Annotated in this window: 106 protein-coding genes; 44 read left to right on the top strand and 62 right to left on the bottom strand. The window is 55.5% G+C overall.

Annotated features, from left to right (window positions below):
* Window positions 1-316 precede the first annotated feature (316 nt).
* Window positions 317-1,414 (bottom strand): redox-regulated ATPase YchF, encoded by a 1,098-nt coding sequence (gene ychF, locus IEY52_RS20810; RefSeq protein WP_189006342.1) that lies wholly within the window; start codon window positions 1,412-1,414, stop codon window positions 317-319.
* Window positions 1,415-1,750: 336 nt separating this feature from the next.
* On the opposite strand from ychF, the gene IEY52_RS20805 reads away from it, so the two are divergent.
* The 3 genes from IEY52_RS20805 to IEY52_RS20795 all read left to right on the top strand — a co-directional run bounded on the left by IEY52_RS20805 (window position 1,751) and on the right by IEY52_RS20795 (window position 3,088).
* Window positions 1,751-1,909, top strand: a complete 159-nt coding sequence (locus IEY52_RS20805; RefSeq protein ID WP_189006338.1) for a hypothetical protein — start codon at window positions 1,751-1,753, stop codon at window positions 1,907-1,909.
* Between the two features lie 167 nt (window positions 1,910-2,076).
* A complete protein-coding gene (locus tag IEY52_RS20800; RefSeq protein WP_189006334.1) occupies window positions 2,077-2,337 on the top strand; it encodes a hypothetical protein in 261 nt (86 codons plus the stop codon).
* 40 nt (window positions 2,338-2,377) lie between these two features.
* Window positions 2,378-3,088, top strand: a complete 711-nt coding sequence (locus IEY52_RS20795) for a metal-dependent hydrolase (protein ID WP_189006331.1) — start codon at window positions 2,378-2,380, stop codon at window positions 3,086-3,088.
* Between the two features lie 78 nt (window positions 3,089-3,166).
* Here IEY52_RS20795 and IEY52_RS20790 read toward each other — a convergent pair whose 3' ends face one another.
* From IEY52_RS20790 to IEY52_RS20755, 8 genes are all read right to left on the bottom strand, one after another.
* Entirely contained in the window at window positions 3,167-3,592 is a 426-nt protein-coding gene (locus tag IEY52_RS20790; RefSeq protein ID WP_189006328.1) for a hypothetical protein, read from the bottom strand.
* 382 nt (window positions 3,593-3,974) lie between these two features.
* Window positions 3,975-4,919 (bottom strand): alpha/beta fold hydrolase, encoded by a 945-nt coding sequence (locus IEY52_RS20785; RefSeq protein WP_189006325.1) that lies wholly within the window; start codon window positions 4,917-4,919, stop codon window positions 3,975-3,977.
* Window positions 4,920-4,988: 69 nt separating this feature from the next.
* Window positions 4,989-5,963 carry an alpha/beta fold hydrolase gene (locus IEY52_RS20780; protein WP_189006322.1) on the bottom strand — a complete coding sequence of 325 codons (975 nt, stop codon included), beginning with the start codon at window positions 5,961-5,963 and terminating at the stop codon, window positions 4,989-4,991.
* Window positions 5,964-6,083: 120 nt separating this feature from the next.
* The gene (locus tag IEY52_RS20775) at window positions 6,084-6,887 is read right to left on the bottom strand and encodes a polyphosphate kinase 2 family protein (protein ID WP_189006319.1); all 804 of its coding nucleotides are present in this window, start codon (window positions 6,885-6,887) and stop codon (window positions 6,084-6,086) included.
* A 151-nt stretch (window positions 6,888-7,038) separates the two neighbouring features.
* Window positions 7,039-8,247, bottom strand: coding sequence for an aminotransferase class I/II-fold pyridoxal phosphate-dependent enzyme (locus IEY52_RS20770; RefSeq protein ID WP_189006316.1), 1,209 nt, complete (start codon window positions 8,245-8,247; stop codon window positions 7,039-7,041).
* On the bottom strand, window positions 8,244-9,416 hold the full coding sequence (locus IEY52_RS20765) for an alanyl-tRNA editing protein (RefSeq protein ID WP_189006313.1): 1,173 nt from the start codon (window positions 9,414-9,416) through the stop codon (window positions 8,244-8,246). The genes IEY52_RS20770 and IEY52_RS20765 overlap by 4 nt, the downstream gene beginning before the upstream one ends.
* A gap of 95 nt (window positions 9,417-9,511) precedes the next feature.
* Window positions 9,512-10,117 carry an LURP-one-related/scramblase family protein gene (locus IEY52_RS20760; RefSeq protein ID WP_189006310.1) on the bottom strand — a complete coding sequence of 202 codons (606 nt, stop codon included), beginning with the start codon at window positions 10,115-10,117 and terminating at the stop codon, window positions 9,512-9,514.
* A 107-nt stretch (window positions 10,118-10,224) separates the two neighbouring features.
* Entirely contained in the window at window positions 10,225-12,342 is a 2,118-nt protein-coding gene (locus IEY52_RS20755; protein WP_189006307.1) for an alpha-amylase family glycosyl hydrolase, read from the bottom strand.
* 124 nt (window positions 12,343-12,466) lie between these two features.
* On the opposite strand from IEY52_RS20755, the gene IEY52_RS20750 reads away from it, so the two are divergent.
* The 18 genes from IEY52_RS20750 to IEY52_RS20665 all read left to right on the top strand — a co-directional run bounded on the left by IEY52_RS20750 (window position 12,467) and on the right by IEY52_RS20665 (window position 25,865).
* On the top strand, window positions 12,467-13,264 hold the full coding sequence (locus IEY52_RS20750) for a PIG-L deacetylase family protein (RefSeq protein ID WP_229684896.1): 798 nt from the start codon (window positions 12,467-12,469) through the stop codon (window positions 13,262-13,264).
* 129 nt (window positions 13,265-13,393) lie between these two features.
* Window positions 13,394-14,140, top strand: a complete 747-nt coding sequence (locus tag IEY52_RS20745; RefSeq protein ID WP_189006301.1) for an META and DUF4377 domain-containing protein — start codon at window positions 13,394-13,396, stop codon at window positions 14,138-14,140.
* Between the two features lie 131 nt (window positions 14,141-14,271).
* The gene (locus IEY52_RS20740) at window positions 14,272-15,189 is read left to right on the top strand and encodes an aldose epimerase family protein (protein ID WP_189006298.1); all 918 of its coding nucleotides are present in this window, start codon (window positions 14,272-14,274) and stop codon (window positions 15,187-15,189) included.
* Window positions 15,190-15,429: 240 nt separating this feature from the next.
* Window positions 15,430-16,176, top strand: coding sequence for a hypothetical protein (locus IEY52_RS20735; RefSeq protein WP_189006295.1), 747 nt, complete (start codon window positions 15,430-15,432; stop codon window positions 16,174-16,176).
* A complete protein-coding gene (locus IEY52_RS20730) occupies window positions 16,173-16,916 on the top strand; it encodes a hypothetical protein (protein WP_189006292.1) in 744 nt (247 codons plus the stop codon). The genes IEY52_RS20735 and IEY52_RS20730 overlap by 4 nt, the downstream gene beginning before the upstream one ends.
* 123 nt (window positions 16,917-17,039) lie before the next feature.
* Window positions 17,040-18,209, top strand: coding sequence for a homocitrate synthase (lysS, locus tag IEY52_RS20725; RefSeq protein WP_189006288.1), 1,170 nt, complete (start codon window positions 17,040-17,042; stop codon window positions 18,207-18,209).
* Between the two features lie 92 nt (window positions 18,210-18,301).
* Window positions 18,302-19,168 carry a PhzF family phenazine biosynthesis protein gene (locus IEY52_RS20720; RefSeq protein WP_189006285.1) on the top strand — a complete coding sequence of 289 codons (867 nt, stop codon included), beginning with the start codon at window positions 18,302-18,304 and terminating at the stop codon, window positions 19,166-19,168.
* A gap of 12 nt (window positions 19,169-19,180) precedes the next feature.
* Window positions 19,181-20,431, top strand: a complete 1,251-nt coding sequence (locus IEY52_RS20715) for a 3-isopropylmalate dehydratase large subunit (RefSeq protein ID WP_229684895.1) — start codon at window positions 19,181-19,183, stop codon at window positions 20,429-20,431.
* Window positions 20,432-20,447: 16 nt separating this feature from the next.
* On the top strand, window positions 20,448-20,879 hold the full coding sequence (locus tag IEY52_RS20710; protein ID WP_189006282.1) for a hypothetical protein: 432 nt from the start codon (window positions 20,448-20,450) through the stop codon (window positions 20,877-20,879).
* Window positions 20,872-21,036, top strand: coding sequence for a hypothetical protein (locus tag IEY52_RS20705; protein WP_189006279.1), 165 nt, complete (start codon window positions 20,872-20,874; stop codon window positions 21,034-21,036). Before IEY52_RS20710 ends, IEY52_RS20705 begins: the two co-directional genes overlap by 8 nt.
* Window positions 21,037-21,039: 3 nt before the next feature.
* Complete coding sequence (locus IEY52_RS20700; RefSeq protein WP_189006355.1) at window positions 21,040-21,534, top strand: LeuD/DmdB family oxidoreductase small subunit; 495 nt, start codon at window positions 21,040-21,042, stop codon at window positions 21,532-21,534.
* Between the two features lie 17 nt (window positions 21,535-21,551).
* Window positions 21,552-21,830: a hypothetical protein gene (locus tag IEY52_RS20695; protein WP_189006276.1), complete on the top strand. Its 279-nt coding sequence runs from the start codon at window positions 21,552-21,554 to the stop codon at window positions 21,828-21,830.
* 43 nt (window positions 21,831-21,873) lie between these two features.
* Window positions 21,874-22,047, top strand: a complete 174-nt coding sequence (gene lysW / locus IEY52_RS20690) for a lysine biosynthesis protein LysW (protein ID WP_189006273.1) — start codon at window positions 21,874-21,876, stop codon at window positions 22,045-22,047.
* A 145-nt stretch (window positions 22,048-22,192) separates the two neighbouring features.
* A complete protein-coding gene (lysW, locus tag IEY52_RS20685; RefSeq protein WP_189006270.1) occupies window positions 22,193-22,357 on the top strand; it encodes a lysine biosynthesis protein LysW in 165 nt (54 codons plus the stop codon).
* Between the two features lie 136 nt (window positions 22,358-22,493).
* Window positions 22,494-23,336, top strand: coding sequence for a lysine biosynthesis protein LysX (gene lysX / locus IEY52_RS20680; RefSeq protein ID WP_189006267.1), 843 nt, complete (start codon window positions 22,494-22,496; stop codon window positions 23,334-23,336).
* A 50-nt stretch (window positions 23,337-23,386) separates the two neighbouring features.
* On the top strand, window positions 23,387-23,974 hold the full coding sequence (locus IEY52_RS20675; protein WP_189006264.1) for a hypothetical protein: 588 nt from the start codon (window positions 23,387-23,389) through the stop codon (window positions 23,972-23,974).
* A 25-nt stretch (window positions 23,975-23,999) separates the two neighbouring features.
* Complete coding sequence (gene argC, locus IEY52_RS20670) at window positions 24,000-25,037, top strand: N-acetyl-gamma-glutamyl-phosphate reductase (RefSeq protein ID WP_189006260.1); 1,038 nt, start codon at window positions 24,000-24,002, stop codon at window positions 25,035-25,037.
* Window positions 25,038-25,472: 435 nt separating this feature from the next.
* Entirely contained in the window at window positions 25,473-25,865 is a 393-nt protein-coding gene (locus IEY52_RS20665; RefSeq protein ID WP_189006257.1) for a hypothetical protein, read from the top strand.
* 119 nt (window positions 25,866-25,984) lie between these two features.
* Here IEY52_RS20665 and IEY52_RS20660 read toward each other — a convergent pair whose 3' ends face one another.
* Window positions 25,985-26,974, bottom strand: a complete 990-nt coding sequence (locus IEY52_RS20660) for a LacI family DNA-binding transcriptional regulator (RefSeq protein WP_189006254.1) — start codon at window positions 26,972-26,974, stop codon at window positions 25,985-25,987.
* Window positions 26,975-27,354: 380 nt separating this feature from the next.
* On the opposite strand from IEY52_RS20660, the gene IEY52_RS20655 reads away from it, so the two are divergent.
* A complete protein-coding gene (locus IEY52_RS20655; RefSeq protein WP_189006251.1) occupies window positions 27,355-28,074 on the top strand; it encodes an SIR2 family NAD-dependent protein deacylase in 720 nt (239 codons plus the stop codon).
* Between the two features lie 10 nt (window positions 28,075-28,084).
* Entirely contained in the window at window positions 28,085-28,474 is a 390-nt protein-coding gene (locus IEY52_RS20650) for a hypothetical protein (protein WP_189006248.1), read from the top strand.
* Here the strand turns inward: IEY52_RS20650 and pdxR are convergent.
* Entirely contained in the window at window positions 28,458-29,921 is a 1,464-nt protein-coding gene (gene pdxR / locus IEY52_RS20645) for a MocR-like pyridoxine biosynthesis transcription factor PdxR (protein ID WP_189006245.1), read from the bottom strand. The two genes, IEY52_RS20650 and pdxR, sit on opposite strands and share 17 nt — an antisense overlap.
* Before the next feature lie 5 nt (window positions 29,922-29,926).
* A complete protein-coding gene (locus IEY52_RS20640; protein ID WP_189006242.1) occupies window positions 29,927-30,997 on the bottom strand; it encodes a DUF4419 domain-containing protein in 1,071 nt (356 codons plus the stop codon).
* Between the two features lie 214 nt (window positions 30,998-31,211).
* Between IEY52_RS20640 and IEY52_RS20635 the strand changes: the two genes are divergently transcribed.
* The 6 genes from IEY52_RS20635 to IEY52_RS20610 all read left to right on the top strand — a co-directional run bounded on the left by IEY52_RS20635 (window position 31,212) and on the right by IEY52_RS20610 (window position 35,600).
* Window positions 31,212-31,484 (top strand): hypothetical protein, encoded by a 273-nt coding sequence (locus tag IEY52_RS20635; RefSeq protein WP_189006239.1) that lies wholly within the window; start codon window positions 31,212-31,214, stop codon window positions 31,482-31,484.
* Window positions 31,485-31,688: 204 nt separating this feature from the next.
* Window positions 31,689-32,513: a [LysW]-aminoadipate kinase gene (locus IEY52_RS20630; protein ID WP_189006236.1), complete on the top strand. Its 825-nt coding sequence runs from the start codon at window positions 31,689-31,691 to the stop codon at window positions 32,511-32,513.
* A gap of 104 nt (window positions 32,514-32,617) precedes the next feature.
* A complete protein-coding gene (locus IEY52_RS20625) occupies window positions 32,618-33,055 on the top strand; it encodes a hypothetical protein (RefSeq protein ID WP_189006233.1) in 438 nt (145 codons plus the stop codon).
* Window positions 33,056-33,117: 62 nt separating this feature from the next.
* Window positions 33,118-33,696 (top strand): GNAT family N-acetyltransferase, encoded by a 579-nt coding sequence (locus IEY52_RS20620; protein WP_189006231.1) that lies wholly within the window; start codon window positions 33,118-33,120, stop codon window positions 33,694-33,696.
* Window positions 33,693-34,277 carry a GNAT family N-acetyltransferase gene (locus tag IEY52_RS20615; protein WP_189006229.1) on the top strand — a complete coding sequence of 195 codons (585 nt, stop codon included), beginning with the start codon at window positions 33,693-33,695 and terminating at the stop codon, window positions 34,275-34,277. The genes IEY52_RS20620 and IEY52_RS20615 overlap by 4 nt, the downstream gene beginning before the upstream one ends.
* A 129-nt stretch (window positions 34,278-34,406) precedes the next feature.
* A complete protein-coding gene (locus IEY52_RS20610) occupies window positions 34,407-35,600 on the top strand; it encodes an aspartate aminotransferase family protein (protein ID WP_189006227.1) in 1,194 nt (397 codons plus the stop codon).
* A gap of 83 nt (window positions 35,601-35,683) precedes the next feature.
* Here the strand turns inward: IEY52_RS20610 and IEY52_RS20605 are convergent, their stop codons facing one another.
* Together IEY52_RS20605 and IEY52_RS20600 are read right to left on the bottom strand one after the other, a co-directional pair.
* Window positions 35,684-36,604, bottom strand: a complete 921-nt coding sequence (locus IEY52_RS20605) for a hypothetical protein (protein WP_189006225.1) — start codon at window positions 36,602-36,604, stop codon at window positions 35,684-35,686.
* 118 nt (window positions 36,605-36,722) lie between these two features.
* Window positions 36,723-37,217, bottom strand: a complete 495-nt coding sequence (locus tag IEY52_RS20600) for a DUF1572 family protein (protein ID WP_189006223.1) — start codon at window positions 37,215-37,217, stop codon at window positions 36,723-36,725.
* A 66-nt stretch (window positions 37,218-37,283) separates the two neighbouring features.
* On the opposite strand from IEY52_RS20600, the gene IEY52_RS20595 reads away from it, so the two are divergent.
* From IEY52_RS20595 to IEY52_RS20565, 7 genes are read left to right on the top strand one after another with little or no spacing between them, the layout of a single operon-like run.
* On the top strand, window positions 37,284-37,532 hold the full coding sequence (locus tag IEY52_RS20595; RefSeq protein ID WP_229684894.1) for a DUF3006 domain-containing protein: 249 nt from the start codon (window positions 37,284-37,286) through the stop codon (window positions 37,530-37,532).
* Window positions 37,529-38,449, top strand: coding sequence for a ComEC/Rec2 family competence protein (locus tag IEY52_RS20590; protein ID WP_229684893.1), 921 nt, complete (start codon window positions 37,529-37,531; stop codon window positions 38,447-38,449). Before IEY52_RS20595 ends, IEY52_RS20590 begins: the two co-directional genes overlap by 4 nt.
* Entirely contained in the window at window positions 38,446-38,745 is a 300-nt protein-coding gene (locus IEY52_RS20585; RefSeq protein WP_189006218.1) for a nucleoside triphosphate pyrophosphohydrolase, read from the top strand. The genes IEY52_RS20590 and IEY52_RS20585 overlap by 4 nt, the downstream gene beginning before the upstream one ends.
* A complete protein-coding gene (locus tag IEY52_RS20580) occupies window positions 38,738-38,950 on the top strand; it encodes a nucleoside triphosphate pyrophosphohydrolase family protein (protein WP_189006215.1) in 213 nt (70 codons plus the stop codon). The genes IEY52_RS20585 and IEY52_RS20580 overlap by 8 nt, the downstream gene beginning before the upstream one ends.
* 44 nt (window positions 38,951-38,994) lie before the next feature.
* Window positions 38,995-39,699, top strand: a complete 705-nt coding sequence (locus tag IEY52_RS20575) for an alpha/beta hydrolase (RefSeq protein WP_189006212.1) — start codon at window positions 38,995-38,997, stop codon at window positions 39,697-39,699.
* 53 nt (window positions 39,700-39,752) lie between these two features.
* A complete protein-coding gene (locus tag IEY52_RS20570; RefSeq protein ID WP_189006209.1) occupies window positions 39,753-40,538 on the top strand; it encodes a MerR family transcriptional regulator in 786 nt (261 codons plus the stop codon).
* Window positions 40,535-41,275, top strand: a complete 741-nt coding sequence (locus IEY52_RS20565; protein ID WP_189006205.1) for an alpha/beta hydrolase — start codon at window positions 40,535-40,537, stop codon at window positions 41,273-41,275. Before IEY52_RS20570 ends, IEY52_RS20565 begins: the two co-directional genes overlap by 4 nt.
* A 230-nt stretch (window positions 41,276-41,505) precedes the next feature.
* Here IEY52_RS20565 and lepA read toward each other — a convergent pair whose 3' ends face one another.
* The 3 genes from lepA to IEY52_RS20550 form a co-directional block, all read right to left on the bottom strand.
* On the bottom strand, window positions 41,506-43,299 hold the full coding sequence (gene lepA, locus IEY52_RS20560) for a translation elongation factor 4 (protein WP_189006201.1): 1,794 nt from the start codon (window positions 43,297-43,299) through the stop codon (window positions 41,506-41,508).
* A 130-nt stretch (window positions 43,300-43,429) separates the two neighbouring features.
* Complete coding sequence (locus IEY52_RS20555; protein ID WP_189006198.1) at window positions 43,430-43,903, bottom strand: hypothetical protein; 474 nt, start codon at window positions 43,901-43,903, stop codon at window positions 43,430-43,432.
* 77 nt (window positions 43,904-43,980) lie between these two features.
* Complete coding sequence (locus IEY52_RS20550; RefSeq protein WP_189006195.1) at window positions 43,981-45,096, bottom strand: winged helix DNA-binding domain-containing protein; 1,116 nt, start codon at window positions 45,094-45,096, stop codon at window positions 43,981-43,983.
* Between the two features lie 33 nt (window positions 45,097-45,129).
* Between IEY52_RS20550 and IEY52_RS20545 the strand changes: the two genes are divergently transcribed.
* Window positions 45,130-45,588, top strand: a complete 459-nt coding sequence (locus IEY52_RS20545) for a bacteriocin immunity protein (protein ID WP_189006192.1) — start codon at window positions 45,130-45,132, stop codon at window positions 45,586-45,588.
* A gap of 47 nt (window positions 45,589-45,635) precedes the next feature.
* On the opposite strand, the gene IEY52_RS20540 is transcribed toward IEY52_RS20545, so the two are convergent.
* Window positions 45,636-46,523: a phosphotransferase family protein gene (locus tag IEY52_RS20540; RefSeq protein ID WP_189006189.1), complete on the bottom strand. Its 888-nt coding sequence runs from the start codon at window positions 46,521-46,523 to the stop codon at window positions 45,636-45,638.
* Between the two features lie 159 nt (window positions 46,524-46,682).
* On the opposite strand from IEY52_RS20540, the gene IEY52_RS20535 reads away from it, so the two are divergent.
* Entirely contained in the window at window positions 46,683-47,936 is a 1,254-nt protein-coding gene (locus IEY52_RS20535) for a DUF4127 family protein (RefSeq protein WP_189006186.1), read from the top strand.
* A gap of 94 nt (window positions 47,937-48,030) precedes the next feature.
* Here IEY52_RS20535 and IEY52_RS20530 read toward each other — a convergent pair whose 3' ends face one another.
* From IEY52_RS20530 to rapZ, 4 genes are all read right to left on the bottom strand, one after another.
* Window positions 48,031-48,873 carry a DMT family transporter gene (locus IEY52_RS20530; protein ID WP_189006183.1) on the bottom strand — a complete coding sequence of 281 codons (843 nt, stop codon included), beginning with the start codon at window positions 48,871-48,873 and terminating at the stop codon, window positions 48,031-48,033.
* A 1-nt stretch (window position 48,874) separates the two neighbouring features.
* Complete coding sequence (locus IEY52_RS20525; protein WP_189006180.1) at window positions 48,875-49,669, bottom strand: glucodextranase DOMON-like domain-containing protein; 795 nt, start codon at window positions 49,667-49,669, stop codon at window positions 48,875-48,877.
* A 147-nt stretch (window positions 49,670-49,816) separates the two neighbouring features.
* Complete coding sequence (locus tag IEY52_RS20520) at window positions 49,817-51,157, bottom strand: gluconeogenesis factor YvcK family protein (RefSeq protein WP_189006176.1); 1,341 nt, start codon at window positions 51,155-51,157, stop codon at window positions 49,817-49,819.
* Window positions 51,158-51,464: 307 nt separating this feature from the next.
* Window positions 51,465-52,301, bottom strand: coding sequence for an RNase adapter RapZ (gene rapZ, locus IEY52_RS20515; RefSeq protein WP_189006172.1), 837 nt, complete (start codon window positions 52,299-52,301; stop codon window positions 51,465-51,467).
* Between the two features lie 230 nt (window positions 52,302-52,531).
* Between rapZ and IEY52_RS20510 the strand changes: the two genes are divergently transcribed.
* The 4 genes from IEY52_RS20510 (at window position 52,532) to IEY52_RS20495 (ending at window position 59,150) form a co-directional block, all read left to right on the top strand.
* Window positions 52,532-53,197 carry a hypothetical protein gene (locus IEY52_RS20510; RefSeq protein ID WP_189006169.1) on the top strand — a complete coding sequence of 222 codons (666 nt, stop codon included), beginning with the start codon at window positions 52,532-52,534 and terminating at the stop codon, window positions 53,195-53,197.
* A complete protein-coding gene (gene dxs, locus IEY52_RS20505; protein WP_189006351.1) occupies window positions 53,184-55,079 on the top strand; it encodes a 1-deoxy-D-xylulose-5-phosphate synthase in 1,896 nt (631 codons plus the stop codon). Before IEY52_RS20510 ends, dxs begins: the two co-directional genes overlap by 14 nt.
* Window positions 55,080-55,598: 519 nt before the next feature.
* Entirely contained in the window at window positions 55,599-58,136 is a 2,538-nt protein-coding gene (gene glgP, locus IEY52_RS20500; protein WP_189006166.1) for an alpha-glucan family phosphorylase, read from the top strand.
* Between the two features lie 282 nt (window positions 58,137-58,418).
* Window positions 58,419-59,150 carry a tetratricopeptide repeat protein gene (locus IEY52_RS20495; protein ID WP_189006164.1) on the top strand — a complete coding sequence of 244 codons (732 nt, stop codon included), beginning with the start codon at window positions 58,419-58,421 and terminating at the stop codon, window positions 59,148-59,150.
* 84 nt (window positions 59,151-59,234) lie between these two features.
* Here IEY52_RS20495 and ppk1 read toward each other — a convergent pair whose 3' ends face one another.
* The 7 genes from ppk1 to IEY52_RS20460 all read right to left on the bottom strand — a co-directional run bounded on the left by ppk1 (window position 59,235) and on the right by IEY52_RS20460 (window position 66,769).
* Entirely contained in the window at window positions 59,235-61,298 is a 2,064-nt protein-coding gene (gene ppk1 / locus IEY52_RS20490; protein ID WP_189006161.1) for a polyphosphate kinase 1, read from the bottom strand.
* Window positions 61,299-61,385: 87 nt separating this feature from the next.
* The gene (locus IEY52_RS20485; RefSeq protein ID WP_189006158.1) at window positions 61,386-61,796 is read right to left on the bottom strand and encodes a cupin domain-containing protein; all 411 of its coding nucleotides are present in this window, start codon (window positions 61,794-61,796) and stop codon (window positions 61,386-61,388) included.
* Between the two features lie 116 nt (window positions 61,797-61,912).
* Window positions 61,913-63,130 (bottom strand): beta-ketoacyl-ACP synthase II, encoded by a 1,218-nt coding sequence (fabF, locus tag IEY52_RS20480; RefSeq protein WP_189006349.1) that lies wholly within the window; start codon window positions 63,128-63,130, stop codon window positions 61,913-61,915.
* Between the two features lie 251 nt (window positions 63,131-63,381).
* A complete protein-coding gene (locus tag IEY52_RS20475) occupies window positions 63,382-64,551 on the bottom strand; it encodes a mechanosensitive ion channel family protein (protein ID WP_229684891.1) in 1,170 nt (389 codons plus the stop codon).
* Between the two features lie 96 nt (window positions 64,552-64,647).
* Window positions 64,648-65,637, bottom strand: a complete 990-nt coding sequence (gene plsX, locus IEY52_RS20470; protein WP_229684890.1) for a phosphate acyltransferase PlsX — start codon at window positions 65,635-65,637, stop codon at window positions 64,648-64,650.
* A 125-nt stretch (window positions 65,638-65,762) separates the two neighbouring features.
* Window positions 65,763-66,347: a LabA-like NYN domain-containing protein gene (locus tag IEY52_RS20465; RefSeq protein WP_189006150.1), complete on the bottom strand. Its 585-nt coding sequence runs from the start codon at window positions 66,345-66,347 to the stop codon at window positions 65,763-65,765.
* A 104-nt stretch (window positions 66,348-66,451) separates the two neighbouring features.
* Window positions 66,452-66,769 carry a DUF309 domain-containing protein gene (locus tag IEY52_RS20460; protein ID WP_189006147.1) on the bottom strand — a complete coding sequence of 106 codons (318 nt, stop codon included), beginning with the start codon at window positions 66,767-66,769 and terminating at the stop codon, window positions 66,452-66,454.
* 93 nt (window positions 66,770-66,862) lie between these two features.
* Between IEY52_RS20460 and trxA the strand changes: the two genes are divergently transcribed.
* A complete protein-coding gene (gene trxA / locus IEY52_RS20455) occupies window positions 66,863-67,195 on the top strand; it encodes a thioredoxin (RefSeq protein WP_189006144.1) in 333 nt (110 codons plus the stop codon).
* Between the two features lie 322 nt (window positions 67,196-67,517).
* Here the strand turns inward: trxA and IEY52_RS20450 are convergent, their stop codons facing one another.
* On the bottom strand, window positions 67,518-68,414 hold the full coding sequence (locus IEY52_RS20450) for a WD40 repeat domain-containing protein (protein ID WP_189006141.1): 897 nt from the start codon (window positions 68,412-68,414) through the stop codon (window positions 67,518-67,520).
* 328 nt (window positions 68,415-68,742) lie between these two features.
* Window positions 68,743-69,288 (bottom strand): RBBP9/YdeN family alpha/beta hydrolase, encoded by a 546-nt coding sequence (locus tag IEY52_RS20445; RefSeq protein ID WP_189006139.1) that lies wholly within the window; start codon window positions 69,286-69,288, stop codon window positions 68,743-68,745.
* Between the two features lie 177 nt (window positions 69,289-69,465).
* Between IEY52_RS20445 and ilvA the strand changes: the two genes are divergently transcribed.
* A complete protein-coding gene (gene ilvA / locus IEY52_RS20440; RefSeq protein ID WP_189006136.1) occupies window positions 69,466-70,536 on the top strand; it encodes a threonine ammonia-lyase, biosynthetic in 1,071 nt (356 codons plus the stop codon).
* Window positions 70,537-70,806: 270 nt separating this feature from the next.
* On the opposite strand, the gene rplQ is transcribed toward ilvA, so the two are convergent.
* The 31 genes from rplQ to IEY52_RS20285 all read right to left on the bottom strand — a co-directional run.
* Window positions 70,807-71,157: a 50S ribosomal protein L17 gene (rplQ, locus tag IEY52_RS20435; protein WP_189006133.1), complete on the bottom strand. Its 351-nt coding sequence runs from the start codon at window positions 71,155-71,157 to the stop codon at window positions 70,807-70,809.
* A gap of 10 nt (window positions 71,158-71,167) precedes the next feature.
* Window positions 71,168-72,157, bottom strand: a complete 990-nt coding sequence (locus IEY52_RS20430) for a DNA-directed RNA polymerase subunit alpha (RefSeq protein WP_146887821.1) — start codon at window positions 72,155-72,157, stop codon at window positions 71,168-71,170.
* A gap of 11 nt (window positions 72,158-72,168) precedes the next feature.
* A complete protein-coding gene (gene rpsD / locus IEY52_RS20425) occupies window positions 72,169-72,783 on the bottom strand; it encodes a 30S ribosomal protein S4 (protein ID WP_189006130.1) in 615 nt (204 codons plus the stop codon).
* A 5-nt stretch (window positions 72,784-72,788) separates the two neighbouring features.
* Window positions 72,789-73,181: a 30S ribosomal protein S11 gene (rpsK, locus tag IEY52_RS20420; protein WP_189006113.1), complete on the bottom strand. Its 393-nt coding sequence runs from the start codon at window positions 73,179-73,181 to the stop codon at window positions 72,789-72,791.
* A 12-nt stretch (window positions 73,182-73,193) separates the two neighbouring features.
* The gene (rpsM, locus tag IEY52_RS20415) at window positions 73,194-73,574 is read right to left on the bottom strand and encodes a 30S ribosomal protein S13 (protein ID WP_189006094.1); all 381 of its coding nucleotides are present in this window, start codon (window positions 73,572-73,574) and stop codon (window positions 73,194-73,196) included.
* A gap of 8 nt (window positions 73,575-73,582) precedes the next feature.
* Window positions 73,583-73,696: a 50S ribosomal protein L36 gene (gene rpmJ, locus IEY52_RS20410; RefSeq protein WP_034341378.1), complete on the bottom strand. Its 114-nt coding sequence runs from the start codon at window positions 73,694-73,696 to the stop codon at window positions 73,583-73,585.
* A 191-nt stretch (window positions 73,697-73,887) separates the two neighbouring features.
* Window positions 73,888-74,130, bottom strand: coding sequence for a translation initiation factor IF-1 (gene infA / locus IEY52_RS20405; RefSeq protein ID WP_146887880.1), 243 nt, complete (start codon window positions 74,128-74,130; stop codon window positions 73,888-73,890).
* Window positions 74,131-74,562: 432 nt separating this feature from the next.
* On the bottom strand, window positions 74,563-75,135 hold the full coding sequence (locus tag IEY52_RS20400) for an adenylate kinase (RefSeq protein WP_189006091.1): 573 nt from the start codon (window positions 75,133-75,135) through the stop codon (window positions 74,563-74,565).
* Window positions 75,136-75,361: 226 nt separating this feature from the next.
* Window positions 75,362-76,687, bottom strand: a complete 1,326-nt coding sequence (gene secY, locus IEY52_RS20395; RefSeq protein ID WP_189006088.1) for a preprotein translocase subunit SecY — start codon at window positions 76,685-76,687, stop codon at window positions 75,362-75,364.
* The gene (gene rplO / locus IEY52_RS20390) at window positions 76,687-77,130 is read right to left on the bottom strand and encodes a 50S ribosomal protein L15 (protein ID WP_034341383.1); all 444 of its coding nucleotides are present in this window, start codon (window positions 77,128-77,130) and stop codon (window positions 76,687-76,689) included. The genes secY and rplO overlap by 1 nt, the downstream gene beginning before the upstream one ends.
* Window positions 77,127-77,294: a 50S ribosomal protein L30 gene (gene rpmD / locus IEY52_RS20385; protein ID WP_146887830.1), complete on the bottom strand. Its 168-nt coding sequence runs from the start codon at window positions 77,292-77,294 to the stop codon at window positions 77,127-77,129. The genes rplO and rpmD overlap by 4 nt, the downstream gene beginning before the upstream one ends.
* The gene (rpsE, locus tag IEY52_RS20380; protein WP_229684889.1) at window positions 77,291-77,797 is read right to left on the bottom strand and encodes a 30S ribosomal protein S5; all 507 of its coding nucleotides are present in this window, start codon (window positions 77,795-77,797) and stop codon (window positions 77,291-77,293) included. The genes rpmD and rpsE overlap by 4 nt, the downstream gene beginning before the upstream one ends.
* Window positions 77,787-78,128, bottom strand: coding sequence for a 50S ribosomal protein L18 (gene rplR / locus IEY52_RS20375; RefSeq protein WP_189006086.1), 342 nt, complete (start codon window positions 78,126-78,128; stop codon window positions 77,787-77,789). Before rplR ends, rpsE begins: the two co-directional genes overlap by 11 nt.
* Window positions 78,128-78,685: a 50S ribosomal protein L6 gene (gene rplF, locus IEY52_RS20370; RefSeq protein ID WP_189006083.1), complete on the bottom strand. Its 558-nt coding sequence runs from the start codon at window positions 78,683-78,685 to the stop codon at window positions 78,128-78,130. The genes rplR and rplF overlap by 1 nt, the downstream gene beginning before the upstream one ends.
* A gap of 14 nt (window positions 78,686-78,699) precedes the next feature.
* Window positions 78,700-79,095, bottom strand: coding sequence for a 30S ribosomal protein S8 (rpsH, locus tag IEY52_RS20365; RefSeq protein ID WP_189006080.1), 396 nt, complete (start codon window positions 79,093-79,095; stop codon window positions 78,700-78,702).
* Window positions 79,096-79,225: 130 nt separating this feature from the next.
* Entirely contained in the window at window positions 79,226-79,408 is a 183-nt protein-coding gene (locus IEY52_RS20360; protein ID WP_189006077.1) for a type Z 30S ribosomal protein S14, read from the bottom strand.
* A 12-nt stretch (window positions 79,409-79,420) separates the two neighbouring features.
* Window positions 79,421-79,960 (bottom strand): 50S ribosomal protein L5, encoded by a 540-nt coding sequence (gene rplE, locus IEY52_RS20355; RefSeq protein WP_189006065.1) that lies wholly within the window; start codon window positions 79,958-79,960, stop codon window positions 79,421-79,423.
* 10 nt (window positions 79,961-79,970) lie between these two features.
* A complete protein-coding gene (gene rplX / locus IEY52_RS20350; RefSeq protein WP_189006062.1) occupies window positions 79,971-80,285 on the bottom strand; it encodes a 50S ribosomal protein L24 in 315 nt (104 codons plus the stop codon).
* Window positions 80,285-80,689, bottom strand: a complete 405-nt coding sequence (gene rplN, locus IEY52_RS20345; protein ID WP_189006059.1) for a 50S ribosomal protein L14 — start codon at window positions 80,687-80,689, stop codon at window positions 80,285-80,287. Before rplN ends, rplX begins: the two co-directional genes overlap by 1 nt.
* Entirely contained in the window at window positions 80,686-80,940 is a 255-nt protein-coding gene (gene rpsQ / locus IEY52_RS20340; RefSeq protein ID WP_189006056.1) for a 30S ribosomal protein S17, read from the bottom strand. Before rpsQ ends, rplN begins: the two co-directional genes overlap by 4 nt.
* A 12-nt stretch (window positions 80,941-80,952) precedes the next feature.
* Window positions 80,953-81,144, bottom strand: coding sequence for a 50S ribosomal protein L29 (gene rpmC / locus IEY52_RS20335; RefSeq protein WP_189006052.1), 192 nt, complete (start codon window positions 81,142-81,144; stop codon window positions 80,953-80,955).
* Window positions 81,131-81,556 (bottom strand): 50S ribosomal protein L16, encoded by a 426-nt coding sequence (gene rplP, locus IEY52_RS20330; RefSeq protein WP_189006049.1) that lies wholly within the window; start codon window positions 81,554-81,556, stop codon window positions 81,131-81,133. Before rplP ends, rpmC begins: the two co-directional genes overlap by 14 nt.
* Window positions 81,556-82,299, bottom strand: coding sequence for a 30S ribosomal protein S3 (gene rpsC, locus IEY52_RS20325; RefSeq protein ID WP_189006046.1), 744 nt, complete (start codon window positions 82,297-82,299; stop codon window positions 81,556-81,558). Before rpsC ends, rplP begins: the two co-directional genes overlap by 1 nt.
* Window positions 82,292-82,630, bottom strand: coding sequence for a 50S ribosomal protein L22 (rplV, locus tag IEY52_RS20320; protein WP_189006041.1), 339 nt, complete (start codon window positions 82,628-82,630; stop codon window positions 82,292-82,294). The genes rpsC and rplV overlap by 8 nt, the downstream gene beginning before the upstream one ends.
* Before the next feature lie 9 nt (window positions 82,631-82,639).
* Window positions 82,640-82,927 (bottom strand): 30S ribosomal protein S19, encoded by a 288-nt coding sequence (gene rpsS, locus IEY52_RS20315; protein ID WP_189006025.1) that lies wholly within the window; start codon window positions 82,925-82,927, stop codon window positions 82,640-82,642.
* 12 nt (window positions 82,928-82,939) lie between these two features.
* A complete protein-coding gene (gene rplB / locus IEY52_RS20310; RefSeq protein WP_189006021.1) occupies window positions 82,940-83,767 on the bottom strand; it encodes a 50S ribosomal protein L2 in 828 nt (275 codons plus the stop codon).
* 11 nt (window positions 83,768-83,778) lie between these two features.
* Complete coding sequence (locus tag IEY52_RS20305) at window positions 83,779-84,066, bottom strand: 50S ribosomal protein L23 (RefSeq protein WP_189006015.1); 288 nt, start codon at window positions 84,064-84,066, stop codon at window positions 83,779-83,781.
* Window positions 84,063-84,659 (bottom strand): 50S ribosomal protein L4, encoded by a 597-nt coding sequence (gene rplD, locus IEY52_RS20300; protein WP_189006009.1) that lies wholly within the window; start codon window positions 84,657-84,659, stop codon window positions 84,063-84,065. Before rplD ends, IEY52_RS20305 begins: the two co-directional genes overlap by 4 nt.
* Window positions 84,656-85,282, bottom strand: a complete 627-nt coding sequence (gene rplC, locus IEY52_RS20295; protein WP_189006006.1) for a 50S ribosomal protein L3 — start codon at window positions 85,280-85,282, stop codon at window positions 84,656-84,658. Before rplC ends, rplD begins: the two co-directional genes overlap by 4 nt.
* Window positions 85,279-85,602 (bottom strand): 30S ribosomal protein S10, encoded by a 324-nt coding sequence (gene rpsJ / locus IEY52_RS20290; RefSeq protein ID WP_146887865.1) that lies wholly within the window; start codon window positions 85,600-85,602, stop codon window positions 85,279-85,281. Before rpsJ ends, rplC begins: the two co-directional genes overlap by 4 nt.
* Window positions 85,602-85,696: EF-Tu C-terminal domain-related protein (locus IEY52_RS20285; protein WP_188999607.1), on the bottom strand; the 95-nt coding region annotated here is incomplete at its 5' end. The genes rpsJ and IEY52_RS20285, both read right to left, overlap by 1 nt.

Here is an 85,696-nt window from a genome sequence, read left to right as displayed (position 1 = left end):
CGTTCGGTTGTCAAACAACTCCGCCTTCGTTTCTGCGTTTCCGCTTCCTCTCGGGCGAAGAAAAGAATACTACCAATAGGCATTTATGTCAACACTTCCAGAACGGCATCTACTGCATTGCTTACCTGGAAGCGTTCCAGACAGCAATAACGTCCATCAAAACCAGCCATCAGAACCCCAGTTGTCTATACAGATTTTTGGGAGAAGGGGCACAGAACAAGGGAAACAAAAGCCACAAAACCAGCCGGGCCTGCCAGGAAACAAAGCAAAATCCCCCTTTGCAGGGGGACAGGACAAGAACATCACGAAGATGGAATCAGATGCCCGACAGGATGTAGAGCACGTCGCCGTCTTTGACCACGTAATCTTTGCCTTCGGTGCGGACCCAGCCTTTGGATTTGGCATTGGCCCAGCTTCCAGCTTCCACCATCTTGTCCCACTCGATGACTTCGGAACGGATGAAACCTTTTTCCAGGTCGCTGTGGATCTGGCCTGCAGCACCAGGGGCCTTGGTGCCCTCACGGATGGTCCAGGCCCGCACTTCTTTTTCACCCGAGGTGATGAAGGTGATCAGGCCGAGGGTTTTGTAGCCCACCTTGACCAGCTGGTCCAGACCAGACTCCTCTACCCCGAGGTCTGCCAGGAACTCCTGGGACTCTTCAGGGGTCATCTCAGAGAGTTCTGCTTCAATCTGGGCACTGATCTTGACGACCTCGGCTCCTTCTTTTGCAGCGAATTCCCGGACGGCTTTCACCATGTCGTTGTCTTCAGTGAGGAATTCCTCGGAGACATTGGCCACATAGATCACAGGCTTGATGGTCATCAGGCCAAAGTCTTTGGGCACAGGCATCTCATATTCACCGGCACGGGCAGGTTTGCCTTCTTCCAGCACTTTGAGGATGCTCTGGGCCAGGGCCATCAACTCTGCAGAGTCGCGGTCATTGCTCTTGGCTTTCTTCTTGAGGTTCTCGATGCGCTTTTCCAGGCCGTACATGTCTGCCAGGATCAGCTCGGTGTTGATGGTGTCGATGTCCTCGATGGGGTTGACCTGACCTGCAACGTGCACCACGTTGGGGTCTTCAAAGCAGCGCACCACGTGGGCAATGGCATCCACTTCACGGATGTTGGCCAGGAACTGGTTGCCCAGACCTTCTCCCTTGTGGGCCCCTTTGACCAGACCTGCAATGTCCACGAATTCCACAGCAGTGGGAATGATGGGCGGAACCCGATCTCCTTTGGTGAAAATGTCCGAGAGGGCTTTGAGGCGTGGATCGGGAACCGTCACGATTCCGACGTTCTTGTCGATGGTGGCAAACGGGTAGTTTGCGGCCAGTGCACCTGCTCTGGTGATGGCATTAAACAGCGTAGACTTGCCCACGTTGGGCAGTCCGACAATTCCAATTCCTAAACCCATGCTTTTCCTCCTGCTTTATAGATCAGTCAAAGCTGCTCTGGTGTGCACCTGTTTGCCTGTCTCTTGCTTCTGTGGGATGGAGTGTCCCTCCTGTCACCCGAAGCAGTGTCTGAATAAGCGTACAGCAAGAGGGTAAGGAGGGCAAACGCCAGACCCTGGAGGGCAAAATGACAATGTTGCTTCAGGCATCTCACCTGGAAACTGCAGTTGCTCGCAATCCTGCATTTGTCACAACCCTGTGATTCGGCTGCAAAAAACATCCCTGGAAAGGACTATCATGAATACACCTTCTCTACAACCTGATCCGGCCCAGATGCATTTTTCAAGGAGACGAACATGCAAAAATGGCTTGCTTTAAGCTTCATCACTGGTCTGTTGCTCGCTGGCTGTGCACCCAAAACCCCTCCCCAGGAGGGAACTTCTGGTCCCAGCTTCAGCAAATCCACCATGGTTGCTGGAGTGCTCCCAGCAAAAACCACCCATCACCTGCTGTAACACAGCAAAAGGTCTGAGCCCTGCTGCCAGGAGGGTCTGAAACATTCAGATCCTCCTCAAATGTTGCTGATGGCCATGCTGCCAGACCATCAACCTCACCCATCCTTCTGGTCCCTCTCAGTTCAGCAGGCTACCCTGAAGAAAACCCTCTTGAGAGGAGCCCCATCATGCAAAACCAGCAGATGCGCAACATCATTCGTCAGCTTTTGACCGAAATTGTTCGATTGAGGTTCAAAAACCATCAGGCCAAACACCCACAGATGGACCCGGAATTTGCAGATGACCGCATTCTGGGCAAGGTGGGTGACATGGAACAACTGGTGGTTCCGTTGTTTGGGGAAGAAGAAGCCAGGGTGATTGTGCGAGAAGCCCTGGAAGCCGCCCGTGAGGATTACGCGGCAGATCCTTCCACCCCGGTGCAGCCCTGATGCTGCTCCGAAGCTGTACAGCAAAGTGTTATAACAGTGCATGCCTGCCAAACTGACTTTTATGGGCCATGCCAGTTTCAAGCTGGTGACAGATCAGGGAAAAACCATCCTGATTGATCCCTGGCTGAAAGACAATCCTGCCTGTCCCGAGCCCTTCAAAACTTTTGCTGGAGCAGACCTGATCCTGATCACCCATGGACATGGCGACCACATGGACCTGGAGGTGATTTATCAGGCTGCCCGGATGGGCACCCGTTTTGTGGTTCCCAACCCCATCCGCTGGTTTCTGATCGAGCAGGGCATTCAACCGGGCCTGTTTGAGGGAATGAACAAGGGGGGAACCATTGAATTGATGGACGTGAAAATCACCATGACCCAGGCTTTTCACCATGCCCAGATCAACACCGAGAACGGGGCAGAGTGGCTGCATGAGGGCGTGGGGTACGTACTGAACCTGGGAGACAGTCGCATTTATGTGGCTGGTGACACCTGCATTTTTGGAGACATGCGTCTGATTGCAGAGATTTACCAGCCCACCCTGGCCCTGCTGCCCATTGGAGACCGCTTCACCATGGGACCCCTGGAGGCTTCGCATGCCATCCGTCTGTTGCAGGTCTCTCAGGTGGTGCCTTTTCATTACGGGACCATGCCCACCCTGACCGGAACCCCTGAGCAGCTTTCTGAGCTGACCAGAGGGATTGAGGGTTTGCAGATTCTGGCCCTGCAGCCCGGTGAAAGTTTAACCCTCTGATTTGATCCCATCATGCGAAAAGGACTCCAAACAGGAGTCCTTTTTCTTGTTTTTTGAAAACCAGCAGCAAACCAGACCTCAGCGGATCAGGGTGCAAACGTGGGTGTTTTTGCCTGCAGCTTTGATGTAGACCACCAGTGAGGGATCAAAGGTTTTGCTGCCAAAAGCCGAGAACATCATGGAGTAAGAACCATCTCCTTCATCCACCCATTCGTTGTGGCGTTTGAGCAAAGGGTTCTTTTTGGCTTTTCCTCCAGCGCTGGCATCTGCTTTTTCCAGGCTGAATTTGAGCAGGGCACCCTGGAATTCCTTGAACGCCTGAGGTGCCACATAAGCGGTGACTTTTTCAGAATTGGTTTTGCTGAGGGCCTGACAGAAAGGGTTGCTCTGGGTTTTGAGTTTTCCTGCTTTGACCAGTTCTTTGGAGATGGTGGCATTGGTGATGCCTGCAGCCTGAGCAAGGGTTCCAACCAGAAGTGCAACAACCAGGGTGGGTTTCAACATGCTCCATCATGAAAGGAATTGCATCCAAAATACAAGACACCCGAAAAAAGACACCCGAAAAAAGAGAGAAGCCCCCAGCCGGGGACTTCTCTCTGAAATGGCTCTGTTTTGGGAAAGACAACGGCGGTAGAAGCTACCCTACCCACTGCCAAGGTGGGGCACAGAGTCGATGGGTTGCGAACACGAGCAGAACATTCTGAACCCTGCCCACCAATGGAGCCGTGGGTGTTCTCGTGCGCCGTTATTAGTATAACACAAATATGATATTTTGCCATAGACATAATTATACCGAGTCAAGACATTGACCCTAATGCTGGGTTTCCAGGCCACCCGTCTACAGTTTCAGTTCAGCACTCCAACACCAAGCCTCCAAAACCAGCTTTCAGGGTCCTTGCAAAAAACCCTGAAGCAACCCATTGAATTCTGCGGACCGCTCATCGTTGGGAATGGCACGGGCAGTGAGCACCTGCAACTTCACCTCTGGCCTCAGGTCCAGAAATTTCTGTGCTCCAGACACGGGTGTGTTCACATCATCTGAACCCCACACCATCATTGCAGGTTGCTTCAGGGCCGCCCACTCTTTTGCAATGTTCAGGCTGGAATAATCCGAGATGAAAGAAAACACTGGATAAGCAGCGTTGGGATCTTTCAGGTTGTTCTGGTAGATCTTCTTCAGTTCCGTGGTGACCAGAGACTGGTCCAGATACACCTGCTGCTTCAAAAAGAAACTGACACTGAACCGGCCCCGCAGAAAACCTGCAATGACATCACCCAGTGGGGAGCCCACCAGTGAATTGTAGAAATCTGCGTTGGGTGGATTCACCAGTTTCTCAATGCCTGTGGGAGACACCAGTGTCAGGGATTGCACCAGTTCAGGATCATTGTGGGCGATTTTGATGCTGTAGGCAGCACCCAGACTGGAAGCGACCACATCAGCCTCCTGCTGCACCACCTCTTTCAGAAAAGCCGTTAGTGTTTTGACGTAAAGGTCTGCCGTGTAATTCTGAGGTCTGGGGATGCTGCGCCCAAAGCCAGGCAAATCCAGCACATACACCCGGTGGTTTCTGGTGAACGCAGCAGCATTTTTGACCCACTGGTAACCCGAATTCCCTCCTCCAATGCCATGGATGAACACCAGGGGTGCACCTTCACCGCCCACCTCGTAATACACAGGCTGGTCGTTCAGAAGCACTGTGTGGCTTTCTTGCAGACCCGCAATTCTCGGTGAGGGCAAAAGTCCAGTGGCTCTGGGTGCGCAGGAAGAAACCGCCAGTGAAATCAACAGCACTGGTCCCACCAAAGAAGGCCCCATGAAAGATCGTCTCATGGAGCCATTGTCGGAGAATGCAAAAACAACTTCAGAAGCCTGAACTACAGTAAGGTCAGTCCTCCAGGCTCAATTGTGATTTGGGGTCAAAACATCCTCTCCCGTGGGATCCCCCAGAAATTGCTTGAGGAACCCATTGAACTCTACAGATTTCTCGTCGTTGGGAATGGCCCGGGCATAAAGAACCTGGGATTCCAGTTCAGGTTTGAGGTCTTTGAAGTTCTGCAGGCCTTTCACAGGCGTGTTGATGTCTCTGGCCCCCCACACCACCACGGTGGGCTGGGTCAGGTTCTCCCATTCCTTCTTGATGTTCAGGTTCAGGTGCCCGGTGATGAAGGCAAAAATGGGGTACTGGGCATGGGGAAGCTGCAGGTGCATGTGGTAGACATCCTTGATGCCCTCATTGATCAGGTCACGGTCCAGGTAAACCTGCTGGTTCAGAAAATAACTGACACTCAGACGGCTGCGAATCAGCAAAGAGAACAGGCTCCCGATGGGAGACCCAATCAGCTGGTGGTAAAACGCCATGTTGGGCGGATCAATGAGCTGATCAATTCCGGTGGGCGACACCAGGGCCAGCTTTTTGATCAGGTCCGGGGAATCATGGGCGATCTTGATGGCATATGCACCCGCCAGGCTGGAAGCCACCACCGTGCAGGGCTCATGCACCACTTCTTTCAAAAAAGCTTCGATGGCTGCCACATAAAGTCCAGCACTGTAATGCTGGGGTCGGGCCATGCTGCGCCCAAAGCCAGGCAAATCCAGCACATACACCCGATGTCCGGCCAGGAACTCAGGGACATTCTTGATCCACTGGTACCCGGAGTTGCCCCCTCCAATGCCGTGAATGAACACCACGGGTGGACCTGCACCCCCCACCTCATAATAGATGTCCTGTCCGTTGAGGGTGATTTTCTTGCCCTCTTCCATGCCAGGAATTCTGGGGGTGGGGAGCACGGTCAAAATGCGTCTGGGAGCAAAGAGATACACCCCCACTGTCAGCAGGGCAAAAAAGCCAATGGTTTTTCGGATGCTCAGTTTCATAAGAACAGTGTGCCCACTGGCCCCTGCCTTTTCAGCAGGAATTGTTACGCCAGAAGGCAGAAACCCTGTTTTGCACTGTCCTTTTGAGATCTTTTGAGATCTTTTGAGATCCTTTTGGGGTCATTCAATGGTGATGTGATCCAGTCCCTCAGCAATTTTGGGGTACTTGAGGTCCATGCTTTCCAGGGCCTGCACCAGAATGGAGCCAACCAGAAAATTGCGGTACCATTTGCGGTCTGCTGGAATCACATACCAGGGTGCAAAACCAGAGCTGGTCTCGGAGAGGATGCGTTCATAAACCCCGGTGTACTCATCCCAAAGGGCACGTTCTTTGAGGTCACCGGGGTTGAATTTCCAGTGTTTTTCCGGGTCGTCCAGGCGTTCCTGCAAACGCAATTTCTGTTCCTCTTTGGAGATGTGCAGGTAGAACTTGAGGATGCGGGTGCCTGAATCTGACAGCAACTCCTCAAAATGCCGGATGTGCTTGTAACGGCGGTCGATGGTGTCTTTGTCTGCCAGACCGTGCACGGTGGGCACCAGAATGTCCTCGTAATGGCTGCGGTTGAAGATGGTGACCTGTCCTTTTTTGGGGGCCACCTGATGGATGCGCCACAGAAAATCGTGGGAAGCTTCCAGTTCACTGGGCACCTTGAAGGGCACCACCCCGACCCCCAGAGGGTTGAGGCCACTCATCACATGCTTGATGGTGCCGTCTTTGCCACCAGCATCCCTGGCCTGCAAGATCACCAGCAAACTGCGTTCGTTCTCGGCATACAGGCGCTCCTGCAAATCCATCAGGCGGGTGCGCAGCTCTTCCATCTGGGATTCGGCTTTTTCTTTGGTCAGTTTGCCTTTGTCATCGGTTTTCCAGTCTGCCAGCCGAACATGCCTGGGACGATCAATGCAGTACTTGTCAAAATCCATGTTTTCATTTTAGGTGAAAAGCTGTGATACACCTGATTTGTCATGAAAAAGTCAGGTCTGGAAAAGCAATGGGGAGAACACTGATGCTGCTTGACACCAAAAAAAGGCAAGCCCTGAGGCCTGCCTTTCAAATCTGGGTCTGGGTTGAATTTTAGAGGGCACCTTCAAGGTCAGCAATGATGTCCTCAAGGCTTTCCACACCCACCGTCATGCGAATCAGGTAAGGGGTCACACCAGCGGCCTGCTTGCCTTCTTCGGTGAGCCTGCCGTGGGTGGTGGTCCAGGGATGGATGCACAGGGTGCGGGTGTCTCCCAGGTTGGCCACCATGCGGATCATCTTCAGGCTGGCAAAGAAACGCTGGGGATCTTCCACCTCGAAGGACATCACTGCCCCGAAGCCGTTCTTCAGGTATTGCTGGCCCAGCGCATGGAAAGAGCTGGATTCCAGACCGCTGTAGTTCACGGATTTCACTCTGGAGTGGGCTTTCAGGAAGCGGGCCACTTTCATGGCGTTGTCACATTCCTTGAGCATGCGGAGTTCCAGGGTTTCCAGACCCTGCGCGATCATGAAGGCATTGAAGGGACTGAGGGTCATTCCCAGCTGGTGCACCCCAATGGAACGCACTTTGCGGGCCAGCGCCTGATCGCCATACTGGGCTTTGAGGTCCTGCAGGATGGGGATGTTGTCGATGTTGGAACCGTGCTTGACCATCACGCAACCGGCCAGGGCGCTGCCGTGCCCTCCGGCCCATTTGGTCAGGCTGTGCATGATCATGTCTGCACCGTGGTCAAAGGGACGGCACAGGTAACCCACACCCGCCAGGGTGTTGTCCACACAGAACAGGGCACCATGGGCGTGGGCCACATCGGCCCAGCCTTGCAAATCTGCCACATCTCCGTTGGGGTTGGAGACGGTTTCCACCCACAGCAGGCGGGTGTTTTCCTGCATTGCACCTTTTGCGGCTTCGGGGTTGTTGTCCACGATGGTGGAGGTGATACCCAGGTTGGGAAGCACGTTGTTCAGGAGGCCTGCTGTTCCACCAAAAACCGCACTGGACGCCACAATGTGGTCTCCAGCTTTGCAGGTGGAGAGGAAGCAGGCCAGGGTGGCCGCCTGACCGCTGGCCATCACCACAGTGGCATCGGCCCGTTCCAGGCTGTTCAGGCGCTCTTCGAGGGCCTGGTTGGTCATGTTTTGCATTCGGATGTAGCTGTATCCGGTGTTTTGCTGAAATTCGTCTGCGGCAACGTCCAGTTCATCGAACTGGTAGGCAGCCGCCGGGTAGATCGGGATGCCGAGAGGCTCTGCGTGGCCCCTGGGAATTCCGACGTGCACGGCTTTGCTGGAGTAGTCTTTCATGTGGTTGCTCCTTCACGCCAGAGGTGGATCGCTCGCTCAAGGAATTCAAAAGGGGCGCTGCCCTGTGCAAGATCGGGCTTGCCACCGCCTTTGCCCTGCGCGTTCTTCAGTATTTCTGCTAAAACCTCTTTTGCGGAAGCCTTTGTGCTAGACGTGACCACCACTCGGCCATCTGGCGTATAGGCCACGCACAGCAGATCAGGCTGCGCTGTTGCCACCTTGCTGAAGGGTTTCAGCATCTCGCTGTCTGCCAGAGGCACCACCTGCACCCCGGATTTTCCAGACAACAGGCTTTCTGAGAGGGCTTCATAAGCCGCATTCAACTTGCGCCCTTTCTCCAGGGCCTCGGTTCTGAGGCCTTCCACCCGTTCTGCAAGCTTTTCAACGCTGGTGGAAAAAGAACTGGCCAGGGTTCTGGCGTCCCGGTAGATCTGGGTGAGGAGCTGGTAAGCTTCATGACCCGTCACAAAAAAGACACGTGTGAGCCCTCCAGCCACTTTCTCCAGTTTGGTGATGAACACCGCGCCCACCTCACCGGTGCGGTTCACATGGGTTCCTCCGCATGCACTGACCTCCCAGTAACCGGTGCGGTCCATGCGGTCCATCACGCAGACCAGACGGATGCGCCCTTCCACCTGGGGCGGTCTTCTGAGGGGGTACTGCTTCAATTCGGCACCTGTCACCCAGGTGGTTTGAAAAGGCAAATTGCGGTAAATGGAGCGCATGATCACCTGTTCAGCTGTTCTGGCATCTTCTTCTGTGGGATTGCCTGAGAGGTCCAGGGTGCATTCGTGGCTGCGCATGCTGACCGCCTGCACCTTGAATTCAGGATTCACCCGCAAGAAGGCCTGGGCCAGCAGGTGCTCCCCAGAGTGCCGCTGCATGTGCTGGTACCGCAGGCTCCAGTCCACCTCTCCATGCACATAAGCCCCCACCTCGGGAACAATGTCTCCCGTCAGGGTGTGCCAGACCTGCCCATCTGCTTTCTGCACATCTGTGACCGGAATGCGCTGGTCTTCCCAGACAAAAAACCCCTGGTCGGCATTCTGCCCTCCGGCTTCCGCATAGAAAGCTGTCTGGTCCAGCACCACCTGGTTGCCTTTGCGGGCCGTCACGGTGGCAATGAAACTGGTGCGGTAAGAGTCTTCATGAAACAGCAAAACCGTCATGGAAACCAGTGTATCTCAGGGCAGAAGGCAAAAGGCAGAAAGCAAAGAGCGCGTTCGCCTTTGCCTTCTGCTGAAGTTGAAGTGGAGGTTTTGGCTCAGCCCCTGGCACGTTCCAGCAAGACCGACTGGGCCAGGGCCAGCAAAGCCAGTTCCTGATGCTCTTCGGAGACCTTCTGGTCTGCTTCCATGGTGAAAGACCTTTCAAAGAAGGAGCGTTTCTTCTTGATGCGGAACAGGACCCTGCCTGAAGTGTCCTCCACCAGATAAACGGGATTGATGAACATCCCAAAAATCCAGCCAATGCCATCAATTTCACAGAGCAGGGCGTCCAGCAGTTTGATCCAGGGGTTTTCCTCCCGGATGCGGAACACCTCTTTCTGGTTGTGGTCGGTGACACTGTAACTGATCCGCCAGATGGACCTCAGGCCGTTGGCGCGGATGCTTCCCAGGAATTGTTCGCCCTTGTAGCTCCAGAAGTTGTGCACCGCCCAGAAACCGCTGATGCGGTCTGCTTTCATGCGGTACACCGGAATGGTTTTGTTCACATCCTGATAGGCCGTGGTGTCTTCACGCAGGGTGAGCAACTTCTGTTTGATCTGCAACACCAGATCACCAGAGGCATTTTTGACCTGCAATTCGGGGGACAGGGTGACAATTCGGAAAGTGGCAGTGAGGGGATAATTCAGTTTGGCAGTGACCATGAGACCCATTGTTCCATCCTGTAATCCCGATTGCAATTTGATGGTCACAAAAACCAGCTGGCGTCAAAAAGGGCAGGCTTCTGGCCTGTCCTTTTTGACCCAAAACATCACTTCAATTCAAAATTAAAATTCTGCTGGGATCCTTCCACCTCTGTCCATTCGGTGCTGCCAGCATCGGGGTGTCTGGCCCGGAGCTTCTGTTTTCCAGCAGGCAGGGGCAGGTAATAGCTGCCATCCTCCAGGGTGAGCGCATGGAAAAGGGTGTTTTCTCCTTCGAGAGCCACCAGCGCATTGGCGACGGGCTGACCATTTCTGGTGACTTTGCCGGTCAGGACAAACGGTGGAACCGGAGACACAATGAAATTGTAAACCCCCTGCACATCAGCGTTTTCTGCTCTGGCCACCACAGAGCGGTCTGGCTCTCCAAACCCTTCGTATCCCGAGTTCTGCGCCCTGGGGTTCAGGTTGCCGTACTTGAATTTCAGCAGGGTGTTTTTGGGCACGCTGATGCTGGTTTTCCAGAAGCCGGGGTGCTCGGGGTCTGGTTGCATGGGATAGGTGACCTGTGATCCGGTGTCAAAACGCCTGAGTTCAATGGGACCATTGCCCTGTGAACGGGCATCCACAGTGAAGTTCATTTTGACCAGTGCGCTGGCCCCTCCCGCTTTGGCAAGGGCAATGCAGGGGTTTTCCGGGGCAGCGTATGGGTTGCTTCCTCTTTCTGCGGTCAGGATGTAGAAAGAGCGGGCAGGCAGGGAGCCCACCAGGTTGCCATCTGCATTCAGGCTGACAGACAGGGCTTTCCCGGTCAGTTCGCTGAGGGGTGCGCTGGCTGCAAAAGTCTTGGAGAGTTCCAGAGGCAATGCACTCAGGTCAATGGGGCTGTCCCCGTTGTTCATCACCACCACCAGCGGAGGCTGTCCCAGTTGCGAGCGTTTGAAAGCAAAGATGTTGGTGTCACCGTAGGGCCTGCACACCTCTGCATACTTGCCGTTTCTGAGGGCCGGGGTGCTGGCCCTGATCTGGTTGAGGGTCATCAGGCGTTTGCTGATGGGGGCATCCTGGGCTCCGGTGAAGTTCATGTCTTCCCGGTTGCTGCGGCCCAGCGGATAATTGTAGGGATCACCCTCTCCGGGAGAGGCCAGTTCGGTGCCGTAGTAGACCACAGGGGTGCCCCGTAGGGTGTAAATCAGGCTGAGGGCCAGATCCAGCCGTTCTACAGCTGCAGTTCCAGTCACGCCACGCTCTGCTGCCTCTGAGATGAAGCGTTTGACATCGTGGTTGTCGATGAAGGTGCTGAGCCTTCTGGCATCTGGGTAAACGCTGTCCTGGGCCAGCACCTCTGCCACTTTTGTGGCATCTCCCCCACCAGAAATGCTGTCTTTGATGGCCCCATACAGTCCAAAGTCAAAGACAGAAGGAGAACCCATGTTCAGAAATTTGGAGAGGAACACCGGGTTGCCATCGAAGACCTCACCCACCGTCCAGACTTTTGCTGGGTCTGCAGGTCCACCCTCAGCAAAGAACTGCGGCCAGTACGCATCGCTGGAGTGCTTCATGGTGTCCATACGGATGCCATCAATGCCCACCTCCTTGACCCAGTAAGACACCGCATCATTGAGCAGTTTCTGCACTTCTGGAAGCTCTTGCTTGAGGTCCGGGAGTCCAGCCAGGGCGCAATCCTGATCTTTGTTGCTGCTGGCATTGCAATCTGCCTGGGTGTGGAAGTATTCCGGATGCGTTTCTGAAAGGGTGGCCCCGTAGCCCAGGTGGTTGACCACCATGTCCTGCACCACCTTCAGGCCATTCTCGTGCGCCACTTTCACCAGTTCTTTCAGGTCTTCCAGGGTGCCCAGATGGGGGTCCACTTTGAAGTAATCCTCGGCCCAGTAACCGTGGTACCCTGCGAATTCTGTTCCAGCATTGGGTCCACCTGTCACGGGTACAGGTGGGGTCTGCAGGTACACCGGAGTGATCCAGATGGCCGAGAAGCCCAGCTTCTGGAAATAGCCTTCTTTGATCTTCTGGGTGACGCCTTTGAAGTCTCCCCCATGCCAGTTGAGGGGCTGCTGGGAATTGGCTCCCAGATCGTTGCTGGTGTCTCCGTTGGCAAAGCGGTCTGTGAGCAGGAAGTAAATCCGGTCGTTGCTGAAATCTGGGGTCTGGGCAAGAGCAAAGCTGGATAAGAGTCCAAGGCTGAGCAGCCAGGTTTTCAATTGTCGCATGGAAAAAGTATAAGGGAAATTTGGAAGCGATACCAACAGAGAAGCAGAAGGGTTCCTGCTGTCCTTTCCAGAATTCCCTCTGCCGTCACACATCCCCGCAAACCCAGCCTTTATGCTCAGGTACATGCCGACATTACTTGCACTGTATGCCCACCCGGACGACGAAGCTTTCTCAGGGGGTGTTCTGGCCCACTATGCAAAACTTGGGGTGGATGTGCACCTGATCTGCGCCACCCGTGGCGAATCGGGCAAGATCACCGACCCTGAACTGGAACACATCACCGATCTGGGCGCACAACGGGAACAGGAGTTGCGCGATTCCTGCGCTGCCCTGGGCATCCATGAACCCATCTTTCTGGGCTACCACGATTCAGGGCGTTTTGAGCGCACCCAGACCGAGAACGGCTCTGCTTTCATGCACCAGGACATTTTTGAGGTGGAAGCAAAACTCAGGCCTTACATTGAGTCCCTCAACCCTGACGTGCTGCTGACCTTTGACCCCCACGGTGGCTACGGGCACATTGACCATCTGGTGATTCACCGGGCAGTGACTGCACTGTTTTATTCTTCTGGCACCCCCAAACGCCTGTTCTACAACGTTCTGCCGGTGTCCTTTGCCGAGCGCATGGCCCAGACCGGCATCAACCAGAACCTGGACCCAAAAGTGTATGGCGTGAGTGATGCGACCATTGCCGTGAAACTCGATGTCAGTGCTGTCATAGAGCAGAAACAGGCTTCCATGAAAGCCCACCGCAGCCAGATGGGGGCCAACTCCCGCTTTGCCAAGATGCCCCCGGAGTACCTGGAGCAAATGCAGGAAAGCATGAAAACCGAGTATTTCGCTGTGGGTGGCACCCGCACCCCCATTCCCAGCTTTCCCCTCAAAGGTTTCTTTGATGGCCTGGGGTTTGATTTCGACTGAACATCTGGCTTTGCCGAATCTGACCCTCTCTGACCACCTTCTTGCTTTGCAGGAAGGTTTTTTGTGGCCTTCATCTGGCATGAAGCGCTCCTGCTGCATTCTCATGTTTTGAACTGACACAATGGTGGCATGAGACACATGTTGATGGTGGGTGCACTGCTTTTGAGCCCCTTGGCTTTTGCACAGGACCCCACCGAAGGGGAATGGACCCTTTTGATTTCGGGCAATTTTGGCAAGTTTCAGGAACTGGTGCCTGCACCCACCCTGAAAATCCAGGGCAAACAGCTTTCAGGATTTTCCGGTTGCAACCGCTATTCGGGCAGCCTCAGCCTGAAGAGCAACAGCATCAAACTGGGGCAACTGGTCAGCACCAAAATGGCCTGTGAAACCCGGCCCCAGAAAACCGAGCAGGTCTTCATGAAATCCCTGCAAGGGGCTGTGCGCTATCAGATCAACAACAACACCCTGATCCTCTACACCAAGGGTTCGGGGATGATGGTGTTCACCCGCAATCCTGAACAGAAAATGGAAGCCAAAGCTGCTCCTGCAGGAGGGCTCCCCAAAACCGAAAACAAAATTGAAGCCAAGAACCTGAAACCTGAAGCCCTGGTGCAACCCGCCGACACCCAGGTGCTGTTCGTTGCCCCCAAAAAGGTGGATTGCACTGGAGCTGCACCCATGAAATGCCTGCAGGTGCGTTCTCCTGACAAGAAAGACTGGGAGTTCTTTTACAGTGGCATCGAGGGTTTCAATTACGAGGAAGGCTTCAACTACAAGATCCGCATCCGAACCGAAGATGTGAAAAACCCTCCAGCAGATGCCAGCAGCAAACGCTACATTCTGGTCGAGGTGCTGGAAAAAACCCCTGCAAAATGAGGCCCGCCCGACACACCATCAACCCAGCCATCTGCCATTGCTGGTGGTTTTTGCCTGTGACGCTGTATGAAAAGCCCTGAATAGTGTACAGATGACACCCATTCACAGCTTTTCATGTCCATAATGGGGCCATGGAATTACACACCATCTCCAACGGCCAGTTGCGCCTGCAAGTCCATGAACGCCTCGGAGCCAGCATTGCCGCTTTCCAGTTCCGCATTGGGGGAACCTGGCACCCCATCATGCGTGAAGCTGCAGATGAAGCCCTGAGTGGCAACATTTCCAGCCCACTGAGCAGCTACACCCTGGTGCCTTTCTCCAACCGCATTCCAGATGGAAAGTTCACCTTCAAGGGCAAAGCTTACCAGCTGATGACCAACACCAAACAGCACACCACCATTCACGGTGATGTGCGCAACCGCCCGCACCGTCTGCAGGAAGCCACCTCCAGCAAACTGGTGTTCTCTTTTGATTCCAGAGACCATGAAGACCTTGAGGCCTTCAATTACCCTTTTCCCCTGATCCTGAAAACCACTTTTGAGATCGAAGGCAACACCCTGACCCAGACCCTGAACATCCACAATGTGGGTGAAGAGGAAATGCCCATCGGCTTTGGCATTCACCCTTATTTTGTGCGCTCTTTTGCAGGTTCTGGAGATGCTGTACTGCAATTCAAGGTGGATGGAGTTTACCAGACCGACAGCAGCAACATCCCCACCGAAGGCAAACACCCCCTGCCTGCAGATCTGGATTTCAGTGAAGGAAAAGCCATTGGAGACCGCCAGTTTGACACGGTATTTGGTGGTTTTGATGGCAACCTGCAAATCCAGTATCCGGAAACCCCCTACAGCCTTTCCATCCAGGCAGATCCGGTGTTCCAGCATTTGATTGTCTTCACTGCACCAGACGGCACCCTGGCCCTGGAGCCTGTCACCAACTGCACCAATGCTTTCAACCTGCATGAACAGGGGGTACAGGGCACGGGATTCCTGAGTGTGAAAGCCGGAGCGAGCATCTCGGGCAGCATCCGTTTCACGCTCAAGAGCTGAAAATCCTTTTCACCTCTGCACTTTCCATCCTGTTCCACACCTGCCCTGAAGCAGGTGTTTTTGTGATCCAGGAAAACACCTACACATTCATGACCAACTGGTCACAAAACTTCAGGGCAACTTCATCTATCCTGAAACAAATTCCTTTGCAGGAGGTTTTAAAGTTCCTTCTGGTTTTGTTGTGGTTTCATATCGATAATTCGCCCAAATCCATCTTTCAGTTCATTGTGAGGACATTCAATGAAAAAACACCTGCCCATCTTGCTGGTGCCTTTGCTGGCATCTTGTGGTTTTGACTTGCCCAGAACCGATCCCAATGCCTGGCTGGCCTTCAATCAGGACTTCAAGAACCTCTCTTACAACCAGGACCGCACTCCTGCCCAGCGTTTCTTTGATGTGCACTTCCAGGAAACCGCAGAGGTGCACCTGAGCACCGATGCTGCCACCCTGAACAATCAGAACATCACTCTGGTGGACCTCGCAGACCAGTCGGTCATTCCTCTGAACATCACCCTGGAGGAGCACCAGGATCCGCTCTGGGGGGTCATGGGCAGGTATGCGCTCATCAAATCCAGCACCGTGCTGAAATACAACCACAGCTACCGTTTAAAAGCAGGCATGGGCATCAAAACCGAAGATGGACACGGCATGCTCAAGGAAGAAAGTTATGACTTTCAGACGGAGAAAGAGCCCCTGATGCTGGCCATGACTGGCGAGGCTTTTGAAGCTGAAGACCGGACCTATCATGTGCAGGTCAAAAACACCAGTGCCTTTGCAAGCGCTGGATTGATCTTCAAGAAAGAATGTTTTGAACCTTCTTTCAGGGAATACCATGCTTACCTGTCCGCTTTGCCTGCAGGCGCATCCGTCACAATTCCCCTGAAATTGATTGGTGGAGATGCTGGTGAAAAAACACCTCCCAGCGCATGCAAACCTCTTCAGGCCTACGATTACCTTGCCGAACGTGAAATTCAGGTGCAACCATGAAAAAAATCTTTCTGTTTCTGCCCTTGCTGCTCGTGGCCTGCAACCGCACCCCACGGCCCTACGATGCCAACATCATTCCTTCAACAGTGATTTTTGCTTCTCAACAGGACCTGTACAACAACGATGCTCTGAGAAGGGTGGTGGTGAATGACCGCCAGACCATCACCCTGAAAATCGACATTCCCTCCAGAATCAATTCCAGCAACCTGTCTCAAAAGTTCAGCCTGGATTATGGCGACAAAAAGCACATCCCTTTGAAAGTCACCCACCAGGAATACCTTTCTGCCACGGACAACCAGATTCACACCCTGATCACCCTGCAGAACACCCAGCCTCTGAATTTTGCAGAAGGCGAATCCAGCAGCGAATTTCATCTGGGTTCTGTGGCCACCTCTGACGGCAAGAAGCAGACCCTGGAGTCCACATTTGACCTGGACCTGAGAATGGCCGAAGTGGTTCTACAGGGGAAAAACCTGCAGTTGTCTGATGCAGGCGATGCCCAGGAGCTCTGGGCCACCGTGGTAAATCCCACCAGTGAAACGGTGCCTGCTTTCATCGTGCGGGGCAGTTGCCAGGAAGAGGCCAGCATGGCCACTTTCTATCAGGCCATTGAAGCCCTGCCTGCCAAGGGTTCTGTGCAGGTGAAGCTGAAATTCCGCAATGGGGTCAAAAACCTGAGCAGCACAGCAGACTGCAACATCTGGGGCAGCCGTTCTGGTGATGCCATCGCCATTGAGTGAAGCTTTTGCTGAACCCTTGCACTTTTGAAAATCCCATAAACTGACCCTAGACTTTTCAAATGTAAACTTTATTCACAATTTATTTGACATTTGATAATTTTTAGGGTACATTGTTTTTCACTTATGAGTCAGGAGTTCCGCAACCAGGAGTACAAAGCCTACATTCCCGCAGACCGGTGGTTCATCATCGATTCCACCCTGCGGGAAGGTGAACAATTTGCCCGCGCCAGCTTTTCCAGCGACGACAAAATCGAAGTGGCCCAGGCCCTGGACGCTTTCGGTGTGGAATTCATCGAAGTGACCACCCCCATGGTCAATGAACAGGCCGCAAAAGACGCAGTGCGTCTGGTCAATCTGGGCCTGAACGCCAAGATCATCACCCACGTGCGCTGCGCCATGGAAGACGCCAGACGGGCCATTGACACCGGGGTGCACGGGCTGGATTTGCTGTTCGGGACCTCCAGCTACCTGCGTGAATTCTCCCACGGCAAGAGCATCGAGCAGATCATCGATCAGGCCAGAGAGGTCATTCAATACGTCAAATCCCAGGGTGTGCAGGTGCGTTTCTCTGCCGAGGACACCTTCAGAAGCGAAGAAGAAGACCTGCTGAAAGTCTATCAGGCCGTGGACGAGATCGGTGTGAACCGGGTCGGACTGGCAGACACCGTGGGCGTGGCCACCCCCAGACAGGTGTACTCCCTGGTGCGTGAAGTGCGCAAAGCCGTGAAGTGCGACATCGAATTCCACGGTCACAACGACACCGGATGCGCCATCTCCAACGCCTACGAAGCTGTGGAGGCCGGAGCCACCCACATCGACACCACCATTCTGGGCATCGGGGAAAGAAACGGCATCACCCCCATGGGCGGATTTCTGGCCCGCATGTTCACCTTTGACCCCCAGGGCCTGATGGACAAGTACAACCTGGAAATGCTGCCCCAGCTGGACAACATGATTGCCCGCATGGTCGGTCTGCCCATTCCCTGGAACAACTACCTGACCGGGGAATTCGCCTACAACCACAAGGCAGGCATGCACCTGAAAGCCATCTACCTGAACCCCGGTGCCTACGAAGCCATTCCTCCCGAAGTCTTCGGGGTGGGCCGCCGCATTCAGGCCGGCAGCAAACTGACCGGCAAGCACGCCATTGCCTTCAAAGCCCGCGAACTGGGACTGCACTTCGGGGAGCACCAGCTGCGTGACATCACCGACCACATCAAGGCCCTCGCAGACAGTGGCGACCTCGATGACGAGCACATCGCAGACATCCTGAAAAGCTGGGTTCTGGCTTAAAGGTTTGCTTTTCCCGACGGCCATCAGTGCGCAAAACACCCGCAGCTGATGGCCGCTTGCTGAAAACCCTGGCCCCCTTTTGAGAGGAAACCATGCCCCAGACTTACATTTACACCGTTTACAGCGATTACCCCAGTGCCACAGGCGGGAAAGTCATTGCTGTGTGCGAGGAGGCCCAGGAAACAGATTTCCAGGCCATTGCAAAGCAAAATGCCGTCCAGTACGGAGCTCCCATCACGGCTTTCATCACTGAATATGGGCAAGACCATGTGGACCTGCGTTTTTTCAATGCCCAGAAGGAAAAAGGTGACTCTGACTCTGGAGCCATTGTGGCCCTGGCCCACCTGCGGGAACGGGGTGAGGTGGCAGAAAACGTGCAGTTGAACATGCAGGAAGTGATGCAGGCCAGACTTCAAAAAGGCATGTACCACATCCTGCAGGGAAATGCAAAAGCCTGGGAAGTGCATGCCGATCTGGACCACGTGTGCGAGGCTTTGCAGATTGACCGCTCGGATCTGGACCAGAGGTACCCCATTCTGGCCGCAAGCACCAGCAGGCCCAATCTGGTGGTTCCTCTGACCGCTGAGGGCCTGAGGAGCGCCAAACCCAACCTGGAACTGGTCACAGACCTCAACCATGCCACGGGCACCAGAGGCCTGATTTTTGTGTGCCTGGAGGGAGAAATCAGCTTCAGGTACACCGCTCCACTGAAGAACATTGTGGAAGACAACGCCGCGAGCAACACTTATGCAACCCTCTGCGGATACTTATCTAAAGTGGGTATGCTGGAAGATGGAGCGCAGCGCCTGAGCGTCACACAAGCCGTTCACATCAAAAAACCCTCCAGACTCAGTGCAAGCTTCACCGTTCAGAACGGCGAGGCAAAAGACATCTGGGTGGGCGGACTGGTCACCCGGCAGGAAGTGCTGGACCTGACCACCGATGAAGAAGAGGAGTGAGGAAAGAAAACCATGAAACCCCAGACCATGGCTGAAAAAATCCTCTCGCAACGCAGCGGCAAGACCGTGTATGCGGGAGACCTCGCAGTTGTCGAGGTGGATGAAGTGATGATCGTGGATTCCATTGCCGAATCCGTGATCAAAGTGCTGGACCGCGACCTGGAAACCACCCCCAAATTTCCTGAACGGGTGTCCATCGTGATTGACCATGTGGCTCCTGCCAGCAGTGTGAATGTGGCCAAAAGCCATCAGGTGGCCCGTGAATACGCAGCCCGCACCGGAGTGAAGCTCTTTGATGTGGGGCGTGGCATCTGCCACCAGGTCCTGATGGAAGAAGGTCTGGCCTTCCCCGGAGCCATTGTGCTGGGAAGCGACAGCCACAGCACCACTTACGGCGCAGTTGCAGCTTTTGGAACCGGGATGGGTGCAACGGACATCGCTCTGGCTGCGGCCAGTGGCAAAACCTGGCTGAAAGTCCCCGAGTCTGTGAAAGTCACCCTGACCGGAGAATTAAACTCTGGAGTCACAGCCAAAGATGTGGCCCTGGAAATGATCCGCGTGCTGACCGCAGACGGCGGCACCTACATGAGCATCGAAATCCACGCTGGAGACCGCTTCACCAGAGGTGAACGCATGACCCTGGCCAACCTCTGCGTGGAAGCAGGGGCAAAAGCTGGTCTGGTGGTTCCTGGCGGCGAAATCCTCACCGATTATGGTTACACCATTCCTGAGTGGGTCTACCCAGACGAGGGCGCACGCTACGTCACGGACATCACCATCGACCTGAGTGCCCTGACCCCCCGCATGAGCGTCCCGAGCTACGTGGACAACGTGGAAGAAGTGACCACCCTGCGTGGCACAAAGGTGGACCAGGTGTTCATCGGAACCTGCACCAACGGGCGTCTGGAAGACCTGCATGCAGCAGCCAACATCCTGAAGGGGCGCAAAGTGGCCCCTGGTATTCGCCTTCTGGTGATCCCTGCCAGCAGTGAAGTGCTGGAACAGGCCACCGCAGATGGAACCCTGCTGACCCTGATCCGCTCTGGCGCAACTTTGAGCACTCCAGGCTGTGGTCCCTGCATGGGCCGCCACCAGGGCGTGCTGGCTCCCGGGGAAGTCTGCGTGAGCACTTCAAACCGCAACTTCATCGGACGCATGGGAGACAAGGACGCCAAGATTTATCTGGCCTCCCCTGCAGTTGCTGCGGCCACTGCGGTGATGGGCGTGATTTCTTTGCCTGAGGATCTGCCGGTGATGGCTTAAACAGGACTGGAAAAACATGACCACCATTGCAACTGTCTTCTTTCAAAAAGATTCTGAGATTGATCTTCAGGTTCTTGAGGAGCGGTTGCAATCCTCCGCGTTCTTCAAGTCCTGTCTCATCACCAGACAGGAACAAAACTTCCAGATTCTGCTGCCCGAAACTGTTCTGTATATTGGTCATGTTACCGATCCATATGTTGCAGAGGAAGCAGAAGAAATTGCCGAATGGTTTAAGAGCAAATTGAGCCCAGAACAATACAATCTGGTTTTTCACAGCAATCATCGTGTTGAAATTGCCATTGAAGATGAGATGGTGATGGACTGTTTCAATGAATGGCTGGTTTGTGCAGAGATCGTGAGTGAACTGGCACCCTCTGTGGCCCTTCAAGTGCACATCAATGAAGTGTTGTGGACTCCAGCCATGTTACAAGGAGGTCAGCATGTCTGAGGATCTGAACTTGAATCAGGGCTTTGCCTTCAAATGCCCTGCCTGCGGCGAAGAGGTCGAAGTCCCTGACCCCACCAAGAAACGCGTCGAATGCCCTGGATGTGGGGTCACCTGGAACCTGGATGACCTGATGGGCTGGTTCACAGAAGAGGAGTAAATGATGTCCAGAATCTGGAAATTTGGAGATTCCATCAACACCGACGACATCCTGCCCGGAAAGTATGCCCCTTTCATGGTCGGAGAGGATGTCTTTCACAAGTACGCCTTCTCACACTTCCGTCCCGAGTTTGCCGGACAGGTGAAGCCCGGTGACCTGCTGGTCGGAGGCCGCAACTGGGGTCTGGGGTCCAGCCGTGAGTATGCTCCCATGGCCCTCAAGAAACTGCAGATTGGTGGGATCATTGCGCACAGCTTTGCTCGCATTCACTACCGCAACCTGCTGAATCTGGGGATTCCTGCCTTCGAGGCCCCTGAGATTGCGGATGCCCTGCAAGACGGCGACGAAGTGACCCTGGATCTGGCCACCGGAGTGCTCACCCGCAACGGTGAAGTGTTCCAGTTGCCCCCACCGCCCGCTTTCCTGACCGAAGCCCTGAAAGAGGGCAGCATTCTGGCGTACTACCGCAAGTACCAGAAGTTCCCCGGCGAAGAATAAGGGTTAAGATGAACGGGATGCATCAAGCTTACTGCGAAGCCTGTGGCGAAGAACTCCTGTTCACCGATCAAGACCTGAAGGAATTTCAGGACGGGGACATCATCACCTGCGACTGCTGTCACACCGACCTGGAAATCGTGAAGACCGATGATGGTCTGGAACTGCACCGTCACGTCTGGATGACCACCTGCCCCAAATGCAGCGGGGAATTCGAATTGACCGACGAGATGCTGAACAAAAGCCTAGCCCAATGTCCCCACTGTCAGTACAGGTTTGCACTAGAGTGGGATGAGTAAAAGAGCGTTCTCAGGCCCTGTGTGGGCATAAAGGAGTGAAAACATGGCAGCAACCAACTTTGAGTGCCCCGAATGCGGCGCAAGCATCGAACTGAACAGCCCCGAACTTGGCGAACTGGTCGTCTGTGACGAGTGCGGAGCCGAACTGGAAGTGACCAGCCTCGATCCCGCCACCCTCAGCCTTGCTCCCCAGGAAGCCGAAGACTGGGGCGAGTAAGACCCACCTGCTGCATTCATGGTCTGGTGTGAACCTTTTTGTGAACCCTTGCAAATTGGCCCTATCCATCAAATGAAAATGGATCTTTCACATCAGACCACCCTGGGGCAAAATAAAAGCACCTGAGGGTAAGGAGCTGATCCTGATGAATGCAGAGTGCCCCGATTGTGGAAGTGTTCTCGATCTGAATGGTTTTGAAACCGGAGAACTCATCACGTGTAGCGACTGCGCTTTAGAGCTGGAAGTGACCCACATCAATCCGCCTAAACTTGCAGTTGCGCCCCAGATTGAAGAAGACTTCGGAGAATAAATCAGGCTGCAGATCACCAGCAGATCACAAGACGCTTCACACAGAAGAACATCCTGTCCACTTCCCCCGAGGCGCAACAAGACTTCGGGGTTTTGTTCTGAATGCTGAACCCAAAGCCCAGTTTTGAGAGGAAAAAATGGCCGATTTCGCAATCATCTACGACCGTGTGCGCCCCGACGAGAAAATGCTTTTTGATGCCCTGGATGAACTGGGCATAGAGTACGACAAGGTGTACGCACCCCAGTTGAAACTCACTTTCGGTGAAGGACAGGTGCCCTGGAAAGCCGCCATTGAACGCTGTGTGAGCCAGTCCAGAGGCCACGCCATCACCCGTGCCCTGGAAGGCTTCGGGGTGAAGGTGGTCAATCCCAGCCACGTGATCGAAATGTGCGGCGACAAACTCGCCACCAACGCACGTCTGGCCGCTGCAGGCATCCCCACCCCCAGAACTGGAGTGGCTTTCACTGCAGAGAGCGCCCTGGAACTCATCGAGGAATTCGGCTACCCCGTGGTGATGAAACCCACCGTGGGAAGCTGGGGCCGCATGGTCTCCAAGATCAACGACCGGGACGCTGCAGAGGCCATCATTGAGCACAAGGAAGTGCTTGGAGGCTACCAGCACCAGATTTTCTACATCCAGGAACTGGTCAAGAAGCCCGAACGTGACATCCGCGCCTTCGTGATTGGCGACCAGTGCATCGGGGCCATCTACCGCTCCAGCGAACACTGGATCACCAACACCGCCCGTGGTGGCAAGGCCTCCAAATGCGAAGTCACCCCCGAGCTGAACGATCTGGCCGTGCGTGCTGCCAAAGCCGTTGAGGGCGAAATCGTCGCCATTGACCTCGTGGAAGATCCCGAACGTGGCCTGCTGGTCATCGAGATCAACCACACCATGGAATTCAAGAACAGCGTGTCCACCACTGGCGTGAACATCCCCAGACTGATGGCCGAATACACGCTGCAGTACACCAAGTAAGGACAATGTAGGGGCGCAGCGTGCTGCGCCCTCTCCAAAGGACGGCCCCCATGCTGGACCCGAGACTGATCAAAAACATGCGCCTGTTTTCCTCCAGAGAGGATCTGGAGCTGTACCTGGATTTTGTCGGGGAACTGCTGAACAGACTGGAGCTTGAAAACAGCGATCCCAGGTTTCATGTCAATCCAGTGTCAGGAAACTCTTTTTCTTTGCCTTTCACCATCAACAACCGCTACATCTGCAGGATGGTCAAAAAGTCTGGTCTTTATGGGGTCCAGACCCTGCATGCAGGGCTGGATTTCATTCAGGACTGGGAGGTGCTGGCCCGGCCCAGCAAATGGGCTTTTGCACAGAGGAACCATGACCTGCCTGACTGCCCTCCCAGAATGATGTTTTACCCCATGCCCCTGTTCAGGGACCATCAAAACCAGATTGTGGAGCAACTCATTACCATCAGCAAACGTGAACTGGCGGTGGCCAGAGCAACCCCCATGCGAAAAGTGCACAGTTCAGACGTTTATCTGCTGATGACCGATCCAGATTTCAGAGAAGACATCCTCTCTGGAATGGAGTGGACTTCAAGCACAGCACCACCACAAACACGAAAACAAAAACGTCTTTCTGACGTTTCACAATGAAGAACTGCACTCCAAGGAGCAAAAAATGAGCAAACTGAAAGTTGGAATTGTCGGCGGGTCCGGTTACGCAGGGGGCGAGTTCCTGCGTCTGGCCCTGAACCACCCGAACCTTGAAATCACCCAGGTCACCAGTGAGCGCAACGCTGGGGATCCCATCACCTTCGTGCACCCCAATCTGCGTGGACGCACCAATTTGAAATTCCGCCGCATGGCCGATCTGGAACCTGTGGATGTTCTGGTGCTGGCCTTGCCCCACGGTAATGCCGCCAAGCGTTTCAGCCAGTTTGCCGGTCTGGCAGACACCATCATTGACCTGTCTGCAGATTTTCGCATCAAGGACCTGGACCTCTACAAGAAGTACTACAACGAGGACCACCCCGCCCCTGAACTGGTGGACCAGTGGGTTTACGGCAACCCTGAACTCCACCGCGAAGAACTGAAGGGTGCAAAACGCATTGCTTGCGCGGGTTGCTTTGCCACCAGTGCCATTCTGGCCCTTTATCCCCTGCTGAAACTGGGCGTGCCCCAGCCCAAAGACATCATCGTGACGGGTCTGGTGGGTTCCAGCGCTGCAGGGGCCAGCGCCAGCGCTGCCAGCCATCACCCCGAGCGGGACAACAGCTACCGCGTGTACGCCGCCACCGGGCACCGCCACTACGCCGAGCTGCACCAGGAGCTTCCCGGCAACTTCCCCATCCACCTGACCGCCATTGCTGGTCCTCACGTGCGTGGCATCCTGACCACCGCCCAGTTGTGGATTCCCGATGGTTACAGCGAACGTGACGTGTGGGGCGCTTTCCGTGAAGTGTACGGCAGCGAGCCCTTCATCCGCATTGTGAAGGTGCGCAAGGGCATCCACCGTTACCCCGATCCCAAGCTGGTGTCTGGCACCAACTACTGCGACATCGGCTTCGAGGTGGACCAGGAGTCGGGCCGCGTGGTGGTCATGAGCGCCATCGACAACCTGGTGAAAGGCACCGCAGGTCATGCCATCCAGTCCCTGAACATTGCCCAGGGCTGGGAGGAAACGCTGGGGCTGGAGTTTGCGGGGCTGCATCCTTAAATTTGCTTCGGCCAGATCCCCCTGCCTTTCGCATTCGCTCAAGGCTGTCCCCCTTAACGAAGGGGGATTTTTCTCGTCCTACACCAATCCCCCTTCGTTAAGGGGGACAGTGCCAAGCGCAGCGGGGCACAGGAGGATCTTGGTTTCCAGCTCCAAAACCAAAATCAGCCACATCAGTTAAGCACGTTTGCAATCGCAAGGATGCTTTTTCTCTGGTAGATTTGCGGGATGGATGAATCTGCTGGAGAAGATTTGGTGGGGAAATGGGTGACGTGTTTACAAGTTGGCAATTATTCTCAGGCTTTAACCAAAGGGAAAAAATATCAGGTTGTAAAAAGCAAGCCAGAAAAAAATCAGATTCGCATTCAGGGCGACAACACCCGTCATCGCTGGTATTCAACATGGTACTTTGACCTCTCTGGTGGAGAGGTTGTTTTGCTGGAAAGCATTCTTCTGGACGATCCCATTCATGATCCAGAATGCGATTCCATCGAAGTGACCCTGAATTTCTCTGATGGCACCCAGCGCTGGTGCATCTGTGCCACCCCCTCGTATTTTCAGCGTTACATCACTCAGGGGGTTCAGCCCAAAGACAAAGAGCATGAGGGTTTTCAATGGACAGTTCTGCAGTTTTTTGGTTCCTCCCTGACCACAAAGAGCGGCAAGGGATTCATGGCCTTCAACATTCCCCATCTGGTGATGTTCTCAGAGCTTTCCGAAGACACCATCTGGACAGCCATGAAACACATGGACGACCAGGGTGAGCTTGAGGCCTCTTCGGTTGCTTATGGTCCTGCACGTCCAGAAAATGATTTTGAGGATGAATAAAAAGTCCTTGCCACTTTGACAAGGATTTTTCTGGTGCTGGACAAAATTCTGCTGTGAACTTTTCCCTTGTCAGCCCTCAGCCCTGGGCTCTCGGCCCTCGGCAGGCCGCAGGCCCATCTTTACCTCTTGACCATGCGCTTCACAGGTCCCGAGGAACTGCGCACCACCAGTTCGGTGGGCAGCATGATGGGGTCTGCAGGGCGGTTTTCCAGCAAATCCAGCAGGATTTTGGCTGCGGAGTGGCCCACTTCGCGGATGGGTTGTTTGACGGTGGTGAGGGCAGGCCTGAACACCTGGGCGATTTCCAGGTCGTCAAAGCCGGTAACGCTCACGTCGTAAGGGACCCGGAGGCCTGCGTCTTCCAGAGCATAAATGGCTCCCACGGCCATTTCATCGCTGGCAGAGGCAATGGCTGTGAATTCGATGCCTTTTTCCAGGGCCTGCCTGACAGCGCGGTATCCACCCAGTTCACTGAAGCCACCGTCCAGAATCAGGTCGGGGTTTTCTTCGATGTTGTGGGCAGAGAGGGTCTGGTGGTAGGCCTCCAGTCGGTCAAAGGTGGTCTGTCCGATGGGGCTTCCAGTCAGGTGGGCAATGCGGGTGTGGCCCAGTTTCACAAGGTGCATCACGGCGCTTTGCATGCCCTTGAAGTTGTCGATGTCCACCCAGGGGATGTCCTGCTCGGTCAGGCGTCCGATCACCACGTGGGGGATGCCTTTTTCTTTCAGCTGTTCCAGACGGGTGTCGTGCAGCCGCAAACCTGGAAAGATGAACGCCTGCACTTTGCTGGGATCTGCCTGGGAAGGTTCGATGACCCGTGCGGTGTATCCGTGCTGCATCAGGACTTCCTGAATGGCGTCCATGATGATGGCGTAGTACGGGCTGTTGGATGCATGGCTGGAAAAAGGGGCCACGGCAATCAGGCCACGTGTGCCTCTGGCCAGTTTGCGGGCTCCAGCATCTGGAACATATCCGAGTTGCCGGACCACTTCCAGCACCTGTTTGCGGGTCTGGTCGTTGACGTCCGCGCGGTTGTTGAGCACGCGGGAAACCGTTCCAATGGAGACGCCAGCAATGCGGGCCACTTCGTTGATGGTGATTTTGCTCATGACGGTGCACCTTTCTGGTACAGGGAACCTGTGGCCATCTGCAGGCATGCGAAAAACGTTTACGTTTACGCTGGGATTGTGCCGTTTTTGCGCCCTTGTTGTGACTGCTTTCATTATAGGGCCTGAAGGTATTTTCGTGCAGTGTTGGCGTTTTTTTGCCGTTGATCCATTTTGATGGCTTCAGGCAGGGCTGTCATCGGTGAACACACCTGCCGTAAGTTGTGCACGATTTACGAAATTTTACGGTGCTTTTTCAGCAACAGGCAGAAATGGTTGCTTCAGAAATGAGTGACTGTCAGCGTCCAGACCAAAACCAGAATTTCTGTACACGATCTGTACATGATCTGACATTCACAAACCGTTACAATTGAAAGACCTTCATGGAAAGACGAACCAAACATCTTGTGGTACTCTCTGGCGCTGGCATCTCGGCTGAAAGTGGACTGTCCACCTTTCGGGATTTCAATGGGTTGTGGCATCAATACCGCATCGAGGAAGTGGCCTCCATTGAAGCCTGGAACCAGCACCCCCGTCTGGTGCTGGATTTCTACAACGAACGTCGCAAACAGGCCATCACGGCCAGCCCCAATGCAGGCCATCAGGCCCTGGCCCTTCTGGAGCAGCATTATCAGGTCACCATCATCACCCAGAACGTGGACAACCTGCACGAGCAGGCGGGTTCCAGTTCAGTGGTGCATTTGCATGGGGAGCTGTTCAAGGCAAGGTCCACCCAGGATCCTGAGCTGGTGTACCAGCTGGAGGGACCGGAACTCAACTGGGGCGACACCTGCGAACTGGGATCTCAACTCAGACCGCACATCGTGTGGTTTGGAGAGGAGGTGCCTCACTTCAAACGGGCGGCCCATCTGGTGCGTTCTGCAGACATCTTCATTGTGGTGGGCACTTCGCTGGCGGTTTATCCTGCCTCTTCCCTGCTGAATTACCTGCCCGAAGACACCCCCAAGTACATCATCGATCCCAGAAGGCCCACGTTGCCCCGCATTTCCAATGTGTCTTTCATTCAGGCGGTGGCCAGTCGGGGGTTGCCCCAACTTGCCCAGGAGCTGATTGCCCTGCAAAACCTGACCCATCAAGGATGATGCTGATCCGATGATGCAGGCACTGCGTTTTGCATTGCTGTGTGCTGTTCTGGGTGCATTTGCTGCCTGGCTGGGCATGATGTGGTTTCCCACGCAGGCTGGTTTCATTGCTTCCCGTTCAGCAAGGCAACTTGTCCTCTGGACTGCAGCAGCGGTGCCTGGCCTGCTGGGTGGTCTGTGGCACCTCTCAGGAGAACGCAAGAGCAGCCCCCTGGAAGGCATGTTGCTGGCCCTGCTGGGGGTCTTTCTGGTGGGGATGGTTTCCCTGCTGTTCTGGTGGGGTCCACAACCTTACACCCTGCAAACAGGCTGGATGCTGTCCTGGGACATGCTGCAAAAAACCTGGTGGGTTCTTTTGCCTGTGGGTCTGGGCCTGCATTTTCTCAAACGGGTGCTTTAAAGCCTGTGGAGTTTTGTTCAGCAATGCATTGCAGAATCACTTCGCTGAGCACCTGACCGCCCTGGCGAATTTCTGGCAGGGAAAGCCCCCCATACCCGAGCACCAGTCCATTGAGGGGCTGATTCTGGCTGTAATACCGGTCCGGGGCTTCCACCCGCACATTTCTGGCCGCACACCTCTGCTGCACCAGGGCATACGAGACCTGTGCCGGAAGCTGCAAAAAGCCGTGCAAGCCTGCATCAATCCCGATCAATTTGCAATAAGGGATGGTGTCCTTCAGGGCTTCCTTGAGGGCTTGCCTTTTCTGGGCGTACACCTTGCGCATCCCTTTGATGTGGCGGTCCAGCATGCCCCTGCGCAGCATTTCCAGCATGGCCATCTGCAACACATGGGAATGCTGGTAGTCGGTGAGTTGCCTGAGCACCTTCACCCGTTCAATCAGGGCAGGGGCTGCCACCAGATACCCCAGACGCAACGCTGGAGAAAACACCTTGGAGAGCGTGCCAATGTAAGCCACCAGTCCATGCTGGTCCATGGCCGCCAGTGCAGGGAGGGGGGCATCAAAACGGAATTCGCTTTCGTAGTCGTCTTCAATGATCAGGGCATCATGCTGGGCTGCGTATTGCAGCAGGGCTTCCCTTCTGGGGAGGGACATGCGGTACCCCAGAGGAAACTGATGGCTGGGGGTGGTGTAAATCAGCACCGGAGGGTCATGGTCTGGGAGGTCCTGCACCCTGAGGCCGTCCTCATCCACAGAGGCAGGAAGCACCTCGGCCTGATGGTGCCTGAACACCTCTCTGGCCAGGGGAAAACCGGGTTCTTCAAAAGCCACCCGGTCCCCTGCTTCCAGGGTCGCTCTGGAAATCAGGTTGAGGGAATGGATGGTTCCCGAGGTGATCAACACATCCTGGGCGGTGCAGGCAATGCCTCTGGAGCGCCGCACAAACAGGGCCACCTGTTCCCGCAATTCCAGTTCTCCCTGGGCATCCTGGTAATCGGCAGGAAAGCCTGTTTGACCCACCATTTTCCACAGGGCTTTCCAGTCTTCCCGGTTCAGGGCTTCCAGGCTGGGCAAACCGGCCCGGAATTCAAGGGTTCCAGGCTGGATCGGGCGGGTGACAGGCAATTGCAGAGGGGGTTTCTGCATCCAGCGTGGAGCACGCTTGAGGGCAGGCATGCCCGCTGTGCTGGCCTGCACTTCCGGGTTCACAAAGGTGCCTGATCCCTGGCGGGAGACCAGAAGCCCCTCAGCCAGCAGTTCCTCAAAAGCAGCAATCACCGTGTTGCGGGTCACGCCACAGGCTTTTGCCACATCGCGTGTGGAAGGCAACCGGGATCCTGCAGGAAGTCGCCCTTGCAAGATCTGGCGGCGCAGTTGTTCCCGGAGTTGCTGGCCCAGAGGGGTTTTCAGGTGGCGTTGCAGGGAAAGCTGGAGGTCAGAAGACACAGGCTTCATTTTACTGAATCGGGCTGCACCACTCCCCAGCCCACCAGGGGCTGCATGATGCATTCATCAGGGCACTGTTCCATGCCCAGAAATCCACCCACCAGTTGCAAGGGGAGCGTTTCAGCTGCAATTTGCAGCTTGAAATCCACCCTGGAAAGTCCATCTGGAACCTCAGCAGGAGGCAGAGAGCCTCCTGAGTGAAACCCAGGAAAGTCACCTTCCATGCGGTGATTTTTACGGGTGCAGACTTCCTTTCCATCTTTCAGGTAGGGAAAACACCATTTCAGCCAGCCGGTCATTTCCTGACCGCTGTACTGTTCTATGGGCAAATAAATGTCCTGCCAGAACGCCAGAGAGGGTTCTCCCATGGCCGTCAGGATCAATTCATCACAGATGGGAAGCAGGTGCCGGGTCCACCAGTCCAGGTCGTAAAAAGCCATTTGCTGCACCCTGGCCCGGATGTTCTCCCAGTCTTCGACAGTGCCTTCCAGGGTGATGGCTGGGATGCCGCACACAAACATGGCCCGGTAATCGAAATATTCACGCAAACCATCCATCATCACAATCTGACTGGCGGTGCGGGTGATGGGTGTGGTGGTGGAAAAATTGCAGGTGAACAGGCCTGTGGTCTCTGGTCCCACATGCTGCTCTATCTGACTGCACCAGTCCTGCACAGCGTTTTGCCAGTTTGTGGCATCCAGTGCATCATGGATGCCCACCTTCAGGGTTTCTTTGTCCTGGTGCCCCACAAAGAAATCCCGCAGCAGCTCAGCGTTGTTGGCAATGTGCAGGGCAAATCCCTGGGAAAGCATGATCCAGAAAGCATCGGGAGTGATGCGCAAAGGGTAATGCAGACTGTAAGCCGCATGGGTGGCATGAAGCAGAGGATGCCAATGGCTTTGCACAACTTGATGATTGAAATCATGGCTGCAGGACAGCACCTTGTTGAGGTTGCGGGACAGCAGCTGTTTGCGCAAAGACGTGGTGGAGAGTTGCTTGCGGTTCTTCTTTACCTTGTCCACTGAAAAATGCACGGTTCCTGCTGTTGATTTGACCAGTCCTGGCCGTTGTGACATGAAAGATCCCTCGGTTTTCAGGGTAGCAGAATTGGCTTTCTAAGACTTCAGCAAAAAAATTGCAGTCCCGCAGCACCATATCATCCCTGGTGTGCAAATGCCCCTGTCTCGATCACAGCCCTGTTCTTGAGCTTCTTTTAAGGTAAAGGCAATGTGAGCAAGTCTTACGCTCTCGTTTTTTTCAAGGTTCTAAGCTGAACTGGAGGAGGATTTTATGCGTTATGGATGGCTTTTGGGTGCGACTTTGCTGGTGCTGGGGATGGGGTCTTCACTGGCCCTGGAGGGGCTTTTCACCCTGAAGGTAAAGAACTTCTGTGAGAACAGCATGGATGTTTTCATTGATGGGGAGCATGTGGGCAAGGTGGAGCAGGAAGCAGAGTTCCTGATGGTTCCAGGAAGCCATTTGCTCTATGCCAAGAACGATTACCAGTACACCAGTGCTGACCTGATGGCCGATCAGGATTACGACTGGACCCTCTGTGAATGATTGAGGGCATGCCGGAAAACATTTTTTCAAGATAAACTTCATCCTGCACTGTTTTTTCTTTGATTTCAGTTTTGACTTTTCAGGTCACTGCTCTGGCGTTACCCAGGCAGTGACTTTTTGATTGCCAGATCTGAATACAAATTACTTATCATTCGAAAAGTTTATACTTGAAAATCTTTACAGTTGTATGCCATACTGAACCTCATGATCATCGTGAAGGTTGGCGGCTCTTTGGGCATTGATTACGATGCGCTGTGCAGGGACATTGCAGCGCTGTACAAAGCAGGGGAAAAACTCATTCTGGTGCACGGCGGCAGCGCCGAAACCAACCGGGTGGCAGAAGCCCTCGGACATCCTCCCCGTTTCATCACCTCTCCCAGTGGCTACACCAGCCGCTTCACGGACCGGGAAACCATCGAAATCTTCGAGATGGTGTACTGCGGCAAAATGAACAAGGGCATCGTGGAACGCCTGCAACGCCTGGGCGTCAACGCCGTGGGCCTGAGCGGTCTGGATGGCCGGGTTTTTGAAGGCAAACACAAAGACAGCGTGCGCAGCGTGGAAAATGGCAAAGTCAAACTGCTGCGTGGAGACCACACCGGCACCGTCGAGAAGGTCAACACCCACCTGATCGGGTTGCTGCTGGACAACGGATATCTGCCTGTCCTGACCCCTCCTGCCAGCAGTTACGAAGGGGTGGCCATCAACGTGGACGGGGACCGTGCTGCTGCTGCCCTCGCCACCGCCCTGAAAGCCCACACCCTGATGATGCTCTCCAACGTGCCAGGACTGCTGCGCGATTACCCCAACGAGGACAGCCTGATTCCCTTCATTCCCGCCACCGATGTGGAATCCTACATGGGGTTTGCCCAGGACCGCATGAAGAAAAAAGTGCTGGGTGCTGCGGAGGCCGTGGCCGGTGGAGTGGGCCGCGTGATTTTCGGAGATGCCCGCATTGAAAACCCGGTGTCCGCTGCCCTCTCTGGACGCGGCACTGTGGTGGCAGACAAACCCAACGCTGCAGACTGAGTTTTGCTTCTCAAGCAGCATTTCTGCGCAGGATTCCTGAACGGACCTGCGCTTTTTGCGTGCCTTTCATGTTCCTGTGAGCAGAACCGTTTTATCATCAGAACATGCAAACCCTGCCCAAACTTCTGCTGACCTTTGCTCTGCTTGCTGCTCCGGTTGCTGCAGCCCAGACCGCTGCTGAAATGCTGGTGGTCACGGCCATCTCTGCACAGCTGGATTCCAGCATCTCCCTGCCAAAAGGCACTTATGGCTACACCAACCCCAAATATGCGCTCAGTTTTGCCCAGAGCCTGGGGAAAGATGCCAGCAACTACCAGGATTACCAGCTTTATGTGGCCACAGGGCTCACTGCCAAACTGGCCCCGGTGTTTGTGCAACAATTGCAGGGAAATTTTGCTGCTGCAGGGTATTTCATGAGCTCCACCAGCACCGCAGGCAACACCACCCGCAGTGAATTCACCAACGACACGGGCAAAGTGCTGCTGCTGTTCACCACTTACCAGAAAGATGCCGTGTATTTCCTGGTGGGCCGCAAAAAGTAAGCCACCCCCTCCTAAGCCACCCTGCCCATAGGCTTCTGAAATTCAGCCTTTTATCCTGAGTCATGACCCTACCCCAGATCATGCCAGGAACCGAGGTCTTTCTGAGCAGGCTGCGAACCGAAGACCAGCCCACCGTCTACCAGCACATCAATCAGGCTGAGTACGCCACCTACGGTGATGCGCATGCTCAGCCTTTTGCACTGGAAACCGTGGAACAACGGTATGCCCAGCGCATGAAAGATCCCAACCGGATGGATTTCGGAATTTTTTTGCAGGGCTCTGAAACCCTGATTGGCAGGGTTTTCCTGCACAACATTTCCTGCCAGCAACAAACGGCCACCCTGGGGGTGGGGATCTTCCGGGCGGATCAACTCGGCAAAGGTTATGGAACAGAGGCGGTCCGTCTGATGGTGGAATATGGCATGTTCCACCTGAACCTCTACAACATCGATTTGCTGGTGCTCTCAGACAATGTGCGGGCCATCCGGTCCTACCAGAAAGTGGGGTTCCGCATTCTGGGGGAACGTCAGGGCAGTGCTGTGCTGGGAGGTCGCCGCCTCAACGACACCTGGATGGACATCATCCGCGACGAAGTGGATCTGAGTCACCTCAGGGAGCGTTACTTTGGAGGTGCCCGATGAACCCTGTGCTGTTTCGTGGGCAAAAAGTCATGCTGGGGGTTCTGGAGCGCAAAGACGTTCCTGAAATTGCACCCTACTTCCAGAATCCAGGCATGACCATGTACATGTACGGGTATGGCAAAACCACCTCTCTGGAAGAGGAATACCAGTGGTACGACAGCACCATCAAGGATCCCGACAACGTGACCTTTGGCATCTTCACCCCGGAGGGCACCCTGATTGGGAGCTGTTCGCTGTTTGGCATCAACCACCGCATGGGAACGGCCACTTTTGGCATCTGCATCTGGAATCCAGACTTCTGGAGCCAGGGGTACGGCACCGAGGCCACCCGTCTGATGGTGGAGTACGGCATGTTCCACCTGAACCTTTACAACATCGATCTGTTTGTATATTCATTCAACCCGCGTGGCATTCAGGCCTATCTGAAAGCAGGATTCCGTGAGGTGGGTCGCCGCAGAGGGGCTGCTTTGCTGGGCCATGAGCGTTTTGACAAGGTCTGGATGGAGATCACCCGCGATCAGGTGGACCTGACCCGCATGCAAAACATGCTTCCCTTTCTGCAAAGTGGTCCTGACGCGTAAAGCGAAATGGTACTGTTCAAATGGGCCAGTGCTGGGCAAAATGGAGCATACTTACTCACCTGAAACGCTAGAAGTTTCAGGATGCTCTGGGGGTTGACCCCTTAAAATAGAGGCAAGAAGGAGAAGCACATGACTGCAACCACCCCCAACTGGCTGGAACTGGAACAAAAATACGACAGCGGTGTTTACAACAAGCACCAGATCGTGATGGTGAAAGGCAAAGACGCCACCGTCTGGGACAGCGAGGGCAACGAGTACATCGACTGCGTGGGCGGTTACGGTGTGGCCAACATCGGACACTGCAATGAAGACGTGGTGGAGGCGATCAAACAGCAGGCCGAAACCCTGCTGGTGATGCCCCAGACCCTGCCCAACGACAAACGTGCCGAATTTCTGGATGAACTGGTGGGTGTGCTTCCCGAAGGTCTGAACCGCATTTTCCTGTGTTCCACCGGCACCGAAGCCATGGAGGCCGCCAAGAAATTTGCCGTGACCGCCACCGGAGGCCGCAGCAAATTTGTGGCCATGAAACGGGGCTTTTCGGGCCGCACCCTGGGCGCACTGGCCCTCACCTGGGAGCCCAAGTACCGTGAGCCCTTCAAAGGCGTGATGGACCAGAACGTGGAATTCGTGGCTTACGGGGACATTGAAGCCCTGGCTGCCGCCATTGACGAAAACACTGCTGCAGTGATCATGGAACCCGTGCAGGGCGAGGGGGGTGTGCGTCCCGGTGCTGTGGAATTCATTCAGGCTGCCCGCAAACTGACCAGAGAAAAAGGTGCCCTCCTGATCCTGGATGAGATCCAGACCGGCTTTTGCCGCACCGGCAAGATGTTTGCCTGTGAGCACTCTGGTGTGGTGCCAGACGGCATGACCCTGGCCAAAGCCATGGCAGGCGGGGTGCCCATCGGGGCTTTCGCCATGACTGCAGAAGTGGCAGACAAAATGCCCAAAGGCGGTCACGGCACCACTTTCGGAGGAAACCCCCTGGCCATGGCCGCAGGTGTGGCTGCCATCCGTTTCATGAAACGCACCCAGCTCTGGAAACAGGCCGAAGAAAAAGGCAATTACTTCATGCAGAAGCTGCGTGAAATTGGCAGCCCCAAAATCCGTGAAGTGCGCGGTCTGGGCCTGATGATCGGGGTGGAGCTCAAAGAGAAGAGCGCCCCCTACATCACCGCTCTGGAGCACGAGCACCACGTGTTGACCCTGCAGGCCACCCCTCTGGTGGTGCGCTTCCTGCCCCCCCTGACCATCTCCTATGAGCAGATTGATCAGGCCGTGGAGGCTTTCAAAACCGTGCTGAACAAAGCCGAAAGCTGAGAACTTGAACTGAAAAAGCCCTGCGATTCTGTCTCGCAGGGCTTTTTTCATTCCATCCAGCAGGACTCAGGTCCTCTGAAGGCTCATTTCAGGCTTGATTGGTTGCAACCGGTGTACACCAATGTGACGGAATAGGGACCGCTGCTGAAAGTGAGGGAACCGCTGTCAATGCCCTTGCAACCTGCAGAGTTGCTGCCATGCAATTTGCCGCTGTAAACAATCTTGCCTCCAGTGGATTGGCCATCCAACACATCAAGGCCTGAAATCGAGCCCTCCACATTCAGGTCAAAGCCCTCTTCCAGCTTCAGCACATTGATTTTCTGCCTGTAGTTCAAAACGGACTTGCCATTGTGCAGCGTGCCCTGGCTGTCTTTTGCATGAAACAGGATGTCAGAGCGGTATTTGGATTCCAAAGTGTGATCGGTTGCCGAATTGCGGGTGTCTTCCAATCCGGCAGCAATGCGAAGTCCAGCCATGTTGCTGCCCTGATACACATCCACCTGACCGATGCTTTCAAAAGCATAACCCCCCAGAGGATCGGTGTCGTCCTTGTCTTTGATGAGACCGTCCACTCTGGACACCACCTTTACGCCGTTCTGAATTGCTTCACAATGACCAGCAAGCACCAGTGACACTGCAAAACCATCTTTGTCCACATCCGCTGCATTTCCAGAAAGGGTGGGCTCACATTCGTCTTGCTGACTGATGACCAATTTCAGCACCGAAGGTTTCTGGGTCAAGGGTGCAATAGAAGCTGGACGGACTTTTTTCAGACTGGGGTTTACAGTGCCAGGCACAGCAGCAACCCCCAGATCAACCTGAATGCCAGGCAATTGCCTGGAAAGCATCAGCTGAAACTCGGCCTCGCTTTTCAGGGACTGATTGGACACTGGATCATAAGACACAGCATCATAAGTCAGGACAGGTTGTGGGGTTTGACCACAAGCAGCCAGCAACAAAGAAAATACACTGAACAACAACCATTTGCTTTGATTTTTCATCATGTCCTCCAGAAGGCAACCCCCAACGGCTCAGAGGTGGCATTCTTATGTATTGTTGCATACCATTTAAACCGAGTCCATTATTGTTTGGACAGCCTGTTTCAGAAAAACAAACAACCCTTCACTTTCTGTTTCTGGGCATGCTCAGGTTCTGCCATTTGTCGCTTTTCAGATGCTTGGCCAGAAACACCATCTGCCCGATGTGGTAGGAGGTGTGGGCCACCTGACGTTCAATGGCCTCCAGAATGGTGTGGTCCTGGCCGCGAATTTTCACCACGTATTGCAAATCTGGCACATCGTCAAGGGCTTTGAAGGCCAGCCTCCAGCCTTCCTCCCAGCCCGCCATCAGGGAAGCACGGCTGTCTTCCTCGATCAGGAATTCCCCATCGCGGTTGCGGTCAGGTTTCTCGCCATCTTCAGTCAGGTAGTTGGTCCATCTGGAACGCATGTTGCCACCCAGGTGCTTGACAATCAGGGCCAGGCTGTTGCTTTCACTGTCGATGGTCTGAAAGAATTCCTGATCTGAAACCTGATTCAGGGCTTTCTCTGCCAGGGCCTTGTAGGTGCTGAAAACCTTGCGGGTGGTGTTCAAATGATGCAGGGTCAAATCGTCCATGCTTCACTATAAAACCTGCCCGATCCAGGGCAGGGCCTCTTCATGCAGGCGGTGTACACTACCCCTATGGCACAGTGGATTGTGGAAGGCTTCGAGCAGGACCTGGTGCGGCTGGAATTCGAGGATCTGGTGCTGGATTTCCCGGCCATGCTGCTGCCAGAAGTGCGGGTGGGAGATGTGCTGCGGCTGCATGAAGACGGAGGCTGGTTCCGCTTTGTGGTGGACCAAGAGACCACCACAAAACTGAAAAATGAAGCACAGCAGGCCCTGGCAGACCTCAACAAAGGTGCTCCTGAAGGGGACATTCAAATATGAAAAACCAGAACAACAAACTGCCCCCCATGGTGGTGCTGATTCTGGCCGTGCTGCTGGCCGGGTATTATGCCCTGCAACCCAAACAGGAACAGGGAACAGGCGGAACCACCACTCCAACAGGTCCCTCGGGCACCTTCGATGCAGACAAATCCCTCCTCAAAATCCAGTTTCTGGATGTGGGCCAGGGGGACGCCGTGCTGGTCACCAGTCCAGAAGGCAAAACCATGCTCTACGATGGGGGCCGCAGCACCGTCAAAATCAAAGACTACATTGCAGAACTGGGCCTGACCAAACTGGACATCATGGCCGCCAGCCACGGGGATTTTGACCACATCAACGGCCTCAATGAAGCGGTCAAACTGAAACCCAGTTACTTCATCAACAACGGCATTGCCGCAGACACCAACGCCTACCGCAAACTGATCAAATCGGTCAAAGCCGTGAAAGCGCAGGGGATTGTGGCCACCGACCGCAACATCGACCTGGGCAGCATCAAACTGCACATTCTGGACATCCCCAAAGGTCTGGGCAAAGACGACCAGAACGCCAACAGTGTGGGCATCCTGATTCAGCGGGGCAACTTCAAGGCCTTTCTGGGCGGCGACAGCGAAAAAGACACCATGGAAGGGTGGCTGAACGAATACCGCACCCAGCTCAAAGAGCTGAGCGTCTACAAAAGCGCCCACCATGGCAGCCCCCACAACGACAATGCAGAGTTCCTTTCTGCCGTCAGCCCTGAAGTGGTGGTGATCGGGGTGGGACCCAACAATTATGGGCACCCAGCCAGAGAAGCCCTCGATCTGTACAAAAAATACGCCCAGCACATCTACCGCACCGACAAGAACGGTCTGGTCACCATCGAGGTGGATCCCGAAGGGGATTACCGGGTCGTTCCTGAGAAAGGACGTGAGCAGTGAAGCTGGTCCGCGACCTCACCCCACAGCACATGCAGCATGAAGCCCACTTTGAGCAGCTTTCCGAAGCAGATTTTCCCCGTTACCTGCGCCTGAAGCTGCAGGAAGAGGTGCAGGAATACCTCACCGAGTACAGCGCAGACAAACTGGCAGACATTCTGGAAGTGGTGTACGCCCTCTCTGAACTGCAAGGCATCCAGAGAGATGCCCTGGAAAGCCTCCGGGAAGTCAAAGCCCGTGAGGAAGGACAGTTCAAAACCAGGCTGGCCCTGACCCGCAAGGAGCACCACCATGGATGAAGCCCTCAAGGCAGCTTTGAAGGAACACACCGACCGGTACCTGCAGCAGGAATCGCTGGAAGACCTCACCACTTTGCTGGAAGTGGTGTTTCATCTGGCTGCCACCCACGGCATTTCCAGTGTGGAGTTGCAGGCCCTGGTGATGGAAAAACTGGCCCGGCAGGAAAAGCTTGAAGAACGCTTTGGGGAATTGCTGGAAGACTGACAAAAGACCAGGAGGACAGCATGAGGGTGGCTCTGGTGGTCCTTATGTTCAACCTAGTCCCTGCCCAGGCCCAGCAGGTGATTTCCTTCAAAGCAACCGATGGTTTTCCGGTGTACGCCACCCATTACCCCAACAAAACGGCAAAAGCCGTGCTGCTGATGTTTCACCAGTCTGGCTCCAACAAAGCCGAATATGCCCCCATTGCTCCAGAGTTCGTGAAGCTGGGTTTTGCAGCACTTGCCACCGACCAGCGTTTCGGAGGGCCCATGTTTGGAGAGAGCAACCAGACCATCCGGGCCAATCCAGGCCTGTACAGCTTTCAGCAGGTGATGCCTGATCTGGAAGGGGCTGTTTTGTGGGCCAGGCAGAAATACCCTGAGAAACCCATCTGGCTGATGGGCAGCAGTTACACCTCGGCCCTGGTTTTTCTGGTGGCCGCCAGACATCCCGAAGTCAAAGCCGTGCTCAGCTTCTCCCCTGCTGAATACCTGGACACGGATCACAGTGTCAGGGACGCAGCAAAAACCCTGAAGAACACCGCAGTGTTCCTGACAGGAATGCACACCTCCAGTGAAATTCTGGCCTGTCAGCACATTTATGACGTTCTGCCCAACTCCAACAAGACCATGTTCATTCCCTACAAACTGGGCATCCATGCGGCCAGCATCCTGCGGCCCGAAATGAAACAACTTGGAGGCACCGAGGTCTGGAGCGCAGTCCGGGCATTTGTGAAGCAGCACCTGAAGTGACCCCTTGACCCTCCTGCAAGGGACGGGTTGTACCCTCATTTCAGAGGAGGTGCATGAAAAAACTGATTTCCATTGGGCGTTTTGCCCAGCTGACCGGTCTGAGCGTCAAAGCCCTGCGCTTTTACGAGTCGGTGGGCCTGCTGATGCCCGCGGTGGTGGATCCTGAAACCGGATACCGCTACTACCGTTTCTACCAGCGCGGACTGGCCGAAAGGATCCGCAGCCTGAGGGAACTGGATTTGTCCCTGGACGATGTGCAGCAGGTGGCCCAGGCCGACCTGACCGTCCAGCAGGCACTGCAGATCCACGCTTCACGGCTGGAAATGTGGATCCGTGAAAAACAGGAACTGCTGCAAAAAGTCTATCTGGCCCAGCAGAACATGCAGGATTACCCTGTGGGGGTGCAAGAAAATCCTCCATTTGCGGTGTTGACCTGCCCGCATGCCACCTCGCTGACCACCGCCGAACTGGACCGGGAGCGGGTTTACCAGAACCTGCTGGAACAGGCCAGGGCAGCAAACCTCAAACCCACAGAAGCCCCCTACACCTACCATCCTCCGCAGGGTGGTTTTGACCCTGACCATTATCAGGCCATCCTGTGTCTGCCCGTCCATGCTGCCGGACCAGAAACCTCAGCCGGATGCTCTGGCAAAACCATCCGCACCCTGCATGCAGGAGATTACAGCCACCTGTACCTGGCCTATCAGGCCCTGGAAGCCTGGGTGGAAAAACACCAGGTCAAACGCATTGGTCCCTGGTGTGAAAGTTATCTGGCAGGCCTCGCAGATGGAAGCAGACCCATCACCGAGGTCTGGTGCGTGATCGAAGGAGAAGCATGAACCGGAAAACCCTGAACAAAGTGCTGTTCTCAAGTGGAATGTTGCTGGGCAGTGTCGCACTGGCCCAGAGCCCCCTCACCCTGAAAGCCAGCGATGGCCTGACCTTGCACGCCACCCATTACCCCAGCAAAACCGCAAAAGCCGTGCTGCTGATGTTCCATCAGGCAGGGTCCAACAAAGCCGAATATGCCCCCATTGCCCCAGAATTTGTGAAACTGGGCTTTGCAGGACTGGCCCTGGACCAGCGCTCGGGAGGCTCTCTGTTTGATGCAGACAACCAGACCGTCTTGCAGGCAGGCAAATCCTCGACCTTCATGGAAACCCTGCCCGACCTTGAAGCAGCCTTGACCTGGGCAAAGGCCACTTACCCCGAGAAACCCATCTGGTTGCTGGGCAGCAGTTACACCTCGGCCCTGGTTTTTCTGGTGGCCGCCAGACACCCCGAAGTCCAAGCCATCCTCAGTTTCTCCCCAGATGAATACCTTGAGGGCAACAACACCGTCAAGGATGCAGCCAAAAAACTGGGCAGCACCGCGGTCTTCATCACCAGCGCAAAAAGCGAAGCCGCTGCAGCAAAAGCCATCTTTAATGCCGTGAAAAGCCCCCAGAAAACCCTGTTCACCCCCCAGAAATTTGGCAAGCATGGAGCCAGCATCCTGCGCCCCGAAATGGGCATTTTTGGAGGTCAGGAAACCTGGGAAGCTGTGAAAGCGTTTGTGAAGGGGCATTTGAAGTAGAGGGTGCTGGGTGGGCGTTTTGGAGTTCTGCGGGTGAGATCCCTCCTGTGCTCGCTAAAGCTCGCACTGTCCCCCCTTAACGAAGGGGGGTTGGTGGATGTTCTTAGCTGGAAACCATCCTGGACAACCAAAAATCCCCCAACGCTGACGGGGGACAGCCTTGAGCACCGCGAAAGGCAGGGGAATTTAAGCCTCAGTGCTCCCAGAAGAGGAAGCAGCAGCAGGGGGATCTAATCGTCGTCGTTGGACAGCACCGCCAGGAAGGCTTCCTGGGGCACCTCCACGGTTCCGATCTGTTTCATGCGGGCTTTGCCCTTTTTCTGTTTGTCCAGCAGTTTCTTCTTGCGGGAGATGTCTCCGCCGTAACACTTGGCCAGCACGTCTTTGCGGTAGGCTTTCACGGTGGCACGGGCGATGATCTTGCCCCCGATGGTGGCCTGCACGGGCACGGCCCACATCTGTCTGGGGATCACATCGGCCATTTTGTCCACGATTTTGCGGCCCAGAGAGTAGGCCTTGTCTTCGTGGATGATCACAGCGAGGGCGTCCACAAGTTCGTTGTTGACCATGATGTCCACTTTGACCAGTTCGCCTTCACGGTAGCCGATCTGTTCGTAGTCCATGCTGGCGTAACCGCGAGAAATGGATTTGAGTCTGTCGTGGAAATCGTAGAGGATCTCTGCGAAGGGCACCTCGTAAAGGAGTTCCACACGGCGACCAGGGTAATTCATGGTGATGAGGACACCCCGGCGGTCCTGCAGCAGTTGCATCACAGGTCCGACGTACTCTTCTGGGAGCATGATGGAGAGCTTGATGTAAGGCTCCTCGATCAGTTCAATGCGGTCGCGGGTGGGGAACTCAGCAGGGTTCTGGGTTTCCAGAACGGTTCCATCTGAAAGGGTCAGGCGGTAGACCACTGCGGGGGCCGTGGCGATCAAATCCAGATCGAATTCGCGTTCCAGACGTTCCTGCACGATCTCGGCGTGCAGCAGGCCCAGGAAGCCGCAACGGAACCCGAAGCCCAGGGCTTCTGAGGTTTCAGGCTCGAAGCTGAAAGCAGCATCATTGAGTTGCAGTTTTTCCAGTGCTTCACGCAATTTGCGGTAATCTTCTGTGCTGGTGGGGTACAGACCCGAGAACACCACAGGCTGAGCAGCCTTGAAGCCAGGGAACGGGGTTTCGGTGGGACGGTCCTTCTGGGTGATGGTGTCTCCGACCAGGGCATCGTGAATGTCCTTGATGCTGGCGGCCACCCAGCCCACCGCTCCGGCTGCCAGTTCATCTCCGACCACCAGACCTGGAGAGAAAAAACCCACCTTGTCCACATCGAAGGTTTTGCCTGTGGACCACATCATGATGGTGTCTTTGGGGCGCAAAGTTCCTTCCAGCACCCGGATGAAGCTGATCACACCCTGATAGGCATCATAGAAACTGTCAAAAATCAGGGCTTTCAGGGGCGCTTCCGGATCACCTGGAGGCTCAGGGATGCGTTCCACAATGGCTTCCAGGATGTCTTCAATGCCAATGCCCGATTTGCCCGAAGCCAGGATGGCATCTTCTGCAGAGATGCCAATCACTTCTTCAAGTTCTCTGGCCGCTGCTTCAGGATCTGCAGCAGGCAAATCGATCTTGTTGATCACCGGAATGATTTCCAGGTTGTTGTCGATGGCGAGGTAGGCGTTCACAATGGTCTGCGCCTCCACCCCCTGCGAGGCGTCCACCAGCAGCAGAACCCCTTCACAGGCAGAGAGGCTGCGGGAGACCTCGTAATTGAAATCCACGTGTCCGGGCGTGTCAATCAGGTTGAAGGTGTAAGAGATCCCATCGCTGGGCCTCTGGTAGGTCAGGCGCACAGGTGTGCTCTTGATGGTGATGCCACGTTCGCGTTCCAGTTCCAGGGTGTCCAGGGTCTGGTCGCGTTTGTCGCGTTCTCCCATCGCCCCGAGTTTTTCGAGGATGCGGTCTGCCAGGGTGCTTTTCCCATGGTCAACGTGCGCGATGATGCTGAAGTTCCTTACGTTCACTCCAGCAGTTTACAACGTCCTGCTGAATTTCAGGAGCAGGCCTGCTGGTCATGCAGCTCACTGCTTCTCAAAACACAGAAAGGGCTGCTGATGTGTATCAGCAGCCCTCAAAAATTCTCATCTCAAACCCTCAGAGGGCCGCTTTGATCTTCTGGCGAAACCTTCCCTGCACCTGTTCGAGCACCAGATCATAGATGCGTTCAGCAAATTCATGCATGTCCAGATCGTGGCGCTTGTAGATTGGGAATTCCAGTTCTGGATTGGTTTTGACATGCCACTGGTAAGCACTGTCGATTTTCAGGCCGATGGCCACTTTGATGGTGTCATGCAGGGTTCCTTCCTCCAGCACGACCTGCAGCTCAAACCACACAAACCCATCTGGTTGCAAATCATAGAGCAGGTGGTTTTTCAGGTGAGGGGTCTGGGGGTCCACCCCATTTTTGCCTGCTTTGGGAAAAAAGACGTGTTTTTCATCGGCCTCAAAATAACGGTGCAAATGCACTTCCAGATGGGAAGCCAGGGGAGCAATTTGTTCGTTGAGGTAGTGGTTTTCATCCTGAACAGCCTGTTTCAGAGCTTGGCGCAATTGGCCCATTCGGTTCATACGCCCATCATTGCGCCTGCTTGTTAAAAAACAAATGAAAGAAAAGACACTTTTGATGTCAGATGGCGCACTTTCTTTCAAAAAGCTGGAACCTGCCAGATCAGCTCATGTTTTTCAGCATCAGGTGTCATCCAGTGCAGCAATTTCTGGCCTTCTTCCTGCAAAAGATCTTGATCTGCAGCGGCAATGGTCTGGAACATCTCGATCTGCAGTGAAGCTCTTTTTTTGTTCTGCTGCACCTTCCAGATGCCCTGCACAAATCCATCGATGAGCACCGTGGCCCGGATGATGCCATTGCTGGTGAACACCCTGGCCTTGAAATCTGGAGCCATGATCCGGCTGCGGTCTGCATGGGACAGCAAGATGTTGTCAAAGTCAGGCAAGAATTTTGGTGGAATGGGGGTTTCGGGATCTGGAAGGATCACTTCTGCCAGATCAAACAGTTCCTTTCCCTGCTCATCCCGGTACACCTGCAAAGCTGGCTGAATTTCTGTGAGGGCAGGCTTCAGATGGGTCAGGCCACTCCAGACCGTCATGTCTTTTAAAGTGGCGGGACCAAAAGCCTGCAAGTACCGCAGCAGCAGGTTCCCGAGGCTGGGTTTTGGGTCCAGTTCTGCATCCAGGTACACCTCTCCTGGGACCAGCAATGGGGAACGGTGGTCGCCCCAGGTGCCCGCAGGAGGCACATGAATCAGACCTTCAAAGTTGCGCACCGCATAACCCAGGGCCTGCGCATCCCGATCTGGCCACTTTTGCTGCAACGCCCGACCCAGTTCCTGATTGTTGAGCGGGGTCTGCGACAACAATTCCCTCCCTGCCCTCGTCACTTCAAGAGGATCCAGACCCACCATCTGCTTTCCATGACTGCCCAGGTATTGCCTTTCCAGCACTGTCTTGATCAGAGGCCTGAGCTGCAGGTAATCCTGCCCGGAAACCAGATGCAGCGTGGAGCGCATCAGGGCCGCCCGCACCACCTGTTTCTGCTTGATGAGGCGGGTCAAGTCCTCTTTTTCAAAATTTTGCAGGCGGGTCCACAACCCCACATAAGGCGGATTGGGCATCTGGGCCTGCAGGCCAATCAGGTGCTGCACCATGTCCAGTGCAGGCATTCCTGAGCGCCCAATCAGGTGCTGGCGTTGTAAAGTTGCCCGATTCAAGGCTTTTAAACTGAGCATGGGTAAAGATGAAGGCATGTCCCTCCCTGGGGTTTCAGTTTATCCTGAAGCATGAAAGTTCGCCCTGTGCTTCTCCCTGCTCCTCCCGCACCCGAACTGCTCCGGCAAATGGCAGAGCTGGCCCAGACCCTGGAAAAAGCCGCCTCCAAAAACCACGAGTACCAGCAGCAACTGGACCGTTTCAATCGCCTGACAGGCAAAAACTATGTGCTGACCGATTTCTGGGGCCTCTCAGACAGCGTGGCTGCTCTGGAGTTTGCACAAATCGCCCTTTGCCGGGTCAAGCGCTTTGTGTTCGTCCACGACGAGGAGTACCTGGAAATCATCCGTTTCCTGCTGCAAGGCAGAGGCACCGATCTGGAGCTGTACTACTGGACGGAATTCCTGACCACCCACCTGCCCCATCCTGCACCCAGCGACCTGATTTTCCGGGGTGACCGGGAGCCTGAAGAGATACTGGAGGCTTTGAAGAATTACCGGACTTTGCCTCTGGATTCAGACCCTTCCTGATCCATACAAAACAGGAGGGCAGCCTTTCGACTGCCCTCCTGAATGTTTCAGCCCTGATGTCCCACAGGGTAGACATCTCTGGGGTTGCCCAGATGCACAAAGCGCATGCTCTGGTCTCCGCGCAGGGCAGACAGTGCCCACTGGTACTCCAGCGTACCCATCCAGAAGCGTGCCCGATCAATGACCTCATGCCACATGGGGTAGGTTTTGCTGATTCTGGACACCACACTTTCCCCCCAGTGTTGCAGCAAAACGGCCACATCGGTGGCAGGATCGCCTTTCCCGGCCACCCCGAAATCCAGCAGACCACAGAGCTCCACTTTTTCTGGGTCGTACAGCAGGTGGTAACTGGTGATGTCGCAGTGGATCAGCACTTCAGGCGAGGACCAGGGCAAGGTACCCGACAGCACAGGCTCAAAGTGTGCTGCCACCTGACTGCGCTGGTAACGGTTCAGGTGGTCAAAAAGTTCATTTTCCAGCTCCTGGTAAAACCTGATCCACCAGTCCCGGTCCCTGAAAGCTGGAGAACGGCCAATGCCCTGCTGGTCCAGGGTGGCAAAGGGAATGGAATGCAGCTGGTGCAGCATTTCTCCAAGCTGATCCAGCAGTTTCTCCCTTGCTGAAACAGGGTGACTGAGCAATGCTGCTCTGGTGAATTCTGTCCCTTTGAGGTAACGGTGCATCACATACTGGGAGGTTTGCGCCTCCAGATGGGGCAGGGCAACATTCAGCCTGCCTTTCAAAAGTTCCAGCACCCGGGCTTCCTGGGAAAAGAGGTTTCTGGCCCAGTCGTCCTGACCAAACCTGAACACCCACTCCTGGTCAACGATGACCACATCGTTGCACAGGCCGTCCCGATTGAATTCCACATTTTGCAGCTGCAGGTCCGGGAAACCTTCACGGATGACCTGCAGATAAATTTCCAGAGATGACATTGTGACCTCCATTCACATCTGAAAGAAAGCGGGTGGAAAAGGCTTTTGGTGTGAAAGGGTCAGCTCAACAGAACATGAAAACTCCTGTGGGAAGTCAAACCATCATACCGTGAATCCTCTCCTCATGGCGTTCTGGCCCTGGTGTGTTACCTCTAGAGCATGAAACCCCTGTTGATCTCTGCTTTGCTGCTTTCCTCTGTGGCCTCTGCACAGGTGGCGTTGCTGCCCCTGGACAGCCGTCCGGTGAACCGCATCTATCCCGAAAAACTGGCGGCTTTAAAAAACAAAGAAACCCGGATTTTGCCCTGGTACCGTCTGGGAAGGGGGCAAACCTCCGGAGACATTCAAGAAATCCACGACTGGATTTTGCGGCAGACGGATGCAGAGGTGCTCATTGTTGCCCTGGACAGTGTGGCTTATGGGGGTCTGGTGCAATCCAGAACGCTGGATCTGCCTCCAGAGACAGCCGTCGAGCGCTTGCAGGTGGTGCGGGAATGGCAACACAAAACCGGAAAACCCGTGTATGCCAGCATCACCATTCCCAGATACCCGGATGCAAAATTCCGGGAACGCAACCTGACCGTGATCCGGGAAATGATGCAGTGGGCAAAAGCAGGGGCTTTTAAGGACCTGAGGGTCACCTGGGACGACGCCGTTTCCGGGTCTCCCGCAGTCAAAGAAGCAGAAGCCCTGAAACCCCTGTTGGCCCCGAACATCAAACTCTACCCTGGTGCGGATGAGGTGGGGGCGGCACTGGTGACCAGTTACCTGAGCCCGGAGAAGAAAACCGTCAAAATCCTCTTTTCTGATCCCTCGAAAGCCAGCACCGTCATCAAATACGATGGCCTCCCCCTGATCGAGAGCGTGAAACTCCATGCAGGCAGCGTGGGTTTCGAGGTGACCGAAGGAGATGCAGACCTCACCCTGTTTGTGTTCAATGGTTCTGCAACAGATCCCCGTTTTACGGCTGTGGCCCTGAACCATGTGAAAGGCCCCCTCAGCGTGGTGGATGTGAACCGGGTCAATCAGGGCACCGTGCGCCTGTGGAAAGACCTCACCACCCTGGGCCGCACCCAGCAACTGATGAGCCTGTCTGGATGGGGCACCCCTGGCAACAACCTGGGCACCGCCCTTTCACATGCCAAACTGGCCCTGTCTGGCGTGGACCCCGAAAAACAGCAGGAAACCCTGGCTTACGAGTATGCCAACGATGTGCTGTTCAGTGCGCTGCTCAGACCAGACATCCGGGCGCATTTTCAGGAAAACCAGATGGGTTCAAAAGAAGCCTGGGAGTACCTGCAAAAAGTGATTCCAGAACTGAAACTCTTCTCAGGTTATGTGGTGAAAGGCGCAGGCCTTCCATGGGACCGGTCTTTTGAGTGGGAATTTGCAGTGGAAAAAGCAGTGCCCTGAATCTTGCACAACCACCAACGTCCCCCTCCTCAGGGGGACAGCCTCAAATGAAATGAGAGGCAGGGGGTAAAGGCAGGGGGTAAAGGCAGGGGGTTTATCTTTTCACAGGCAAGGTGGTGATCACCACAGCACCCAGAACCAGTGCGGCTCCCAGCAGGGCCAGAGGAGCCAGGAATTCATGGAAGACCAGTGCAGCCAATCCTGCAGCAATCACGGGTTCCAGGCTGGCAATCACGCTGGCCTGCACGGTGGGGATGCGTTTCAGGGCAATCCCATAAGCCCAGTAGGCGAAGTAGGTGCTGAACACCCCGATGCACAGCAGAATCCCCCAGGCCAGCGGGGTTTTGGCATGAAACTCCACAAAGGGATAAAGCCCCACCGCTGCCACAGGCAAGGCCAGGGCGTAAAGGCTGATGGGGTTGTATTTGTGAAAATAAAGCTTGCCATACAGGTAATACAGGGCGTAAGTGAAACCTGCCAGCAGTCCCCAGCCCAGACTTTGAGCAGTCACCTGCACCTTGCTGCCTCCTCCCAGAGAAATCAGGGCCACCCCCACAATGGTCAGAAACACCAGAATCAGGTTGCGCAGACCAAAAGCTTCTTTCAGGAAAACGCGGGCCATGACGGCCACAAAAGCAGGTGCTGTGTAAAGCAGCACACTGGCCAGACTCACCCCTCCGGTGTTCACGGCAAGTTGATAGGAGCCATAAAAAACACTGCCTCCCAGCAAGCCGAACAGCACCGTCACCGCAGCATCTGCAGCTTTCAGAGGGAGGTCACGGGTGATTCTGCTGTGCAGAAAATACAGGCTTCCCGCCATCACAGCACGCCAGAACGCCACTTCCAGTGGAGCAAGCCCCTGCTGCACCGCCAGTTTGCCAAAAATGCCCAGCAGTCCCCACAGGGCGGCAGCCGTCAGCAACCAGAAGTAGGCCATGTCAGTCGAGGTTCGCCCGGTACTCGTAGTTCTGCTTGGGCTCTGTTCTGGGCCTGCGGTTCATCAGCATGATGGTGGCCACCACCACGCCAATCACCCCCAGAATGCCCATGCCCAGCAGAATCCAGGGCCTGAAGTCCTGCAGGTTCCCCACTGGAGGCAGGGTGCGCTGGATGTAGGCCCGTCCCTGGTCTCCTTGCGCCAGCACATCCACCGGAGCAGGTGGGTTGTTGAGTGCGCTGGTGAGGTGAAAGGGGTTGTTGTCGTTTCCGGGTGATACCAGTCCTGCCGGGGTGAGGGGATCAAACAAACTGACCGTCACCCAGTATTCGTACTGTCCAGCCGGAATGGGGGTCTGGATCTGCAGGGTGGTTCCTGATGGCGTGACTTTGATGTCGTCTGATTTGAGCTTTTCCGGGGTCAATTTGGGCACCCGGTAGAAGTCTTTGTTGAACCCGGAAAGGTGCAGGTGGTACTGCCAGCCCTGACCAGGCGGGGTTTCAAAACCAGTCTCTCCCAGGGTGGTGCTGCCTCCCACCCGGGTTTTGATGAAAATGTCCAGAATGGCTGTGGAAAAGCCCAGGGGAGCTTTCAGGGGGTTGGCCAGGGCACCGAGGCCCACTTCCAGGCTGAGTTTTCCATTGTCATCGCTGGCCGTGAAATTGCGCAGGTCCAGGCTGCTCTGTTCAGTGGAAGTCAGGTTTTCAGGAAGATGGTAGGTGCCATCTCCTCTGTGGTCCCCACTGGGATCGGGGTAATTCAGCAAAAGGGTTGCAAGAACAGCAGAAATGAGCACTCTGGCAGTATAAAACAAGCCCAGATGAATGTCAGGGGGATGTTAGAGAGGGTGCTGGTTTTAAAGCATTGCACAGAAACACCAGAACCCAGAAACACAAAACCAGCCCTGAATTTCAGGGCTGACTGAGGGGAGAAGAAGTGAGAATCAGTGATGGGTTTTGCGTCTGGGTGTATACAGCAGTTCAGTGATGGCCCGCGACACCAGATAGGGATCGTGCTGGCCTCTGCCCATGGCCACCAGGGGTGCCCGCTCCACCCGACCCAGCCATTTTTCGGGGAGGGGGTCTTTGCTGAGCTCCCGTGCGCCTTCTTTCTGGTAGCGTTCCAGCACATCTTTTTGCAGGGGGCTGTCGTTGACCAGAATCACGTCGGGTTCGCGTCCCATGTGCCGGATCAACATGTCGATGTGGGCTTCCAGGCTGAGGTCGTCGGTTTCTCCGGGTTCAGACATGATGTTGGTGACGTAAATCAGGCGGGCTTTGCTGTGCTGAATGGCTTTTCGCACTTCTGGCACCAGCACGGTGGGGATCAGGGAGGTGAAGAGGCTTCCCGGGCCAATCACAATCATTTCGGCGTCCAGCAGGGCATCAATGACCTCCTGGGGGGCACGCACTTCGGGAGGATCCAGCCGGATGCGTTCGATTTTGCGGCCCTGACGCTGTTCGGCCAGGTGGCTTTCCCCGAAGATCAGTTCTCCGGTTTGCAGTTCGGACACCAGCACAGCAGGATCGTGGGTGGCTGGAAAGACCCGGCCCCTGACTTTCAGGATGTCGTTGAGGTCGTGGGCTGCACCTTCAAAGTGGCCTTTTTCTTCTGAGAGGGTGGCCAGCATCAGGTTCCCGAAGGTGTGGCCCTGGATGCCTTCTCCTCTGGAAAAACGGTGCAACAGCAGGCGGGCCAGCACAGGCGAATCTGAGAGCGCAGCGTAGCAGTCGGTCATGTCTCCGGGGGCAATCATCTGCAAATCCCGGCGCAGTTTTCCGCTGCTGCCGCCATCATCGGTCACGGCCACCACTGCGGTGATGTTGCTGGTGTATTCCTTGAGGCCCGAAAGCAGGTTGCTGAGTCCAGTTCCGCCCCCCAGGGCCACAATTTTGGGACCTCGTGCAAGGGCATTGCGGGAATACATGTGGTCTGCAGCCTGGGAGGGTTCCAGGCCCGTGGCCTTCAGAAAGGTGCGGTTGAGTTTGAACACGCTCCAGATGGCTCCCGAAAGGGCCAGCAGGGTCACAATCAAACCCACAGCCCACAGGGGCATCAGTTCAGGGTTGGTGAAACTGTTGAGAAACAAAATCCATTTGGTGGCGATGAAACGGTAGGGGCCCGTCCACACGAAATGCAGGAATCCCACCATCAAGATGCTCAGGCTGATGATCAATAAGGCGAAGTAACGCTTGACGTTCATGCCTGGAGTCAACCATTTGGCCAGCCGACCTGCGGTGGCGGACCGTTCGCTGATGCGACGAACCTCGTGGTGCCAATTCATGGTTCATCCTCCATTGGGGGTGCCTGCAGAAAGGGCAGGTACGTTTACTTTCTAATCTGTCAGGACAAAGTGTATTGGAAACACTTCATCTCCGCATCAAGGATAACTGAAAACGGTCTGTAAAGATGTGAGCCTGAATGCCCCTCTGTGGTGGAGGAACTTTCCAAACTGCACCTTTTTGCATGCTGTAACGCTGTCCTTCACTCTACTGCCTGAAGCTGACCAGGACTAGAGCATTTCCTCATGAAAGGTTAAGAGAGTTTCGGAAACTCGCTCATTTTGCGAAAAACAGAGGTGCTGAACGGGTTCAGTACTCCCCTTTTTGAATGTCCCGGTGGTCTTTGAGTTGAGGGTTGTACGTCTCCAGATCGTGCATCAGGGCTTCGGTGATGGCCACGCTGCGGTGGCGGCCTCCCGTGCAGCCCACGGCCACGGTGTAAGCGCGACGTCCCGCTTTTTCGGCCAGATTCAGGGTGCTTTTCAGGAAGTGCACCAGGGTCTGGTAGTAAGTGTGGGTTTCCGGGGTAAAGACGTAGTTTTTGACGCCATCGTCCAGACCGGTGAGGGGCCTGAGCTGGGTGTCATAAAAAGGGTTGGGCAACCCGCGCACGTCCAGCACCAGATCGGCATCTCTGGGCACCCCGTGTTTGAACCCAAAGGAAAACAGGCGCAGGGTGAACTTGGAATGGATGCTGAAAATCTGCTCGACTTTGCGGGCCAGTTGTTTCTCTGAAAGCTCGGTGGTGTCCACCACCAGATCTGCGGCTTCCCTGAGCGAAGCCAGCATTTCTTTTTCCCGGTAGAAATCCATCAGGAGGGAACGTTCTCCCAGGGGGTGCTTGCGCCGGGTGAGGTTGTAGCGTTGCAACAAGACATCTTCGGAAGCTTCCAGAAAGAGCACCCTTGCCCCTGAGCGTTGCAAAAATTCCTGCAGTTGCTGGTCCAGCTGGTCCAGAAAAGCCCACATGCGGGCATCGACAGTGAATGCGTATTTTTGAATCCCATGGCTGAGGGCCTGCTCATACATCTGGTCCCAGAGCACGGGTACGAGGTTGTCCATCACAAAAAATCCGGCTTCTTCCAGGGCTTTCAGGGCCGTGTTCTTGCCTGAGCCGGAGAGTCCAGAAATGATCACCACTTCCATAAGGGTAGTTTACCCATTTTTGATCAGGAGCAGAGCAGAAAATCTGGCAGCGCCCGATCTTGCATCCTGAAACATGGACCGGAAACCTGGAGCTGTGTCTTCCAGATCACAGAAAGCACAGCCCTTTCAGTTTTCTTAGCTGTTTCACAACCTGTTTGTGATCCAGACAGGATATAATTTGCAGATATTATGACTGTTCCCCGCTTCAAGAGGCACCTATGATGAAATCCATGTTACGCGTGGCTGTGCTGGCTCTGGGTGGGCTTTTTCTGCACAGTTGTGCCCCCCAGAACACCACCCAGGACCCTGGCAAAGTTGCCCTCACGGTCACCACTGCACAGGCTTCTTTTTATCCCCACGAACTCGGCATCCAGTGGGATTACCTGCTGGACAATGATCGTCTGGACGCTCCGCCTTACCGCCTGACTGTTGAAGGAGGAACCCTGTTTGGGGATCAGGCCACCACCCGGTTCACCCTGGTTGGCCGTGGGGTGATGCGTGAGTACTTCAGAACCTACGATGAAACCGGGGTTTACCTGCATGGCATGACCGTGCCAGGAGTCAAGATCACCCTGGTTCCGCCCCTGCAGGAATACCCCAGCAGCAAAGACTGGAAAGTGGGCACCACCTGGTCTGGCAAAACCCAGATCACCTTGCTTGATGACAAAGGGGTGCGTGAACGCCTCAATGCCGATTACAAGTTCACCGTGCTGGAACAGCGCAACGTCACCCTCAACACCAGCAGCAGGTCCTATTCGGTGTGGGTGGTCAACCGCCAGATTCTGGGTGCAAAGGACATTCTTCCCGAGTCCAAGGAGTTTTATTTCGTACCCTTCATAGGAGAAGTGCTCTCTCCTGATGGGTTCGTTCTCAAGAGCACCAATGCAGGCCAGTGAGCCTGCCCAGAAAGGACACATTGTGCTACTGGACCGCATCAATGGCCCCGAGGATCTGAAGAACCTCTCCAGAGAAGAACTGTCTCAGGTGGCTCAGGAACTGCGCCAGGAAATCATCCAGGTTTGCGCGGAAAGCGGAGGCCACCTGGCCAGCAGCCTGGGAGCAGTGGAACTGATCACTGCCCTGCACCATGTGTTTGACAGCCCACGTGACCGCATCCTGTTTGATGTGGGGCACCAGGCTTACGCCCACAAAATCCTCACCGGGCGCAGAAGTCGCATGCAAACCATCCGCAAGGAAGGTGGGCTTTCGGGGTTCACCAAAGTCAGTGAGTCCGAGCATGACGGCATCACGGTGGGTCATGCCAGCACCAGTCTGGCCAATGCGCTGGGCATGGCGTTTGCCAGAGATGCCCTGGGCCAGAATTACAACATCGCTGCGGTGATTGGAGATGGAAGCCTGACCGGAGGCATGGCCCTCGCTGCCATCAACCAGATTGGGTACCAGCAGAAACGCATGCTGATCATCCTGAATGACAACGAGATGAGCATCTCGGAGAACGTGGGAGCACTGAACCGCTACATGCGCACCCTGCAAATCCAGCGCTGGTTTCAGGATGTGGAAGATGCCGGGAAAAAAGCCCTGCAGGCTTTCAGCCGCCCGCTGGCCCAGATGGTATCCCGTGCCAAGGACAGTGCCCGAAACTTCTTTGATCCCGCTTCCGACAATCCCTTCAAGGCCATGAATGTGCGCTATGTTGGCCCCATCGACGGGCACGATCTGGGGCAACTGGTGTATGTGCTGTCCAAACTGAAAGACCTGGACGGTCCCACCATGCTGCACGTGGTCACCAAGAAGGGCAAGGGTCTGGAATACGCAGAGAAAGACCCCATCAAATGGCACGGTGCTGTTCCCCACGATCCCAAAACCGGGACCGCTCCTGCCAGCAAGGGGTACAGCTGGTCTGCAGCTTTTGGCGACGCCATGATCGAACTGGCCAAAGAGGACCCGCGCCTCTTTGTGATCACCCCGGCCATGCGTGAAGGCTCTGGGCTGGTCAAGTACAGCCAGACCCATCCCCACCGTTACACTGATGTGGGCATTGCCGAAGATGTGGCGGTCACCGTGGGTGCAGGCATGGCTTTGCAGGGTCTGAAACCTGTGGTGGCCATTTACAGCACCTTCCTGCAACGGGGTTTTGATCAGGTGTTGCATGATGTGGCCATCGAGAACCTGCCGGTGATTTTCGCCATTGACCGGGGCGGCATGGTCGGAGCAGACGGAGCCACCCACCATGGGGTGTTTGATCTGGCCTACCTGAGAACCATTCCCAATGTGTCCATTGCGCTTCCCAAGGACACCTCGGAGTTGCGAGGTCTGTTCAAAGCCGCCCTGAAACATGGGGGTCCTGTGGCCATCCGTTACCCCAGAGGCAACACCGATCAGGTGCCAGAAGGCACCTGGCCCGAAGTGCAGTGGGGCACCTGGGAGTGGCTGAACCCCAGTGAAGAAGTGGTGGTCCTGGCTGGAGGCAAAGCCCTGGAATACGCCCGCAAGGCTGTGGCCGATTTGCCAGGGGTAGGTCTGGTCAATGCCCGTTTTGTCAAACCGCTGGATGAAGAGATGCTGGAGTATATTGGGCGCACTGCGCGGGCCATTGTGACCGTGGAAGACCACCAGAAGATGGGGGGCTTTGGCAGTGCAGTGCTGGAGTTCCTGGCAGACCGGGGTTTGACGCCAAAAGTGCGGGTTCTGGGCATTCCCGATCAGTTTTACGACCATGCTGAGGTCTCCTCCATACATGCCCAGGCCGGAATTGACAGTCAGGCCATCCGTACCGTGCTGGCCGAACTGGGAGTTGACGTGCCCATCGAGATCTGAATCGGTTTTTGGGGCAAGAACCGCTGAATCCCCTGGTTTTTGCCCTCCAAATCGTGTACTTTTAAGAGTGTAACCCTTCCTAAGATTGCAAATGAAACGGACCCTGGTGTCCGTTTTTGTTTTTGTGTGAAGAAAAACCCATTTGTGATTTTTTATGCAATCCCTTCAGATCTGCTTGTTTTTCCAAGACATTCCTACATTGGCTTGAGAAATCCCGGTGTTGATCAGGGATTTTTTCACCATTGACTCCACAGGGAGCAGTTGCCTTTGGAGTCAAAATCACTTTTAAGTCAAAAAACGCCTTTGAATTCATCAAAAAAGTTTTCAAATGTTCATTTCAAAAAAATTCCGTTTCATAAAGAGTCTAGGCCACTTTTTTCATTACAAATTTGCATTTTATGGGATGGATGTGTAGCATAAATCTACCACTTGTCCCATTCAAAAAGCTCTGCAACCTGAAAACGGCCTTTTGTGGCCCTGGCAGTGGCTGAAACCGACACCAATCTCTGGAGGACCGCCTTGAATACCTTAAACAAAGTCACCGTGATGCCCAACCTGCCCAAGCGCATCGAGCGCCTGCAGGATCTTGCTTACAACCTTTACTGGTCCTGGACCCCCAGAGCACAGGACCTGTACCGCGATCTGAACCCAGACATTTGGGAGCGCTACCACAACAACCCGGTGCGCACCCTGATTGAAATCAGCCAGAAAGACGTGCAAGCCGCCCTCAAAGACCCCGAGTACCTGGAGCGCTACGACCAGGTGATCAAAGACTTCGATGCTTACATGAAGCAAAAGAAGACCTGGTACTCCAGGCAGAAGCAGAAACTCAGCGGCAAAGTGGCTTACTTCAGTGCTGAGTTCGCCTACGCAGAAAGCCTCCCCATCTACTCCGGTGGTCTAGGCGTGCTGGCCGGCGACCACTGCAAGAGTGCTTCCGATGTGGGTCTGCCTTTTGTGGGCGTGGGCCTGCTTTACCATCAGGGCTACTTCACCCAGTTGCTGGACAAAGACGGCTGGCAGCAAGAGCGTTACGACGAGCAGAACCTCTCCACATTGCCCATCGAACTGGCCCGCAAAGATGGCCGGGAACTGCGCGTGCACGTGGACATTCTGGGCCGCGATGTGCAGTCCCGCGTGTGGATCCTGCAGGTGGGCCGCATCAAGGTTTACCTGATGGACACCAACGTTCCCGAAAACTCCCCCGAAGACCGCAACCTGACCGCCCGTCTGTACGGCGGCAACCAGGAAATGCGCATCGCCCAGGAAATGGTGCTGGGCATTGGTGGGGTGCGTGCCCTGCGTGCCCTCGGAGAGAACATTGCCATCTGGCACATGAACGAAGGCCACGCTGCCTTCATGGGTCTGGAGCGCGTGCGTGAATACGAGCAGCAACTGGGCCTGTCTTTCAGAGAAGCCGTGGAACTGGCCGCTGCCAGCACCCTCTTCACCACCCACACCCCCGTGCCTGCCGGAAACGACGCTTTCCCCATGGATTTGATTGACCGTTACCTGGGCAGCTGGTACAACGCCCTGAACGTGGGCCGCGAAGAATTCCAGGAACTGGCCCGCCACGACCAGCCCTGGGGCCCCACCTTCAGCATGACCGTGCTGGCCCTCAAACTGTCCCGCGCTGCCAACGGCGTGTCCGCCCTGCACGGCGAAGTCTCCAGAAAAATGTGGAACTTCCTGTACCCCGGTGCCCACCACAGCGAAGTGCCCATCGGACACGTCACCAACGGCGCACACACCCTGACCTTCCTGGCCCAGGAACTGCGCGACCTCTTTGACCAGTACCTCACCGAGGACTGGAAAGAGCGGGTGCACGAGAAAGAAATCTGGCAGGACCTGGACAAGATTCCTGACGCTGAATTCACCCAGACCCTGCACAACCTGAAGAAGAAAATGACCGGCTTTGTGCGGGAGCGCCTGAGGCGCCAGTACCTGCGCCATGGCGCCAGTGCTGCCCGTGTGGCCAGTGCAGAACAGGTGCTGGACACCCACGCCCTGACCATCGGCTTTGCCCGCCGCTTTGCCACTTACAAACGCGCCACCCTGCTGTTCAGAGACCTGGACCGCCTGAAACGCATCGTGAACAACCCCGAGCGTCCTGTGCAGTTCGTGTTCGCCGGGAAAGCCCACCCTGCCGACAACCCCGGCAAGGAGTTCATCCAGCAGATCTACCGTTACGCCCAGGACCCCGAGCTGAAAGGCAAAATCGTGATCGTGGAGAACTACGACATGGAAGTGGCCCGTCACCTCGTGCAGGGTGTGGACGTGTGGCTGAACAACCCCCGCCGTCCCCTGGAAGCGTCTGGCACCTCCGGCATGAAAGCCTCCTTCAACGGCAGCCCCAACCTCTCCATCCTGGACGGTTGGTGGGTGGAAGGCTTCGACGACAAGAACACCAACGGCTGGGCCATCGGTGAAGAGCGCGAATACGAAAACCTGGATGTTCAGGACGACGCAGACGCTTACAGCCTCTATGACCTGCTGGAAAACCAGATTGTTCCCGTCTACTACGAGCGCGATGACTCCAAGGTGCGCTACAAGTGGATGAACATTGCCCGTCAGGCCATCAAGACCGTGGGACCCCAGTTCAGCATGTCCCGTCAGGTCATTGATTACACCCGCCAGTACTACACCGCCCTGGACGCCCGTGCTCAGGTGATCAGCAAAGATGACCTCAAAGCCATCCGTCACATTGCAGGCTGGAAGAACTGGGTGCGCCAGCAGTGGAGCCGCCTGCAGGTGGAAGCCTTCAGCGAACTCCCCGAGCAGGCCAAACCTGGCGACACTGTGAAGGTGTTCGTGCGTGTGCAGACCGCTGGCATTGACCCCGAAACCCTCCGGGTGGAAGGCGTGATCCGCCGCCAGAGCGACGACGTGCGCAACTTTGGCATCCTGACCCTGCAAAGCACCCACGATGGCTGGGCCGAATACGCTGGCGAAGTGGCCCTCCCCGAAAGCGGCACCTTCGAGGTTGGCGCACGGGTCCTGCCTTACCTCCCTGACCTCAGCACACCCCTGGAACTCGGCTTGATCCGCTGGGCCTGATTTCCAGAGCAGGAGGGGGAATGTTCCCCCTCCTGCAAAGTGTTCTCAGTGTGCTTCGATGCGTTTTTCATTTTGCTTTCTGCTAGAATGGAAGCGCTTCAACAGAGTTTCAATCCAGGCTTGCACATCTACTCCCTTTCCAACCTTGATCCACCCCGAACATGAGCGGCAAATCATGTTCGGGTTTCTTCTGCTGTGCAAATTGGGATTGTGCAAATTGAGGTGTGCAGATTGGGAGGTTGTCCCTGTTCATCGGGGCCGATGTCCTCCACAATGAGACCTGTGAAAAGGCTTTTCCTTCTGCCTCTCCTGATGGGGATGCTTTCCCTGAACAGTGCCCAGGCCACCACCCTGAACGACGTGAAAACCCATCTGGCTGCAGGTCAGGTGCAACAAACCATCCAGGATGCACTGGACCTCAAAACCTCGGAGGCCTACACCCTGGCGGCTGAAGCCCTGGTGCTGAGCGTCAGAAAACACATCCTGGACAAAAGCAATGCCCCTTTGCTGGAACAGGCTGAAAATTATGCCCGCAAAGCCATAGACCTGAACCCCAGAAATGGCCCTGCTTATTACCAGCTTTCCAAGGCCATTGGCGGGCAGGCGGTGTTGAGAGGAGCGCTGGGAGGTCTTGGAGCCCTCTCAGAGACCCGCGAACTCTTTGAGAAAGCCGTGCAACTGGCCCCTGAGTACGCCCCTGCCCAGGTGGGTCTGGCGATGTGGCATGCCAATGTCATCAAATACGGCACCCTCACGGCTGGACTGTATGGTGGCAAGGAGCAGGAAATCCTGCCCAGATTGCAAAAAGCCGTGGAACTGGAGCCCACGGTCATTTCACACGAACTGAATTATGCCAAAGCCCTGGTCATTCTGGGCAACAAAAACAAACGCCTGAAAAGCAAGTACCTGCAAGACGCCAGAAAGCACCTGCAGAAAGCCAGCCAGATGCCGATCCTCACCTTCTGGGACAGAGAGGACCGGGCAGAGGCTGTCGAGTTGCTGAAAACTTTTTAACCCTCACCTCAACCCTCACCACTGTCTATGACAGGTCCTCTCCCTGAGGGAGAGGAAAGCGATGCGAAGCGAGCGAGGAGAGGGTCAATCCTCCACTTCCTCCAGTGCCCCATGCTTGAGCATGAAATGCCGCTGGGAACTGAAGGTTTTGCTGCCCCGCACTTTTTCAAATTTACCGTCCGGGAAAAGCTGCCAGCTTCCCCGGGTGTCTTTCCATTCGGCCTCAATGAGGTTGAGCAGGTAACGCTGGTGCGTCTGGCTGCCCACTGGAACCACCACTTCAACACGGCGGTTGAGGTTGCGGGTCATCCAGTCTGCGCTGCCAATGTAAACCTCATTGGCCCCGGCATTGTGGAAGGCGTAAATGCGGGCATGCTCCAGAAAGCGCCCAATGATGGAACGCACCACGATGTTCTCACTCACACCAGGAACCCCAGGCCTCAAACAACACACCCCCCGGATGATCAGGCGGATGTGCACGCCAGCCTGGGAAGCCTGATAGAGCTTCTGGATCAGGCCTGGATCGGTGAGGCTGTTCATCTTGGCAGAGATGGCTGCAGGCTGTCCAGATTGGGCATGCGCAATTTCCCGGTCAATCAGGGTGTAGAAGTCATGGCGCATGCGTTCGGGAGCCACCAGCATTTTGCGGTAGGTGGCTTCTGCATACCCGGTCAGGCGGTTGAAGAGTTCGCTGGCATCAATGCAGATGCTTTTGTCTGCAGTCAGGTAAGAGATGTCGGTGTAAACAGCAGCCGTTCTGGGGTTGTAGTTGCCTGTCCCAACGTGCACATAGCGCCTCAGACCGCCCTGCTCCCGGCGCACCACCAGCGTCACCTTGGCGTGGGTTTTCAGCCTGGGAAGACCATACACCACGTGAATCCCGGCCCGTTCCAGCGCACGTGCCCAGGTGATGTTGCGCTGCTCATCAAAGCGGGCTTTCAGTTCCACCAGGGCCACCACCTGTTTCCCGGCCTCTGCAGCCTGGGTCAGGGCACGCAAAAGCCTGCGGTCACCCCCGGTGCGGTACAGGGTCTGTTTGATGGCCAGCACATCAGGGTCTTGCGCTGCAGCCTCAATGAACTGCAAGACCCCCTCGAAAGACTCATAGGGGTGGTGCAGCAGGACATCCTGTTGTTGCAGGGTGCAGAAGATGCCCTCCTCCCCTTCCAGGTCGGGAATGCTTGCAACATAAGGGATGTAGGTGAGTTGAGGATGGGTGGGGGCCAGCATGTTCACCAGGCCCATGAAGTCTGCAACCCCAAGGGGGCCAGAAAGCAGAAAAACATCCTGGCGGGTCAGCCTCAGGCGCTCAATCAGTTCCGAGAGCAGGCGCTCAGGGATGTCGGGATTGGCCTCCAGGCGCACCACAGCCCCGAAACGCCTGCGCCTCAGGCCATCTTCGATGGTGGCGAGCAGGTCTTCGGCTTCCTCTTCTTCAAATTCATAGTCGGTGTTGCGGGTGACGCGGAACACGTGGCTGCTGACCACCGTGCGTCCCCTAAAAAGCTCCGACAGGTGAGCAGCAATGATGTCTTCCAGAAACATGTACTGACCACTGGAGATCTTCACCACCCGGGCAAGCACCCCTACAGGCACCTTCACCCGGGCCAGTTCGATGCCCTCATCCTCTTCCAGAATCACTGCGAGGTTGAGGCTCAGGTTGGAGATGTAGGGAAAGGGATGACTGGGGTCCACGGCCAGAGGGGTCAGAACCGGGTGAACTTCCTTGAGGTAATACTCTTTGAGTTCTGCCCGAACTTCATCTTCCAGCTCTGAATACTTCACAAACTGAATGCCGTGTTTTTCCAGGTTTTCCAGGTTGGTCTGCAGGTTGCGCTGCAGGTTGGCCATCATTTCAGGCATGTGCTTGCGCACCAGATCCAGGTTCTGGTGCGGGGTCAGGCCATCCGGGGTGTGACTGCGCACATGGGCAGCAATCTGCCGGTGAATGCCTGCCACCCGCACCATGAAGAATTCATCGAGGTTGCTGCCGCAAATGGCAGAGTACTTGACCCGTTCCAGCGGCGGGTTTTTGGGATGCATGGCTTCGTAACGCACCCGTTCGTTGAATTCCAGCCAGGCCAGTTCACGGTTCAGGTAAGCCTCTCTGGGCAATTTATCGACGGTTTGATGACTTTCCACTGACATATGTTCTTTTCATTCTAGACCCGTCAGATGATCGTCAGATCAGGGGAATGTCAGGTGTTCTTGACCTGTCTGTATTCTGCAGCCATTTCAGAGGTGCACAAGGTCCAGTTCAGGCAGCAGGGTGACGCTTTCCTGTTCATTGGGATCGGTGCGGGACAGCACAGCCAGGGCCTCCTCGGTTTCGCTGAGGTTGTAAGGCAGGTGGGGCATGTTGGCTGGAATGTACAGGTAATCTCCCGCCTGCACCACCAGATGCTCTTTCAAACCCTCGCCGTACCACATCCCCACTGCGCCTTTCAGCATGTAAATGGCCGTTTCATGGTTCTGGTGCAGGTGGGCTTTGGCCCTCGCTCCCGGAAGAAAGGTGTTGAGGTGCAGGCAGAGGCCCTGAGATGCCGTGCTCTGGGCAGAGATGCCCATCTGGTACTGCAAACCCTGTTTGCCTCTGTACTGTTCTTCGGAGCGAACCACGGTGCAGGTGGGTAAGGTGCTTTCCATGAAAGGTCCTTTCCAGCGGTCCAGAACCGCTGTATACGATTTTCTTTAACGTATTCATACCACAAAAAAACCGCCCACGTGGGCGGTTTAAAAACTTAACTTTGTGTACTCAACACTCAAACATAACGTTTGAAAACCAGCACAGCGTTCTGGCCCCCGAACGCAAAGGAGTTGGACATGGCGTACTCCACCTGCTGTTCTCTGGCCTGGTTGGGAATGTAATCCAGATCCAGCTCGGGATCAGGATCATCGTAATTGATGGTGGGAGGCAGCACTCCATACTTGAGGGCCTGGGCGCAGGCAATGGCCTCCACAGCCCCTGCAGCACCCAGCAGGTGGCCCGTCTGGGACTTGGTGCTGCTCACGGCCAGCTTGTAAGCATGGTCTCCGAACACAGACTTTAGAGCCTGGGTTTCGGCCAGATCGTTGGCAGGGGTGGAAGTGCCGTGGGCATTCACATAACCAATCTGCTCGGGCTCCACACCAGCACTTTTGAGCGCACGGCGCATGGCCAGGGCAGCCCCACGTCCTTCTGGAGCAGGCATGGTCATGTGATACGCATCTGCACTGGTGCCATAACCCACCACTTCAGCGTAAATGCGGGCACCGCGTTTCAGGGCATGTTCCAGTTCTTCGAGCACCACAATTCCAGCCCCTTCACCCATCACGAAACCATCTCTGGATGCTGTGAACGGACGGCTGGCTTTCTCAGGGGCATCGTTGCGGGTGGACAGGGCCTTCATGCTGGCAAAGCCACCCATGGACATGCCTGTGATGGCAGCCTCTGCGCCCCCCGTCAGCATGATGTCAGCTTCACCGCGCTGGATGATGCGGAAAGCATCCCCAATGGCTCCACTTCCCGTTGCACAGGCGGTCACCACAGTGCTGCTGGGTCCCATCAGGCCATAACGCATGGCCACCTGACCTGCAGCCATGTTGGCAATCATGGTAGGAATGAAAAAAGGAGAAATCCGGTTGGCCCCCTTGTTCACAAAAGTGACCGCAGCTTCCTGGTAGGACTCAAGTCCTCCAATTCCACTGCCAATCAGTGCACCGGCATGCTCTCCGACCACGTCTTCTTCTTTCAAACCTGCATCTTCCAGGGCCAGGGCAGCCCCCACCATGGCCAGTTTGACAAAACGGTCCATGCGTTTGGATTCTTTGGGATCCAGCCATTTCAAGAAATCCAGGTGAATTTCGCCCACAATTCGGCTGTTGATCATGCTGCCATCAAAATACGTCAGCGGTCCCACTCCACTTTTGCCAGAGTGCTGTCCTTCCAGAAAAGCCTCTGCACCCACTCCGATGGGTGTCACTGGACCCACCCCTGTCATCACAACTCGCTTCACGTCGCTCCTCCTCAAAACGTGTGTCTACGCACTAAACACAAATTATATCCTGTAGCAGCTGAAAATCACCTGTTTGAACCTGGTTCAAAGCCGCAATGGGCAAAAGGCCCAGAAACCTTACAGGCCTTCCAGAACGACTTTCTCCTGCCCATTTTGCTGCTTCAGCCTTACAAGAAGCAAGCCATTCGTCTGGTGCTTTGCCAGACATGGTCTTTTTCTGCAGAAGATCAATCAGCTCAGACATTCATGTCCGTGTCTGCCCCCACATCGGGCCGCTTTTTCATGTCTGCCTTGAATTCTGCTGGAGGGGTCTGTTTGAATTCCACCAGCAGTGGCTCTCCTCCCCAGTTGATGGTCTTTCTGGAGAAGGGAATCATGATTTGGGCTTCGTCCATGGCCCGCTTGATGCGGCGGTTGAATTCCCGTCCCAGTGCCCACTGGGATTTGGGGAGCACCTTGAACAGGGCGCGGATGTTGACTGCATCCAGGTTCAGGGCCGTTACACCCTGCACTTCTGGGGCCTCCAGGAAGTGGTCTTTCCATTCAGCATCCTCGTACAAATCACCTGCCACTTTTTTGACCACCTCAATGGCCCGGTCCAGATCGGCATCGTAACCCACACTGAGGTTGGCCACAAAGCGGCTCCACTCTTTGGACTGCACACTCACGGTCTGAATCTGGCCGTTGGGGATGATGTGCACGGTGCCATCCAGTGCCCGCAGGTGGGTGACCCGCAGGTTCAACTTCTCCACCCCGCCAGAAAGGTTGGGATTGTTGTTCACAATGATGGAGTCATCCACCCCGTACTGGTCTTCCAGCAGGATGAAAAAGCCCGAGAAGATGTCCTTGATCAGGCTCTGGGCACCAAAAGACACCGCCAATCCCAGCACCGACACCGAAGCCAGCAAAGCACTGGAACGCACACCCAGGTTGTCCAGCACCATCACGAAAGCCAGCAGCACAATCACCACGGTGGCGGTGCTGCGCAGCACTCCGGTGAGGGTCCTCACCCGCACGGTACGGCGGCTGAACTCACTTCCTGGAACAATGCGCTCAGCCAGGGTGTTGACCACCCTGAGGGCCACATAACTCAGCAAAATCACGGCCACAATGCGGCCTATCACCTGGGTGAACCAGGCCACCACCTCGTTGCCCTGCTGGTAGAAAGCGGCGAACTGCTCCATGTGCAGGCTGTAAATGCCCACCACCACGGCCATGTAAATGACCACAGCGGTCCAGCCCAGTCGCACATAACGAAAGAGTTTAAGGTCCTGCACACCTGCAGCACTTTCAGCATAACGTTCTGCAAAACGCAGGGCTTTCGAGCCAATCACCCACATTGCATAAAGCACTGCGAGCCTCAGCACCAGTGTGATGATCATCTGGGGTTGCAAAAAATCCAACATGGTACTCAGGCTAACAAAAAAGCTTAAGAGTTCCATGCTGGAAGGTTCAGCAAGCATTCATCCCTTTGTGCTGCTCTGGTGCTGCTCTGGTGCTGCTCAGGTGCTGGAGAGGGCCTTCAGTTTGCCCAGCACATCCTTCTGGTAGGCTTCGTGGGCCACCCGCACAGCATTTTTCACTGCTCTGGCATCTCCACTGCCGTGCCCAATGAACACCAGACCCTGCACCCCCAGCAGCACACTGGCTCCATACTCACTGGGATCCACCCGTTCAGCAATCTTTTTGAGGGCAGGGCGCACCAGCAACGCACCCATTTTGGCCACAAAACTGCTGGTCAGGGCATCCCGGATCCAGCCCATCAGCACTTTTGCTTCACCTTCAGCGGTCTTCAGGACCACATTTCCGGTGAAACCATCGGTCACGATGATGTCGGTGGTTCCCTTGAAGATGTCCTTGCCTTCCACATTTCCGTAAAAGTTGATTTCCGGGGTGGCTTTCAGGAGGGGATGGGCTTCCAGCACCAGCGCACTTCCCTTGTGCTCTTCCTCGCCAATGGACATCAGGCCCACTGTGGGTCTGGAACGGTTGTGCACCGCCTGATAGTAAGCAGAGGCCAGGACCGCCCACTGCTGCAGATAAGGGGCCTTGATGTCTGCATTGGCCCCCACATCCAGCAAAGCACAGAAGCCTTTCTGAGAAGGAATGTAGGCCATGATGGCCGGGCGGTCCACCCCTTTGAGGCGACCCAGCGTGAAGAGGGCACTGGCCATGGTGGCTCCGCTGTGCCCCATGGAAACGGTCGCTCCGGCTTTTCCTTCCTTAACCAGTCTTGTGCACACGTTGATGCTGGCTTCGGGTCTGCGCCGCACATCCGAGGCGTGTTCATCCATGGTGATGAAATCCGGTGTGTGATGAATCTGAATGTTGTTGTTCTGAGGGTGCTTCTTCAGCTCTGCCTGCACCTGGGCTTCATCGCCCACCAGCAAGACAGGTATTCCCAGCCCAGCAGCCTCCAGGGCCCCGGCCACCACCACACCGGGTCCGAAGTCACTGCCCATGGCATCGAGTGCAATTGGTAAAGTCTCCATCCGAAAAAGCATTATAAACCCTGGCGGTGTGCAGAAAACTGAACTGGGGTGATGCCGGGGATCCTCGGCTGAAACAGACAACAAAAAAAGCAGGGTCTCCCCTGCCTCGATGTTGGAACCTGGACTCAGAACTCTTCTGAATCGTCAGAATCGCTGGAAGGCATGTAGTAGGGCTTGGTCTCGGTGCGCATTTCGCTGGGGAGGCGGTAGCCAGGACGTTCCACAGAGCTGCGGATGTCTTTCAGGTCAATGTACTCGTCTGCAGCGTTGCGCAGTTCGTAGCTGGTCATCTCGGGGATGCTGGCAACAATCACACGCTTGCCCTTGAAGCGCAGCACTTCACAGGGGCGCTCGAAGTCGCCGTCACCGGTCAGCAGGATGGCAGTGTCATAGAGGTCGGTGGTGGCCAGCAAATCGGTCACGATCTCGATGTCGAGGTTGGCCCGGCGGTGGGTCTCACCGGTTTCGCTGTCGGTGATTTCGCGCAGGGGCTTGGTGCGCACGGTGTATCCCATGTAGGTCAGCGCATCAATGAAGCGCTTCTGCTTGTCGTCCATGGGGTAAGGGACAGCAGTGTAGTAGAAGGCATTGTAGAGACGACCTTTTTCCGCGAAATACTCCAATATCTTGCGGTGATCGAAATTCCAACCCAAACGTTTTGCAGCGGCGTACACGTTCGCGCCGTCGATGAACAGAGCCACTCGTTCCATAGGTCCACTCCTTGAGGTCAATCAATAAAATTTTGTTTCCCGGCTTGCACACGGTACTCCCCAGTATACGGTTTAACACTTGCCAGAGTAAAGCGAATTCAGCCTCAATCCAGCGGAATTTCAGGCGTCACTTCAGAATCACTCAAGGCTTCCCATACAGATTTTTTCAGCTTACACAGGTCAATTTCACCATAAAGGCAGGGCAAGGTGTTCAAATGATGTTCAGCTTTGTGAAAGTTGCGGTGGGTCAGGCTTCCATGAACCCAGCGTTTGTGCAGGGCAGCCGCCAGCAAAATCAGGGCAGACAGAAACTTTTTCTGGTCGCCTTCTGCTTCCAGCCACAGTTTTTCCCAGGCTTCATGGGCCTCCCAGTATTGCCGCGCATTGAACAGCCTGATTCCTGCTTTGAGCGCTTCTTGCATCTCTACAGTGTAGCAGGTACAAGATCTACGCTTTAAATTTTAAAGTATAACTTATCTCCCAATCTCCGGGAAACAAAGGCGTAAAATGCATTCATGGGTAAGGCACAAGAAATCACCGACCAAAATTTCGACAGCACCATTCAAGAAGGACTCACCCTGGTAGACTTCTGGGCTCCCTGGTGTGGGCCCTGCCGGATGGTTGCTCCAGTCATCGAAGAACTCGCTGGCGATTACGACGGCCAGGTCAAAGTCACCAAACTCAACGTGGACGACAACCAGGCCACCGCCATGAAATTCCGCGTGATGAGCATCCCCACCGTGATCCTTTTCAAAGACGGCCAGCCCGTCGAAGTGATGGTGGGCGCACGGGGCAAACCCCACTTCACCCAGGCCATCGAGAAACACCTCGATGTGGTGAAGAACTGAGCATCAAAAAATCAGCCACTCCCAGAAAGTGGAGCAGAAGCGGAAACAATCCGCTTCTTTTTTTATTGTTTCAGTTTTTAAAGCAGTTGACAGAAGAATAAGAGGTTGTTTCTTGGGTTCGTGTTGTTTGAAGTGTTTGAAGTGTTTGAAGTTGTTTGAAGTTGTTTGAAGTTGTTTGAAATAGGAGGATTCGTAACTACTCAACACGGAAACGCTCTTGTGCGCTGAGTAGTTACTTTTACGGAAAATATTAACTTAAAAGATTTAAGTGAGATATGAAAATTATATTGTATTTTGTATAAAGCAATTGCAGCTGTTTAATCTAAACCAAAGACCAAATTTCAATTTTTGACTCCATTTTCACGAATACGGTCTGACTGGTTTTGGAAAAGACACCCCACTGTGTACTATCTTTGGGATTTCCAAAACTTGCCACCATTTTTCTGGTTTCGATGTTCCAGATTTGCAACAGGCCCTGCTGTCCTTTGCGAAGAGAGTCCTGACCCACCAGGATGGACTTCCCATCTGGACTGAAGTTCAGGAAAGTGGCGTAAAACAAGGACGTTTTGAATTCTGCTGTTTTCTTGAAGGTTCTGGGATTCCAGAGCATCACTTCACCAGAATCGATCACCGTGGCGAGGGTGTTACCTGCAGGATCAAAAGAGAGAGCAGTGTAAGCAAAAGCGTCGTTCAGTAGCGTTCTGGACAGCATTTTTCCACTTGAAAGGGAAACGAAGTATAGGGATGATCCGGTATAGCTGGCTCCAACGTCTCCCTTTGCAGGCACAGCCAGTTGAAGGGCAGACAGGTCTTTCCAGGGACGGTCCATTTTGCCCGTGTGGGTGTTCCAGCGCAGCACTTCATTGTTGTGGTTGACCGCATAGAGGAACGCACCATCTGGAGTGATGTGGCTTTCATCCATCGACCCGGGAGGGGTGGGAATCACCTTCAGGGGCTTCCAGTTTGCGGTCTGGTAAACCAGCAGTCCAGGGGATCCCTGCTCGGTTTCATCCACAAACACATAAAGGGTTTTGCCATCTGGACTGAATTGCAGTTCCTGGGCAAAGCCTGGAAGTTTCACCTGTTTGATGCGTTTGAGGGTCTTGAGGCTGAACACATCCAGGGCATTGTCAACATTGACAGCAACAAGCCAGTCGTGTGTTTCGTCCACAGCGAAACGGGCAGCGTGGGTGGTGGAAAGGGGGATTGTCGCTTTCAAGACGTAATCCGCACAAAAGCCTGTGGAGGTGAGGAAAAAGAGCAGGACGATACCGGTTTTCAGCCACATGTATGGGAGTTCCTTTCAGGATCTTGGGGTTGAGGCTCGTGTCGTCACCAGGGCCTGAAAGGTGGTTCCTGGCACAACAGCGTAAGTCGCCCATAGCATCTGTCTCTGATCATAAACGAATGCCACCACCTGATACCCTTTCGCGGTGACTGCCATCTACAGGCCCAGAGGGTTCTCTTGAACACAAAAGCAACTGCCCAGCTTAGAAAGCTTTTGCCGTGCTGAGTAATTACGGAGGATTCTTCTGAATCCTCCTATTTCACGGATCAACGCAGTAGGGTTCCAGCAAGGCTTGCAGCAACCGGTATCCTTCAGGCCAGTCGCCAAGACCGGAAGCACTGTTGATGTGGCCCTTCTCTCCCACATTCACCAGTTGCCCTCCCCAGGCCTGGACCAGCTGTTCTGCCTGTTCCAGAGAGGCATAAGGGTCATTGCTGCTGGCCACCACAAGCACCTGAAAAGGCAAAGGCTCCAGATGCATGGGCACAAAATTCTGCAGCTCTGCAGGCACGTCAGGTCCATCCAGATAAGGAGGGGCCACCATCAGGACAGCTTTCACAGGGTGGTTGATCACACAACATCCCCAATGCGCCACCGCCTGACAGCCCAGACTGTGGGCCACCAGAACGGTGCTCTCTTCTGACTGCCCTATCGCTTCATCCAGTTGTGCCACCCAGTCCCTGAGTTGTGGGGTTTCCCAGTCTTGCTGTTCCACCCGCTGAAAACCATGTTCTCTTTCCCAGATGGACTGCCAGTGTTCAGGGCCACTAGAGCCCCATCCTGGAACCGTCAGAATTCTCGTCATGGACAGATTCTAAACCAGCAGCCCTCAGCATCTCCCTGATCTGTGCTACAGTGCTCTTATGTTCGTGGTGCGAATTATTCGCCAGCTCGGGGGAATCCTCGGGTAGGCCAGCCATTCCGCCACCCTGACCCCCAGCAAGTTCTGCTGGGGGTTTTTCTTTTTGCTCTGGAGGCAACCATGCAAGAATCTGAGGCAGCAACATCCAGCAATGCAACATCCAGAAAAACAGCAGAAACAGCAGAAACAGCAGCTTTCATGGAGCAGGTGCTGAAAACCCGCGTTTATGACCTTGCCCTGGAAACCCCATTGCAGGAAGCCCGCACCCTCAGTCGGGAACTGAAAAACCGCATTCTGTTCAAACGGGAGGACATGCAGCCCATCCATTCCTTCAAGGTGCGCGGAGCCTGCCAGAAAATCAGCACCCTCTCTGACGCAGAAAAAGCCAGAGGCATCATCACTGTCTCTGCAGGCAACCATGCACAGGGGGTGGCTTACACCGCACACCATCTGGGCCTCAGAGCGGTGGTGGTGATGCCAGAAATCGCCCCCCAGATCAAAGTGCAATCTGTTCGGGACTGGGGCTCAGAAGTGATCCTGTACGGCCAGAACGTCACCGAAGCAGAACAGTACGCCCGCAAACTGCAACAGGAACAGAACCTGACTTTTGTGCATCCCTACGATGATCCGCTGGTGATCGCCGGACAGGCCACGGTGGGTCTGGAATTGCTCAGGCAGGCCCCTGCTGAACCCTACACCGTGTTCATCCCGGTGGGAGGAGGAGGCCTGATCGCCGGAATCGCCACCGTTTTAAAAGCCATCAGGCCAGACATCAAAGTGGTGGGTGTGGAACCCGAAAATGCCGACGCCATGATCCGCAGCATCCAGGCTGGCCATCAGGTCAGGCTGGACCATCTGGACACTTTTGTGGACGCTGTGGCTGTCAAACAGGCAGGCTTTCACCCCTTCAGACTGGCCCAGCAACATGTGGACGACTGGGTGACCGTCAGCAACCATGAGGTTTGCCTGGCCATCCGGGACATCTACAACAACACCCGCACCTTCATGGAGCCAGGAGGCGCACTGGGCACCGCAGGCCTGAAGAAATACGTGCAGGAAAAAGGCCTCACTGGCCAGACCCTCATCACCATCACCAGTGGAGCCAACGCAGACTTTGACCGCATCCGGGAAGTGGCCCAGAGGTTGTTTGATGGGCAGAGGCCTGTGGGAGAGAAAGGGGTGGTGTTGTAGGTGGGGGTCTTAGGGTGCTGCGGGTGAGATCCCCCTGCTTCTCGCGCTGCTTGAAGCGGTCCCCCTTGCCGATGGGGGATTGATGTGCGTCTGGGATGGTTTCCAATGTGTTATCCACCAACCCCCTTTCGTTAAGGGGGGACAGCCTTGCGCTGCGAAGCACCCAGCAAGGCAGGGGGGATCTGACCCTCAGTGCACCCAAACGCCCACCTCAACCCCCCAAACAGAAAATCCCTCCTCCCGAAGGAGAAGGGGTCGTGTTCTTGCAGCTCAGATCAGTTCGATCAGGGCAACAGGAGCGGAATCACCGCGACGCACACCAACACGCAGGATGCGGGTGTAACCACCGTTGACTCCAGCGTATTTGGGGGCGATTTCGCCGAGCAGCTTGCGCACCACTTCTTTGTCGTTGATGTCGCTGCTGATCACACGGCGGGCGTGCAGGTCGTTGCCTTTGGCAACGGTGATCAGGTGCTCAACAAAGGGGCGCAGCTCTTTGGCTTTGGCTACAGTGGTTTGAATGCGGCCTTCGCGCAGCAGGGCAGTCGCCTGGGCGCGGGCCAGGGCGGTACGTGCGCTGCTGTTGCGGTTCAGTTTGCGGCCAGCTCTACCGTGACGCATGTCTTACTCCTTATTCCTTCAAGCTCAGTCCGTGCAGGGCGAGCTGTTGCTTTATCTCATCGAGTGAACGCTCCCCGATGCCAGGGACCTTTTTGAGGTCTCTGTCCGAAAGGGCGCACAGGGCATCCACGGAATCAATCCCTTCCTCTTTGAGGGAGTGCAGAACCCTTGTGGTCAGGCCCAGGCCGTCGAGGGTCACTCGGGGCTGGAGCTGCTCGGGGAACGGCTCGGGGTTGATGTTCACGCTGGTGATGATGGGCGTTTCCGGATACACCGTGGTGGCAGGCACCGTGGGGATGCTGGTCACAACAGTGGGGCTGGGGGTGGTTTCAACGGTGTCACTGAAGACAGTGAGTTCATTCCGCAGGATCTCCACGGCTTTGTCCAGGGCCATTTTGGGGTCGATGGAGCCGTCCGTCCAGACGCGAATGATCAGGCGGTCCAGGTCGGTCTGCTGTCCCACACGGGTGTCTTCCACGTGGTAGGCAACGCGCTTCACAGGGGTGAAGATGGCGTCGACAGGGATGGAGTTGATGCGGTCCTTGATGGCGTGCTTGTCCGCAGGGACGTAGCCTTCGCCTTCTTCAACGCGCACTTCCATCACCAGTTTGCCGCCCTCGGCGAGGGTGGCAATGACCTGGTCGCGGTTCACAATTTCCGCGTCCATGGGAACTTCAAAGTCGGCAGCGGTGACCACCTTCGGACCCTGGGCGCGCAAGGTGAGCGTTTTGGGACCGGGAGCGTGGAATTTCACCACCAGTTCTTTGAGGTTCAGGATGATCTGGATGACGTCCTCAGTGACGCCTGGAATCGTGGAGAATTCATGCAGGACATCTTCGATGTACACGCTGGTGACCGCCGTACCCGGAATGGACGACAGCAGGATGCGGCGTAGGGGATTGCCGATGGTTACGCCATAACCACGTTTGAGTGGTTCCAGGGTAAATTCACCGTAATTCCCGTCAAGGCGTGCTTTAAGCTGCGGTTTTTTGTTCTCCACGTAAACCTCCGTTAACGTGAGTAGTACTCGATGATGAAGTTCTCGTTAATGGGCAGGGCCAGATCTTCGCGGGCGGGCAGGCGCAGGAATTGTCCTTTGCCAGCCTCGGCGTCCAGGGAGAGCCAGGGGCTGCCTTTGCGTTTCTTGGCCAGCTCCAGGTTTTCCTGAATGAAACCAATGGACTTGCTGCGCTCGGCAACGGAGATTTCGTCGCCGGCTTTCACGCGGTAGGAAGCCACGTCCACGCGCTTGCCGTTCACGAAGATGTGACCGTGACCCACGAACTGGCGGGCCTGGCGGCGGGTGGAGGCGAGGCCCATGCGGAACACCACGTTGTCCAGGCGGCTTTCGAGCAGCTGAAGGAACACAGTGCCGGTCACGCCGGGAACGTTGGAAGCTTCCTCAAACAGGTTGCGGAATTGCTTCTCGTTCACGCCGTACAGACGGGCAAGTTTCTGTTTTTCACGCAGACGGACCCCGTAGTCGGAGGTCTTGCTGCGGCGAGCGCCGTGCTGTCCTGGAGGACGGGGACGACGGTCGAGGAACTTCTGGACTTTTTCGGTCTCAGCCAGGTTGACGCCTTCGCGACGGCTGAGTTTAACAACTGGACCACGGTAACGACCCATCTAACTCACATCCTCTTTTTCTTGGGCAGGCGGCAGCCGTTGTGGGGAACGGGAGAGTCATCCATGATGGATTTGACATCGATGCCGCTGGCTTGGATGGCGCGGATGGCCTGTTCACGGCCGGATCCGGTGCCACGCACGACGACTTCCACCTGGCTCATGTTGAAGGTGCTTTGCGCCTTCTTCACCGCGTCAGCGGCGGCCAGTTGAGCAGCGTAAGGGGTGCCCTTCTTGCTGCCTTTGTAGCCGATGGTGCCGCCCGAGGACCATGCGAGAGAGTTGCCGTCCATGTCAGTGATGGTGACGATGGTGTTGTTGTAGGAAGCGTGGATGTAAGCACGGCCATGGGGAATGTTACGCCGGGTACGCTTGGTTCTGGTGGTCTTCGCTTTAGCCATTTCAATTCACCCTTACTTCCGCGCGGCTTTCTTCTTACCGGCAACGGTCTTGCGGGGACCTTTACGGGTACGTGCGTTGGTCTTGGTACGCTGACCACGCACGGGAAGGCCACGGCGGTGACGGAGGCCACGGTAGGCACCGATGTCCATCAGACGCTTGATGTTCTGACCGATTTCGCTCTTGAGGTCACCCTCGACTTTGTAGGTCTTTTCGAGGTCCTCGCGGAGCTTGGTGATTTCTGCTTCGGTCAGGTTCTTCACGCGGGTGTCGGGGTTGACGCCAGTGCGTCCCAGAACTTCGCGGGAACGGGTGAGACCAATGCCGAAAATGTAGGTGAGCGCGATTTCAATGCGCTTTTCACGTGGGATATCAACACCTGCAATACGAGCCATGATTCACCTTACCCTTGACGCTGCTTGTGCTTGACGTTTTCGCAGATCACGAAAACGCGGCCGTGGCGACGAATGACTTTGCATTTGTCGCACATCTTCTTGACGGAAGTTTGAACCTTCATGTCTTTCTCCTTCGCGCCGCCTCCTGCAGTTCTCACTTGACCGTTCCGTGGGCAAAACCCAACTTTTCTGAACGAAGTGAAAGTGCCTCAGCTGGCGCTCCACCCCCAGTTGGTCCGGTCACGGACCAATATTGGCCGTAATCCAAGCCCAGTGGGGATATCACTTCATGGCACGGATGCCAGTTAGTGACTTACTTGCGGTATACGATGCGGCCCCGAGTGGGGTCGTAAGGCGAAATTTCGAGGACGACCCGATCTCCAGGCAGAATGCGGATGTAGTGAATTCTCATTTTTCCGCTGATGTACGCCAGGATTTCGTGTCCGGAATCGAGTTGAACCTTGAACGTGGTGTTCGGCAGGGCTTCGGTGATCACACCCTCTGCACGAATGGTGTCGTCTTGCTTCTTCTCGCTTTTTCCTCGATTTTCTTTAATTGGTCTTTTCGCCACGCGTCCTCCGGGTCATCGGGTCTTGTCTTTACAGCCTTGTACGTCTTTCGCACGTTAAAAAGGCTTGTAAAAAACAAGCCAAAGAAAAGAGTACCACCTCAATGTGTTTTTTGCAAGGGGTTTGGTGGCGATGTGCCATCACCACGCCGAGGGCCGAGAGCTGAAGGCAGAGGAATACCCCACAAGTCCTTCCTGAGCAACGATTGCAAGCCAAAGCTTATTGATGTTCTCAAAAAGCGTGGCCGTGCTTTTGGCTGAGCAAGCGCCCAGTGCGAACCCGGCCGTCCGGGGAGCACGCTTTAGGGGCAAGAAAGCGAATGGAAGGGTCAGGACACTTGAGAAACCTACAGTTCTTTTGGCGTAGATCAATAAGCATAAAGTATGGCTCTCGGCCCTTGGCTCTTGGCCCTCGGCAATTTATTGCACAGCCTGCACAATGCGCTGGTAAACTTCATCCATGCTGCCAATGCCATCCACACGCTTCAGCACGCCACGGGCAGCGTAATAATCCACCAGAGGTCTGGTGTTGGTGTGGTAGACCTGCTGGCGGTTGCGGGCGGTTTCTTCGGTGTCGTCAGAGCGACCAGAGGTTTTGCCCCGCTCCACAATGCGGGAAATCAATTCTTCATCGGGAACTTCCAGCAGGGGAACAGCGTGAATGGGTGCTCCAAGTTCTTCCAGCAGCACATCCAGCCCTTCTGCCTGTGCACGGGTTCTGGGGAAACCATCAAAGATCACCCTGATTTTGTCCATGCTGGCGAGTTTGTCGCGGATCAGGGCAATCAGGATGGGATCTGGCACCAGTTCACCAGCAGCCAGAATGGGAGCAACCTGCTGGCCCAGTTCAGTCTGTCGGGTCACATGGTCGCGCAGGATGTCTCCAGTGGAGATTTGCAGCAAATCCTGCTCGCTGGCCAGTCGGATGGCCTGGGTCCCCTTCCCTGCCCCGGGAGGCCCCAGGAAAATGATCACTTTATTGGACTTCATCATGTCTCTCCTCCCAGTGGTTTGAAGGGCAGAATCACAGCACACCCTTCTTGATGCCCTCAAGCCACTTTAATAGGCCCTATTCTAACTTGCTGCTCACAGAAATTTGATCAGGCTGGTCATACGGGAGCAGAACAGGGTGTAACTCTTTGCGTTGTATGCCCCTGACCGGGTTTTGAACAAAAGAAAGAGAACCCCGTAAGGTTCTCTTTCTCAGAAGCTGGCGTGTTTACAGCCTTCCCCGCAAGCGGCCCTTGGAAATGAATCCATCGTAGCTGCGCAGGGTGAGCTGGGCTTCAATCTGCTTCAGGGTGTCCAGCGCCACACCCACCAGAATCAGCAAACCCGTTCCAGAGAATGCGAACACCGTCTGTCCACTGATGCCTGAAGTGGCCTGCAAGACCTGAGGCACCAGCACCAGGAAGCCCAGGAAGATGGCTCCCCACAGGGTGATGCGGGTGGAGATGAAATTCAGGTACTCTGCAGTGGCCACCCCTGGACGAACGCTGGGAATGAACCCGCCGCTTTCACGAAGGTTTTCCGCAATGCGTTTGGGATCAAACTGGATGCTGTTGTACAGGAAGGTGAAGCCAATCACCAGCAGCACTTCCAGCGCAATCCCAGTGGGTGAAGCCAGGGAGAACCAGCGGTTCAGGAAGGACACCAGATCCGGGTTGCTGCTCTGGAAACTGGTTTCCAGCACCTGCACAATGGTCATCACAGCACTGGCGAAAATCACGGGGATCACGCCTGCACCGTTCAGTTTGATGGGCAGGTAGGTTTGCTGCTTGGCGTACTGTTTTCCACCAATTTCCTTGCGGGCATATTGAATGGGAATTCTTCGTTCTGCCTGCAACACCAGCACAATCCCCACCACCGTGGCAAGGATCACCAGAAAGAAGGCCACAATTCCAAGCAGGGTCACAGCCTCGTTGTTGTAGAGGTCAACGATCTGGGAAATTGCACCTGGAAAACTGGCGGCAATGCCAGCAAAGATCAGCAAGCTGACCCCGTTGCCAATGCCCACTTCGGTGATGCGTTCACCAATCCACAAAGTGAAGGCGATGCCTGCCACCTGGGTGAGCACCACGTTCAGACGGAACATCCAGCCGGGTTCCCAGCCAGAAGCCAGGAAGCGTCCGTTTTCTGCTTCGCCCACCAGCATGGCGAAAAACAGAGCCTGAACCGCACCCAGTGCAATGGCCCCATACCGGGTGTATTGCGCAATGGCTTTGCGTCCCTCCTCGCCTTCTTTCTGGAGTTTTTCCAGGGCGGGGATGGACGTGGTCAGGATCTGCATGATGATGCTGGCTGTGATGTAGGGCAACACACCCAGCGCGAAAATGCTGAAGCGCGAAAGGTTCCCACCCGAGATGTTGCTGATCAAGCTCAGCAGGCCGCGGGCACTGCCGGCAGCCTGCTCGATTCCAGTGGGGTCAATTCCGGGGTTCGGAATGGTGCTTCCCAATCTATAAATCGCTAAGAGCAATAGGGTGAAGAGGAACTTCCGCTGCAATTCAGGAATGCGAAATGCGTCACGGAAGGCGCGAAACATTACTCCTCCTCGGGGAGGATGACTTTTCCGCCAGCGGCTTCAATCTTGGCAATGGCGCTCTGGGAAGCAGCGTCCACGTGCAAGGTGTAGGCTCCGGTGACTTCACCAGCAGCCAGCAGTTTGATGGGACGGTTGCCGTTGCGCACCAGACCACTGATGATGAAGTCTTCGAACTGCACGGTGCTGCCCGCTTCGAAGCGCTCGAGGTCACGCAGGTTGACCAGGGCGTATTCGATGCCTTCGTGGCTGAAACCACGTTTGGGCAGGCGGCTCAGCAAGCTGCTGCGTCCACCTTCAAAGAAGTGGCCTTTGCCTGCACCGGAACGGCTCTTTTGACCTTTGTGGCCACGGCCGCTGGTTTTGTCGGTTCCACCAGGACCGCGACCAACGCGTTTGCGGTCTTTGCGGCTGCCGGGGGTGGGTTTCAGGTCGCTCAGTTTCATTCCTGAACCTCCAGGAGGAATTTCACCTTGTTGACCATGCCTTTGACAGCATCGGTGTTGGGCACTTCACGCTCGTCACCGATTTTTTTCAGGCCCAGGGCCTTCACGGTTGCGATCTGGTCACCAGGTCGGCCGATGGTGCTGCGAACGAGTTTGATTTTCATTGTGCGCCTCCGCGCAGATCTTCCACTTGCTTCTTGGTCTTCAGGCTTTTGAGGCCATCAAACACGGCGTAAGCCACGTTGATCTGGTTTCTGGAGCCGAGTTCCTTGGACAGCAGGTTGGTGATGCCAGCGAGTTCAGCAATGGCGCGGGGCACGGAGCCGGCGATCACACCGGTACCAGGGCCTGCAGGCTTGAGGATCACGCGGCTGGTGGTGCTGGCACCCACGATGTCGTGAGGAATGGTGCCATTTTCCACGGGGACCTGGATCATGTTCTTGCGGGCCACTGCTTTGGCTTTTTCGATGGCGACAGGCACTTCTTTGGCTTTGCCAATGCCCATCCCGACGCGACCATTGCGGTCACCAATGACAACGAGAGCAGCGAAGCGGAAACGGCGACCACCCTGGTAGGTCTTGGCGGTGCGGTTGACGCTGATCATCTTTTCTTCGAATTCACCGGTTTCGCGGTCACGGTCGCGGTTGTTGTTGCGATTAAAACTCAAGGCCACCCTCCCTTGCAGCTTCAGCGAGGGCTTTCACGCGGCCATGGTACTTGTATTCGCCACGGTCAAAAACCACTTGCTTGACGCCTTTGGCAAGCGCAGCTTCGGCAATGGCTTTACCCACAGCAGCAGCAGCGTCGGTTTTGGTGCCTTCCACACCCAGGGCTTTGGAAGCAGCCTGGGCGAGGGTCACACCGTTTTTGTCATCGATGATTTGCGCGTAGATGTACTTGCTGGAGCGGAACACGCTCAGGCGCACACGATCGCTGTTCTTTTTGATCCTGGCACGGTTGGAGTACTTACGGCGCAGGGTACGATCCAATGCGGGCATTATTTCTTCCCTTTCCCGCCGGTGGCGCCTGCCTTACCGGCTTTGAGCGCGATCTGTTCGCCAGCGTAACGCACACCTTTGCCGTGGTAGACATCGGGTTTGCGCACTTTACGCAGGTTGGCAGCGGTCTGGCCGACCAGTTGCTTGTCGATGCCGGTGATGGAGAGCTTGGTGGGCTCAGGCACGGCAAAGGTGATGCCGGCTGGGGGCTCCATCACCACGGGATGGCTGTAACCAATGGTCATCTCGATGTTTTTGCCAGCCAGTTTGGCACGGTAGCCCACACCTTTGAGTTCCATGTTGATGGTGTAGCCTTCGCTCACGCCTTTGACAGCGTTGGCGACCAGGGTGCGGGTCAGGCCGTGCAGGGCACGGTGGCGAGGCTGGTCAGAGGGACGGGTCACATTGATGGTGCTGCCGTCCACAGCCACGGTCAGTTCATTGTTGAAAGGAACCGTCAGCTCGCCTTTGGGGCCTTTGACTTTGAATTCACTGTTTTCCACACTGACCTGAACGCCAGCGGGAACGGTGATGGGTTGTTTACCAATTCGGGACATGTTTCAAATCCCCCTTACCAGATCACGCAGATCACTTCGCCGCCAATGCCTTCTTTACGGGCATCGCGATCGGCAAGCAGACCTTTGGAGGTGGAAACCACGGCCAGACCCAGACCCTTGTGAATGCGGGGGAGGTCTTCGTGGTTGACATAGGCACGACGGCCAGGGCGGGAGATGCGCTCAATGTGCTTGATCACTTGCTCACGCTTGTGTCCGTACTTCAGCTGGATGCGCAAGACATCAAACTTGCCTTCATTAACGCGCTCGTAACTCGTGAGATAGCCCTCTTTCACCAAAATTTTGGCGATTTGCTCCTTGAACTTGGAGGCAGGCACATCCACGCTGTCTTTATATGTGCGCGTCGCATTCCGAATGCGCGTCAGCATATCTGCAATAGGATCGCTCAGCATTTCTTATCCTTTTCAGGGTGGGGAAAGCCCTGATTTTCAGGGATGTTCCCCAAAGCGAATTCTTGTTTTGTCGAAAAAGGATCTTCAGACAGTCCCGGAGCAAAACCGCTCCGGCTGTATCCAAAGCCTCTTACCAGCTGGATTTCTTCACGCCGGGCAGTTCGCCACGGTGGGCCATTTCACGCAGGCAGATGCGGCAGAGACCGAAGAAACGGTAGTATCCACGGGCACGTCCGCAACGCTGGCAGCGGTTGTAGTTCTGCACAGCGAATTTCTTGCTGTTATGGGAAATGACTTTACCTTTGTTCGCCATTTAACTTCTCCCTTACTTCCGGAAGGGCAGACCCAGTGCTTTAAGCAGGGCGCGGCCTTCTTCGTCGGTGCGAGCGTTGGTGACAATGGTGATGTCCATGCCGCGCACGGCATCCACCATATCATAGGTGATCTCGGGGAAGATCAATTGCTCTTTCACACCGAGGTTGTAATTGCCGCGACCATCGAAGCTGTTGGGGTTGACACCCCTGAAGTCACGGATGCGAGGCAGACCCACATTGATCAGTTTTTCCAGGAAGGTGTACATGCGCTGACCGCGCAGGGTCACTTTCAATCCGATGGGCATGCCCTGACGGAGTTTGAAGTTGGACACGCTCTTCTTGGCCTTGGTGATCACAGGCTTCTGCAGTGCGATGATGGCGAGTTGGCTGGCAGCTTTGTCGATGACTTTGGAGTCTTCTTTGCTGGAACCCAGACCCTGGTTCAGGACGATTTTTTCGATGCGGGGCACCTGCATGATGCTGGCGTAGCCAAAATCCTGTTGCAGTTGAGCACGCACCTCGTCGTAGTATTTTTTCTTCAGAGCGTCCACAGCATTAACCTCAGTCGATCACTTTGCCGCTTTTCGTAGCGACGCGAACTTTTTTACCGTCCACGACTTGCTTACGAGTGCGGGTGGGCTTGCCGGTCTCGGGATCAACAACGCGGACTTTGGAAGCATGCAGTGCAGCTTCGCGTTCCTCGATGCCACCTTCGGGGTTGTTGGCGTTGGCTTTGACGTGCTTTTTCACCACGTTGACGCCTTCAACGACCACTTTGTTTTCGCTGGGCAGGGCCAGGAGAACCTTACCGGTTTTTCCTTTGTCTTTACCGCTGGCGACGTAAACCAGGTCGCCTTTCTTCACGTGAAGACCCATTAGAGCACCTCCGGAGCCAGGGAGATGATCTTCATGAACTTGCGGTCACGCAGTTCGCGGGCCACGGGCCCGAATACACGGGTACCACGGGGTTCACCCTGGTTGTTGATGATCACAGCGGCGTTCTTGTCAAAGCGAATCACGCTGCCGTCGGGACGCTGGATGGCTTTGCTGGTGCGGACCACAACGGCCTTGACCACATCGCCAGACTTGACGTTGCCCTTGGGGGTGCTTTCTTTGACGCTGGCGATGATGATGTCGCCCACTCCGGCGTAGCGTTTGTTGCCGCCACCCCCGGTGGTCAGACCCTTCGCGCCGATGCCGTTGTTCAGAACACGGATGCACATGATTTCACGGGCACCGCTGTTGTCTGCGACGTCGAGTCGCGTTTGAGGCATGATCATGCTTCACCTCTGGCGCGCTCAATCAGTTTGGTCACTTGCCAAGTTTTGGTCTTGGAAATGGGGCGCACGCTGATGATTTCAACAATGTCACCAGTGTGGTATTCGTTTGTCTCATCGTGGGCAGCATATTTCTTGGAACGGGTCACGACTTTACCGTAAAGGGGGTGTTTGAACCTGCGTTCAACCTTCACGGTGACCGTCTTGTCCGCTTTGTCGCTGACAACGATACCTTGGAGCACTTTCTTGGGCATCCCTAATCTCCCTTACTTGCCTTTGCTTTCCGCAGAAACGGTCAGCAGTTGGGCGACTTCGCGCTTGATTTCGCGAATGCGAGCAGGGTTGGCGAGCTGGCCGACAGAGTTCTGGAAACGGAGTTCCATCAGCTCTTTTTTGCGGCTTTCGACTTCCTGCGCGATTTCAGCGGGCTTCAGTTGGCGAATTTCACTGAGCTTCATCGTAAACCTCGCGTTTGACCATCTTGGTCTTGATGGGCAGCTTGTGTCCAGCCAGACGGAAGGCTTCACGGGCCTGCTCTTCGGTCACATTGGCGACTTCGAACATCACGCGGCCAGGCTTCACGACGGCCACCCAGTATTCTACCGCACCTTTGCCTTTACCCATTCGGGTTTCGGCAGGCTTCTTGGTGATGGGTTTGTCCGGGAAAATGCGGATGTAGATTTTACCACCACGGCGGAAGTAACGGCTCATCACGATGCGGCAGGCTTCGATCTGGTTGGATTTGATCCAGGCAGGCTCGGTGGCCACCAGGCCGAAATCTCCGAAGGCCACGTACTCGCCGCCCTTGGTTGCACCGGTCATGCGACCACGGAACATCTTGCGGTACTTGGTTCGCTTGGGAAGAAGCATTACTCGCCTCCTTCTTTACGACGGCGGGCAGTGGGACGACGACGCTGTGCGCCACGCTCTTCGTTGCCACGCTGGGGTTTGGGCTGGGGTGCAGGACGCACTTCGCCACGGTTGCCGATCACTTCACCGTTGAACACCAGGACTTTGACGCCAATGATGCCGTAAGTGGTTTTGGCCAGTGCAGTTCCGTAGTCGATGTCGGCGCGCAGGGTATGCAGGGGCACGCGGCCTTCCAGCACTTTCTCGTTGCGGGCCTGTTCAGCACCACCGAGACGGCCACCCAGGATGATTTTCACACCACGGGCTCCGGATTCCATCACGCGCTGGGCAGCTTGCTTCATGGCACGGCGGAAAGCGAAACGGCGCTCGATCTGCTCGGCCACACGCAGGGCCACCAGGGGAGCGGACAGGTTGGGGTTGCCCACTTCTGCCACATTCACAGCCACGGTGCCAGCGGAAACCAGACCCTCGATGGCCTGGCGCAGGGCTTTGATGGCCTCGCCGCCTTTGCCAATCACCACGCCGGGTTTGGCAGCACTGATGGTCACGCTGATCTGCTGACCTGCACGCTCGATTTCCACGCGGGCAACGCCAGCGGTGGAAAGCCTCTTGCTGACCAGAGCACGGATGATCTCGTCTTCCTTGAGGAGTTTTTTGTAATCCTTTTTGGAAGCGTACCAGCGGCTGTTCCAGTCCTTGGTGATGCCCAGACGCAGTCCGTTGGGGTTGATTTTGTTACCCATTGCGTTCCTCCAGAATGATGGTGATGTGGCTGGTGCGCTTTTTGAGGATGTCACCACGACCACGAGCACGGGGGAGGATGCGCTTGAGGGTGGGGCCTTCGTTGACGAAGGTCTGGGCCACGAACAGGCGGTCTTCGATCAGGTCGAAGTTGTTCACGGCGTTGGCTTTGGCGCTTTTCAGCACTTTCAGCACGGGGTCGGACGCGCCACGCGGAATGAAGCGCAGCAGGTCTTCGGCTTCGCTCACGGACTTGCCGCGAATGGCATCGACGACAAGGCGCACTTTGCGCGGAGCGATGCGAATGTATCTGGCAATGGCTTTGCTTTGCATGGCTCCTCCTTACTTCTTCTTGCTGGATTTGGAGTTCTTGTCGTCGCCGTGGCCGCGGTAGTTGCGGGTGGGAGAGAACTCGCCGAGTTTGTGACCAATCATCTGCTCGTTCACGTAGACGGGGATGTGCTGTTTGCCGTTGTACACAGCCACAGTGTGTCCGATCATTTCGGGAACGATGGTGGAGCGGCGGCTCCAGGTTTTGATCACTTGTTTTCTGTTGCTGTTGTTGAGGGTGTCCACTTTGTCCAGCAGGTGGCCGTCAACAAACGGTCCTTTTTTCAGGCTACGAGGCATGCAGGCTCCTTATTACTTCCGGCGAGCGACGATGAAGCGGCTGCTGTTCTTGCGACGCTTGCGGGTCTTGAGACCTTTGGCAGGCTGTCCCCAGGGGGAAACAGGCGTGCGGCCAACACCAGTGCGACCTTCACCACCACCGTGGGGGTGATCCACAGGGTTCATGGAAGAGCCACGCTGATAGGGCTTGCGTCCGAGCCAGCGGGTGCGTCCAGCTTTACCGATCACGATGTTCTTGTGCTCTGCGTTGCCGATGCTGCCAACGGTGGCGTAGCACTCGGTGTGCACACGGCGAAGTTCGCCGCTGGGCAGGCGCAAAATCGCGTAGTCGCCTTCTTTACCCTGGATCTGGATGCTCGTACCGGCGCTGCGGGCCATCTGACCACCACGTCCGGGCACCAGTTCCACGTTGTGGACCACGGCACCGACGGGCATGAAGCGCAGGGGCAGGGCATTGCCGACCTTGGGTTCTGCTTCGGGACCGCTCACCACGGTGGAGCCGACTTGCAGGCCTTCGGGAGCCAGGATGTAGCGCTTCTCGCCGTCCAGGTAGTGCAGGAGGGCAATGCGGGCACTGCGGTTGGGATCGTACTCCACGCTGAAGACCTTGGCGGGAACCCCGGCCTTGTCGCGGCGTTTGAAGTCGATGATCCGGTACAGGCGCTTGTGGCCACCACCGCGGAAACGGCTGGTGATGCGACCACGGTTGTTGCGGCCACCGGTCTTGTGAATGGAGGTGGTCAGACTCTTCTCGGGGCGCTTTTTGGTCAGGCCCGAGAAATCAGCCGTGGTCAGGAAGCGCCTGGAGGGAGTGTATGGACGGTACGTCTTGACTGCCATGCTAGCGCTCCTTAAACCAGGTTCTCAAGGGCTTCGATTTTCTGGCCCTCTTTGAGTTTGACAATTGCTTTTTTGCGGTCAATGCGCTTGCCGGTGAAACGGCCTGCACGCTTGACTTTGCCTACCAGTTTCTGGGTGTTGACGCTGTCCACTTTGACGCCAAAGACTGCTTCTACGGCAGCTTTGATTTCAGGTTTGGTGACGCGGGGGTCAACCCAGAAGCTGTAAACGCCGTTCTCGATACCAGCGAAAGCTTTTTCGCTCACAACAGGAGCTTTGATGGTGTCAAAATGGCTCATTCTTCACCGTCCTTCGCGGGTTCGAGGACCACTGCGTCGATGACCAGGTTGTCATGGCGCAGGATGTCGTAGACGTTCAGGCCTTCCACAGCCACAGCAGTGACGTTGCGGATGTTGCGGGCAGCGAGGCGGGCGTTCACATCGTCAGTCACCAGGAAGATGCTGCCTTCGATGCCGTTCTCTTTGACCCAGGCCACAAACTGCTTGGTCTTGCCTTCCACGCCGAATCCGTCCACTGCGAACAGTTTTCCGGTGGTGGCGCGGTCGCCGAGGGCCATGGCCAGACCAAGCTGACGCACTTTGCGGGGCAGGGTGTAAGCGTAGCTGCGGGGTTTGGGGCCGAAGGCCACACCACCGCCCACGAAGGTGGGAACGCTGCGGTCACCGTGACGGGCGTTACCGGTGCCCTTCTGGCTGTACATCTTCTTGCCCACGCGGCTCACCTGAGCGCGGGTTTTGGTGCTGGCGGTGCCACGGCGGCGCTTGGCGAGCTGCCAGGTCACCACGTCGTGCAGGATGCCGACTTTGGCTTCGGGGAATTCGACTTCAAGAGCGCGACCCCCGTTTTTGCCGATCACTTTGATCTGGCTCATGACTTGCCTCCCTTGGCGGCAGCTTTGAGGATGACCAGACCACCGTTGGGACCGGGGATGCCGCCTTTGACGAGAATCAGGTTCTCATCAGGACGAACTTCGATGATCTCTAAGTTCTGAACGGTGATGCGTTCAACGCCCCAGTGACCGGCCATGCGTTTGCCTTTGTAAACGCGACCGGGGGTTTTGCGCTGTCCGATGGAACCGGGGCGACGGTGCCATTTTTTGGAACCGTGGCTGGCAGGACCGCCTTTGAAGCCCCAGCGACGCATGACACCCTGGGTACCGCGACCCTTGGAGGTGCCGGTCACATCAACGATTTCGCCCTGCTCGAACAGGTCAGCTTTGAGGACTTCACCTTCGAAGTTGAAATCGCGGAATTCGCGGAGGAAACGCACTGCGCTGGCACCGTTTTTCTTCAGGTGGCCCAGAGCGGGTTTGTTCAGGCGGCTTTCTTTCTGCTCGCCGTAACCAACCTGGATGGCGTTGTAGCCGTCGGTGGCAGCAGTTTTGCGTTGCACGATCTGGCAGGGGCCAGCCAGCACAACGGTGACGGGTACGACTTTATCGCCTTTCCAGACTTGGGTCATCCCGACTTTGGTGCCGAGAATGCCTTTGGTCATTGTGCACCACCCACGGTTTTGATCTCGATGTCCACACCAGTGGGGAGATCCAGGGTCATCAGGGAATCGATGGTTTTCTTGGTGGGGGACTCGATGTCCACCAGGCGGTTGTGGGTGCGGATTTCAAAGGATTCGCGGCTGTCCTTGTCAATAAAGGGGCTGCGCATCACGGTGAAACGGCGGATGCGGGTGGGGAGGGGAATGGGTCCGCTCACCTTGGCACCCGTGCGGCGCACGGTGTCCACAATCTTGGACGCACTCTGGTCGAGGGTGCGGTGGTCAAAGCCACGAAGTTTGATGCGAATCTTGGGAGCAACCATTATTCAAGCACCTTGGAAACCACGCCTGCACCAACGGTCCGGCCACCTTCGCGGATGGCGAAACGCAGACCTTCTTCCATGGCGATGGGCTTGA

This window comes from Deinococcus roseus, assembly GCF_014646895.1.
Classification (GTDB): Bacteria; Deinococcota; Deinococci; order Deinococcales; family Deinococcaceae; genus Deinococcus_C; species Deinococcus_C roseus.
The sequence above is the reverse complement of the archived record's forward strand: the minus strand, read 5'-3'. Positions and strand labels throughout refer to the sequence as shown.

Bases quoted from the DNA above. Each gene is read 5' to 3' on its own strand.
- IEY52_RS20540 (WP_189006189.1), bottom strand. From the start codon at position 46,523: ATGTCATCTCTGGAAATTTATCTGCAGGTCATCCGTGAAGGTTTCCCG.
- IEY52_RS20710 (WP_189006282.1), top strand. From the start codon at position 20,448: ATGACCACCATTGCAACTGTCTTCTTTCAAAAAGATTCTGAGATTGAT.
- IEY52_RS20530 (WP_189006183.1), bottom strand. From the start codon at position 48,873: ATGGCCTACTTCTGGTTGCTGACGGCTGCCGCCCTGTGGGGACTGCTG.
- IEY52_RS20555 (WP_189006198.1), bottom strand. From the start codon at position 43,903: ATGAACCGAATGGGCCAATTGCGCCAAGCTCTGAAACAGGCTGTTCAG.
- rplX (WP_189006062.1), bottom strand. From the start codon at position 80,285: ATGGGTCTTCACGTGAAGAAAGGCGACCTGGTTTACGTCGCCAGCGGT.
- rplP (WP_189006049.1), bottom strand. From the start codon at position 81,556: ATGCTTCTTCCCAAGCGAACCAAGTACCGCAAGATGTTCCGTGGTCGC.
- IEY52_RS20730 (WP_189006292.1), top strand. From the start codon at position 16,173: ATGAAAAAAATCTTTCTGTTTCTGCCCTTGCTGCTCGTGGCCTGCAAC.
- IEY52_RS20510 (WP_189006169.1), top strand. From the start codon at position 52,532: ATGTTACGCGTGGCTGTGCTGGCTCTGGGTGGGCTTTTTCTGCACAGT.
- rplQ (WP_189006133.1), bottom strand. From the start codon at position 71,157: ATGCGTCACGGTAGAGCTGGCCGCAAACTGAACCGCAACAGCAGCGCA.
- IEY52_RS20305 (WP_189006015.1), bottom strand. From the start codon at position 84,066: ATGAGCCATTTTGACACCATCAAAGCTCCTGTTGTGAGCGAAAAAGCT.
- ilvA (WP_189006136.1), top strand. From the start codon at position 69,466: ATGCAAGAATCTGAGGCAGCAACATCCAGCAATGCAACATCCAGAAAA.
- rpsJ (WP_146887865.1), bottom strand. From the start codon at position 85,602: ATGGTTGCTCCCAAGATTCGCATCAAACTTCGTGGCTTTGACCACCGC.
- IEY52_RS20610 (WP_189006227.1), top strand. From the start codon at position 34,407: ATGACTGCAACCACCCCCAACTGGCTGGAACTGGAACAAAAATACGAC.
- IEY52_RS20700 (WP_189006355.1), top strand. From the start codon at position 21,040: ATGTCCAGAATCTGGAAATTTGGAGATTCCATCAACACCGACGACATC.
- IEY52_RS20595 (WP_229684894.1), top strand. From the start codon at position 37,284: ATGGCACAGTGGATTGTGGAAGGCTTCGAGCAGGACCTGGTGCGGCTG.
- rplN (WP_189006059.1), bottom strand. From the start codon at position 80,689: ATGATCATGCCTCAAACGCGACTCGACGTCGCAGACAACAGCGGTGCC.
- lysS (WP_189006288.1), top strand. From the start codon at position 17,040: ATGAGTCAGGAGTTCCGCAACCAGGAGTACAAAGCCTACATTCCCGCA.
- IEY52_RS20805 (WP_189006338.1), top strand. From the start codon at position 1,751: ATGCAAAAATGGCTTGCTTTAAGCTTCATCACTGGTCTGTTGCTCGCT.
- IEY52_RS20760 (WP_189006310.1), bottom strand. From the start codon at position 10,117: ATGGTCACTGCCAAACTGAATTATCCCCTCACTGCCACTTTCCGAATT.
- IEY52_RS20550 (WP_189006195.1), bottom strand. From the start codon at position 45,096: ATGCCTTCATCTTTACCCATGCTCAGTTTAAAAGCCTTGAATCGGGCA.
- trxA (WP_189006144.1), top strand. From the start codon at position 66,863: ATGGGTAAGGCACAAGAAATCACCGACCAAAATTTCGACAGCACCATT.
- IEY52_RS20580 (WP_189006215.1), top strand. From the start codon at position 38,738: ATGGATGAAGCCCTCAAGGCAGCTTTGAAGGAACACACCGACCGGTAC.
- IEY52_RS20660 (WP_189006254.1), bottom strand. From the start codon at position 26,974: ATGAGCAAAATCACCATCAACGAAGTGGCCCGCATTGCTGGCGTCTCC.
- IEY52_RS20625 (WP_189006233.1), top strand. From the start codon at position 32,618: ATGCAAACCCTGCCCAAACTTCTGCTGACCTTTGCTCTGCTTGCTGCT.
- IEY52_RS20755 (WP_189006307.1), bottom strand. From the start codon at position 12,342: ATGCGACAATTGAAAACCTGGCTGCTCAGCCTTGGACTCTTATCCAGC.
- IEY52_RS20800 (WP_189006334.1), top strand. From the start codon at position 2,077: ATGCAAAACCAGCAGATGCGCAACATCATTCGTCAGCTTTTGACCGAA.
- rplD (WP_189006009.1), bottom strand. From the start codon at position 84,659: ATGAGCCAGATCAAAGTGATCGGCAAAAACGGGGGTCGCGCTCTTGAA.
- IEY52_RS20740 (WP_189006298.1), top strand. From the start codon at position 14,272: ATGGAATTACACACCATCTCCAACGGCCAGTTGCGCCTGCAAGTCCAT.
- IEY52_RS20785 (WP_189006325.1), bottom strand. From the start codon at position 4,919: ATGAGACGATCTTTCATGGGGCCTTCTTTGGTGGGACCAGTGCTGTTG.
- IEY52_RS20715 (WP_229684895.1), top strand. From the start codon at position 19,181: ATGAAACCCCAGACCATGGCTGAAAAAATCCTCTCGCAACGCAGCGGC.
- IEY52_RS20570 (WP_189006209.1), top strand. From the start codon at position 39,753: ATGAAAAAACTGATTTCCATTGGGCGTTTTGCCCAGCTGACCGGTCTG.
- IEY52_RS20445 (WP_189006139.1), bottom strand. From the start codon at position 69,288: ATGACGAGAATTCTGACGGTTCCAGGATGGGGCTCTAGTGGCCCTGAA.
- ppk1 (WP_189006161.1), bottom strand. From the start codon at position 61,298: ATGTCAGTGGAAAGTCATCAAACCGTCGATAAATTGCCCAGAGAGGCT.
- dxs (WP_189006351.1), top strand. From the start codon at position 53,184: ATGCAGGCCAGTGAGCCTGCCCAGAAAGGACACATTGTGCTACTGGAC.
- rplB (WP_189006021.1), bottom strand. From the start codon at position 83,767: ATGGCAGTCAAGACGTACCGTCCATACACTCCCTCCAGGCGCTTCCTG.
- IEY52_RS20475 (WP_229684891.1), bottom strand. From the start codon at position 64,551: ATGTTGGATTTTTTGCAACCCCAGATGATCATCACACTGGTGCTGAGG.
- IEY52_RS20655 (WP_189006251.1), top strand. From the start codon at position 27,355: ATGGAAAGACGAACCAAACATCTTGTGGTACTCTCTGGCGCTGGCATC.
- IEY52_RS20630 (WP_189006236.1), top strand. From the start codon at position 31,689: ATGATCATCGTGAAGGTTGGCGGCTCTTTGGGCATTGATTACGATGCG.
- IEY52_RS20485 (WP_189006158.1), bottom strand. From the start codon at position 61,796: ATGGAAAGCACCTTACCCACCTGCACCGTGGTTCGCTCCGAAGAACAG.
- IEY52_RS20720 (WP_189006285.1), top strand. From the start codon at position 18,302: ATGCCCCAGACTTACATTTACACCGTTTACAGCGATTACCCCAGTGCC.
- rplF (WP_189006083.1), bottom strand. From the start codon at position 78,685: ATGTCCCGAATTGGTAAACAACCCATCACCGTTCCCGCTGGCGTTCAG.
- rpsC (WP_189006046.1), bottom strand. From the start codon at position 82,299: ATGGGTAACAAAATCAACCCCAACGGACTGCGTCTGGGCATCACCAAG.
- rpsH (WP_189006080.1), bottom strand. From the start codon at position 79,095: ATGCTGAGCGATCCTATTGCAGATATGCTGACGCGCATTCGGAATGCG.
- IEY52_RS20535 (WP_189006186.1), top strand. From the start codon at position 46,683: ATGAAACCCCTGTTGATCTCTGCTTTGCTGCTTTCCTCTGTGGCCTCT.
- IEY52_RS20780 (WP_189006322.1), bottom strand. From the start codon at position 5,963: ATGAAACTGAGCATCCGAAAAACCATTGGCTTTTTTGCCCTGCTGACA.
- rplR (WP_189006086.1), bottom strand. From the start codon at position 78,128: ATGCCCGCATTGGATCGTACCCTGCGCCGTAAGTACTCCAACCGTGCC.
- IEY52_RS20590 (WP_229684893.1), top strand. From the start codon at position 37,529: ATGAAAAACCAGAACAACAAACTGCCCCCCATGGTGGTGCTGATTCTG.
- IEY52_RS20705 (WP_189006279.1), top strand. From the start codon at position 20,872: ATGTCTGAGGATCTGAACTTGAATCAGGGCTTTGCCTTCAAATGCCCT.
- rpmJ (WP_034341378.1), bottom strand. From the start codon at position 73,696: ATGAAGGTTCAAACTTCCGTCAAGAAGATGTGCGACAAATGCAAAGTC.
- IEY52_RS20650 (WP_189006248.1), top strand. From the start codon at position 28,085: ATGATGCAGGCACTGCGTTTTGCATTGCTGTGTGCTGTTCTGGGTGCA.
- IEY52_RS20745 (WP_189006301.1), top strand. From the start codon at position 13,394: ATGAGACACATGTTGATGGTGGGTGCACTGCTTTTGAGCCCCTTGGCT.
- IEY52_RS20615 (WP_189006229.1), top strand. From the start codon at position 33,693: ATGAACCCTGTGCTGTTTCGTGGGCAAAAAGTCATGCTGGGGGTTCTG.
- IEY52_RS20790 (WP_189006328.1), bottom strand. From the start codon at position 3,592: ATGTTGAAACCCACCCTGGTTGTTGCACTTCTGGTTGGAACCCTTGCT.
- rpmC (WP_189006052.1), bottom strand. From the start codon at position 81,144: ATGAAGCTCAGTGAAATTCGCCAACTGAAGCCCGCTGAAATCGCGCAG.
- rpsK (WP_189006113.1), bottom strand. From the start codon at position 73,181: ATGGCTAAAGCGAAGACCACCAGAACCAAGCGTACCCGGCGTAACATT.
- rapZ (WP_189006172.1), bottom strand. From the start codon at position 52,301: ATGGAAGTGGTGATCATTTCTGGACTCTCCGGCTCAGGCAAGAACACG.
- fabF (WP_189006349.1), bottom strand. From the start codon at position 63,130: ATGACAGGGGTGGGTCCAGTGACACCCATCGGAGTGGGTGCAGAGGCT.
- secY (WP_189006088.1), bottom strand. From the start codon at position 76,687: ATGTTTCGCGCCTTCCGTGACGCATTTCGCATTCCTGAATTGCAGCGG.
- IEY52_RS20605 (WP_189006225.1), bottom strand. From the start codon at position 36,604: ATGATGAAAAATCAAAGCAAATGGTTGTTGTTCAGTGTATTTTCTTTG.
- IEY52_RS20635 (WP_189006239.1), top strand. From the start codon at position 31,212: ATGCGTTATGGATGGCTTTTGGGTGCGACTTTGCTGGTGCTGGGGATG.
- IEY52_RS20620 (WP_189006231.1), top strand. From the start codon at position 33,118: ATGACCCTACCCCAGATCATGCCAGGAACCGAGGTCTTTCTGAGCAGG.
- rplO (WP_034341383.1), bottom strand. From the start codon at position 77,130: ATGAAACTGAGCGACCTGAAACCCACCCCCGGCAGCCGCAAAGACCGC.
- lysW (WP_189006270.1), top strand. From the start codon at position 22,193: ATGAATGCAGAGTGCCCCGATTGTGGAAGTGTTCTCGATCTGAATGGT.
- IEY52_RS20565 (WP_189006205.1), top strand. From the start codon at position 40,535: ATGAACCGGAAAACCCTGAACAAAGTGCTGTTCTCAAGTGGAATGTTG.
- IEY52_RS20675 (WP_189006264.1), top strand. From the start codon at position 23,387: ATGCTGGACCCGAGACTGATCAAAAACATGCGCCTGTTTTCCTCCAGA.
- argC (WP_189006260.1), top strand. From the start codon at position 24,000: ATGAGCAAACTGAAAGTTGGAATTGTCGGCGGGTCCGGTTACGCAGGG.
- rpsS (WP_189006025.1), bottom strand. From the start codon at position 82,927: ATGCCTCGTAGCCTGAAAAAAGGACCGTTTGTTGACGGCCACCTGCTG.
- IEY52_RS20575 (WP_189006212.1), top strand. From the start codon at position 38,995: ATGTTCAACCTAGTCCCTGCCCAGGCCCAGCAGGTGATTTCCTTCAAA.
- IEY52_RS20735 (WP_189006295.1), top strand. From the start codon at position 15,430: ATGAAAAAACACCTGCCCATCTTGCTGGTGCCTTTGCTGGCATCTTGT.
- ychF (WP_189006342.1), bottom strand. From the start codon at position 1,414: ATGGGTTTAGGAATTGGAATTGTCGGACTGCCCAACGTGGGCAAGTCT.
- lysX (WP_189006267.1), top strand. From the start codon at position 22,494: ATGGCCGATTTCGCAATCATCTACGACCGTGTGCGCCCCGACGAGAAA.
- rplC (WP_189006006.1), bottom strand. From the start codon at position 85,282: ATGACCAAAGGCATTCTCGGCACCAAAGTCGGGATGACCCAAGTCTGG.
- plsX (WP_229684890.1), bottom strand. From the start codon at position 65,637: ATGGAGACTTTACCAATTGCACTCGATGCCATGGGCAGTGACTTCGGA.
- IEY52_RS20765 (WP_189006313.1), bottom strand. From the start codon at position 9,416: ATGACGGTTTTGCTGTTTCATGAAGACTCTTACCGCACCAGTTTCATT.
- IEY52_RS20360 (WP_189006077.1), bottom strand. From the start codon at position 79,408: ATGGCGAACAAAGGTAAAGTCATTTCCCATAACAGCAAGAAATTCGCT.
- rpsQ (WP_189006056.1), bottom strand. From the start codon at position 80,940: ATGCCCAAGAAAGTGCTCCAAGGTATCGTTGTCAGCGACAAAGCGGAC.
- IEY52_RS20520 (WP_189006176.1), bottom strand. From the start codon at position 51,157: ATGAATTGGCACCACGAGGTTCGTCGCATCAGCGAACGGTCCGCCACC.
- rplV (WP_189006041.1), bottom strand. From the start codon at position 82,630: ATGCAAAGCAAAGCCATTGCCAGATACATTCGCATCGCTCCGCGCAAA.
- IEY52_RS20640 (WP_189006242.1), bottom strand. From the start codon at position 30,997: ATGTCACAACGGCCAGGACTGGTCAAATCAACAGCAGGAACCGTGCAT.
- IEY52_RS20460 (WP_189006147.1), bottom strand. From the start codon at position 66,769: ATGCAAGAAGCGCTCAAAGCAGGAATCAGGCTGTTCAATGCGCGGCAA.
- rpsM (WP_189006094.1), bottom strand. From the start codon at position 73,574: ATGGCTCGTATTGCAGGTGTTGATATCCCACGTGAAAAGCGCATTGAA.
- IEY52_RS20695 (WP_189006276.1), top strand. From the start codon at position 21,552: ATGCATCAAGCTTACTGCGAAGCCTGTGGCGAAGAACTCCTGTTCACC.
- IEY52_RS20545 (WP_189006192.1), top strand. From the start codon at position 45,130: ATGAAAGTTCGCCCTGTGCTTCTCCCTGCTCCTCCCGCACCCGAACTG.
- IEY52_RS20465 (WP_189006150.1), bottom strand. From the start codon at position 66,347: ATGGAACGAGTGGCTCTGTTCATCGACGGCGCGAACGTGTACGCCGCT.
- IEY52_RS20775 (WP_189006319.1), bottom strand. From the start codon at position 6,887: ATGGATTTTGACAAGTACTGCATTGATCGTCCCAGGCATGTTCGGCTG.
- IEY52_RS20400 (WP_189006091.1), bottom strand. From the start codon at position 75,135: ATGATGAAGTCCAATAAAGTGATCATTTTCCTGGGGCCTCCCGGGGCA.
- IEY52_RS20600 (WP_189006223.1), bottom strand. From the start codon at position 37,217: ATGGACGATTTGACCCTGCATCATTTGAACACCACCCGCAAGGTTTTC.
- IEY52_RS20750 (WP_229684896.1), top strand. From the start codon at position 12,467: ATGCCGACATTACTTGCACTGTATGCCCACCCGGACGACGAAGCTTTC.
- IEY52_RS20770 (WP_189006316.1), bottom strand. From the start codon at position 8,247: ATGAAAGACTACTCCAGCAAAGCCGTGCACGTCGGAATTCCCAGGGGC.
- rpsD (WP_189006130.1), bottom strand. From the start codon at position 72,783: ATGGGTCGTTACCGTGGTCCAGTTGTTAAACTCAGCCGTCGCGAAGGC.
- lysW (WP_189006273.1), top strand. From the start codon at position 21,874: ATGGCAGCAACCAACTTTGAGTGCCCCGAATGCGGCGCAAGCATCGAA.
- IEY52_RS20795 (WP_189006331.1), top strand. From the start codon at position 2,378: ATGCCTGCCAAACTGACTTTTATGGGCCATGCCAGTTTCAAGCTGGTG.
- rpmD (WP_146887830.1), bottom strand. From the start codon at position 77,294: ATGAAAATCAAACTCGTTCGCAGCACCATCGGCCGACCTGGTGACCAG.